Below are 93,968 nucleotides of genomic sequence, written 5' to 3'. Positions count from 1 at the left end.
CACGTCGTCGCGGTCGACGGTCAGGTCCTCGGCGAAGTGCCGGTCGCCGGTGGCGTCGGGCACGTACTTCACACAGACAACGATCCTCAAGCTCACGCCGGCTCTCCTACCTGCTTCGTCTCTTCAGAACTGCCTTGGTGCTGGCAGCATAGGCGCCTGTTGGGGCGGCTCCCGGTCGGATGCGGTTCCCCGCGCCGACCGTCATATTACTCGCCAGTACATCCAGTCTCGTGCCCCGAATCAAGGCCGTGCAACTGTGACCTTGCCAACGACCCCGACCCGGGTGACGACGAAGCGGAACGGGAACGCGTCAGTCGCGCAGAGCGTTGAAGCGGCCCTGGTGATAGAGCAGCGGCCGACCGGTCCCGGCGGGGTCGCCGAGAACGGGCTGGGCGAGGACGATCCGGTGGTCGCCGGCCGGCACCCGCGCCACGACCTTGCACACCAGCCAGGCCAGTACGCCGTCGAGGAGGGGCACGCCCTCCGGCCCCGTACGCCAGGCGGTGCCGGGACCGAAGCGGTCCGCGCCGCTGCGCGCGAAGGTGGCGGCCAGCTCCTGCTGGTGCTCGCCGAGTATGTGGACGCCGATGTGCTCGGCCTCCGCGACGGCCGGCCAGCTGGAGGCGCCGGTGCCGATGCCGAACGAGAGCAGCGGCGGCTCCGCGGCGACGGAGGTGAGCGAGGTGGCGGTGAAGCCGACAGGGCGGGAGCCGTGCGCGGTGATCACCGCGACGCCTGCCGCGTGCCGGCGGAAGACGGAGCGCAGCAGTTCGGGAGATGCGGTGCGAGGCGTGCCGAGGTCGGTCGAGGCCGTCATGGAATTGTCCTTCTGGTGTGGTGTACGAGCCCAGGCAGGGGCGTCGACAGCCGTGCGACTGCCGACATCACTGATGTCGTCGCTGCTCACACGCCCGGACAGCGCGCGCTGGCGGTCCGCAGAAGGTCGACGTGCGCGCGTCCGTACAGAAGGGTTCCTGGCCGCATCACGTCAGAGTGACGATGCGTGACCCACAGCGTCAAGTGGGGACCACCATCTGGGAGATCAATCACGGACCGCCGCTCCCAGTGCGGCGATGATGTCCGCCTTGCGCGGCTGGCCTGCGGCGCGGCGCACGATCGCGCCGTGGGCGTCGAGCACCAGCACCGTCGGCGTCCGCAGGATGTTCAGCGCCCGGACCAGCTCCAGCCTGTCCTCGGCGTCGATCTCGACGTGGCGGACGCCGTCCACCATCCCCGCGACCTCGGCGAGGGTCCGCCGGGTGGCGCGGCAGGGCTGGCAGAAGGCACTGGAGAACTGCAGCAGGGTCGCCCGCTCCCCCAGCTCCGCGCCGATCTCGGCGGCGCCCAGCCGCTCCCCGTCGTCCCGTGCTCGCACCGTCAGCCTCCCATTGCGGCGTTGGTGCAGCAGACCGTAGACGCTCGCTGCCGCCAGCACCGCGATGCACACCATGAGTCCAGTCATCCCCCGCTGCAGCGTTCACGAGACCGTAAAGATTCCCGGTCCCGCACATCGGGCGCGCTGGGGGAGGGTGGGGACATGACGAGAGACAGGATCGATGTCCGCGGTCCGCGGTTCGGAGCGGTGCTGACGAGTGCGGTGCTGGCGGCCGTCCTGATCAGCGGGAGCGGAGGGCTGCTGGCCTTCCAGGCGCTGGTGTTCGCCGTCGGCGCGGTGGCGGGTGTCCAGCACTCGCCCTACGCCTGGCTGTTCAAGGTGGTGGTCCGGCCGCGGCTGGCACCGCCGGACGCGTTCGAGGATGCCGGGCCGCCGCGCTTCGCGCAGTGCGTCGGGCTGTTCTTCGCGCTGGCGGGGCTGGTCGGGTATGTCGTGGGGCCGGACTGGCTGGGGCTCGCGGCGACCGGCTGCGCGCTGGCCGCCGCCTTCCTGAATGCCGCTTTCGCCTACTGCCTGGGATGCGAGGTGTACCTGCTGCTGCGGCGGGCAGGGGGGTGACTGTGCGGCCCCACGTGACGAGAATCTCCCGGTCCCGGCGGCCCATGCGGTAGCCGCCAAGGCTGTGATCGGGCACGATCTCCCGAAAGCCGCACACTTACGGCTGCGTAGGTTTCCGCCGGGAGAACCCTCCCCAGGCACAGAAAAGGGATCCCCCGACATGGCAGAACTGGTCTATCCGCCCGTGATCGGTGCCGCTCGCACCATCTTCAAGGGCCTCGACCTCAAGTTCGACATCGCCGGGGCGGAGAATATTCCGCGCCGTGGCGGAGCGGTGCTGGTGAGCAATCACATCGGCTATCTCGACTTCGTCTTCGCCGGTCTCGCGGCGCGGCCGGCCAAGCGGCTGGTGCGTTTCATGGCCAAGGAGTCGGTGTTCCGGCACAAGGTGTCGGGTCCGCTGATGCGCGCGATGAAGCACATCCCCGTGGACCGCAGGCAGGGCGTGCACGCCTACAAGCACGCGCTGACCGCGCTGCGTTCGGGCGAGGTCATCGGCGTCTTCCCCGAGGCGACGATCTCCGAGTCCTTCACCCTCAAGAACTTCAAGTCCGGTGCGGCGCGGCTGGCCCAGGAGGCCGGCGTGCCGCTGCTGCCGGTGGCCCTGTGGGGCACCCAGCGGCTGTGGACCAAGGGCCACAAGCGCGACCTGGGGCGTAACCACTTCCCGATCACGATCCGGGTGGGCGAGCCGATGGAGGCCGACCCCGCCGAACAGGCCGAGAAGATCACCGACCGGCTGCGGGCCCGGGTGCAGGACCTCCTGGAGGCCGCCCAGCGCGCCTATCCGGTACGCCCCAAGGGCCCCGAGGACACCTGGTGGATCCCGGCCCACCTCGGCGGCACCGCCCCGGCGGCGCCGGGCGCATAGCGCGGGGGCACGGCCGGGCGCACAGCTCAGGGGAGAAGGCCCGTGACCACGGCGGTGTGACTACGGCGCCCAGATGCTGCCGATCTCGATACGGGCGTCGGGGCAGGCCTTGTGCAGCGCCTCGGCGAGTTCGGTGGCCGCGGTGGTCAGTTCGCCGAGGGGCATCGGCGCCATCCGCTCCAGCAGGAAGAGGGCGTTGACCGAGTCCTCGGTCAGCCGGGTGCGCACGCCCTGGCGCCAGTTCCAGCGGCGGCAGGTGACGCCCTCGTCGTCGCACCAGACGACCTCGCCGGCGTCGGGGTGTTCGATGACCTCGGCGCCGCCCGCGGCGGTCGCGAAGGGTTCCTCGCCGGTGGCCCGCACGAGCCGCATGCCGCCCTGGATACGGTCCAGGTCCTCGCCGCCCACCGGGATGAGATGGGCGACGCTGATGGCGTTGTAGAGGTCGACGAGACGGTTGATGCGCGGCAGTCCGCCGTCCGCGAGGGCCCGCTTGGCCAGCGCCTCGGCGGAGTTACGGGTGCGCGAGGGCTTGCTGCCGAAGGCGGTGTACGCGGCGCGCCAGGCGGCGAGGTGCGGGTCGTCCTGCGGGCCGCGGCCGTCCAGGCGCTCGGCCAGTCGGCGCGCGGCCTCGTCCAGGAGCGCCGAACCGGCCGCGTCACTGGGGCCGTTGGTCAGGCCGTGCGCTTCGACGGCGAGGTATCCGAAGCCGGGCGCGAGGGCGCGCACCTCGTCGGAGACGTGCAGGGGACGGGTCATCGGGGTGCCGTTTCTCAGAGTGCGGTGGGGAGTGTTCGCCAGAGGTGCGGCCGGTCGACGGCCTGCTGGAGGCATTGGAGCACGGCCGGATGTGGTTCAGCAAACAATACTGGGTAGTCCAATTCATTGAACTCGGGGCGGGGGCGGAAGGCGAGCTGCTCGCGGTCGGTGCGGAACTGCGCGTCGACGCCGGGCTTGTTGCCCCGCGGATCCTGCCGCACCCAGCGCTCCGAGCCGGGCAGCCTGACCGCGACCAGGCCGTGCACGACGCCGAGGTTCTGGTAGCACAGCGCTGTGGGGACACCCTCCGCGCGCAGCAGAGCGGCCAGGGCGTGCGCCTTGGCGTAGCAGATGCCGACGCCCTCCCCGAGGACGTCGGAGGCGCGCCAGGTGACCCTCTCCCGGCCTCCGGTCGGGGGGAGGTCCGTCCCGCTCCGCCCGTCGCCGGAGTCGGCCGGGTGCAGGATGGTGTCGCGGACGAACTCGAAGGCGGCCTTGGCGTATGCATATACATCCGGGGCATCGGCGCGCAGGGCCGCCGCGGTGGCGCGGACGCGGGGATGCTCGTGGTCGATGACGTCGCCGGCCGCCAAATATGCGGACAACACCGGGGTGTTCTGCTTCAGGTCCATGACCGGGGAGCGTAGCGATGCGCCCGACCGGAGGCCAATGACTTTCCGGTCGAGCGCATAGCTATACAGTGACAGGGTCCTAGCGCTGCATCTCCTCGCGGAGCGCGTCGAGGAATCCGTCGACGTCCTCCTCGGCCGTGTCGAACGCGCACATCCAGCGCACGTCGCCGGCCGCCTCGTCCCAGAAGTAGAAGCGGTAGCGCTTCTGCAGCCGCTCGCTGACATCATGCGGCAGCCGGGCGAACACCGCGTTGGACTGCACCGGGTAGAGGATCCGCACGCCGTCGATCTCCCGCACACCGGCCGCGAGGCGCTGCGCCATGGTGTTGGCGTGCCGGGCGTTGCGCAGCCACAGATCACGGGCGAGCAGCGCTTCCAACTGCACGGAGACGAAACGCATCTTGGAGGCGAGCTGCATCGACAGCTTGCGCAGATGCTTCATCGCGCGGACCGCGTCGGGGTTGACGACGACCACGGCCTCGCCGAACAGCGCGCCGTTCTTCGTGCCGCCGTAGGACAGGATGTCGACGCCGACGGCGTTGGTGAAGGCCCGCATCGGGACGTCCAGGGTGGCCGCGGCGTTGCCTATCCGGGCACCGTCGAGATGCACCAACATGCCGCGCTCATGGGAGTGTTCGCAGATCGCACGGATCTCGTCGGGCGTGTAGACGGTGCCCAGCTCGGTGCTCTGGGCGATCGAGACGACCTGCGGCATGGCGCGGTGCTCGTCGTCCCAGCCGAACGCCTCACGGTCGATCAGCTCGGGCGTGAGCTTGCCGTCCTCGGTGGGGACGGTGAGCAGCTTCAGCCCGCCGACACGCTCGGGCGCCCCGCACTCGTCGACGTGGATGTGCGCCGAATCGGCGGCGATCACCGCACCCCAGCGGTCGGTCACCGCCTGCAGAGCGACGACGTTGGCGCCGGTGCCGTTGAAGACCGGGAAGGCCTCGGCGCTCTGCCCGAAGTGGCTGCGGATCACGCGCTGGAGGTGCGCGGTGTAGTCGTCCTCGCCGTAGGCGACCTGATGGCCGCCGTTGGCGAGGGCGAGGGCGGCGAGGATCTCCGGGTGGGCACCGGCGTAGTTGTCGCTGGCGAAGCCGCGCACCTGCGTGTCGTGGTGCTGCCGTGCGTCGGTCTTCGCGCCGGTCACGGCTCGGGGGTCAGCCACAGACGCTTTCCATTCACTTCCTGGGCGGGCCGGCTCCAGACCCCGGCGATGGCCTCGGCCAGCTCCGAGACGTCCGTGAAGCCCGCGAATTTGGCGTTCGGTCGCTCGGCGCGCATCTGTTCGTTTACGAGCGCCTTCACGACCAGGATCGCAGCCGCGGCGCGCGGTCCGCTCTCGCCCCCGGCCTTGCGGAACGCGTCCGCGAGGGCCAGCGTCCAGGCCTCGGCGGCGGCCTTGGAGGCGGCGTAGGCGGCGTTGCCCGCGGTGGGCTTGCTCGCGCCGGCCGCGCTGGTCAGCAGATAGCGGCCGTTGCCGCCGCGTTCGAGACCGTCGTGGAAGGCCAGCGAGGTGTGCTGGACGGTGCGTACCAGCAGCCTGTGCAGCAGGTCCCAGTCGGCCAGGTCGGTCTCGGCGAAGGTGGCCGAGCCGCGCCAGCCGCCGACGAGGTGGACGAGGCCGTCGATCCGGCCGAATTCCTTCTCCGTACGGGCGGCCCATTCACGGGTCTGGTCCAGGTCCAGGAGGTCCACTGTCTCACCGATGACGGTGGCGCCGCCGTGGGCGTAGCGCGCCGCGTCCACGGCCTCCGCGAGCCGCTCGGGATGCGAGTCGGAGCCGACGACCACGGCCCCCGCCTCGGCCAGCCGCAACAGCGTGGCGCGGCCCGCCGGGCCCGCCGCCCCCGCCACCGCGATGACCGCGCCTTCCAGCGGCCCCTGGCCGCCCGTCGAAGTAGTCATCTTCGTCGCCTCCTCATGCTCCTGGACGGCCATCCGCCGGGGGTTCCGATCGGTGTTCACGCCGCCGCCAATGCGTCACTGTGAGCAGTGATGCCCTTGGTGGAGGCGATCACAACCCGCAGCTTCTTGGCCAGCGCCTCGTAGAACATGCTCAGCGGGAACTCGTCCGGGAGAACGTCGTCCACGAGCTTGCGCGGCGGCAGGTCCAGGTCGAGGGCGTCGGGCCCCTTGGCCCAGACCGAGCCCGGGTGCGGAGCGAGGTAGGTCGAGACGAGGTCGTACGCGGCGAACCAGTGGACCAGCTTGGGCCGGTCGATGCCGTCGCGGTAGAGCTGTTCGATCTCGCCGCACAGCTGGTTGGTGACCTTGGGCGCCCGCTCCCAGTCAATGTGGAGTGTGTTGTCCGTCCAGCGTACGACCTCGTGCTTGTGGAGGTACGCGAAGAGCAGCTGACCGCCGAGGCCGTCATAATTGCGCACCCGGTCGCCGGTGACCGGGAAGCGGAACATCCGGTCGAAGATCACCGCGAACTGCACGTCACGGGCCTGGGAGACCCCCTCGGCCTCCAGCTTCACGGCCTCCTTGAAGGCGGTGAGGTCGCAGCGCAGCTCCTCCAGGCCGTACATCCAGAACGGCTGGCGCTGCTTGATCATGAACGGGTCGAACGGCAGGTCGCCGTGGCTGTGGGTGCGGTCGTGGACCATGTCCCACAGGACGAACGCCTCCTGGCAGCGGCCCTGGTCGGCGAGCATCTCGCGGATGTCGTCCGGGATTTGGACGCCGAGCGTCTCGATGGCGGCCTCGCTGACCCGGCGGAAGCGGGCGGCTTCGCGGTCGCAGAAGATGCCGCCCCAGGAGAAGCGCTCGGGGGCCTCGCGCACGGCGATGGTCTCCGGGAAGAGCACCGCGGAGTGGGTGTCGTAGCCGGCGGTGAAGTCCTCGAAGGTGATGCCGCAGAAGAGGGCGTTGTCGTAGCGGGTGCGCTCCAGCTCGGCGAGCCAGTCCGGCCAGACCATGCGCAGCACGACCGCTTCGAAGTTGCGGTCCGGGTTGCCGTTCTGCGTGTACATGGGGAAGAGGACGAGGTGCTGGAGGCCGTCGGCGCGCTGCTGGGCGGGCTGGAAGGCGAGCAGCGAGTCGAGGAAGTCGGGCACCTCGAAGCCGCCGTCGGCCCAGCGACCGAGGTCGGCAACGAGGGCCTGGTGGTAGGCGGCGTCGTGGGGCAGCAGCGGGGCGAGCTGCTCGATGGCGGCTATGACGCGGTCGACCTCGTGGCGGACGGCGCCGGCGCTCGGCGCGCCCTCGGCGGTGAGGTCGATCGAGCCGTCCTTGGCCTGCCAGGGGCGGATCGTCTCGACCGCGTTCTTGAGTGCGGACCACGCCGGGTGCCCGACCACAGGCGCGGCGCCGGCACCCCCCTGGACACCCACAGGCGAAAGAATTTCCGTCATGACTGCCCTCCGGCGGTAGATCGTGTTGTCAGGACACGGTAACCAGCCAAGGATCGTTAGCTCAAGTGGAGGCGCCGGAAATTATTCTGCGCACACCCGGTGGCTACGCTCATTTTTCCTGCGAGTTGCGGTTTTGGCGACACGTTCTCGCCGTGGAGCGGATGGTTCCGGATGCTTTGTCCGGCAGAAGGGGCGACGGACGCCACTCGGCAAACCCGGCTGTGGCATATGCCACAGGACGCTGCCGGCGCCTCGGCGGCCCCGGGCACCGGCCGCCGTCAGCGCGGGAAGGAATCGCCCACGCGCGGGTGAGCCGTCTGAAGCCGGATCTGGCGGGTACCCCTACTGGACACACCACGGTCCCGTCCGGCGGCCGGTTCGGCGCCATCCGGGCCCGTTAGGCTGTGCGCCATTTCGACACCGTTGTACCGATGTCGGCCGTTCCGCGGTCGGCACCGCCACCCAGCCGAAGCAGCACCGAGCCGACAGAAGCGAGGCAGCCTTGTCCTTTCTCACCATCGGACACCGCGGGGTCATGGGCGTGGAGCCGGAGAACACCCTGCGTTCCTTCGTGCGCGCCGAACACGAGGGCCTCGACGTCATCGAACTGGACCTGCATCTGAGCAAGGACGGCGCACTGGTCGTCATGCACGACGCGGACGTGGAGCGGACGACCGACGGCACCGGCCCGATCGCCGAGCGCACCCTCGCGGAGCTGCGCGAACTGGACGCCGGGCGGGGCGAGCGGATCCCCGTCTTCGAAGAGGTCGTGGACGCGGTCAAGGCGCCGCTGCAGGCGGAGATCAAGGACGTGGCGGCCGCGCAGGCGCTGGCCGAGGTGATGCGCTCGCGCGATCTGACCGGCCGGGTCGAGGTGATCTCCTTCCACGACGAGGCCGTGGCCGCGATCCGCACCCTGCTGCCCGGTGTGCGCACCGCCCTGGTCGGCAGCCGCTACGGCGCGGATATCGTCGACCGCGCCCAGGCCGTCGGCGCCGACATGCTGTCGCTGAACATCCGCCGGCTCACCCTCGAACTGGTCGAGCGCGCACACGCCGCGCATCTGAAGGTCCTGGGCTGGACGGTCAACACCCACGACCACCTCCGGCTCGCGCGCGGCCTGGGCCTGGACGGCGTGGTGACCGACCAGCCGGAGATCCGCCGGGCGGTGCGCTTCACGGCGTGAGCCGCGACCGGGCCGCTCGCCCATGAGGTCCGCCGGGCGGGCGGCCCGCCCCGGTCGCAGGGAGACATCCGCAGTTCACAGGCCCGCAACGTCTTCCCACCATGCGGACGTTTCCCCCGGTGATCTCGACAGATGCCCCGGCGCACTGCCACTCTCCCGCCATGCGCCTCGCCAACCGCCCCATATTTCTTGCCGCTTGCGCCGCCGCCGCGCTGTTCGCCGCGGTCGCCGGCTGTGCCCCGCAGGACGAGTCCGCCGATGGCGCGAATGCCGCCGGCAAGGGGCAGCAGAGCTGCGCGAGAGGCAAGTTGGCCACCGTGCGCACCGGCAGGCTCACCGTCGGGACGGACAAGCCCGCGTACGCCCCGTGGTTCGCCGACGACACGCCCGCGAACGGCAAGGGGTTCGAGTCGGCGGTCGCCTACGCGGTCGCCGGGGAACTGGGCTACGGCAAGGGCGCGGTGGACTGGCGGACGGTGCCGTTCAACAACGCCTTCGCGCCGGGTGAGAAGAAGTTCGACTTCGACATCAACCAGATCTCGGTCAGCTCCGCGCGCAAGAAGGCCGTCGCCTTCTCCTCCGGCTACTACGACGTACGCCAGGCGGTCGTCGCGCTCAAGGACTCCAAGGCGGCACACGCGAAGAGCGTCGCCGACCTCAAGCGCTTCCGGCTCGGCGCGCAGGTCGGCACCACCAGCCTCGATGTCGTCAACGACACCATCCGGCCGACGCAGCGTCCCGCCGTCTTCCAGAAGAACGACTTCGCCAAGTCCGCCCTGAAGAACGGCCAGGTCGACGCGATCCTGACCGATCTGCCGACGGCGTTCTACATCACCTCGGCAGAGATCGAGGACGCGAAGGTCGTCGGGCAGTTCCCGTCCACCGGCGGCACCAAGGAGCAGTTCGGCCTCGTTCTGGACAAGGAAAGCCGGATCACCGGATGTGTGAGCGCCGCGGTGGAGGCGCTGCGCAAGGACGGCACCCTCGCGGCACTGGAGAAGAAGTGGCTGACCGACGCCGTTGCCGTACCGGTGCTCAAGTGACGTTCCGCAGAGGGGTGTTGAAGGAACCCCGGACCCCGGAGCGGGAGCCTGGCGGCGCGGCCGCAGCGGACGGGCCGGCCGGCGACGGGTACGTCCCCTCGCAGCGGCGGATCGAGCGGGAGCGCTACAAGCGGGCCCGTACCCGCCGCGCCACCGCCGTCGCCGCGCTCAGCACGCTCGTCACCGCCGGGCTCCTCTATGCCGTCATCACCGGCTCGCCCGGCTGGCAGCGCACCCGCGAAACCTTCTTCAGCGCCGACTACGCCCGCCAGGCGCTGCCGAAGGTGCTGGAGGGGCTGCTGCTGAATCTGCGGCTGCTGGTGTTGTGCGGAGCGGCGGTGCTGGTGATCGGGATGCTGCTGGCGGTGGCCCGGACGCTGCGCGGCCCGGTGTTCTTCCCGCTGCGCGCGCTGGCCACCGCCTACACCGACTTCTTCCGCGGACTGCCGCTGATCATCTGCCTGTTGATGGTGGTCTTCGGCGTCCCCGCGCTGCGCCTCCAGGGCGTGACCACCGATCCGGTGGTGCTGGGCGGCTCCGCGCTGGTGCTGACGTACTCGGCGTATGTGGCCGAGGTCTTCCGGGCCGGCATCGAGTCCGTCCACCCCAGCCAGCGGGCCGCGGCCCGGTCCCTGGGGCTCTCCAGCGGGCAGGCGCTGCGGTTCGTGATCCTGCCGCAGGCGGTGCGGCGAGTGGTGCCGCCGCTGCTCAACGACCTGGTGTCGCTGCAGAAGGACACCGGGCTGGTCTCCATCGCGGGCGCGGTCGACGCGGTCTACGCGGCGCAGATCATCGCCGGCAAGGACTTCAACTACACGCCGTACGTCGTCGCCGGTCTCGTCTTCGTCGCGCTGACCATCCCGATGACCCGCTTCACCGACTGGGTCACCGCCCGGATGGACCGCCGGCGCGCCCAGGGAGGCACCGTATGAGGAGGACGAAGAGCGGCGACGGGGCCGCGGCCGGGACTATCGCCGACCGGACCCCGGCGCCCGACGGCGGTCCGGTGCTGCGGCTGGAGGCGGTCCGCAAGACCTACGGGCGCACCGTCGTCCTGCGGGACGTGGCCCTGGAGGTACCGCCGCACACCGTCACCGCGCTGATCGGCGCCTCCGGGTCCGGCAAGTCCACCTTGCTGCGCTGCGCGAATCTGCTGGAGGAGATCGACGACGGTGCGATCTTCCTGGACGGCGCGGAGATCACCGACCCCCGGGTGGACGCGGACGCGGTGCGCCGCCGGATCGGCGTGGTGTTCCAGGCGTACAACCTCTTCCCGCACATGACCGTGCTGGAGAACGTCACGCTGGCGCCGCGACGGGTGCACGGCCTGCCGCGCGCCGAGGCGGAGGCGCGGGCCCGGGAGCTGCTGGAGCGGCTGGGACTCGGCGGCCGGTCCGGCGCCTACCCGGACCGGCTCAGCGGCGGCCAGCAGCAGCGGGTCGCGATCGTCCGCGCGCTGGCGGTGCGGCCCCGGCTGCTGCTGCTCGACGAGATCACCGCGGCGCTCGATCCGGAGCTGGTCGGCGAGGTGCTGGGGGTCGTCCGGGACCTCAAGGAGGAGGGCATGACGATGGTCATCGCCACCCACGAGATGAGCTTCGCGCGCGAGGTCGCCGACCAGGTCTGCTTCCTGGACGGCGGGGTGGTCCTGGAGCGCGGCGCCCCCGAGCAGGTCTTCGGGGACCCGCAGCAGGAGCGCACGGGGCGGTTCCTGGAGCGGATCATCCGGGCGGGGCGGCTGTGAGGGCGCCGGGCCGCCGGGGAGCGGCCGGACCCGGGCCCGCGGCGGTCAGCCGCCGAGCGGCTTGACCAGCAGCTCGAACTCCAGGTCGTCGCGCTGCGGGATGCCGAACCGCTCGTCGCCGTACGGGAACGGGGTGAGCTGCCCGGTGCGGCGGTAGCCGCGGCGCTCGTACCAGGCGATCAGTTCCTCGCGCTGGCGTATGACCGTCATCCGCATCTCGGTCGCGCCCCAGGCGTCCCGCGCCGTCCGCTCCGCCTCCGCGATGATCACCTTGCCGAGCCCGCCGCCCTGCAGCGTGGGCCGTACCGCGAACATCCCGAAGTAGGCGTGGTCACCGCGGTGTTCGAGCTGGCAGCAGGCGATCAGCTCGCCGTCGCGTTCGGCGATCAGCAGCCGGCCGGACTCGTTGGCCACCACGGCCGCGACGCCGTCCGGGTCGGTGCGCTGCCCCTCCAGCAGGTCCGCCTCCGTCGTCCAGCCGCCCCGGCTGGTGTCCCCGCGGTACGCCGATTCGATGAGCGCGACGAGCCCGGGGACATCGGTGCCGGTGGCGGAGCGGAAGGTCAGCTGGCTGGTGGGCATGGTGCGCGGGGTCCTCTCGGGCGGGCGAACGGCAGCGGCCGGCGGAGCCGGATGACGGCGGGCGGCCTGCTGGTACGGAGGCTAACAAGACCCGGTCGGGTGATGTCAGGGCCGAGGAAGTCCCGGCTCACCGGCACCGGGCGGCGCCGTGACGCGATCCGGCCGGGCCCGGCCGGGGGCCCACACCGTCACGGCCGCGCGGCGTAGGGTCCGTCGCATGGTGCAGGTACTGAGCAGCAGGGTGTTGGTGCGGCCGGCCGATCCCGAGCGGTCACGCGCGTTCTACGGCGAGGCGCTGGGGCTGGAGATCTACCGGGAGTTCGGTACGGGGCCCGAACGCGGCACCGTCTACTTCCTCGGCGGCGGTTTCCTGGAGGTCTCCGGGCGGGCGGCCGAACCCGCCGGTGACACGCTCCGGCTGTGGCTCCAGGTCCCGGACGCCGCGGCGGCGCACGCGGAGCTGGTGGCCCGGGGCGTGCCGGTGCTGCGGCCGCCGGTGCGGGAGCCGTGGGGGCTGATCGAGATGTGGATCGCCGACCCCGACGGCCACCGGATCGTGCTGACGGAGGTCCCGGCGGACCACCCGCTGCGCTACCGCCCCTGACGGCCGCCTCCGGCCCCCTCCCCCCGCCGGACCGCTGGGGCCCGGCCCGCCGCGCGCCACGCGTGCTCCCTGAGTGCTCCGGTGCGCTCCCGTGTGCGCAGCCGGGCGTGGGCAGTCTCGCGTCGTACGGGATCGGCGCCCCGTGCGGCTGCGGAGTGCCCGCGGCACGCAGGACGGGCGCGTGGGGAGGTGCTCCGTGCACGGACCGCCGTGGGTCGGCTGGCTGCTGGTGCTGTTGTGCGTGGCGACGGGCGGGTACTGCCTGTCGCGGGTGCGTACGGGCACCGTCGCACAGCGGGTGGAGGCGCGTGGCGAGGCGCTGATGGGGCTGGGGATGGCGGTCATGGCGGTGCCCTCGTCGGCCGTGCCCATGCCGCCGTGGTCGGCCTGGGCGTTCGCCGGTGTCTTCGGGGCGGCGGGCCTGTGGGCGCTGGCGCACCGCCATCCGCACCATCTGGTGGGCTCCGCCGCGATGGTCCACATGGCGCTGGCCATGGCGGCGATGACGGCGGTGCCGGCCGCCGCATCCGCCGGCCCGGCCGGTCATGCCGCGCACTCCGGCCACACCGGGACGGGCGGACTGCCCCTGCTGACCGGGCTGCTGCTCGCGTACTACACCGTTTTCGTCCTCGTCGCCGGCATCCGGCTGGTGCCGGCGGGGCCGGTACGGGCCGCGGGGAGCGGGCCGGCGGGCGCTCTCGCGGCGGGCCGCGGGGTGCGCCGGGAGGTGCTCGGCGCCTGCCGGGTGGCGATGGGCATCGGCATGTTCGCGATGCTGCTGACGCTCTGAGCTGCCGGGGCGTGTCCGCAAGGGGCCGCGAGGCGCCGGCGGCCGCGTGCGGTGGGCGTGGTGGCGGGAGTGGAGGGCTGGAGTGGTATACCTCACTTCCCGCGCCGGACCGTACCAACCGGTAGCCGGGCACTCATAGGCTGACGCCATGATGGTCCCCCTCACGCTGATGATCCTCGGCGTGCTGGCCGCGTCGATGGCGCCGCGGCTGATGGCCCGTTCCGACTGGCCCGACCGCGAACCGGTGCTCGCCCTCTGGGTCTGGCAGTGCGTGGTCGCCGGTGTCCTGCTGTGCTGCGGGCTCGCGATGTCGCTGAGCGCGGCCGCGGCCTGGGAAGCCGTCCGCAGCCCGGTGTTCGGGTTCGCCCCCCGGGTGGTCGTCGAGGCGTACGCGCTCCAGGCCTACGGGCCGTGGGCCGGGGCGCTGGCCCTCCTCCTCGCCGGCGGCGGCGCCTGGACCGCCTTCGTACTGACCCGCGAGGTGCGCGCCGCGCGTGCCCGCCGCCGGCAGCGCCGGGCCGATCTGCTGCGCCGCGCGCCGCTGCTGCCCGGAGAGGAGCCCTCGGGAGAGCGGCTGGTCGTCCTGGAGGGCGATCGGCCGGAGGCCTGGTGGATGAACAGCAACAAGGCCCAACTGGTCGTCACCACCTCGGCGTTGCGGCGCCTGAAAGGCCGTCAGCTCGATGCGCTGGTGGCCCACGAGCAGGGCCATGCCCGCGCCCGGCACGACCTCCTGCTCTACTGCGCGGCGGCGCTCGCGGTCGGCTTCCCGCAGATTCCGGTGTTCGCGGCCTTCCGCGACCAGGTGCACCGACTGGTCGAACTCGCCGCCGACGACGCGGCGTCGCGCCGCTTCGGCCGGCTGACCATCGCGCTGGCACTGGTCGAACTCAACGAGGACCGCGGGGTGTTCGGGCCCTGCCCGAGCCAACTCGCCGAGGTGCCGCAGCGGGTGGACCGGCTGCTGGCGCCCGGCCGCCGCTTCACCCCCGGCCGTCGGCTGCGGATGACGGCCTGCGCCGCGCTGGTGCCGGCCGTGCCGCTGCTGGTGACCTTCGTTCCGGGGCTCAGCGCGCTGACGTAACGCCCCGGGTCGCGGCCTTCGGGCCCGTGACCCGCAGCAGCCCGTGTCCCATGGATTGAGTCGCGCCGGATCGGCGAGGATCACCTCATGGCACCGACGCCGCACCCCACCGCCCGTACGGCCGACGACGAGACCGCCACCGCCGCCGGCACCTCGGCGCGCCCCGCGCCCGTGGCCCCGTCCGCCGCCCCTGCCCTCGGCTCCGCCGCACTCGCCGCGCTCGCCACCGCACTCGCGGCCCTGCTCCTCGTCCTCGTCGTCACGCGCTGGGGCCCGCTGATGACCCTGGACACGGCGCTCACCGACCGGCTGCACCGGACGGCCGTCGCCGAACCCGGTTGGACCCAGGCCAACCGGGTGCTCAGCGACTGGGTGTGGGACCCCTGGGCGATGCGCGCCCTGCTGGCCGCGGTGGTGTGCCGGCTCGTGCTGCGCGGCCAACGACGGCTCGGGATCTGGGTGGCGGCCACCGCGCTCACCGGAACGCTGCTGCAGCAGGCCGTGAAGGTCGCGGTCGGCAGGGAACGCCCCGTGTGGCCGGATCCGGTGGACTCGGCGCACTACGCGGCCTTCCCCTCCGGGCACGCGATGTCGGTACTGGTCGCGGGCGCCCTGGTGTGCTGGCTGCTGTGGCTGCACGGAGCGCGCCCGCTGTGGCGGTGGGCGGCCGGGACGGCGGTGGTGGTCTCGACCGTCGGGGTCGGCGTCACCCGGGTGTATCTGGGCGTGCACTGGCCGTCGGACGTCCTCGGCGGCTGGCTGCTGGGCTGTGCGCTGGTGTCAGGGGCGGCAGCGGCGTACGCGGCATCCGCCCGGCGGCGGGTGACGCGCAGCGGCCCGGCGGGCTGACGGGAGGGCTCCGCACGGGCATTCGGGGCAGGATGTCGGCATGACCACGATCAAACCCACGATCAAGGGTGTGCTGTTCGACTTCTCCGGAACCCTGCTGCGGATCGAGTCCGCCGGATCCTGGCTGCGCGCGTCCCTCGCGGCGACCGGCACGGCCATGAGCGCGGCCGAGACCGACCGGACCGCCGCCGCGCTGGAGGGTGCGGGCGCACTGCCCGGCGGGTCCGTGCCCGACCGGATCCCCGCCCGACTTGCGGACCTGTGGGCGAACCGCGACCGCGACTCCGCCCGGCACCGCGCCCTCTACACCGGCCTCGCCCGTCAAGTGCCGCTCCCTGCGGCCGAGTTGTACGAGGCGCTCTATGAGCGTCACAGGACGCCGGAAGCCTGGCACCCCTATCCGGACGCGTCGGAGGTGCTGGCGGAACTGCACCGGCGCGGCATCCGCCTGGGCGTGGTGAGCAATATCGGCTGGGATCTGCGTCCGGTGCTGCACGCGCACGGTCTCGACCGCCACCTGGACGGGTGTGTGCTCTCCTGCGAGCACGGCATCCAGAAACCGGACCCGCGGCTCTTCGCCCTTGCCTGTGACGGTCTGGGGCTCGCGCCGAACGAGGTCCTCATGGTGGGTGACGACCGTACGGCGGACGGCGGGGCGACGGCGCTGGGCTGCGGCTATCTTCCGGTGGACCCCCTGCCCGTGGCCCTGCGTCCGGACGGGCTGCGGCCGGTGCTGGATCTCGTGGGGTGAATCGGGCCGCCCGGCGCGGCACTTCAGTCCGTCCGCCACCGGCTCCCCCCGCCGGCGCGTCCCGTCCGGCCCGCCGCCCAGTCGCGGAGTACGGCGAAGTCGTCCGGGAGCAGGCCCTTCGCCGGGTCGACGCGATGCGGGAGGGCCTCGCCCCTGTGGTGTCGGGCGATCCAGTGGCGGTCCACCGGGCGGATCTCGTCGTCCACCCAGGCGAAGGGGCGCCCGGCGGCGGACGCGACGAGATGGCGGGTCTTCCAGTGCACGCCGTCCGGGTGCTGGTGATGCATCTGCGGCCATTCGACGGCGGGCAGTTCGGGCAGGCCGAGTACCGGAGCGATCCACCTGTTGGCCTCCGCCTTCCAGGTCGTCGCCCAGACGATCCGGAAGCCCAGCCCCAACAGGAGTGGTCCGTGGCCGGGGTTGAGCCATACCCGCAGGGCCTCGCGCGGCGGCTCCCAGCCGGTGGGCCGCATCCGCAGCGTGGTGTAACCGTCGGGCTGCCGGTGGGGCTCGGCCCTCCACGGATTGAGCGGGCCGTCGACATCGAGGAAGAGGAGCGGTCGCTGATCGGTCACGGACCGATGATGCGCCGCCGGGGCGGTGGGGGCGACCCTCGGGACGGAGACGATTTCCGGCCGGGCGGGTGGCGGCCCCGGTGCGCCGGCAGAAGTGGTCTCACCCGTCGGGAGATCGTCACGAGATCTATCGTGGGCCGCATCCCCGTACCCAGGAGGCTTGGCACCGTGTCCGCGTATCTCGACCAGCTGTTCTCGCTCGCCGGCCGCAAGGCCCTGGTCACCGGGGGGAGTTCCGGTATCGGCCGGGCGATCGCCGAGGCGCTCGGGCGCGCGGGTGCCGAGGTGGTGCTGCTGGCCCGGGGTGCCGAGGCGCTGGATGCCGCCGCCGGTGAGCTGCGGTCCGCGGGCTGTACGGCGGACTGGATCGCCGCCGATCTGGGTGACCGCGAGGCCGTGCGCCGGGGAGCGCAGGAGATGGTCCGGCGCCATGGCGAGCCGGACATCCTGGTCAGTGCGGCGGGCGTCAACCCCCGTCCGCCGATGGACGACCTGACCGACGACGACTGGGATCGCACGCTGGCCGTCAATCTGTCGGCGCCGTTTCTCCTCGGGCAGCGTTTCGGGCCCGCCATGGCGGACCGCGGCTGGGGGCGGATGATCCATATCGCCTCGCAGCAGGCGGTGCGGGCGTTCGGCAACAGCGGGGCCTACGGGGTGTCCAAGGCCGGGCTCGCCGCGCTGACGCGTTCGCAGGCCGAGGCGTGGTCGCGGCACGGGGTCAGCGTCAACGCCCTCGCGCCCGGATTCGTCCGGACCCCGCTGAACGAGGCGGTGTTCGCCGATCCGGTGCGTACCGAGGCGATGGCCCGCCGGACGATGGCGGGGCGCAACGGCGAGTTGGTGGACTTCGCGGCCGCCGCGGTGTTCCTGGCCGGTCCGGGCGCGTCGTATGTGACGGGCCAGACGGTGTTCGTGGACGGCGGCTTCTCGGCCACCTGACGGGCCGAGGGGGCTGCCGCCGGCGCTGAACGATGAGGCAGCAGCCTGCCGTCACCACGCCCACCGGCGTGCGCTCGCCCACCCGTTGACACATCCGTTCCATCCTCCGGATACTGACTCGCGGTTCAGTTATTTGCTCGCCGCGCCGCCCCGTCACGACCTGGAGGCACCGTGTCCGCGCTCCCCTTCGAACTGGTTTTGCCCACCCCGGAGCAGTCCGACATCATCGACCTCACCCGCGCCTTCGCCCGCGACCGGATCCGGCCGCGGGCCCGAGCCGTCGACGAGGCGGACACCGTCACCCCCTGGGACCTGTGGCGGTCCGCCGCCGACATCGGCATCACCGGCTTCATGCTTCCCGAGGAGTACGGAGGCGGCGGTTTCACCGACGTCTTCACCCAGGTCCTGGTCCAGGAAGAGCTGTGCGTCGGCGATCTGGGCATCGGCAATCTGCTGTGTTCGCACGGTTTCTTCGCCGACCCCGTGCTCGCCCTCGGCACCGAGGAGCAGCGCCGCGCCTGGCTCACCCCGCTGACCGGGCCCGACACCCCCATGACGGCGCTCGCCACCACCGAGCCGGGCGCCGGGTCCGACGCCGCCGCCCTCACCACCACCGCGACGGCCACCGGGGGCGGATATCTGCTCAACGGCCAGAAGAGCTGGATCTCCAACGCCGGTGAGGCCGACCGCTATGTCGTGTTCGCCAAGACCGACCCCGCGTTGCGCTCCCGGGGCGTCACCGCCTTCCTGCTCCGCAAGGACACCGAGGGCATGACCTTCGGCGAACCGATGCGCAAGATGGGGCAGCGCGCCATCGTCTGCCGGGAGATCTTCCTCCAGGACGCGTTCGTGCCCGTGGAGAACCGCCTCGGCGCCGAAGGGCAGGGCTTCGGCGGCCTGATGCGTACCTTCGACATCTCGCGCACGGTGCTGGGCGCCGCCGCGACCGGAGTGGCCCGGGCCGCGTACGAGTACGCCCTCGCCTACGCCCGTACCCGCACCCAGTTCGGCAAGCCGGTCATCGAGCACCAGGCCGTCGCCTTCCGGCTCGCCGATATGCGGACCCGGCTGGAGCAGGCCCGGCTGATGACCTGGCGCGCCGCGAAGCGGCTGGACGCCGGGCTGGAGGCTACGGCCGAGGCGGCGATGGCGAAGCTGACGGCGTCGGAGACCGCCGCGTACTGCACCTGGGCCGCCGTCCAGACGCTCGGCGGCTGGGGGTATTCGCGCGAGTACCCGGTCGAGCAGTGGATGCGCGACGCCCGGCTGGAGGAGATCGAGGAAGGCACCTCCGACATCATGCGGCTCGTCATCTCCCGGGGACTGTGATGGCGCCCCCGGTGGCCGCCGGCGCCGTGCCCATGACCGGGGGCGAGGCCCTCGTACGGGCGTTGGCCGCGCAGGGCACCGACCTCGCCTTCGGCATCCCCGGCACCCACAACCTGGAGATCTACCGCCACCTGACGGCCTACCGCATCCGGCACCTCGCGCCGCGGCACGAACAGGGCGCGGGGTACGCCGCCGACGGCTACGCCCGGGTCACCGGCCGGCCCGGTGTCGCGCTCACCACCACCGGCCCGGGGCTGCTCAATATCGCGACGGCGGTGGGCCAGGCCTACTCCGACAGCGTCCCGCTGCTGGTGGTCTCCCCCGGCATGCCGCTGCGCCACCCGCGGATCGCCTCCGGCCTGCTGCACGAAATGCCCAGCCAGACCGGGGCGTTCGGCCATCTCACCGCGTTCAGCCACCGGGTCTCGTCGGTCGGGGAGATCGGGGCCGCCGTCGCCCGCGCGTTCTCGCTGTTCCGCTCGCGGCGCCCCCGACCCGTACACATCGAGGTGCCGCTCGATCTGCTGGATACGGCGGACGACCCGGGGCCGCCGCGTACGGCGCCCGACCAGCTGCCCGCGCGTCCGCGGCCGCAGGAACTCCGTTCGGCGGCCGCGGTGTTGGCACGCGCGCGGCGGCCCGCGCTCGTGCTGGGCGGCGGCGCCCACGGGGCCGGGGCCGAGGCGCTGGCGCTGGCCGAGCGCCTGGACGCGCCGGTGGCCACCACGGCGAACGGCAAGGGCGCCTTCCCGGAGTCCCACCCCCTCGCGCTGGGCGTCCGGCTGCACACCCCGGCCGTCCGGACGTGGCTGGCGGAGAGCGACGCCGTACTGGCCGTCGGCACCGAGCTCGCCGAGGCCGATCTGTGGTCCCCGGCGCCCCCGCTCACCGGCACACTGCTGCGCGCGGACATCGACCCGGCCCAGATGTACGCGACGCTGCCGGCCGGAATTCCGCTGGTCGGTGACGCACAGGAGACGCTGCGCGGGCTGCGGGACGCGCTCGCGACGGCGGGCACCGGGAGCGGTGCCGGCGCGGCGACCGGCGCACGGGCGGTCGCCGCACTGCGGGCCGCGGCGGATGCCGGGGCGGGCCACCGGGACCGGAGCCGGCTCCCGTTCCTCGCGGCGATCCGGTCCGTGCTGCCGCCCGACGCGATCCTCACCTCCGACAGCGCGCAATGCTGCTACTACGGCGCGCTGCCCCATCTGCCCGTCGACCCGCCGGGCCGCTACCTCCACCCCACCGGATTCGGCACCCTCGGCTACGCCCTGCCCGCCGCCATCGGCGCCAAGGCCGGCGAGCCGGGGCGTGCGGTGGTCGCGCTCAGCGGCGACGGCGGGCTGCAGTTCACCGTCCAGGAGCTGGCGACGGCCGTCGCGCTGGGCCTGCCGCTGCCCGTCGTCGTCTTCGACAACGGCGGCTACGGCGAGATCCGCGACGAGATGGCGGCCCGCGGCGACGCTCCGGTGGCCGTCGACCATCCGCCGGTCGACCTGGGTGCGCTCGCCCGCGCGTACGGCGGACACGGCGTCCACGCCGGCACCCCGGCAGCGCTGGCCGACGCCCTGCGCGAGGCGCTGGTGACGCCCGGACCCACCGTCATCACCGTTCCGGAGCCGGCCGCACCCGGCCCGGAGACCGAGCACCCCGAGGAGACCGCCCCATGAGCGCGACCACCGCCCCGCTGATCTCCCTGACCTGGACCGACCACCTCACCGGCCACCGCGGGTACCTCGTCATCGACCGGCTGGTGCGCGGTGTGGCCAGCGGCGGGCTGCGGATGCGCCGGGGCTGCACGCTCGATGAAGTCACCGGGCTCGCCCGCGGCATGACGATGAAGGAAGCGCTGCACCACGACCCCGCCGCCCGCTACATCCCGCTCGGCGGCGCCAAGGGCGGCATCGACTGCGATCCGCACGACCCGGAGGCCTACGGCGTCCTGACCCGCTACCTCCGGGCGATGCGCCCGTACATCGAGCAGTTCTGGACCACCGGGGAGGATCTGGGCCTGACCCAGGACCTGATCGAGGCGGCCGCCGCCGAGGCCGGTCTGGTCTCCTCGATCCAGGCGGTGTATCCGCTGCTGGACGATGAACGGGCCGCCCGGCAGCGCCTCTCCGACGCCTTCGCCGTCGAGGTGGACGGCATCGGACTGGACGAACTGGCCGGCGGCTGCGGGGTCGCCGAGGCGGTCCTGGCGACTCTCGACCGGGCGGGCGTGCCGTACGAAGGCACCCGGGTCGCCCTCCAGGGGCTGGGCACGATGGGCGGGGCCACCGCGCGCTTCCTCGCGCGCGCGGGGCTGCGGATCGTCGCCGTCGCCGATGTGCAGGGCACGGTGGCCCACCCGGACGGGCTGGACGTCGAGCACCTGCTGCGGGGCCGCGACGCGTTCGGCGCCATGGACCGTACGGCGCTGCGCCCCGGCGAGCGCGAGCTGCCGCCGGAGGCCTGGCTCACCGCGGACGCCGACGTACTGATCCCCGCGGCCGTGTCGTATTGCGTGCACACCGGCAACCAGGCCGGGATCACGGCGCGTTGGGTGGTGGAGGCAGCCAATATGCCCGTCGTGCCGGAGGCGGAGCTGCTGCTCGCGGCGCGCGGCATCACGGTCCTGCCGGACGTGGTCGTCAACTCCGCGACGAACGCGTGGTGGTGGTGGACGCTGTTCGGGGACATCGGTGCCGACGCGGACGAGGCGTTCGCGCACATCCGGCGCGCGATGCGGGCGCTGATCGACCGGATGCTGACCCGGGCCGCGGCCGACGCAAGCACCCCGCGCGCCGCCGCGCACGCCCTCGTCGCCGACCGGCTGCCGGAGATCGCCGAGCGCTACGGATGCCACCGGTGAGCGGGGAGCCGCCCGACCCGCCCGGGTGGGGGCCGCTGTTCGACCCGCGCAGTGTCGCCGTCGTCGGGGCGTCCGGCAATCCGGAGAAGTGGGGCTACTGGCTCGCCTCCGGGGCGCTCGCCGGCCGGCACCGCCGCGCCGTCCATCTCGTCGGCAGACGCGGCGGCAGCCTCCGGGGGGTGCCGTTCCTGCCGGGACTCGACGCGCTGCCCGGCCCGCCCGAGCACGTCGTGGTGGCGGTCCCGCCGCACGGGGTCCGGCAGGTGGTGGCCGACGGGGTCGCGGCGGGCGCACGCTGGTTCACCGTCATCACCTCGGGCACCGGGGGCGCGGCCGAGGACCGTGCGCTCGCCGCGACGGCCACCGCACACGGCGCACGGCTGCTCGGCCCCAACTGCATGGGCGTCGTCGACACCGGCAGCGAACTCCGGCTCAGCTGGGGCGACTTCCCCCGGGGGAATGTCGGGATGGTCTCGCAGAGCGGCAACCTGGCACTGGAGACGGCGCGGCTGCTGGCCCGCGCCGGCCAGGGCATCTCGCGCTTCGTCTCGCTGGGCAACCAGGCCGACATCAACGCCGCCGACGCCCTGGAAGCGCTGATCCCGCACCCCGCGACCCGCGTCATCGCGGCGTATGTCGAGGACTTCCGGGACGGCCGGCGGCTGGCCCGGACCCTGCGCGCGGCGCGGGCGGCGGACAAGCCGGTGCTGCTGCTGACCGCGGGGCGCAGCGCGGCCTCCGGGCGGGCGGCCGCGTCCCACACCGGTGCGCTGGTCAGCGCGCCCGCCGTGGTGGCGGCCGTCTGCCGGGACGCGGGTGCGCTGTTGCTGCACAGCGCGGGGGAGCTGGTCGACACGGCCGTCGCCTTGCTGGCGCCCGCGCTGCCACGGGGACGCCGGGTCGCCGTGGCCGGGGACAGCGGCGGGCAGGGCGCGCTGGCGGCGGACGCGCTGGCCGCGCACGGGCTGGAGCTGCCGGGGCTCTCCCCGGACACCGCCACAGCCGTCGCGGCCTGCCTGCCGCCCGGTTCCCCGGCCGGCAATCCCGTGGACCTGGCCGGCGCGGGCGAGGCCGACCTCGCCGGCTACGTCCGTATCAGCGAGGCGCTGCTGGCCGGCGGCGATGCCGACGCGGCCGTGCTGACCGGCTACTTCGGGGACTACGCGACGGCCAACTCCGCCCAGGAGCAGCGCGAGTGCGCGATGGCCGGGCGGCTCGCCGACCTGGTGACGGCGCACGGCCGGCCGCTGCTGGTGCACTCGATGGCCCGGGACACCGCCGCCCTGGCGCTGCTGCGGGAGCGCGGCGTGCCCGTGTACGAGCGCATCGAGCAGGCGGCGGCCGCCCTCGCCCACACACTGCGCTGGCGGGAGAGGCCGGAGCAGCCGCCACCGGACCCGCTGCCGACGGCCCGCGCCGCCCCGCCCGTCGCCGACGGCGGCTACCGCACGATGCGCTCCCTGCTGGCCTCGTACGGGCTGCGCTTTCCCGATGCCGCGTTCGCCGACACCCCGGCCGAGGCGGTGCGGGCGGCCCGCCGCCTCGGCTACCCCCTGGTCCTCAAGGCCATGGGCGCGGCCCACAAGACCGAGGCGGGCGGCGTCGCGCTGGGGATCCGGGACGAGGCCGCGCTGCGTGCCGCGTTCGCCCGGATGCGGGCGGCGACGGGCGCGACGTGCTACGCCGTCGAGGCCATGGCGGAGCCGCCGTACGCGGTCGAGCTGATCGCGGGGGTACAGCACGATCCGGCGTTCGGGCCGGTGGTGCTGGCGGGCATGGGCGGGGTGACCGCCGAGCTGCTGGCCGACACCGCGCTCGCCCTCGCGCCGCTCACCCCGGGCCACGCCCGGCGGCTGCTGCTCTCGCTGCGCGGCGCGCCGCTGCTGACCGGCTGGCGCGGGGCGCCCCCCGTCGACCTGGACGCCGCGGCCGCGGCATTGGTCACCCTGGGTCATATCGCCCTGGAGCACCCGGAGTTGACGGAGATCGAGGTCAATCCGCTGCTCGTCCACCCGGCCGGTGCGCTCGCCCTCGACGCCCATGCCGTACCGGCCCGCACACCGGCCTGACCGTTGGGCGCGACGTCGTTTCCCGGTCCCTTCCTGCCCGAGGTCGCCAGGGACTGTCCCGTGGCCCCCGGCGGGCGCGCTGATCCGCCAGGGATCGCCGGACACCCCTTAGGCTCGGCCGGTGGGTCGAACCGAGGAGCACACCGAGGGCGCGGGACCGTTCATCACCCGGCTGACCTGGCGCCTTGCCGAAGGCGGCACCGCCGTGTGGGAGTCGCGCGCCGCACGCAAACGCGGCACGCTCGCCGTACGGCCCGCCGGGGCCAGCACGAGCGGCGCGCTGCGCGCGGACCCGGTGACGCTCGACCGGCTGCGCGGCCTCAACAACGCCACGGCCGCCTCCTTCACGCTCGGCGGCCTGCTCTTCGCGCTGGGCGCCGCACTCGCGCAGTTCGGGATCGGCGGCCCGTTGGCGAGCGCCGCGGTCTATTTCGCCGGCGGGCTGCTCTTCAGCGTCGGCGGCTATGCCGCACTGCTCCAGGCGATCAACGCGCCGCGCCGGAAGGGCACGGCCGATGCGCTGGTCACGCCCCGCTGGAACCGCTGGAGTTACGAGCCCGGCCGGATCGACTGGCTGAGCACCTTCATCCTCTTCGTGGGGACGCTGGTATTCGGCGTCGATCTGCTGGATTCGTTCCTCCAGGGGCTCACCACCCAGCAGGAGAACCGGCTGGTGTGGGCGCCCGACATGATCGGATGCCTGATGTTCCTGATCTCCGGGCATCTCGCCGTCGTCGAGGTCTGCCACGGGCGGCCCCGCATCCTGGCGCGCGACCTCGGCTGGTGGATCGTCGCGGTCAACCAGCTCGGCTCGGCCCTCTTCATGGTCTCGGCACTGGCCGCCTTCGTCCGCCCCGAGACGGGCAGCCCGGTCAACGTCGACATCGCCAACTGGGGCACCCTCGCCGGTGCTGTGTGTTTCACCGTGGGCGGCGTGCTGCAGAGCTTCGAACGCCCCTGACGACGGACCCCGGGGACACCCGGGAAGGTGCGCTCCGGGCGATCCGACGGGCCGGGCGTCCACCACGGTCCGCCCGACCACGCGACTGCCCGCGACGGCTCCCGTGCCCGCAGGCCGTTTTGCTGTCGCCCCGTCAGGGCAACGGAGCGGCAGCCGCGCCCGCGCCCGCCGCGCGCACCATGAAGACATCGATCGGATCCTGGGCCTCCACCACGAATCCGTGCCGCTCGTAGAGCCGCTGGGCGGCACTGCCCTGCAGGACCTGCAAACGGACGGTCATGCCCCGTGCGTCGGCGCGCTCCAGCAGCGTGCCCAGCACCGCTGATCCGAGCCCCCGGCCCTGGTGGTGCGGGGCGAGGTAGAAGTGCTCCAGCAGCTGCCCGCCGTCGGCCGGCCGGACCGTGACGCATCCTGCGAGTTCGCCCTCGACCATGAGGGTGGCGGTGTGCCGGGCGGAGAAGGAATCGCGCAGCCGCTGCCGCACCCGGTGCTCGTCGTAGCGCCCGAGCCGCTCCAGATCCGCGCGCAGGACCACGGCCCGCAGCTCCGCGATCCTCTCGATGTCCGCCGTCCGCGCCGGACGCAGCGCCCACCCCGGGCCGTGCGCCGGCCCGCTCCGTGCGGGCCACGCCACATCCGACCGTGCCCCGCTCCCCGTCGCCCGCTCATCCATGGCCGCACTATCCCAGCGACCAGCTGTGAGCGGTCATCCAGGGCCCCCGGCCCCGCCCCGCTCGATTCCGGCCCATACCGCTGGATTCCGCCGTGGCTCGCGCGCCGCCTGCTCCCTCCCGACCTCCGTATCGGACGCGTGTCCCGGCAGGTGCAGCGGCCGGCTCCTGCCCACGTGCCCGCCCCGGCCCCTCTGACCGCCCGACTGCGGCAGGAGCGGGACCGGATCACCCACGACCCCGACGAGCTGGACCCCACCGCCCCTGCTCGACCGCGTCATCGCCGCCGTGCCGTATCCGAGGGCCGGGGAGGCGCCGGGTCACCCGCCTGTCCCACCGCCGCACCGGGTGCCACCGCATCGCCCGCCGCCCCGCCCGGCGTACGGCGCATCCGGCGCCGGGCGGGCGTTCCGAGCACGACGAAGAGCAGGCCCACGGCGAGGAAGCAGAGCAGCGGCAGGACCTGGCTGAGGGTGTACTGGAGCCGCGCACCCGCGAAGCTCTCGGGCAGCGACGCGGCGGACGATCCCCCGGTCCCGAACCAGCCGACGCCGAACCCCGGCCAGATCAGCACCACCACCGTGAACGCGACCAGCCCGGTGGTGAGGACGGTGACCGCCCGGACGCCGGCCCGGCCGCCGGGGACGCGGTAGGGGCGGGGCGTGTCCGGGTACTTGCGCCGCAGCACGAGCAGGCTCGGGAAGGTGATCACGTACGAGATGAAGGTGGTGCTGATCGTCAGCCCGAGTCCGGCGGCGAAATACTTCTCGCCGTCGCCATCGGTCAGGTTCAGCGCGACGACCAGCAGGACCGACGCGAGGGCCGCGGAGAGCAGATTGACGCGTACGGGGGTGCCGTGGCGCTCGGAGATCCTGCCCAGCCAGGCGGGGCCCGCGCCGTCCGCGCAGGCGACGGCCTGCGCCCGGTGCGCCCCCATCGCCCAGGTGACGCCGCTGGTCAGCACACCGACGATGAGTCCTGCCGCGGCGATGCTGCCGAGGACGGCCCCGAGGCCGGTGAGGGTGACGGCGCCGCCGGGCCCGATGTGCCCTCCGTAGACGGTGAAGACGGCCTTGCACGCGTCGATGAAGCCGCCGAGGCTGCCGATCCGGTCGCCGGGGAGGACGAAGAGGATGCCGAGGATCGGGCCCCCGTAGAGGACGAGGGAGGCCAGCCCCGAACGGAGGACGGACAGCGGGATATCGCGCTGGGGGTGGGTCATCTCCTCCGCGGCCGTGCTGGGAAGCTCGAATCCGACGTAGTTGAAGATGAGGACGGGCACCAGCGCGACGAACCCGGCGTAGGTGGGGGCGAATTCACCGGCGGGCAGGGGGTGGACGCCGTGCTCGGCCGCGTAGACGATCACCGAGACGAGGAAGAAGCCGAGCAGCACAATCCGGGCGACGGCACCGGCGATGGGCACCCACTTCCCGACCCGGACGGACCGGACGACGGCCAGCGCACCGGCCCAGATGAACGCGAGCCCGGCGGCGTACTTCCACGGGCCCGGCAGCGGCGTGAAGAACTGCTCCCAGGTGGTGAGCGCGATGATGCAGAGACTGCCGCCGAGCCAGACCGGGTTGGAGAGCCAGTACAGCACCTGGTTGACGCCCGCGGTCAGCCGCCCGAAGGCGAGCCGGGTCCACACATAGGGCCCGCCCTGGACGGGGAAGGTCGAGCCGAGTTCGGCGACGAGCAGGCCGTAGGGCAGGAAGAACACCAGCGCGAGGACCGCCATCCAGGTCAGCCCCTGCGGGCCGGCCGCGGCCACCGAGCCGATGGTGTCGAGGCCGACGAGGGTGCAGATCAGGAAGAAGAAGACATCGAGCCTGCGCAGGTCCTTGCGCAGGCGGGAGCGCTGACTGCGCCATCCGTCGGACAGATCGGGGCCGTCGGTTGCGGGGGACGGCGGTGTCGGTGTCACGGGCACGACCTCCTGCTGGCTGCTCACCACGGACTGCTCATCGCTTCCTTGCTGACGGTTCGTCGCTGCCGTTCCTTGCCGGCGGTTCATCCGGCTGTTGACTGAACGAACAGTCAGTAAGAGCAGACTGTGCGGGGCGCCGCACAAGGGGGTCAAGAGGTCGTCACCAGGTTTCGCCCGCGACTGCGACGGCGTGTTCGGCGACTGAGTAGGGTGACGGCGTGGCGAGGGTACGGTTGAGCGTGGAGGAACGGCGCGAGGAACTGCTGCGCGCCGCCGTCGGACAGATCGAGCGGCGCGGCGTCGCGGCCCTGCGGGTGGCCGATGTCGCGGCCGATCTCCAGGTCAGCAACGCCCTGGTGCTCTATCACTTCGCGACCAAGGAGAAACTCGTCGCCGCGGCCTTCCGGTTCGCCGCGGAAGGCGATCTGGCGCATCTCCAGTCACTGCTCGGCCGCAAGGGCAGCGCCCTGCGCAGGCTGCGTGCCGCGGTCCGCTGGTACTCCCCCACCGGGCAGGCCAAGGGCTGGAAACTCTGGATCGAGGGCTGGGCCGCCTCCTTGCGCGAGCCGGTGCTGCGCGAGGTCGCCCAGGACCTCGACCGGCAGTGGAAGGCGGCACTCGCCGAGGTCATCGCCGAGGGCGCCGCGGCGGGTGAGTTCGTGTGCGCCGACCCGGAGGGTGCGGCATGGCGCCTGACCGCCCTCATCGACGGCTTCGCCGTACAGACGATCACCTACGCCGGGGCGCTGCCACGCCGCACCCTGCAGGCCTGGGTCGAGGACGCGCTGACGCGTGAACTCGGCCTGGAGGCCGGTGAGTAGCCGCTCCACGAGCCCGCCGCCTCCCCTCACCCGCCTCCCGTCACCCGCCTTCCGGACGCCCGGCGATCTTCCGTTGGACACGCAGCAGGTATTCCTTGCGGTGCAGCGGGTTGTGGTCCTCACGCGTCCGTGCCGGCGCCGGTCCGCGCACCGGCCGGTAGTGGTCGAAGGCGGCCTCCAGCACGCCTCCCCCCGGGTCAGGGTGGGAAGCCGCTGCTCCAGCTGATGCACCCGGCCCGCCGGGATATCGCCCTCGACGACATACGAGGCGCCCTGGTCAGCCGCTCAGTCGGTCAGCCGGTCAGCCGCAGTGGCAGCGATTTCAGGCCGTGGATGAAGTTCGACACCAGCCGCTGGGGTGGGGCGGCGACCGCCAGGGTCGGCAGCAGGCGGCACGTCTCCTCGTAGAGCACCCGCAGTTGCAGCCGGGCGAAGTGCGCGCCCAGGCAGCTGTGCGGGCCGTCGCCGAAGGAGACATGGGGATTCGGGGCGCGGGTCAGGTCGAGCCGGTGCGGGGCGGCGAAGGCACGTTCGTCGTAGTTGGCCGAGCCGTGGAAGACGACGACCTTGTCCCCGGCGCGGATGCGGCGGCCTCCCAGCTCGGTGTCCTGCGCGGCGGTCCGGCGGAAACTGAGCACCGGCGGATGCCAGCGCAGCAGCTCTTCCACGCAGGTGGCGGCCGCCACCGCCCCGCCGCGCAGACCGCGGTACGCCTCAGGGTGTTCGGCCAGCGCCAGCAGGCCGCCCGGGGCGGCGCTGCGCACGGTGTCGTTGCCCGCGATGGTCAGCAGGAAGAAGAACATCTCCAGCTCGGGGGTGGGCAGTTCCTCGTCCGTGGCGAGCACCGTCATGAGGTCGTCGCCGGGATGGCGCCGCTTGTGGGCGGCCAGTTCCCGCGCGAAGGCGAACATGTCGCGCAGCATCGCCGGGGAGCGCGGATTGACGGGCGGGGTGGGGGCCGGTGCGCCCGTCGCGGATGCGGCCGGGTGTGTGCTGGATTCGTCCGGGTCCTGGTAGCCGATGACGCGGCGGGTCCACTCCAGGAGAAGGCCGCGGTCGGCGGCCGGGACGCCGAGCAGGTCGGCGAGGTTGAGCAGCGCGAACTCGTCGGTGACGGCGGTGACGAGGTCGCAGACTCCGTCCCCGGAACGCGCGGTGCCCGCTGCCGCCGTGAGCAGTTCCCGGGCGCGTTCGCGGACGACGGCCGTGAAGCGTTCGGTCCGGCGCGGGGTGAAGGCGCGACTGACCAGGCGCCGCAACGGGCCGTGGTCCGGCGGGTCCTGATTGAGCATCATGCGGCGGATGAACGGCAGGTCGTCGGGGTCGGGGTCGCGGATCTGGGTGGCTCCCAGATGGGAGGAGAAGGTGCGCGCGTCCTTGAGGACGCGGACCACGTCGTCGTGCCGGGTGACCGCCCAGAAGCCGGGCCCCGCGGGCCAGCCGAGCACCGCGTGCTCGTCCTGCCAGGCCACCGGGTGGCGGTCGCGCAGCAGCCGGTACGCCGCGTGCGGCAGTCCGTGGACGTAGCCGCGGGGGTCGAAGACGTTCGGCACCTCCGCAACCGGCGCGGTGCCCGCCGTCGGCGCCGTCATCCCACGACCCCCTGCCCTTCGCCTGCCGCGTCGTCGGCGCGCAGGAAGTCCTCCACCGTACGGATCACCTCCAGCGGGGTCTCGTCCATGGAGTAGTGCCCCGCCGAGGGCAGTTCGGCGAGTTCGGCGTTGACGTGCCAGGCCATCCACGTCTGGCGCGCCAGGTCGGCGCTCAGGGCGGGGTCCAGCGCCCCGGCCACCGCCAGTGCCGGGACCGCGGAGCCGTCGATCTCGGTGTGGAACCCCTCCCTCGCCCAGGAGTCCAGCCAGGCACGGAAGGCCTTCGCATCGCTGCAGTCCAGCGACCGCCGCACCATCCGGTCCAGCCAGGCGGCGGGGCGCCGGCCGCCGGAGGTGAGGTCGATGATCGCCCGGCGGCTGTCGGGGTGGTGTTCCGCGGAGGCGAAGAGTTCCCACTGCTCGGGCGGCATGGGCAGCCCCGAGGCGGGGACCGGTGAGATGCCGACGAGCCGGCGCACGCGATGCGGCGCCGCGGCGAGTACGCGCTGAATGACGCTGCCGCCCATCGAATGCCCGATCAACGAGAAGCGGTCCCAGCCCAGTTGGTCGGCGAGCGCCAGTACATCGGCCGCCCCCGCCTTCGTGGTGTACGGGCCGGCCGCGTCCTTCGCCTCGCCGTAGCCGCGGAGATCGACCAGCGCGTACTGGAACGCACCCCGGTCGAGATCCGGCAGCAGGGCATCGAAGGCGGACCGGTCGGCGAACCACCCGTGCACGGCGATGACCTTGTGCGGTCCTGATCCGTGCAGGCCATGGGGCAATACGAACGGAGTCACGTGCTCTCCCGACGTGTGACCGGACCCCGCACCGGGCGGGGCGCGCGCGAGCGGCTGCCGCGCTCGCCCACACTGGCGCGGTCTCCCCCGCCCTGCAAGAGGACGAGAGCGCGGCGGCGGCGACTTCACCCCGGTGCCGTCGTGCGTGGTACACGGCTGCCGCGCTGCCGGTGTGGCACCGGCCGAGGGGCGGCCGCCTCTCCGGGGGGCGGCGTACGGTCCGCGACCGACGCGGACACGGAAGCACATACGGACACGCAACCGGACACGACACAGATGCGGACAAGGAGACGAACACGGATGCCGTAGGAATACCGGCGCCGTAGGAGTATCGGCGCCGTAGGAATACCGGCGCCGTAGGAATACCGGCGCCGTAGGAGTATCGGCGCCGCAGGAATTCCGACCGACTTCCCGGCGCACCCGAATTCACCGGCCGACAGCAGGGGAACGAGTCCCGGTCCCGGAACGCAGGATCCGCGCCGTACGACCGGCGCCCGCGCATGCGGAAGGGCGTCCCCGTTGCCGGCCGCATTCCGGCAATACCGTTGCCGCGACGCCCCCGGGGAGCCTGCGGCCACGCACCCACACTTCAGAAAGGGGCGAGAGGCATCACGTTCACGAGCCGGTCGGCACCAAATGGTCGACCGGAAGCGGGCCGCCGCGAGCAGGACGACGAGGCACCACAGCCGCCCGGATCACGCCGACGCTCGCGGCCCGCCCTGCCCCCGCCGCCGCCGGCCTTCCCTCCACGCACAGACCCGTGGTCACCGTGCGTCGGCATCCGGCTTCCGAGTGTCACGGCACCAAAGCGACCGCCGCCCGTGCGACGGCGCGCGGCGGCATGGGGAAGGGCCCGGAGTCACGGGTTCGTCAGGCGAACCGACTCAGGGCCCTTCCTCCTCCCCGCACCCGGGGCGGAGGGGCGCCGGACTCAGGTATCCGTGTCCTGCGCCGGGTGGAGTCCCAACATCTCCAGGAGCATCTTCAGCTCCTCGGTGTCGCGGGCCTGACCGGCCAGGGTCAGCCGGGCCCGCTGGTGTATGTCTTCTTGCTCGTCCTCGGGGGCGCCGGAGTCATCCTGACGCTCGCCGCGCTGGTCTTCCTCAATCATCGCCACCATTCTCCCAGGCCCCCGGAGTGCGTGACTCCCCGGCACCGCCCCGAGCCCCGCCGACCCGATCGCACCGCCCCGGCCACGGCAGGTTCCGGACCCCTTCGGCGCTTCCCTGACACCCGGGCGGGGCCCTCGGTAATCTCACGGCAGTGAGCGCCGACCGGCGAAACGGCATCCCGTTCTCCCGCGCGAGGCGCCCGAGGGAAAGAAGAGGACGACAGAGATGAACGACGTCACCGGATTCAACGACATTCCCCCGACCACTCTCGCCGATCTGCTGGGGCGCGAGCAGGTCATGGATATCGGGATTCGCCCGCTGTGGCCCTCGATATCGCGAGTCGCCGGCCCGGCGTTCACCGTGCGCTGCCCTCCCGGCGACAATCTCATGCTGCACGCCGCCATCTACCGCGCGCAGCCCGGCTCGGTCATCGTCGTCGAAGCGGGGGACGTGGACCACGCGATGGCCGGCGGAAATGTGTGCGCCGTGGCCCGGCGCCGGGGAATCGCGGCATTCGTGGTCGACGGGGTGATCCGCGATCTCGCCGAGGCGCGCGACATGGGCTTTCCCGTCTTCGCCAGGGGGGTCATCCCCATCCCGGGGACCAAGGCGGCCGTCGCGCCGCTGAACGAGCAGGTACGGTGCGGCGGCGTGCGGGTCAATCCCGGCGATATCGTCGTGGCCGACGAAGAGGGAATCGTGGTGACGCCCGGCGACCGCCAGGAGCAGGTATTCCGCGACGCCCAGGCGAAGTTGGCCAAGGAAGCCGACGAATCCCTCGATGTGTGGGAAGCGGCTCATCACGCCCGAATCGAGAAAATTCTCGCCGACAACGGCTTCGGGAACTGACGCCACCGCTCCAGTTGACGCTTCGGACCCCCAACAGCAAGCCTCTTCCGCCGACTTCTCCCATGATGGAGGGGGGCGCGCTCCCCGCGCGCCTCCGTCATCCACGGTGCATCCGATGACGTCCGCACCACAGTTGACGCGATCTCGACGGGAGGAGCGGCTGCATGGCCGAAGAAGAGGCCGCCCGGCGGCCGACAGGCACGCTGAAGGTGTACGACCCGAGCGCACGGCGCTCCATGCCGCCCGCCAGGTCGGCGCATTCCCCTCCGCCGGCAGGCGCAGCCCTCCGGGAAGCGATACCGGCCCCCCACGGCGGGGGGCGTGACGCGTTCTTCGACAACGCCAAATATCTGGCCATCGTGCTGGTGGCAATGGGCCACGCCTGGGAGCCGCTGTACGCCACCAGCCGGAGCGCCGCCGCACTTTACAACTTCGTCTACGCCTTCCATATGCCCGCGTTCATCGTGATTTCCGGCTACTTCTCGCGGAATTTCGATTTGCGCAAGGACCGCCTGCAGCGGCTGGTCACCGGCATCGCCGTGCCGTACATCCTCTTCCAGACCGCTTACGCGGTGTTCCGACTCGCGGCGGGGCAGGACCCCGGACTCGCGATCAGACTTGTGGACCCGTGGTTTCTCACCTGGTTCCTGGCCGCCCTCTTCATTTGGCGGCTCACCGCACCGTTGTGGCGGATCGTGCGCTGGCCGGTGCCGCTGGCCCTGGCGATAGCCGCGCTGGCCTCGACGTCGTCGGCCATAGGGAACAACCTGAACCTGCAGCGCGTGCTGCAATTCCTTCCGTTCTTCGTCCTCGGAATGTTCCTCAAGGAAGAGCATTTCCGCCTGGTACGCCGCCGTGCCGTGCGCCTCGTCGCCGCGCCGGCCCTCGTCCTGGCGCTGACCTTCGCGTACTGGACGGTGCCACGCATGAATGACGCGTGGTTCTACCACACCGACAGCGCACAGACCCTGGGCGTTCCGTGGTGGAGCGGCGTGGTGATGCAACTGGCGCTGTTCGGCAGCTCGTTGATTCTCACGGCCTGCTTCCTCGCCCTGGTCCCGGGCAGGCACATGTGGTTCACCGCCCTGGGCGCCGGCACGCTGTACGGCTATCTGCTGCACGGCTTCCTGGCCAAGGGCTCGCGGTGGTGGGACTGGTACGACGCCGACTGGGTCCACACCCCGCTCGGCGCCGTCGCGGTGACGTTCATCGGCGGTGCGGTCGTGACGCTGCTGTGCACGCCACCCGTGCAACGGGTCTTCCGCTTCGCCATGGAGCCGAAGATGCGCTGGGCGTTCAGATCCGGCAGAGCCAGGGGCTATCGCAGCGAAACCCCTCGCCCGAGCTGACCGCCTCGACGAGGGCGGCTGCCGGCCGACGGGCCGCTTCACGGGGGCGGTACGGGAGACCTCGCGCTCCCGTACCGCCCCCGCCCCTTTCCGGCCACCCGGCCATCCGTCCGCCACCTCATGGGCGAACGCGGGTGGCGGGGCGCCCCATCTCCCGCTAGGTTAGGTAAGCCTAACCTCATCAAGTAGTGGAGATCTGGATGCGCATCCTCACCCGCGCGCCCGCGCAACCGACGAGCGCCGAGCGAATCCGAACCGTCCTGGCCGCGGCCGAGTCGATGACTCTGGTGACGGAGGAGCACAGCACCGAGGTGTCCCGGCTGAACGGCCCCGACCTCACCCAACACATCCATCTCCACCCCTTGGCCGAGGACCACGGCACCCACCCGAGGCACTCCGCACGGGGGCGCACCGCCGCCACCCTCGAATTCACCGACGTCTCCCCCGCCCCGGTCCGCGACCGCGTACGGGCCCGGGTGACGGTCATGGGATGGCTCACCCCGCCACCGGCACCGGGCCACGGCCAAGGCCCCCTGGACGGCGCCCGGCACCGGCCCGGGAGGCCGGCGTCGGCCACCGGTCCCTGCATGGAGTTCGCCCGCGCCGTGCTCCACACACCGACGCTGAAAGCCTCGGTGGACCTCCACGAGCTGATGACGGCAACCGCCGACCCCCTGGCCACCTACGAGGCCACCCTGCTCACCCACCTCATCGACGATCACGCCGACCTCGTGACCCTCCTGATGCGGCTGGTCGAGCCGCGTCTCGTCCAGGGCGTCCACCGTGCACTCCCCCTCGCCCTCGACCGCTACGGCGTCACCCTCCGCCTCGAATACGCCCGCGGCCACCACGACGTACGACTCCCCTTCCCCTCCCCCCTCACCGACGTCGACCAGTTCGGCATCCAGATCCAGGCCTTGCGCTCCGCCGCCCGCCGCTGCTCCCACCGGGGCCGGTTGCTCAGCGACTCGTGAGGGGCGCGGGGCGCTCGCGAAAGGGCCGGGGCGACGGGAAAAGACCACCTGCCGGGACGTGACGAGGTGCCATACTCCGGGCCGTGACGACACAAGACGGCCCCCCGGCCGACCCTGGCGACCCTGGCGACCCTGGCGACCGGCGATCGCGACCCCTCGCTCACGGAGCGGCTGACCGAGGAACTGGCCGCCGTCAACGCGGCTGCCACCGGCGCGTCGGACCGTGGCACGTTCACGGTCACCCTGCACCGACGACGCCGGTGAACTGGTCGGCGGGCTGACGGCGTGGACCTGGGGCGGACTGTGCGGCATCGAGCCTCTGTGGGTGCGTGAGGGCGGCCGCGCGGACAGGTGGGGCGGCAGGATCCTGTGGGCGGCTGAGGCGGAAGAGCGGCGCCGGGGGTGCGCTCGCGTGGCCGTCTCCTCCTTCACGCTCCAGGCTCCCGGGTTCCACCAACGGCACGGCTACGCCGAGACCGGCCGGACCCCGGGGTTCCCGGGAGGGCATGCGGACGTCCACCTGTTCATGTCCCTGACCGACGCACCGGTGTGGTGACACGCCCGCTCCACCGACCGGTCGGGCGCGGGTGCCGCTGCCCGTCGGCGGATACCCTCCGGGGAACCGGCGACGAGACAAGCCGAGGCCGACAAAGCCCCCTTTGGAGGTTCAGCCAAGGAGGAGGGGGACCGGCCGGGGCGGGTTTGGGTGGTCGGCCAGAATCCGCAGCTGAGCATTTACATGCCCACGGCCCACCGCCACCGTGTGAGGCCCCGTCAGCCCAGACGTCCCCTCCCCCGCCCCGCACGGAAGCAGGTTCCGCGATGGCCGAACTGCCCGTATCCCATGACGACTTCGACGTTCCCGTCATCGACGTGTCGCGCTGGTCGACGGGCAGCGCGACGGAACGCGCCGCACTCGCCTCGGCCGTCGACGCGGCGGCGCGCTCGGTCGGCTTCCTGCAGATCACCGGACACGGCATTCCCGCCACCGCCGGACCCGGCCTGGCCGACGCGATGGACGCCTTCTTCGCCCTCCCCCTGGAGGAGAAGAAGACGCTGTGCGCCCCGCCCGAGATCAACCGCGGCTACACCCCGCCCAAAGCGGAGAAACTCAGCCTCAGCCTGGGCGTGACCTCGCCGGAGGACCTGTTCGAGGCGTTCAACGTCGGCGTCGACGGCACCGCGCACGGTGAAGGAGCGGCGGCGAGGGCGCACTTCCCCGCGAACCGCTGGCCCGACCCGCACCGCGTCCCCGGCTTCCGGGAGGCCGTCGAGACGTGGTTCGGGCACGCGGGTGCGCTGGCGCGCCTGCTGACCGGCATCTTCGCGCACGCGCTCGGGCTCGACGAGGGCTTCTTCCGCCCGTACACCGACCACTCCGTCGACGTGCTGCGGATGAACAACTACGCGCTGCCCGCCGGGGAGACGCATGTCGAGCGGGGCCGGATGGGCATGGGCGCGCACACCGACTACGGCATCGTCACCGTGCTCTGGGCGGACCGGGTGCCCGGACTCCAGATCCTCGGCGACGACGGACTGTGGCACGACGTACTGCCCGCCGAGGACGCCCTGCTGGTCAACCTCGGTGATGCCCTGGCCCGTTGGACCAACGACCACTGGCGCTCCACGCTGCACCGCGTGCTGCCGCCGACCGACGCCGAGGGCCGGCTGGTGCGCCGTAGGTCCGCAGCCTATTTCCATGACGGCAATCACGACGCGGTCATCAGCCCGCTGCCCGGCTGTGTGCCCGCGGGCACCGACCCGCTCTACCCGCCGGTCACCATCGGCGAGCACATCACGGCCAAGCTGGCGGGCTCCCGCGCGCTGCGGCCGCACGACGACGCCGCGCGGGAGAGCGCGCGGCTCCTCGCCGCCACCGACACCACCGCCACCGCCACCGCCACCGACGCCGCCGACGCCGCCGCCGACGACGACGAGCGCTGAGCCGGTCGCGGCCCCACAGGCGCCGGCCCCACCTCCCGCGCGCCGTCCGCACGTTTCCCCCCACCTGCCCCCGTTCGGCCGTGCGCCCCACCCCGCGAGCGGGCCGGGCGGCGGCCGCCCGCCGGCCTGCGCACGGAGAGGTCCCGTCCCGTGGAAAACGCCCGCCCGCCCGTGCGCCACCCCGTCGATCAGCGCCCGGCCTGGGGCCCGCTCCTCCTGCTGGGCACCCAGCACGTCCTGGTGATGTACACCGGTTCCCTCGCGGTCCCGCTGCTGTTCGGCGCCGCGACAGGTCTGCCGCACGCCACGGTCACCCTGCTCATCGACGCCGACCTGTTGGTGGCGGGGGTGGTGACGCTGCTGCAGAGCGTGGGGGTGGGCCGGGTCCTCGGCGTGCGGCTGCCGATCGTGGCGGGTGCGGGCTTCAGCGCCGCCTCACCGATGATTCTGATCGCCCAGCAGTACGGCATGGCCGCGGTCTACGGAGCGATGCTGGCCGGCGGGGTCTTCGGCCTGCTGGTCGCGGCGCCGTTCGCCCGCCTCGCGCGCTACTTCCCACCGCTGGTCGGCGGTACCGTGATCACCGTCATCGGCCTGTCGCTGCTGGGCGTGGGCACCCAGATGGTGGCCGGCGACGACCCGTCGGACCCCGGCTACGCGGCGCCCGAACGGCTGTTGCCGGCGGGCGGGGTGCTCGCCGTGATCGTCGTGCTGATGCGGCTCTCGCGCGGCTTCCTCGGCCAGGTCGCCGTGCTGGTGGGCATGGTGGCGGGCACCCTGGCCGCCATCCCCCTCGGCCAGGCCGACTTCTCGCAGGCCTCCGGGGCCTCCTGGCTGGGGCTGCCGGAGCCGTTCCACTTCGGGGCACCGCAGTTCCCGGTGGCCGCGGTGGTCTCGATGTGCGTGGTGATGCTGGTGATCTTCACCGAGTCGACGGCCTCCATGCTCGCGGTGGCGGAGATGACCGACCGCCCCCTGACCACCGGCGACCTCGGCCGCGGGCTGGCCGCCGACGGGCTGTCCGGAGTGCTCGCCGGGGCCATGAACTCCTTTCCGGACACCGTCTTCGCGGAGAACCTCGGGCTGGTGGAGATGACCCGGGTCCGCAGCCGCTGGGTCACCGCGGTCGCCGGTGCCCTGCTGATCGTGCCGGGCAGCGTCCCGCGGCTGGGCTCCCTCGTCGCCTCGCTGCCGGACCCGGTGGTGGGCGCGGCGGCCCTGGTGATGTTCGCCATGGTGGCCGGTGTCGGCATCCGCATCCTGCGCCATGTCGCGTTCGACGGCACGTCCAACCTTCTGATCGTCGCCGTGTCCCTGGTCGCCGGGATGGTGCCGGTGACCGCCCCGCACATCTACGACCGGCTGCCCGCGGGGGCCCGCATCGTCGTCGGCAGCGCCATCACCTGCACCGCGGTGTGTGCCTTCACCCTGAACCTGCTGTTCCACCACACCCCGCCGCGCCGCCGCCGTACCCGCGAGAACCCCGGGGACGGCCCGGGGACGACACCGGCCACGCCGCTCCCCGGCGACCGGGCCGCCCGCTGATTCCCCCGCCCGCGAAGGAACCGAAACGAGGAACGACCGTGCCGGCCAACCGCCTTGTCATCGAGAACTGCGCCGTCGCCACCATGGACACGGACGGCACCGAGTACGCCTCGGGCCACGTCGTGGTCGCCGGTCACCGCATCGAGTCGGCCGGCCCGGGGCCGGCTCCCGAGGACCTGACGGATGTCGTCCGGCGGATCGACGGCAGCGGCCATCTGCTGACCCCGGGGCTGGTCAACACCCACCACCACTTCTACCAGTGGATCACCCGCGGTCTCGCCCAGGACTGCGGCCTCTTCGACTGGCTGACCACCCTCTACCCGCTCTGGACCCGGATCGACGAACCGATGGTGCACGCCGCGGCTCAGGGCTCGTTGGCGGCCCTGGCACTGTCCGGCGTCACCACCACCACGGACCACCACTACGTCTTCCCCCGCGGCGCCGGCGACCTGCTGGGTGCCGGGATCCGCGCCGCCGCGGAGATGGGCCTGCGGTTCTCCCCCACCCGCGGCTCCATGGACCGCGGCGCGTCGGACGGCGGGCTGCCGCCGGACTTCGCCGTGGAGAGCACCGAAGGGGCACTGCTCGCCACCGAGGCGGCCATCGACCGCTGGCACGACCCGTCCCCCGAGTCCATGCTCCGCGTCGGCGTCGCCCCCTGCTCCCCCTTCTCCGTCTCCTCCGAGCTGCTGCGCTCGGCGGCAACACTGGCCCGCGCCAAGGGCGTTCGGCTGCACACCCACGGCAGCGAAACCGTCGAGGAGGAGGAGCACTGCCGGGAGCGGTACGGCATGACGCCCACCGAGTTGCTGGAGTCCACCGGGTGGCTCGGCCCGGACGTCTGGATGGCGCACTGCGTCCACATGACCGACTCCGACATCGCGGCCTTCGCCCGCACCGGCACCGGCGTCGCGCACTGCCCCTCCTCCAACGCCCGGGTGGCCGCCGGACTCGCCCGCGTCCCGGACATGCTCGCCGCGGGCGTACCGGTGGGTCTGGGCGTGGACGGCGCCGCCTCCAACGAATACGGTCAGCTCGGCGCCGAGCTGCGCAACGCCCTGCTGATCAACCGGCTCGGCAGCCACCGGGAGAAGTCGCTCACCGCCCGGCAGACACTGCGGATGGGCACCATGGGCGGCGCACAGGTGCTGGGCCGCCAGGAGGAGACCGGCTCCCTCGAAAGCGGCAAGCTGGCCGACCTCGCGCTGTGGAAGGTCGACGGTCTGCTCCACTCCTCCATCGCCGACCCGGTCGCCGCCCTGGTGTTCGGCGCCCCGGCCCCGTTGACCCTGCTGCTGGTCAACGGCTCCCCGGTCGTGGAGGACGGCCACCTCGTCACCGTCGACGAGGACACCATCGCCCGCACCACCCGCGCCCAGGCGCGCCGCCTGGCCTCGCTCGCGGGACTCACCCCTCCGACACCGCCCACGGCACGGCCGGTGTGAGGGGGAAGCTCGGCCGAAGGGACCGTGCGGACACGCCCTACCCCTCGGGAAGGTGCCCCGTCGCGGCGCGGGCGTAGGAGTGCAGGGCCGCGACCACTTCGAGACGTGAACGGCGGCCGGCGAGCACGTCCATCTGGTAACCGTCCTCCATCGCCACGAAGTTGGAGGCGATCATGCGCGCGGAGTCCGTCAGGGTGAAGTGCCCCTGGGCCTCCCCGAGGACCAGGACCCCCTGATAGACAGCGATCTGACGTTCCGTCAAGACGCTGTCGAGGGAGGCGGCCTTCGGGTCGCGCAGGGTGCGGGGCCAGTACTCGAAGAGCAGTCGGGGCAGCCTGTCCTGCGGGCCGTCCGCCACGCCGGAGGCGATGCAGCTGCGCAGCCGCTCCCGGGCGTCGGTGTGCCGTTCCGCCGCCGCCTCGCGGTCGCGGCAGAACCTCTCGATGGCCTGCTGGAAGGTCTCGCACATGAGCGCGTCGAGGTCTTCGTAGTAGTAGAGGACGGCCGCGGGGGTGACCCCCGCCTCGTCGGCGACGTCCCGCAGCCGCAGCCCTTCGAGGCCGCGGCTGAGCAGCGCCCGCCCGGCGGCCTCGCTCAGCTGGGACCGACGGGCCTCCTGGTCCTTGCGCCGTGCCACTGCGCCCCCCTTGCCCTGTCATTGACTGAAGCGAAACAAAAAGATACTTACCCAGGCCTTGACCGCGCCAGCGCCGTTTCATTAAATCGCTGTTTAGCGAATCGGGGTGCAGCACGCACCTCCTCTCGGGAGGCCGTCATGACCACCAATGCCAGCGGGACCGAGCACGGTCCCCCACCAGCGAAATCGGCACCACCACCCACCACCAAGGGCCTGCACGGCGACTCCGTGGGCCTGCTCGGCACGGTCGCGCTCGGGCTCGCCTCCGTCGCGCCCGCCTACAGCATCGCCGTCACCCTGGGGCTGGTGACCCTGGAGGTCGGCGACCTCGCCCCGGCCGCCCTGCTGCTCGGCTTCGTGCCGATCCTGCTCACGGCCTTCGCCTTCCGGGAGCTGAACCGGGAGATGCCCGACTGCGGCACCACCTTCGTCTGGAACACCCGCGTCTTCGGGCCGGCCGCCGGCTGGCTCGCGGGCGGCTGGACGGTCCTGGTCGCCACCGTCATCGCCATGACCGCGCTCGCCCAGGTCGGCGCCTCGGCACTCCTGGGCGTGCTGGGGCTCGACACGGCACAGGGCAGCGGCCCGGCCGTCACCGCCCTCGCCGTGCTGCTGCTCGCGCTGACCGTCACCGTCGCCTACCGCGGCGTTCAGCCGGCCGCGCAGGCGCAGTACGCGATGCTCGGTCTCCAGCTCGTGGCGCTTGCCGCCTTCGGCATCGCGGCCTTCGCCCGGCACGGCGCGGCCACCCCGTCCCTGAGCTGGATCGACCCGTTCGGCTTCGACAGCTTCGGCTCCTTCGCCGAGGCGGTGCTGCTGTGCCTGTTCATCTACTGGGGCTGGGACGCGCTGATCACCTTCAACGAGGAGACGGTCGACAGCGGACGCACGCCCGGCAGGGCCGCCGTGACCTCCACGCTGATCCTTGTCGTCACTTATCTGTTCACCGCTTTCGCCGCGATCTCCTTTGCGGGCAGCGGCAGTTCGGGCCTCGGGCTTGCCGGCGAGGAGACCGCGGCCGACGTCCTCACCGGCCTCGCGCCGGCGGTCCTCGGCGCCGCCCCCGCCAAGCTCGTACAGCTCGCCATCGGCGTCTCGGCCGTCGGCGCGCTGCTGACCTGCACCGCCTCGACGCCGCGCACCACCCTCTCGATGAGCGCGCACGGCGCCCTGCCGGCCGCGTTCGGACGCATGCACCCCCGGTTCGGGACACCCGCCTTCGGCACGGTGTTCTTCGGCGTCGCGGCTGCCGTCACGTTGTCCCTGCTGACCCTGGTATCCGCCGAATTCCTCGGCGACGCGGTCCTCTCGGTCGGCCTGCTGATCGCCTTCTACTACGGCATCACCGGCTTCGCCTGCGCCTGGTACTTCCGCGGCCACCTGCGCCGCTCGCCGCGCGACCTGCTGGTCAAGGGCGTCATGCCGGTCGCGGGCGGGCTGATGATGCTGGCGGCCTTCGGGCGCAGCACCTACGACATGCTCGATCCGGGTTACGGCCACACCTCCGTCGGGGGGATCGGCGGGGTCTTCCTGCTCGGCGTCGGCTCGATCGTGCTCGGCGCCGCCGTGATGCTTGTGGTCCGCTCCCGCCTGCCCCGCTTCTTCCACGACGGCCGTACGTCCGTCGCCGCCCTGTCCGTCACGGAGAAATGACTCATGCGCACCCTCGCCCTCGCCGCCCTCCAGACCGCGCCCGTCCCGCACGACCTGCCCGCCACGTGGGAGCGCTTCGCCGACCAGGTGCGGGCGGTACGCGCCACCTTCCCGCACGTCCAACTCGTCGTCGTCCCCGAGCTGATGCTCGCCGCCGAGGCGCCACTGCTCCGGGCGCGCCCCGACTGGATGCGGGAGGCGGCGGTCTCCGTCCCGGGGCCCCTCACCGACCGGATCTGCGCCCTTGCCAGGGAGACCGGTCTGTGGCTGATCCCGGGCAGCCTCTACGAGCGGGCCGACGACGGGCACACGTACAACACCGCCCTCGCGGTCTCTCCGACCGGTGAGATCGTGGCCCGCTACCGCAAGATCTTTCCCTGGCAGCCCTATGAACAGACCACCCCGGGAAGCGAGTTCGTCGTTTTCGACCTCCCCGGCATCGGCCGCGCGGGCCTGGCGATCTGCTATGACGGCTCGTTCCCGGAGACGGCACGGCAGCTGGCCTGGCTCGGTGCCGAGGTCATCATCCAGCCCACTCTCACCACCACACGCGACCGGGAGATGGAACTGGTCTGCGCGCGGGCCAACGCCTGGACCAATCAGCTCCATGTCGTCAACGTGAACGCGGCCGATCCGGCCGGCGTCGGCGCCAGCGTGATCGTCGACCCCGAGGGGATCATCCGGCAGCAGGCGGCCACCGGAGAGGAAGTCCTGGTCGACGTCCTCGACCTCGACACGGTCACCCGCGTGCGCACCTACGGATCCGCCGGCATCAACCGCCCCTGGGCCCAGCTCGCCCGCTACGGCGACCGCATCGAACTGCCCATGTACGGCGGGACGTTCCAGCCGGTACCGACGAGCTGACCCTGGAGCTGACCCTCGCGGGCGGCCGGGCAGGCCGGGCCGACGGGCACCCCCTTCGCCCGCTGACGACGGCGTATCGCGAAGCCGCACAGGCGAATGCCCGTGCTGTCCGGGCGGCCGAAGGGGCGAGGAAATGAGCGGCAACAGGGGGTTCCGTCGCCCGGGTGCGCTGACGTAGCGTTCTCGACTATCCGCACTGCGGAACTTGCTTTCCATTCGAAGGGCCCGACCCCTCCGTCCCCCCCACGGCTCGGGCCGCTTCGGAACATGACGAGTACGGAAGAAGCACCACATGAGCGCTCCCCGCACGTCATCGGCGGCGTCCGGTCCGGCCGGCACCGCTCCCGCCGTCCATCCGGTGGACGAAGTCCTGCCACCGGGCCGGATGCTCGGCGCGAGCCTTCAGCACGTCGCGTCCATGTACGCCGGAGCGATCTCCGTACCGCTCGTCGTCACCGTCGCCACCAAGATGTCCGTGTCCGACACGGCCGTCCTGATGGGCGGCAGCCTCCTCATGGCCGGTGTGGCGACCGTACTGCAGACCCTGGGTATCGGCTCCTTCATCGGCTCCCGGCTGCCGTTCGTCAACGGGGTGTCGTTCTCCGGGGTCGGCGTGATGCTGACCGTCATCGCCACGGACGGCGGCGTGCAGGCCGGCCTGCCCGTGGTCTTCGGCGCCATCATCGTCTCCGGCATCTTCGGGTTCCTGGTCAGCTCGTACTTCGCGCGGCTCGTACGGTTCTTCCCACCGGTGGTCACCGGATCGGTCATCACCCTGATCGGCGTCTCACTGATCCCCGTGGCGTACGAGTGGGTGGTGGACGGATCGCCGTCCGGGCACCCGCAGCCGAGCTCCATCGGCCTGTGTGCAGGCACCGTTGTGATCATGATGCTGCTCCAGCGCTTCACCCGCGGCTTCCTCAAGCAGATCAGCATGCTGTTCGCGCTGATCCTGGGCACCGCGCTGGCGATCCCCTTCGGCTCGGTCGACTTCTCGAAGCTCCACGACGCGCCTCTGGTGGGCATCCCGGACCCGCTGCACTTCGGAGCCCCGCAGTTCTCCCTGCCCGCCATCGTCTCGATGTGCGTGGTGATGCTGGTGATCCTCACCGAGTCGACCGCCGACATGATCGCGCTGGGCCGCATCGTGGACAAGGAAGTCGACGAGAAGACGATCGCGCGGGGACTGCGCGCCGACAGCCTCGGATCGGCCCTGAGTCCGCTCTTCAACGCCTTCCACGCCAGCGCCTTCGCGCAGAACATCGGCCTGGTGGTGATGTCCGGGGTGCGCAGCCGGTTCGTGGTGGCGCTCAGCGGCGGCATCCTGATCCTGCTCGGCCTCAGCCCGGCCGCGGCCGCGCTGATCGCCGTCGTCCCCATGCCGGTCCTGGCGGCCGTGAGTCTCTTCTTGTTCGGGTCCATCGCGGTCAGCGGCGTACAGACGCTGCTGGAGGCCGATCTCCACCGGGACAACAACGCCCTGATCGTCGTGGTCACCCTCGGCGCCGGCCTGGCGCCCGCCCTCTCCAAGGGCTTCTACGACGGGTTCCCCTCCTGGGCCCAGATCGTGCTGGGCTCCGGGATCACCACCGGCTGTGTGGTTGCCGTCGCGCTGAACCTGTTCTTCAACCACTTCGGCGCCGCGGCGGTCCGGGACCCCGATCCCGTCCAGGCCGTCGAGCACTGACGGGACACCGGAGACCGGCGTCAGCTGCGGCATCGCCGTCCCGCTTGGCCGAGGCGCCGAAGGGACCACACGGGGCGGGCTCCCGGCCGAGCGGCGGTGGGCGGTCGCGCGTCACAGCACGGCGATGCCCAGCGGCCGCTCGCCCGCCGCGAGACGCCGGACCTTCCCGGAGTCCAGGTCGACGACGGAGATGCCGTTCCAGTAGCCGTCGCGGGTGAAACCCCCCGTGACGTAGGCAGTCCGGGCATCGCGCGAGACGGTGACGCCCTCGTGGGGACCGTCCAGGGGGATCACCCTCTCCCGCCCCTGCGCGGTGCGTACGGTCAGCGACGGACCCTCGTCACGCGCCGGGTCGACCGGTCCGGTGCCGACGGCGAGCAGCGTGCCGTCGGCGGTGACCGCGGCGCCGTGCTGGTGGGTGCGGGCGGTCATCCGCTCGACGCGGGACCGGCCGGTCTCCGGGTCGAGGACGACCAGACGCTCCCCCTCGAAGGGCAGCAGAAGCTTCCCGTCCGACGGGCGTACGGCGGTGTAGTGGGGCTTGAGCCAGGAGCCCAGGCCGCCTTCCGTGCCGTAGGGGGCCACCTCGACGCGCCGGGTCCGCAGGGAGCCCGCGCTCACGACCGTGACGTCGAAGGAGTCGTGCCCCGTCACGTAGACCGCGCGCCCGTCCCGCGAGACGTCGACGTCGAAGGGGCGGCGGCCGACGTCCGCCGCGCCGGTGACCTTCAGGGCGCGGGTGTCGATGACCTCGACGGTGCCCTGGCGGCCGGGCCTGTTCACTCCGACGTACACGTGGCGGCCGTCGGGCGCGAGAGCGATGCCCATGCCGCCGCCGCGATACTCGCCGTGCGTGGGCTCCCCGATGCCGTCCGTCCCGTACGGGATACGGGTGATCCGCTTCCGGCTGCCGGTGTCGACGACGGCGACGCCCTCGGCGGTGGCGACCCAGGCCCGGCCGTCGCCGACGACGAGCCCGTACGGGGCGGTGCCGACCCGTACGGAGTCGAAGGCGCCCCGGTCGGGGTCGACGAAGGTGACGGTGTCGGCACCGAAGTCCGCGACGAGGAGGGTGCCGTCCGGGGTCCGACCGGACGGCGCGGGGACCTTCCTCGCCTGGGACGTCGCTGAACTCTCCTTCGAGGACGGTGAGTTGGTCGTGTCCGGAGCCGCGCAACCGGCGGCCAGGGCCAGCGCCACGGCCACGGCCGGCACGACCGGCACGCCCCGCCTCACCGCAGGGCCCTCAGCAGACCGGCGATCTCGGTGGCGCCGCGCCGCTCGGCATGCGCCAGGGCCGTGACACCGTCGTTGTCGGGCAGGTCCGGGGTGGCCCCCGCGGTGATCAGCAGCTCGACGATCTCCTGGTGGTCGCGGCCACCGTCCCCGAGGATGACCGCCTCCAACAGGGCGGTCCAGCCGAGCCGGTTCACATGATCGACGTCGATGCCGGTCTCGCGGAGCACGGCCCGGACGTAGGCCACGTGCCCCCGCTCGCTCGCCGGGATGAGGGAGGTGCCGCCGAAGCGGTTCGTCACCGTCGGATCGGGGCCCGCCGGGAGCAGGACGCGCATCATGGCGACGCTGCCGGTGACGCCGGTGACCAGCCAGGGGCTGTCGTGGCGGTCGTCCTGGGCATTGGGGTCGGCACCGGCGGCGACCAGCGCCTCGGCCGCTGCCACATGGTCGCCGAGTGCGGCCAGGAGCAGGGGCGTACGGCGGTGATCGTCGCGGATGTCCACCGTGGCACCGGCGGCGAGGGCGGCGCGCACGGCGTCCGCGTCACCCTGCGCCGCCGCGGCCACCAGGGCACGGGCGAGATCGTTCATCGTGGTGCTCCTCGCACTCCAGGGGGTGTGGGCGCGCAGCACGGACAGCGTCGTCGCCGACGCCGTACGGACCGCGATGCCGGTCCCCACCCGCAGCGCCGCGCGGATGCGGGCGGCGGAAAGGGGGGACCGGCGGCGCACTGTACGGGGGGTTCGGTGCGCCGCCGGGGTCCGAGCCGCCGTACGGCCCGGAGGGCTCGTCACGCCGAGGGTTACTTGGTGAGCTCGGCGACGCCGGCCCGCGCGAACTTCTCGTCCAGGTCGCCGGACGGGGCGCCGGCGACACCGATGCCGGCGATCGGCGCGCTCTTGGCGGTGACCGGGGCGCCACCGGCGAGGAACAGCGTGCCGGGGATGTCCTTCAGCGTCGGGGTGCTCTCCAGCCGCTTGACCAGTTCGGAGGTCGGGGCGTTCCAGGAGACGGCGGTGTAGGCCTTCTTCACGGCCGACTCGTAGGACTGCGGACCGGCGCCGTCGCCGCGCAGCTCGACGATGGTGTTGCCGTTACGGTCCACGACGGCGACGGAGACGCGCTGGTTCTCCTTCTGCGCGGCATCCAGGACGGCCTCGGCGGCATCGGTGGCGGCCGCGGCGGTCAGGTGGGTGGACCGGGTGAGGTGGTCGCTCTGCGCAGCGGCCTTGGCGGCGGCCGGCGCGGCGGGCGCCGGGGAGGACGCACTCGCGGACCAGGCGCCGAAGCCACCGATGGCGAGGGCGGCGACCACGCCGCCGGTGACGACGCGGGCGCGCTTCGAGACCTTCTTGACATGCTTCATGGGAGACAACTCCAGGATTCTCACGAGGTGTGCGGGATTCCGCTGGTCGGGAAGGGCCGGATCGTCGGCGTCCGCTCTCGGCGAGGCCGGGAGCTGCCGTCCCGCTCCGGGATCCATCCTGGGGCCGCGCCCCTCCGGTCCCCGTCGTCATACCGGCTCCACACCGCGCGCGGGACGGTGGATACCGGGGTCGTCCGATCGGATGACCCGGCACTGCCCCGCGGGGTGCACGGCGCTCCGTGACGGCGGCCGGACGTCCTCCCGCATGCCCCCGCGCCGCTCACCTCCCACGCCTCCTCCGACCTCTCCATTGGCATACCAAAATGCGTGGAGAAGGGTGGACTCTCTACTGCGGTGTGCGCCTGACCACCGGAATTAGCGCCTCCAGAGCCCTTGCTCGCCCTATGGATTTGGGATACCAATTGGCGTCGGTTGTCCGCAGAAGACCGAGGAGCCCCGCCATGTGTGTCGAGTCCGTCCCTCCCCCGCCCAGCCGGGTCACCCGTCGCGGTGTGCTCGCCGGGGCCGCCGCCCTGGCCGGAACCGCCGCCGCCCTCTCGGCGGCTCCGCGCGCCGCCGCCGCCCCGGCGCCGACCGCGCACCGCACCGGCGACCTGGTCGTCGAGGGCGGCACCCTGCTCGACCCGGCGACCGGTCATGTCACCGAGGACGCCGTCGTCGTGATCCGCGGCGGGGTGGTGCGCGCCGCGGGAGCGAGGTCCCGGACCGACGTTCCGGAGGGCCTCGCGCGCCTCGACGCGCACGGCAGCTGGGTGCTGCCGGGCCTGGTCGACGCGCACATCCACCTCAACACCGCCACCGAGGCGCGCGACGCGGTCCGTCAGGGCGCCACCAGCGCGCGCAGCGGCTCCACGAACTTCTACCAGGACATCGCCGTACGGGAGTTGGCCCGGCAAGCTCCCGAGCAGGCGCCACGGCTGCGGGCCGCGGGGGTCTTCGTCACACCCGACCTGGGCGACACGGTCCTCGCCGACCCGGACCTCACACCGCTCGCGCGCCTGAAGGACGGGGTCCGCTCGGCCGAGGCGCTGCGCCGGGTCGTCCAGGTGAACCTCGTCCGCGGTGCCGACGTGATCAAGACGCGGGTGAACGAGCGGGCCGGGCTGCCGGAGCAGGACCCGCTGACCCAGGTCTACTCGTACGAGCAGCTGTCCGAGGTCGTGGCGGCGGCGCGGCGCGGCGGCAAGGGCGTGCTGTGCCACAGCTACAGCGAGCGCGGCTGTGACGACGCGGTGCGGGCGGGCATCCGGTCCCTGGAGCACGGCGTGTTCGTCGGCGAGCGCACCCTGCACGACATGCGGCGCAGGGGTACGTACTTCACGCCGACGCTGACCGCGATCGCGAGCCTCATCGACGAGTCCGACCCGGTGCTCGCCGAGCGCGGCCGCGCCTATCTGCCGGTCCTGAAGGAGGCGGTCCGCACGGCGCACGAGCTGGGGGTGCCGCTGGCGGCGGGCACCGACTCCTCCGGTGGCGAGATCGCCCCCATCGGGCGGGAAGTGGAGCTGATGCGCGCTGCGGGCCTGTCCGCTCTCGACGCGATCCGCACGGCCACCACCCAGGCCGCCCGACTCCTCGGTCTGGAGCGGACGGTGGGGCGTCCCGCGCGCGGTTTCGCGGGAGACCTGATCGTGGTGGACGGCGACCCGCTCTCCGATGTGTCCGTGCTGAAGAAGCCCCATTGTGTGGTGCGCGCCGGCCTGCCCCTCTGAACGGTTCCGCTCCGCCCTGTGCGCGGTCCGCCGCGCACGTCGGCGGCGGTCCCGGCTGCCGCCGACGTCCCCGCCTGCCGACGTCCCCGCCTGTCATCCCTTCACCGACCGAAGGAGTCCCATGACGCCCTCCTCCTCCGCGCCGTCCCGGCGCGGTGTCCTCGCAGGTGCCGCCGCACTCGCGGCCACCGGTGCCGCGCTGTCCGCGGCCGCCGCGCCGGCAGGCGCCGCGTCCCGGGCGAGGCCGGCCCGCCCGGTGGTCTTCCGCAATGTGCGGCCCTTCGGCGCGAAGCACCCCGTGGACCTCACCGTCCTCGACGGCCGCATCACGGACGAACGGGCCCCGAAGGGCGCCGATGTGGTCGACGGCGGCGGCCGGATCGCCCTGCCCGCCCTGGTGGACGCGCACATCCACCCGGACAAGACGACGTGGGGTGGCGCGTGGGTGTCGCGCAAACCGGCGAGTGGCATCGCCGATTTCGCCGCCCAGGACGTGGAGCTGTTCCACGGTCAGCGCCGGCCCGTGGCCAAGCGGGCGTACGGCCTGATGGCGCACGCCGTGACGCGCGGGACCCGGGCGATGCGCGCGCACGCCGACATCGCCCCCGCCTACGGCCTGGCCTGTGTGGAAGGGGTCGCGCAGGCGCGCGAGCGGCTCCGGCAGGCGCTCGACGTCCAGATCGTGGCCTTTCCGCAGCACGGCGTCGTCCGCGCGCCGGGCACGGCGGCGCTCCTCAAGGAGGCGGCGCGCAGCGGAGCCGTGGACTTCATCGGCGGGATCGACCCGATCGGCTTCGACCATGCGATGGACGAGCAACTCGACCTGGTTTTCGGCCTCGCGGACCGGTACGGCGTCGGCGTGGACATCCACCTGCACGACAGGGACGAAAAGGGGCTGACGGCGCTCCGCGCCATCATCAACCGCACCCGGGCCCTGTCCCTGCGGGGCAAGGTCACGGTCAGCCATGTGTTCTGCCTGCCGGGCCTGTCCGACGCCGAGCTGGCCGGGGTCGCCGCGGACCTCGCCGACCTCGACATCGCGCTGACGACGGTGGCGCCGAACGCGTCACTGGTCCTGCCGATCGCCCGGCTGAAGGAGCACGGCGTGCGGGTCGGGCTGGGCTCGGACGGGGTGCGCGATGCGTGGAGCCCCTTCGGCAACGCCGACATGCTGCACCGCGCGCATCTGCTCGGCTGGGTCGAGGACGTCCGTCTCGACGCGGAATTGACGGCCTGTTATGAGGCGGGCGCGCACGGCGGCGCCGACGTCATGCGCCTGCCTCGTGCCGACCTGACCCCCGGCTCCCCCGCCGACTTCCTCCTTGTCCGCGGCGAGTGCCTGCCGCAGATCGTGGTGGACATGCCCGCGCGGGACATGGTGGTGCACGGCGGCCGGGTGGTGGCCCGTGACGGCGAACTGACGTAACGAGCACGCGCGGCCCCCGTCCACCGCCGCGTGGCCCCGTCCACCGCCGCCACCTACTGCCCGGCGGGCGGAGAAGCGGCGGGGCGGAGATACGGCACGCCGTATCTCCGCCCCGCACGCGATCGGACGGGTCAGCCGGTGGGGACGTCGGCGACGTGCCGGTTTCCCCCGTTGCGTTCCTGCCACAGCCGGTAGACGTCGACGGCGGCGTCCTGCGGCGCGTAGCTCATGGGCAGCCGCCGCTGGGTGTAGTCCTTGGTGAACTCGTCGTAGAAGGTGGCGAGTTCGAAGTACTTGCGGTCGTCGACGTAGTGCGGCTCATAGGCGTCGCGGCTGGTGAGGAAGATGACCTCGTCGGGCGAGCAGTAGTACAGCGCGCCCAGGCACATGGGGCACGGGTGGGCGAGGACATAGATGGTGGCGCCGACCAGGTGCTCGGTGCCGAGCGTGCGGCATGCCTCGCGGATGGCGAGGATTTCCGCGTGCGCGGTGGGGTCCGAGGTCTGGGCGACCCTGTTGGGGCTCTCCGCAAGGATCGTGCCGTCCTTGACGATGACGGTGGCGAAGGGGCGGCCGCCCTCTTCGACATTCCGGCGGGCGAGGTCGATGGTGCGCTGTGCGAAGTCCATGGGTGTTCTCCTCCGGGGAAGTGGCGGCTCTTCAGAAGGCCTTGGCCGGCAGGTATTTGCCGTCGAGGGTGACGACCGCGCGTTCGCCGCCTTCGGGGTCGGCGACCTTCTTGACGTCGAGGGTGAAGTTGATCGCGCTGATGATGCCGTCGCCGAACTGCTCGTGGATCAAGGCCTTGAGAGTGGTGCCGTAGACCTGGAGCATCTCGTGGAAGCGGTAGATCGTCGGGTCCGTCGGGGTGCCGCCGGAGATCGCGCCGCGGGTCGGGATGGTCTGGAGCAGCGTCGCGGCGTCCGCGTCCAGCTCCAGCAGCTCGGCGACGGCAAGGGCTGACCGCTCCGGCAGGGGGTGCTGCCCCAGGACGGCGGCGGTGACGAACGCGACGGACAGCCCGGCGGCGTCGGCGATCTGCTGCCAGGTCAGATCCTTGCGGGTCTTGGATTCGACGGCGACGACGGCCAGGGCCTGGCGGGCACCGGGGTCGAGCTGGGCGTGCGGCATGGTGAGGTCCTTTCGGTGCGTCGGCCGGGAGGCACGACGGGTTGGTTCCGGGGGGGTGCGCAGGAGGGGCAGAGAAAGGCGAGAGGGAGGCCAGAAGGGGACCAGAGGGGTCAGGCCCCGGCGGGGTCGCTCGCTTCGAGCCGTTCGACCGTTCCGGTGGCGATATCGAAGACCCAGCCGTGCAGGGTGAGCTGCCCCGCGGACAGGGCACGCGCCACCGAGGGGTGGCCGGCCAGATTCCGCAGTTGCGCGCTCACGTTGGCCCGCACCAGGGCGGCCACCGCGGCCGGGCCCGATCCGGCGGGGGCGGTGCGGGACGGCGCGGCGTCCGCGCCCCGCAACCAGGCGGCGACCTGGGGAGCCGCGGAGAGGTCGTGGCCCTCGGCCAGCGCCGTCATGGCGCCGCAGCCGGAGTGGCCGCAGACCACGATGCCGGTCACGCCCAGCACGGCGACCGCGTACTCGATGCTCGCCGCGACCCCGTCCGGGGCCGGGCCGTGGGCGGGAACCAGGTTTCCGGCGGTCCGGATGACGAACAGCTCCCCCGGCTCGCTCTGCGTGATCAGCTCGGGGACCACCCGGGCGTCGGAGCAGCCGATGAACAGCGTCGCCGGCCGGTGATGCGTGGCCAGCCGGGCGAAGAGCCCCGCCTTCCCGGGAAAGACATCGCGCCGGAAATCCGCCACACCGTCCATGAGGTCGGGCATGGTCACTCCCTTCAGTGGCTGCCGACCCCTGTGGGCCGACGAGATCCACCATGCCCGAGCTGCATCTATAGCGTCCAAGACGCATTAGCCATACAATCCATTGCTGTCATCTATAGTCGCCTCGATGTCGGCACCCGACCTGCTCACGACCCGTCGGCAAGGCACAGGTGACCAGGCGCCATAGAGCGCGGCAGGGCAGCGCGGACACCGTGATTGCCGGTGCCTATAGTCCTGCCTATGGGTCCGGAACTACGTCACCTCCGCTACCTGATCGCGGTGGCCGAACACGGCAACTTCACCCGCGCCGCGGAGGCGCTGAGCATCTCTCAGCCGACGCTCTCGCAACAGATCAAACAACTGGAGCGCGCCGTCGGCGTCCAGCTCCTCGACCGCAGCGGCCGCACCGTCCGGCTCACCGACGCGGGCACCGCGTATGTGCACTACGCCCGGCGTGCCCTGCGGGAGTTGGCCGCCGCCGACCGCGCGGTGCTGGACGTCGCCGACCTCTCCCGAGGGCATCTGCGCCTGGCGATGACGCCCACCTTCACCGCCTACCTCCTCGGCCCGCTCGTGCAGGAGCTGCGCAAGGCGTACCCCGGCATCACCCTGGAGGTGCGGGAAATGGCGCAGGACCGCATCGAAGCGGGCCTCCTGGCCGACGCACTCGACCTCGGCATCGCCTTCGAAGGGCCCCATCCGCCCGGTATCGCCGCGACCGCGCTGTTCGCCGAGACGCTCAGCCTCGTCGCCACCGCGCACCGGTCCGACGCCCGCACTCACCGGCCGATGCCGGTGCGTCATCTCGCCGAGCAGCAACTCGCGCTGCTCAGCGAGGACTTCGCCACCCGAGGCCATATCGACACCTACTTCGCCCGGCATCGCATCAGCCCGCCGATCGCGGTGGAAGCCAACACCATTCAGGCCCTCACGGAGATCGTGCGGCGCACCCCCTCGCTGGCCACCGTGCTTCCCGATGCGATCACCGACGATCACCCCCACCTCACCCCCGTCCCCATCGACCCTCCGCTGCCCACCCGCCTCGCCGCGCTGCTGCGCCGGGACAGCGCGTACCAGAGCGCCGCTGCCCGCGCCTTCACCGGGCTCGCCCGTCACGTGGTCCGGGAACGCGGCTACGCACCGGCCTGAGGGCGGGCCGGCGCCCGGACGGCAGCGCGCGAGCGAGGGCGTCGACGGGCGGCGCGGTGGCTGCCGGGACCCGCGGACGGCAGGCCGAACGCGGCGCGAGCCGATGAGAGAATGAGGACATGACAGGGTCTGGAGGGTTTGAACCCGAGTCGGAGCGGGTCACGCGGCAGTTGCGCGACGAGATCATCGACGGTGCACGCAAACCGGGCAGCAGGCTGGTCGAACGTGAACTCGCCGCGGAGCTCGGAGTGAGCCGGCTGCCGATCCGGGATGCCCTGAAGGCCCTGGTGTCCGAGGGGTTGGTGACGCCCCGTCCGCGGACGTGGGCGGTCGTGCGGGAGTTCGCCCCGACGGACATCGCCGACTTCGACGAGGTGCGGTCCGCCCTCGAAATGCTGGCCTTCCGGCTCGCCGCCCAACGGCGCACCCGCGCGGGGCTCGCACGGCTGCGCGCAGACCTCGACGCCGAGCTGTCCGCGGCCGGCAGCGGGGACGCCGTGCGGGCCCGCCGGGCAGCGGCCGACTTCCACGAGACGGTGACCTCCCTGGCCGACAACGAGCTGCTGAACGAGCTGGAGGGCACCCTTCGCAGCCGGATGCGGTGGTTCCTGGGGCAGCACGACGACCTCATGGCAATGGCGAAGGAACACGAAGACCTCTACACAGCGATCGCCGACCGGGACGTGGCACGGGTCGAAGAGCTCGTCACGAAGCACCTGGCGACGGGCCGCAGCGCGGCCGCAGCGCGCCGGAAGCAGTCCCAGGACTGACCGCCGGCGTGCCGCGCCCCGCGGTCCCTCGCGTGTGTCCGGCATGAGCCGCCGGGGCAGCCGTACGGCGAAGTCCCCTGCCACTGCTGCTGGTTGACCGGACGCGGCTCCCGCACGGCGGCCGCCGTGCCTACCGGGGCAGCAGGCGTTGTTCCTTGGCGACCGCGACGGCACCCGCACGGGTGTCGACGCCGAGCTTGGCGTAGATCCGGCCGAGGTGGGTCTTCACGGTGGCCTCGCTGATGAACAACGCGCGGGCGATGTCGCGGTTGCCGAGGCCGTGCGCGAGCTGCCCGAGGATGTCACGCTCCCGGTCGGTGAGGGTCGGGCCCGCCGCGCCCCGCATCCGGTCCATCACCCTGCTGGCGACCGGCGGCGACAGCGTCGTACGGCCCTGGGCCGCCGAGTGGATCGCCGCGAAGAGCTCCTCGGGCCGCTCGGCCTTGAGGAGGTACCCGGTGGCGCCCGCCTCGATGGCGCGGGTGACGTCGGCGTCCGTGTCGTACGTGGTGAGGACCAGGACATGCCCGGAGGCCGGGGTGGCCACGAGACGACGCGTCGCCTCGACCCCGTCGATGCCCGTGCCGAGCTGGAGGTCCATCAGGACGACATCGGGGTGCAGTTTGGCGGCCAGCGCGACGGCCTCCTCGCCGCTTCCCGCCTCGCCCACGACCTCGATATCGGGCTCGCTGCCCAGGAGAGCCAGCAGACCGGCACGTACCACGGCGTGGTCGTCGCAGATCAGGACGCGTACGGGGGCGGTCACGGAAGGGGCTCCAGGGGGATCGCGGCGGACAGGACGGTGCCCTCGCCGGGCGCCGATTCGATGGTGAGGCCCCCGCCGAGCTGCTGCACCCGGGCGCGCATGGCGGGCAGGCCGTGGCCGCGCACACCGCCACCGGGCTTGTCGCCGGGGGTGAAGCCCCGGCCGTCGTCGGCGATGTCCAGTACGACCTGGTCATCGAGGTGCGTGAGGGTGAGGGCCGCGGTGGTGGCCTCCGCGTGCTCGCGTACGTTCGCCAGCGCACCCTGCGCGATCCGCAGCAGCGCGGACTGGACCCGGTCGGGCAGAGCGGTGTGCGGGGATCCGTCCTGGTGGAAGCGGATCCGGAGACCGGCGGATGTCTCGCGTTCGGCGAGGGCACGCAGCGCCTCGTCGAGACCGGCACCGCCGACCAGGTCGGCAGGCGCGAGGTCGTGGACGAAGTGGCGGGCCTCGGCGAGATTGTGCTCGGTGACGGATGCGGCACTGCGGATATGACGCCGGGCAGCGGCCGGATCGGTGTCCCAGAGCCGGTCCGCCGCCTGGAGCAGCATCTGCTGGCTGGACAGGCCCTGGGCGAGCGTGTCGTGGATCTCCATGGACAGCCGCTGCCGCTCGGACAGGGTGCCCGCACGGCGTTCGGTGGCGGCCAGCTCCCGGCGGGTGCGCACCAGGTCGGCGATGACGGTCCGCAGCCGGGCCGCCTGGCGCTGGGCGTGCAGGAACACGGCCGTGGCGACGGCGGCGACAGCGGGGGGCGCGAACAGCAGGTTCGGGTCGAAGCCGGAGCCCAGCCGCAGCTTGACCTGCGCGGCCACGACGAAGGTGGTGAGCAGGGTGACGAGGACGATCGCGGACCGGGTGCCGAGCGACCGCAGCCCGGTGTAGAAGAGCGGTACGGCGCACCAGCCGAAGCTCGGCGCCAGCACCACCAGCGCCAGCCAGGCCCCGATGACGGCCACCAGCCAGACTCCGGGGGCCCTGGCGAAGCCGCCCGCCGCGGGGCCCTCCTTCGGGCCCAGGACGGGACCGAGTACGTACAGCAGGGCCAGCGCGATGGCGAGGCCGATGACCCAGAACGTGGCGGGGTCTCCGGGGTGGCGGATCAGAAAGCGGGTCATCGACGAGCTCAGAAGCACGAAGAACGCCACATGCATCACGCCGGCGAGCCAGCGCGCATCAGGATCGGCAGCTTCGATCTCGACACCTTCGGTGTCGGCTGCTTCGGTGCCGGCTGCTTCGATGCCGATGGGCGACCGCCTGTTCATCCCTGCCGCACGCTCCTCGCCCGCCTCGCTCTCCCCACCAAGGCTATCCAGCCCAGCAGCGCCCGCATCAGCCGATCGGCTGACCCCGCCGAGCGTCGAACGCACCCAGGAGGGCTGCCGCGCCAGGCAGGATCACCAGGGCGAGCCAGAAGGGACAGTGCGGACAGGCGCTAGGACGGTTCCCGGTCGGCCGCGTCGTCGCTGTGCTGCGGGGTCGATCGATCCGCCAGGTCGGCCTGGGCTCTGGCACCGGCCTCCCGGGCCGTGGTGGCGATTTTCTGAAGTGCCGCGATGTGCCGGTCCAGGGCCTGCCGCCCCGTAGGGGTGAGCGACAGCCAGGTGCGCGGGCGCTTACCGACATAGCCCTTGCGGATGGCAAGGTAGCCGACCTCCTCCAAGGCGGCGGCGACCTTGCTCAGCACCGAATCGGACACCTGGCAGGCGCTGCGCACGGCGGCGAACTCGGCCTCGTCACACGCCGAGAGAAAGGCGGCGACCGTCAGCCGGGTGGGGTGGTGGATCGCCGCGTCGATCACCGGTTCTCCCGAGTCAGGCGCGGCGTTCATCCGACCCCCGGGAGCCCGCCTGGAGCCGCTGCTTGATCGACCTGTTCCGGACGGCGAGCACCACCCAGGCACCCGACCCCAGCACCGCGCACAGTGCGATCTTGGTGGCCCCGCGATCGGCTCCGCACTGCCGGCACACGACGTACGTCACGATCCCCGCGGCGAGCAGCAGCAGAAGAGGGACCGCAGCCCGGCGCAGGCGTTGCGGCCAGGGCACCGTCACCGTGACGTGGGCCCTTCGCCGGGCGGCGCCGGCGAGCCCGATCATCGCCGCCAGGCCGGCCAGCGAGATCAGCAGCGAGAGCGGCACTCCCCAGCCGCCCCGCCCCTCGCTCCAGGCTTCCCCGAGGGCCGGAACGATCAGCACCGCGGCCGCGGCAGGTCCGTACCAGGCGGGAGTCAGCCGGGAGCTGAGCAGGGCCAGCGCCCTGGCGTCGTCGACATCCCGCAACGCACCCTCCGCGCGTTCTCCCGCCACGGAAACCGCGCCGTGACCTGCTGGGGTGTTCTCGTGGGAGGGCATCGCGTCTCTCGGACCTTTCATCGCCGCCTGAGTGATCTCACCTTCCATCCTTGCATGTACTTTCCGAAACGGAAAGTGCCTGCTCGGCGCCCCCTGAGCAGGACGTCGGCATCCGCACACCCTTCGGATGCGGACGGGCGGCAGCCCCGGTCAGCCGTAGAGACGCGCGGCCGAACCGGTGACCGGGCCCTGATGGCCCGGGACGGTGTAGGCGAAGTTGAGGACCGTGCGGCGCACACCCGGCCGGTTCAGCGGTGTCACCCGGTGCGCGGTGCGGTCGCTGCGCAGCAGGTAGGCATGGCCCGGGTGGTGGTGCAGGCGGCGGGTGCCGGGGGCGTCCAGGGCGTGGAGGTCTGCCCGGCCGGGCGTGAATTCCAGCAGCCCGCCATCGGCGGCGTCCGGCGGAGCATCGATGAACAGGACCAGGGCGAGGGGGTAGTCGTCGGTGTGGACCCCATGGGTGTCGCCGGGTCGGTGCAGGATGTTCAGGACATGCCGTTCCACCGGGTCGTCGACCGCGACGACGGGCTGCCCGACGACGCCCGCGAGCAGGTCGAGCAGCGCGCGGTCCTGATACAGCCCCGCGATGACCTGCGACTGCTGCGCGATCCGGCGCCCGCCGACAGTGGTCATGTGCCCGGGGCTGCCGTCCATGCAGTCCATGGTGAAGTCGCGCCGGGCCGCCTCCCGCTCCAGCCGCCCGGCCTCCTCACGCAGCGCCCGAAGCCCTGCGGCGGTCAGCAACCCCGGCAGCGGCAGATACCCCCCGGCGGCGAACCGCTTCGGCAAGGAACCGGTCCCCGACGGCAGCGACAGCATGGAACAGCGCTACCACCCCCCGACCTGCACGAAACACCGCCTGCGGGGGCAGGCGGCCGACCGGCACGGAGCCGACCCACCTGCCGCGCCCAGGCCGGCGCACGCCGGCGTCCCACCACCCTCCAGGAGGTGACGGGAGATGCGTTCAGGAGGGCTCGGTGGTGGCCTGTTGCGCCGCGAAAGCCCACGTGGCGAGCAGTTGCTCGTACTCGGCCTGCTCCTCCGGCATCAGGCCGCGACCGGCGCGCTCAGTCATGAATGCCCGTATGGCCGCGTTCGCCTCGGACGCTGAGCCCGCCGATGACTCACCAGTGATTGTGGACATGGAGTGAATCTTAGGGGGAAGCAGTGACTGCGCCGTCACACGGCAGTCCTCTTTCGGGCAACCAGGCTCAGGCCACGAGGCTCAGGCGACGAGGCTCAGGCCTGCGGCGGGACGGTGGGTTCGGCGAGTGGCCGGAACGCAAGGCCGGCACCCCGCTCACCGCGGCCTCAGCCGCAGGCGACCGGGGTGCCGGTACGGGGTGCCGATACGGCGTGCGGGATGCAGGCTTGGCCTGCGGACGCCCCCTCCCCCTCGCGCCCCAAGGACCTCTGCCGCACGGGTCGGTCAGCGTCCGCCGAGAGACCCGGCCCCGTGCTTCAGGCTCATGAACCAGTGGCCGATCTGGTGCCGCAGGCTGCCGCCGTGGGTCACCCAGTCGTGCAAGGGCGGGATCTTCCAGACGGCCAGGCCGCCGAGGAAGACCAGCACTGCGAGTGTCAGCAGAGTCTTGAGGAGGATGCGGCGGGGGCGGCCGGCCTTCCCGGAAGGCGCCGCCGGCGTGCGGAGGTCGGCTGCTCCGGGGGCCAGCTGGGCAGCGCCGCAATGCGGGCAGTGCGCCGGCGGGCCGGTGGCGGGAAATGCCTCTTCGCCGTACGCCTGCGGCCGCCCGTCGCCCCGCACCGCCGTGCCCTCGGCACGCACCGCCGCCACGCCGTCACCGTCACTCGCCGCTGCGCTGCCCGCGACCGCGGATTCCCGTGTCCCGCCGATCTGCGTCGGTGTGCGTTCCCCGCTCTGCGGTGCCGGAGCGGCGACGGGGTCGGTGTGGAGAAGCTGTGCCGGCTGTGTCGGCGCGGCAGCGACGCGGAGGAGCGTGGGCTGCGGGTCCGGGGGCAGGAACGCGGCGGGGTCGGCCGTCGACTCGCGCAGCAGGGCGGGTTCGTCGGCCTCGTCGGTGATGGCACGCAGGGCCTGGGCGAGGCTTTCGGCGCTGGGGCGTTCGAGGGGCTCCTTGCGCAGGCAGTGCTCAACGACCGTCCATACGGGGGCGGGGAATCCCGCGGGACGCCGGGGCTCCTCGATCTGGTGACGGTGAAGTACCTCCAGCGCGCTGCCGCCCGCGAAAGGCGCCTTTCCGGCGATGAGCTCGTAGAGCAGGATTCCGGCGCTGTAGACGTCGACGGCGGAGCTCGGCTGATGGCCCAGTGCGGTCTCGGGTGCGAGGTAGGCGGGTGTTCCGACGAACTCGTGGGTGCGGGTGAGCCCCGGGGCGTCGGCCAGCCTGGCGATCCCGAAGTCCGTGAGCATCGGCCGGATCTCGGCGTCGTCGTCCGCGTCGGTGCCGGCGAGCATGATGTTCGCGGGCTTGAGATCCCGGTGCAGTACGCCATCGGCGTGGCTGGCGGCCAGCGCGTCCGCGATCTGCGCGGTGAGCCGGACCGCGCCGAGCGGATCCAGGGGGCCCACTTCCCGCAGGTACCGGTGCAGGTCGGGGCCGTCGATGAAGTCCATGACGAGCGCGAGCAGATCGCCTTCGACGACCAGGTCGCGGGTGCGCACGATGTTGGCGTGGGTGAGGCGGCGGAGCGCGGAGTGCTCCTGCAGGAAGCGCAGCACCACATCGGGGTCGCCGGCCAGTTCCTCTCTGAGCACCTTGATGGCGACGATTCTGCTCGGCGCGCCCTCGGCAGTGACGTCGTCCTGCGCGGGGCGGGCTCGCCACACGGTGCCGGAAGCGCCGCGTCCGAGCGGCTCCTCCAGCAGGTATTTACTGCCTACCGGTCGCATGTCGTCCGCTTCCTGGTCGTGGGGGGCAGGTCGTGGGGGGCGTCGCGGAGCGCCCGTGGCGCGGGCCCCACAGGCACTCGGGGGGCGGCCCGGCAGTCCGGGATCTGTGCACAGCACACCTGCTTCGGCGGCTGTTTCCCGGAGGGGCGAGGCCGCTCGTAGCGCAGTCCGCGAACGCGGTGTCATCGGGCGCCGGGCATCGGCACACCCACCACATCGGGGCCTCGCCACAGCATGCCATGCCTTCTACCTGCGACAAAAGAAACCCGTTGCACCCCCGCACTCCGCGCTCCGCTCGCGGCGCCCACCGCCCGCCGCCCATGGGGGCCCGTTGTCGGCGCCTCCGCCCCACCGACAGCAAGTCTCCAACTTGTTCAGACATGTTGCGTGGAGATATCGACTGTCACAGCCCTGCTACAGCACCCCTCGCCGGGCCCCGAAGCCGGTTTAGGCCTCCGGCCTCCGGCAAGAGGCGCCGGACGGGAGTCTCATGGGCGACGGCGCGGCCATCACCCGGCTCTCCCCCCACACCTGCCGGCCCGTCCGGCATACGAGAGGAATGAGCACCACGTGAGCAAGAGCGCGAAGCACGCGGACGACCCGAACCACACGAGGACCAAGCGGCGCCTCGCCTTCGGCCTGACCGGCGGGGTGGCGGCACTGGCCGTGGCGGCGAGCGCGATGGCCGCCACCGGCGGGACCGGCACCGCCGGGGGCGCGTCCGCGCAGTCCCTGAAGGTGATGAGCCTGAACACCTGGCACGGTGGCGCCAAGGTCACGGACGGGGTCAACAAGATCGCAAAACAAGTCACGGCTTCCGGCGCCGATGTCGTCGCACTGCAGGAGTCCTCCAGCTCCGTCGCCAAGGAAATCGCGGACAAGCTGGGGTGGAAGTACCACACGGCCAGCGGCACGGACGTCGACCTCGTCAGCAAGAAGCCGATCGAGAAGACCGACTCGTTCTCGAAGGAGTCCTCCGGCGCGAAGGCGATCGCCGCGAAGATCGACGGCGTCTGGGTGTACTCGATCCACCTCGACTACACGAAGTACGGCCCGTACAACGCCTGCTTCGACAAGGACAGCTACCAGAAGATCTACGCGGACGAGGCGAGCCGCAAGGCCCAGGCCCAGGACATAGCGGAGTGGACCGGTTCGGCACCGGCGATCGTCGCGGGAGACTTCAACACGCCCTCCCACCTGGACTGGACCGAGGCGACCAAGGCGAAGCACTGCAACTCGGAGGTCGAGTGGCCCGCGACGAAGGCCTTCGCGGACAAGGGGTTCAAGGACTCCTACCGTGAACTGCACCCGAGTCCGGCGAACGCCCCCGGCAACACCTGGTCCCCCGTCACCAAGACGAACAGCGACTACGACAACAAGCCGGAGCCGCAGGACCGCATCGACTTCATCCTCCATCAGGGCGGCTCGCTGAAGCCCACCTCGTCCCGCACGTTCGGTGGCGGCTCGGACTGGCCCTCCGACCACCTGGCCGTCGTCACCACCTTCCGGCATTGAGCGACCCACGCCCCTGCCCGGCCACCGCGAACGGCCTCGGCCCGCTCCTCTCCCGCAGAGCGCCGGCACGCAGGTGAACGGGCGTGGAACAGGCCCGCCGGGCCGGGGCCGTGGCGGAAACGCGCACGGCCCCGGCCCAGGCCCCGCCCAAGAGACCGAGCGGGGCTGGAGAAGCCGGGGGAGGCGGGCTTGCTCCCTGGACTGGCGGCAATGCCCGGGGAGCTCCCACGGGAGGACGCCATGTCCGTCCGGGCCGTAGCTAGTGCGCAGCCCCGCGCGCCGAGGCCACGACCTCTCCGGCCGTGACCTGGGGTGGGTTGGGGAGCAGCGTCGCGAGAGAGTCCCGGACGAAGTCTGCCGCCCTGGAGACGGATTCCTCGGCCCCGGCCCGGTCGTCGAAGATGCTGGTCGAGAGCATGACCCCGTTCCCCGCGTCGACCCAGTAGTAGGCCACGAAGCCGGGAACCTCACGCATGAGCGGTACGAACCCCTCCTTCACGAGGCGGCCTGCTTCCGAGGGGTCGGTCACTCCGTCGTACCGTCGGACTGCTGCGTACATGGCCGATCTCCTCGCGGGGGTTCCAGGACGTGTGGTGGGAACGTCGTACCCCCGGGGCGGCGGACCGGCTCGCGAGGAGCCCGGCAATCACCTGAAGGGCGCTGTGATCCGAACGGCGCACGGAAGCGGTGGTCGGTCGCTGTGCCTGCGCGGTCGGTGACCCTGCCGTGCCAAAGGGCCCCGACCGTCTGCCGATCGGGGCCCTGCTCCTGACCTCAGCGAACTCCGACCGAGGCCAGCGCCCGCCTCTGCACCGCGGTCGGCCTCGCCGGGAAGTACAGGTAGCACACCCCGCCGCTGCCGCCGACGACCTTGCCGTCGGCGTTCTTCCTCTTCGTCCTGAGCCAGATGTTCTCGAACTGGCGGCGCTTGTAGACGTGGCGTACCGCCGGGTCGTCGGGGGACGCCGGGTCGTTGGCGATGATGTCGCCGTTGTCGGTGAAGCCGACGAGGGTCATGAGGTGGCCGGCGGTGCCGTAGCCCGCGCCGTCGAGTTCGGTCTTGAGGAAGGACTGGGAGGTGATGACCGGGATGCCCGCGTGGACCAGGCGTTCGGCGTCCGTGAGGGAGGCGAGGCGGGTGACGACGGCCTGCATGTCCTTGTAGGTGGCGGCGTAGGCGGCGTTGAAGGGCCAGTTGCCGCAGCCTTCGTACTGGTTGTCGAAGGTGTTCCGGGCGGCGTGGCAGACCTGGGGGTCGGCGTAGTCGGGGTTGACCCAGGCGAGGTCCTCGCGGGTGGGCTTGCGGCCCCAGTACTCGACGATCATCTGGGAGGAGGTGGGGCTGCACCATGCCTCTCCCCCGTTGTCGTACTCCGGGTACTGACCCTTGTGGATCTCCTGCGAGTAGCGCGGTACGTCCAGTTCGCGGCCGGCCCGGCCCGGCTTCGAGGCGGGTACCTCGAAGCGGTCGGGGAGGTCGGAGCTCATGGCGCCCACCCGCCAGACGGTCGGTGTCTGGACGGCGTTCGGCTTGCGGTAGAGGGTCAGGCGCAGCTGGTACGAGGCCAGGCGCAGGCCGCCGGCGGGGTCGTCGACGGCGAAGGTGTCGGTGGAGATGCTGCTCTTGCCGTCCTTCTGGTCGTCGACGGAGGTGCGGCGGATGTCGGCCTCGCCGTCGCCGGCCGTCCAGCGGCCCATGACGTACCAGGGGGTGCGGGTGCCGTCGCTGTAGGTGCCGCGCAGTTCGATGGCGATCCAGGTGCCGGCGGGGGTGTGCGCGTTCCAGGAGGCGACGGCCTCCGTCGCCGGGACCTGAAGGGTGTGCACCGGGGAGGTCCAGGTGGCGTACTCCCAGGTGGCGGTCTTCCCGGAGTGCGGGTCGCGGTAGTCCAGCGAGCCGACGGGGTGGTCGATGCGGATGCCGGGGCGGGCGCCGTGGGCGAGGGCGGTGCCGTTGTTCCGGCCGTGGTGCCAGTCGGCTGCGGTGGTCCAGGCGTGATAGTCCACGAGGCTCTTCGATCGGGGGGCGGCGGCATCCGGGGTACGCGCGGTGGGGGCGGCCGGGGAGGTGGCGCCCCTGCGGGGCTCGGCGCCGGCGTGCGCCAAGGGGGTGGCGACGCCCGCTGCGGCGGCGAGTGCGACGGCCAGGACGGTGCGCCGGGGTGCGGAGCTGGTCATGGTGTGGGTCCCCCAGTCGGATGCGTGCGATCGGGTGCGAGGGTTCCGCCGGTACTGCGTCAAGTGCGGGTGCGTGTCGGCGTGGGGCAACTATCTCCGGTCCGGAGGGGCTTCGGCCAGCGGTTGGGCGCGCGTCGTGGCAGGAATATTGGTGTGGACCACTGACGTACGCTGGCGGCCATGGACCGCGATCTGACCTCGCTCGCCGCCCGGCTGCGGGCCCTGCCGCCCTCCTGCGGGCCGTCGCGGCTGGTCGCGGTGGACGGGCACGCGGGGTCGGGGAAGAGCACCTTCGCCGGTCGACTGGCCGGGGCGCTCGGCGGTGCGCCGGTGGTGCACACCGACGACCTCGCCACCCATGACGAGCTGTTCGCCTGGAGCGGCCGGCTCCGCGAGCAGGTCCTGGAGCCGCTGTCCCGGGGGGAGCGTGCGCGCTACGGCGTCTACGACTGGGTACGCCGGGGGTTCGGCGAGGGACGTGGGCTGGATCCGGCGCCCGTCGTGCTGGTGGAGGGCGTCGGCACGGGCCGCCGCGTGCTGCGCCCCTACCTGGCCTGCCTGTTGTGGATGGAACTGCCGGACGCGCACTCCTGGGCGCGTGGCCAACGTCGCGACGGACCGGGGATGTCGGCCTTCTGGGATGGCTGGATTCCGGCGGAGCGCGCGCACTTCGCCGCGGACCCCTCGCGGCCGTACGCGGACCTCTTGGTGCGGCAGGGACGGACGGGATACGAGGTGCTCGTGGGGCCTTCCACGCACACCTGACCCGCCCCCGGATTCACCCTCCGTAGTGGACCGCCGCGGGGGCGCGGAGCAGCGCCCGTGGCGTGCCGCCGAGTGCCCCAACTCGGCTTGACCTGGGGGGCGTACAGGACTTACGTTCTCAATGTGCGGTTCAACGGACCGCCCACATACACGAAGCCCCCGGTTGTTCCCCCGTGATCGGGGGCTTCGTTCTGGGCGAAAGCCCTTCATGCCGCGCTTCGCGCCGCCAATCCCTCACCCTGGGTCACCGCATTCTTCGCGCCGTTCGACGCCGCCCGGCCGCCCGCACCGACCCGTGCGGCCCTCTACGGCCCGCACCGAAACCGCAGGTACGATGCGAGTCCGTGCCACCGGAGGACCCGGACCGAAGTGCGCGCGTCGACGGTCAACTCCCGCCTGCCGTACGACGGTTCGAGCATCTGCGGCCCGGCACTCGCCCGGCGGCACACCACGGGGGGACGTTTTGTGGGGGGACGGGATGGAATCCGGCACCAATGGCTCGCCCGCCCCGGCCGAACTCGCCTGGCTGCGCGCGGTCGACGCCTACACCGTGGGCGCGTATCCGCAGGCCGAGGAGGAGTTCCGGGCCGCGGTACGGCTCGACCCGTCGATGGCCGACGCCTGGCTCGGCCTGCACGCCCTGCGCGCCGACACCTCCGTCGCCCTGCTGCAGATGCACCGCCACCGCGACCGCTTCGGTGAGCAGCGCGCCCGCCACCGACGCACCCTCAACTCCTGGTACTGGCTGGGCTGGTGGGTGCAGCCGGTGCTGGAGACCGGACGCGATCTGCTGCTCGCGCACGCCTCCCACTGGCTGGACGGCCGCCATGTCGCCGAGTTGGACCAGGCGCTGGCCGGCTGCCCGCCGGTCGACACCGACCCCCAGGTGCGCTTCCTGCACGCCTGCCGCGCCTACCTCGTCAAGGACTGGGACCAGCTCGTACGGCACACCGAAACACTGCTGACCGACCCGGTACTGGGCATCGAGGCAGGGCTGTTCGGCGGGATGGCGCGGGTGCGGCTGGAGATGTACGGGCAGGCCGAGCCGCTGCTGTCCGCGGCGCTGATGCGCTGCCGCAGCGAACAGCCGCAGCGCAAGGAGCTGCGCTACTGGCTCGCCCGCGCCCACGAGGGCACCGGCCGCAGCGCCGCGGCGCTCCCCCTCTACCGCGCCGTGCACCGCGTCGACCCGGCCTTCATGGACACCGCGGCCCGGCTCGCCGCCATCACCGAGGCGGACGGGCTGGACGAGGGCGCCGATCTCGCGACGGTCTCCGCGTCCGGTTTCGGCCAGGAGGCCGGCAGCGATCTGGACCCGCTCTCCCCGCTCGACCCCGTCGACGGCCGCGAGCTGCTGGCCACCGGCGAGGCGGAACCGCCCGAGCCAGGGGCGGGCGCCGTCCCGCCCGGCGCGGGCACCGCGGCTCGCGCCAAGGCTGCGGCGGCCGGCCCGCGCGGCGCCGAGCGGCTGCCCACCGGGCCCGCCGACCCGGTGCTGCTGGAGAAGGCGCTGGCGGAGCTGGAACGGATGGTCGGCATGGAGCCGGTCAAGCGGCAGGTACGGGCGCTGTCGGCGCAGTTGAGGATGGCGCGGCTGCGCGCGGGGCAGGGGCTTCCGGTGCAGCCCCCGAAGCGGCACTTCGTCTTCTCCGGGCCCTCGGGCACCGGCAAGACGACCGTGGCCAGGATACTCGGGCGGGTCTTCTACGCGCTGGGGCTGCTCGGCGGCGACCATCTCGTGGAGGCCCAACGTGCCGATCTGGTGGGCGAGTTCCTCGGCCAGACCGCGGTCAAGGCGAATGAGCTGATCGACTCGGCGCTGGGCGGGGTGCTCTTCGTCGACGAGGCGTACAGCCTGTCCAACTCCGGTTACAGCAAGGGCGACGCGTACGGCGACGAGGCCCTCCAGGTGCTGCTCAAGCGCGCCGAGGACAACCGCGACCGGCTCGTCGTCATCCTGGCCGGGTATCCGGAGGGCATGGACCGGCTGCTGGCCGCCAATCCGGGCCTGTCCTCCCGCTTCACCTCCCGCGTCGACTTCCCCAGCTACCGCCCGCTGGAGCTGACCGCCATCGGCGAGGTGCTGGCCGCGGAGAACGGCGACCGCTGGGACGAGGAGTCGCGTGACGAGCTGTGCAGCATCAGCGGGCATGTCGTCGACCAGGGCTGGATCGACGAACTCGGCAACGGCCGCTTTCTGCGCACCCTCTACGAGAAGAGCTGCGCCTACCGCGATCTGCGGCTGTCCACCTGGCGCGGCACCCCGAGCCGCGACGACCTCGCCACGCTCCGGCTGCCGGACCTGATGCAGGCCTACGGCGAGGTGCTCTCCGGCCGCGGACCGGACCCGCAGGGGCCGCCGAAGGGGCTGGATCTCTAGCCTCTTCGGCGGCCGCGGCCGGGTCAGCCGGCCAGCGCCCTGTCGCCCGAGGGCAGCGACGTGCCCTCGCGAGGTTCGGTGATGCGGCCGCCCGTTTCCGCCCGGCCTCGGGGCGGGCCGGCCGGCCGGTGGTGCGCGGGGTCGCGGACCTCGCCGACCAGCATCTCCAGTACGTCCTCCAGCGCGACCAGGCCGAGCACCCGGCCGCTCGCGTCGGCGACGGCCGCCAGGTGGGAGGCGGCCCGGCGCATCGCCGTCAGGGCGTCGTCCAGCGGGAGTTCGGCGCGCAGCGTCGCCATCGGGTGCCAGATGCGCTGGGGCACCGCGCGGTCCCGCTCCTCCAGATCCAGCACGTCCTTGACGTGCAGATAGCCCATGTAGGCACCGCCCGGCGCGCAGACCGGGAAGCGGGAGTAGCCGGTCTTCACGGTCAGCTCCTCCACCATGCGGGGGCTGACCGTCGGCTCGACGGTGACCAGCCCCGCGGGGTCGAGGAGGACGTCCGTGACGGGGCGGCTGCCCAGCTCCAGGGCGTCGGAGAGCCGTTCCTGCTCGGCCGGGCCGAGCAGGCCCGCCTGGCCGGAGTCCTCCACGAGATGGGTGAGCTGTTCGCTGGTGAAGACCGCTTCGACCTCGTCCTTCGGCTCGACGCCGAAGAGCCGGAGCACACCGTGGGCGCAGGCGCCGAGCAGTGCGGTGACCGGGCGGCACAGCCGCGCGAAGGCGACCAGCCCCGGGCTGAACCACAGCGCCGTCTTCTCGGGCGCCGCCATCGCGAGGTTCTTGGGGACCATCTCCCCGATGACGAGGTGCAGGAAGACCACCGCCGCCAGCGCGATGACATAGCCGAGCGGGTGGATCAGCGGCTCGGGGAGGTGGGCGGCGTGGAAGACCGGCTCCAGGAGGTGGGCGACGGTCGGCTCGGCGACCGCGCCGAGGGTCAGGGAGCAGACGGTGATGCCGAACTGTGCGGCGGCCATCATCTGCGGGAGGTTCTCCAGGCCGTGCAGGACCTGGCGGGCCCGCTTGGAGCCTTCCGTGGCGAGCGGTTCGATCTGGCTGCGGCGGACCGAGACCAGGGCGAACTCGGCTCCGACGAAGAAGCCGTTGGCGAGCACGAGCAGCACCGCGAAGAGGAGCTGGGCCAGGGTCATCGGACCGCCTCCGCACCGGCCGCGACGGGCACCCGCGCGGCCTCGGGCGGGGCGGGCGACGCCACGGCTGCGGGTGCCGTCCGCACGATCCTTATCCGCTCGGCACGGTGGTGCGAGACGAGTCGTACCCGAAGCCGCCAGCCGTCGAGTTCGGCGGTGTCGCCGGGGGCCGGGATCCGGCCGAGTATGTGTGCCACCAGTCCTGCCACCGTTTCGTACGGGCCGTCGGGGGCCTCCAGGCCGATCCGCCGCAGGGTGTCCACCCGGCAGCCGCCGTCGGCGTCCCAGGCGGGGCGGCCGTCCTCGGCCGGGGCCTGGCCCAGCTCGGGCAGGTCCACCCGGTCGTGCTCGTCGCGGACCTCGCCGACGAGTTCCTCGATGATGTCCTCCAGGGTGACCACACCGGCCGTGCCGCCGTATTCGTCGACGACCACGGCGATCGGCGCTTCGCTGCGCAGCCGCTCCAGCAGCTGCTGCACCGGCACCGTCTCGGGCACCAGCAGCGGCGGTACCGCGATCCGGCCGGCCGGGGTGCGCAGCCGTTCGTGTGCCGGGACGGCCAGCGCGTCCTTGAGGTGCACCATGCCGACGACCTCGTCGATGCGGGTGCGGTAGACGGGGAAGCGGGACAGGCCGGTGGCGCGGGTGAGGTTCACGACGTCCTCGGCGGTCGCCGACGCCTGCAGGGCGCTGACCCGTACGCGGGGCGTCATGACGTTCTCGGCGGTCAGGTCGCCCAGCGAGAGGGTGCGGACGAACAGGTCCGCAGTGTCCTGTTCGATGGCGCCGGCCTGTGCGGAGTGCCGGGCGAGCGAGACGAGTTCGCCGGGGGTGCGGGCGGAGGCGAGTTCGTCGGTCGGCTCCACCCCCAGGGCGCGCACGAGGCGGTTGGCGACGGTGTTCAGCAGGGAGATCACCGGGCGGAAGAACCGCGAGAAGGCGTTCTGCGGGCCGGCGACGAAGCGTGCCACCTGCAGCGGCTTGGAAACCGCCCAGTTCTTGGGCACCAGCTCGCCGATGACCATCTGGACCGCGGACGCCAGCAGCATGCCGAGGACGACGGCGATGGTGGGCACCGCGCCCTTTGGCAGGCCGGTGCCGCGCAGCGGGCCGGAGAGCAGCTGGGCCAGCGCCGGCTCGGCGAGCATGCCGACCACCAAGGAGGTGATCGTGATGCCCAGTTGGGTGCCGGACAGCTGGAAGGAGAGTTCACGCAGCGCGGAGACGACGGTGCGGGCGCGGCGGTCGCCGTCGGCCGCGGCGCGTTCGGCGTCCGCCTTCTCGACGGTGACGAGTCCGAACTCCGCGGCCACGAAGAAGCCGTTGGCCAGGATCAGGACGAGTGCCGCCGCGAGCAGCAGCAGGGGGCCGGTCATGCCGCCGCCTCCGGGGTCTTCGGGGGTTCGGGAGGGGCGGCGCAGGTACTACAGGACGATCCGTCCATTGCTGGAGGGAGTCACTCCTCGGGTCGTGGTCTGGCCCACTGGGGGCAGGGCGCTCGGTGCGTCCCGGAGAACAGAGTAATCAGCGGGGCCCGGAATGGGGCGTGCTCACCCGGCCGTGTGGCCGACGGCACCATGGGTTTCGGCGAGGGCGCGCAGTGCGCGGGCGTCGCGGATGGCCTGGTCCCGGGCGATGCCGGGCTGGATGCCCATCGCCGGGAGGCTGGTGCCGTCGGCGAGGTCGAGGTGGACCCAGGGGTCGCCGTTGCGGAGGTTGACGCGCAGGACCTGGGCCCAGGCCAGTTCACGCCTGGTGGTGAGGTTGACCACCGTGATGCCCTCCTGTCGCGCGACCACCTTGGGGCGGGCGAGCAGCAGGAGGACGGCCAGCACCAGCAGTCCGGTGAGGACGAAGCTGAGCCGCTCGCCGCCGCCCAGCTTCGGCAGCAGCGCCGCGATCACCGTCAGGGCGGCGAGCTGGGCGATGCCGACGGTGTACAGGACGACCCGGGTACGGGTCGGCCGGAAGGTCACCGGAAGGCTGGGCAGGGGCGTGGGCGCGGACACGTCGTGGTCTTCCGTCGTGGGCGGGGCGTACGGGCGGTCAGCGGGTGCCGGTCACAGCCGGCAGGCGTGGATGCCCGTGGTCAGGATCGCGCGGGCGCCGAGGTCGTAGAGCTCGTCCATGATGCGCTGGGCGTCCTTGGACGGGACCATCGAGCGGACCGCGACCCAGCCCTCGTGGTGCAGCGGGGAGACCGTCGGCGACTCCAGGCCGGGGGTGAGGGCGACGGCCTTCTCGACGTGCTCGACGCGGATGTCGTAGTCCATCATCACGTAGCGGCGGGCCACCAGGACGCCCTGCATACGACGCAGGAACTGGCGCACCTTCGGGTCGTCCTCCGGGGCGCCGGTGCGGCGGATGACGACCGCTTCGGACTGCATGATCGGCTCGCCGATGATCTCCAGGCCGGCGTTGCGCAGGGTGGTGCCGGTCTCCACGACGTCCGCGATGATCTCGGCGACGCCGAGCTGGATGGCGGTTTCGACGGCGCCGTCGAGGTGGACGACGGAGGCGTCCACGCCGTTGTCGGCGAGGTGCTGGGTGACCAGGCCGGAGAACGAGGTGGCGACGGTCATGCCGCCGAACTCGGTGACGTCCTTGGCGGTACCCGGGCGGGTGGCGTAGCGGAACGTCGAGCCGGCGAAGCCGAGCTGCATGATCTCCTCGGCCTGCGAGCCGGAGTCCAGGAGGAGGTCGCGGCCGGTGATGCCGATGTCGAGCTTGCCGGAGCCGACGTAGACCGCGATGTCGCGCGGGCGCAGGAAGAAGAACTCGACCTCGTTGCCGGCGTCGACGAGGACGAGTTCCCTGCGGTCCTTGCGCTGGCGGTAGCCGGCCTCATGGAGCATCGCCGACGCAGGCTCGGACAGTGAACCCTTGTTGGGGACAGCGATGCGCAGCATGAGGGCATTTTCCTTTGGTGAGTGGGGTGTTGAGGGGTGAGGGCGGGGCCGCTCAGAGATGGGCGTACACGTCGTCGAGGGAGATTCCCTTGGCGACCATCATCACCTGGAGGTGGTAGAGGAGCTGGGAGATCTCCTCGGCGGCGGCGTCGTCGGATTCGTACTCCGCGGCCATCCACACCTCGGCGGCCTCTTCGACGACCTTTTTGCCGATCGTATGGACACCGGCCTGCACCAGCTCGGCGGTACGGGAGGTGGTGGGGTCGCCGGTGGCGGCCTTCTGCTGGAGCTCGGTGAAGAGCGCCTCGAAAGTCTTCTTGGACATGGTGAGCCCTACCCTACGCGGTCGTGCGGTTCCGCTCGCGCCCTCCCCCGCGGTAGGGAGCGGAGCCCGCTCCCTGTCGCGGGGGAGATCGTCAGCGCCAGGGTTCGGCGACGGTACGCAGGGTGGCGGCGGTCGCGACGGCCGCGGTGACCGCTTCGTGGCCCTTGTCCTCGGACGAGCCCTCGATGCCGGCGCGGTCCAGCGCCTGCTGCTCGGTGTCCACGGTCAGCACGCCGAAGCCGACGGGGACGCCGGTGTCCACGGAGACCTGGGTCAGGCCCTGGGTGACGCCCTGGCAGACGTAGTCGAAGTGCGGGGTGCCGCCGCGGATGACGACGCCGAGGGCGACCACCGCGTCATAGCCGCGGCCGGCCAGGACCTTGGCGACGACGGGCAGCTCGAAGGCGCCGGGGACCCGCAGCAGCGTCGGCTCGTCGATGCCCAGCTCGGTCAGGGCGCGCAGCGCGCCGTCCACGAGACCGTCCATCACCTTTTCGTGCCATTGCGCCGCGATGACGGCCACCCGCAGGTCGCCACAGTTCTTCACGGTCAGTTCGGGTGCGCCCTTGCCGCTCACGGTTCTCCTCGTGCTGGTGACGTTGCTGGTCGTTGTCGTGCTGTGCCGCCGCGATCGCGCCTGCGGGCTACTGATTGCCGCAGGTGGTCCCGGCGGCGGGAGGCGCGGCGTCGGCCGCTGCCGGGGTGGAGCCGGGGTCCAGCCAGGGCAGGTCGTGGCCCATCCGGTCCCGCTTGGTGCGCAGGTAGCGCAGGTTGTGTTCGCCGGCCTGGACGGCCATCGGCTCGCGGCCCGTGACGCGCAGGCCGTGCCGCACCAGGGCGGCGGTCTTGTCGGGGTTGTTGGTCATCAGGCGCAGGGAGCGGACGCCCAGGTCCTGGAGCATCTGCGCGCCCGCCGCGTAGTCGCGGGAGTCGGCGGGCAGGCCCAGCTCCAGGTTGGCGTCGAGGGTGTCGCGGCCGCGCTCCTGGAGTTCGTAGGCGCGCAGCTTGGACAGCAGGCCGATGCCGCGCCCTTCGTGGCCGCGCAGGTAGATCACCACGCCCCGGCCGGCTTCGTTGACGCGCTGCAGCGACGCCTGAAGCTGGGGGCCGCAGTCGCAGCGCAGCGAATGGAAGATGTCGCCGGTCAGGCACTCGGAGTGGACCCGCACCAGGACGTCCTCGCCGTCGCCGATCTCGCCGGTGACCAGCGCGATGTGCTCGACGCCGTCGACGGTGGAGCGGTAGCCGTAGGCGGTGAACTCGCCGTGCGCGGTGGGCAGCCGGGTCTCCGCCTCGCGGCGGACGGTGGGCGCGGGCGTCCTGCGGTAGGCGATCAGGTCCTCGATGGAGATGATCGCCAGGCCGTGCTTACGGGCGAACGGCACCAGTTCGGGCAGCCGCAGCATGGTGCCGTCCTCGCCGGCGATCTCGACGATGGCGGCGGCCGGGCGCAGTCCGGCGAGCCGGGCGAGGTCGACGCCGGCCTCGGTGTGGCCGTTGCGGACCAGGACGCCGCCGGTCCGGGCGCGCAGCGGGAAGATGTGGCCGGGCCGGACGAAGTCGCCGGCCACCGACGTGCCGCCGGCCAGCAGCCGCAGGGTGGTGGCGCGGTCGGCGGCGGAGATGCCGGTGCTGACGCCGTGCGCGGCGGTGGCGTCGACGGAGACGGTGAAGGCCGTCCGCATCGATTCGGTGTTGTTCTCGACCATCTGCGGGAGTTCCAGCCGGTCCAGCTCCGCGCCCTCCATCGGGGCGCAGATCAGACCGCGGCACTCGCTCATCATGAAGGCGACGATCTCGGGGGTGGCCATCTCGGCGGCGACGACGAGGTCGCCCTCGTTCTCCCGGTCCTCGTCGTCGACGACGACCACGGGGCGGCCGGCGGCGATATCGGCGATGGCCCGCTCGACCGGGTCGAGTGCCAGATCCTCGGTGCCCTCGGCTTCGTCGGTGGCGTACCAGGTCTGCAGTGCGGTCACGAGAGTGCTCCTTCCAGAACGGGGCGGGCGGCCGCACGCGAGCGCAGCCACCAGTCGCGCATGCCCCACGCGACAAGGACGAGGTAGACGACGTAGACGAAGCCGGAGAACGCCAGTCCGCTGCTGAAGGCGAGCGGGACGCCGACGAGGTCGACCAGCAGCCAGGCGAACCAGAACTCGACCAGCCCGCGGGCCTGGGCGACCATCGCGGCGAGGGTGCCGACGAAGATGTAGGCGTCCGGCCAGGGGTTCCAGGACAGCTGCGGGACGAGGGCGAACAGTCCGCCCACGGCCGCGGTGCCGAGCGCCGTGCCGCCGAGCAGCACACCGCGTTCGCGCCAGGTGGCGAAGCGGACGGCGATGGAGCCGTCCTGCGCCTGCTGCCGGCCGCGCTGCCACTGCCGCCAGCCCCAGACGGCCACGCCGATCACCAGGAGCTGCTTGCCGACGCCGCCGCTGAGGTGGGCGGAGGCGTAGGCGGCGACGAGGATGACGCCGGAGAGGAACTGGGCGGGCCAGGTCCATATGGAGCGCCGCCAGCCGAGGGCCAGGGCGGCCAGGCCGATGGTGTTGCCGACCATGTCGGACCAGATGACGTGCTGTCCGAAGGCCGTGAAGGCCTCTCCGTTCAGCCAGGTCAGGGCGCTCACCGGGTACTCTCCTTCGCTTCCGTGGCGCCGCCGCCGAGCAGCCGCTCCACGTACTTGGCGAGGACGTCGACCTCGAGGTTGACCGGGTCGCCGACCTGCTTGATGCCCAGGGTGGTCAGGGCGAGGGTGGTGGGGATGAGGCTGATGGTGAAGTGGTCGTCCGCGGCGTCGACGACGGTGAGGCTGACGCCGTCGACCGTGATGGAGCCCTTCTCGACGACGTAGCGGGCGAGCGCGCCGGGCAGCGAGACCTTGACGATCTCCCAGTGTTCGCCGGGGATGCGCGCGGCGATGGTGCCGGTGCCGTCGACATGGCCCTGGACGAGGTGTCCGCCGAGCCGGCCGCCCAGCGCCATCGGGCGCTCCAGATTGACCCGCGAGCCGGTGGCCAGCGCGCCGAGGCTGGAGCGGTGCAGGGTCTCGGCCATCACATCCGCGGTGAATTCACCGTCGGCGGTGTCCACGACCGTCAGACAGACGCCGTTGACGGCGATCGAGTCGCCGTGCTTGGCGTCGTCGGTGACGACGGGGCCGCGCAGTCGGAAGCGGGAGCTGTCACCGAGGTTCTCGACGGCGACGACCTCACCCAGTTCTTCGACGATTCCGGTGAACACTTCAGTTCTCCTCGGGGAGGGCGGGGCGGATGGGGGTGGCGGTGATCCGCAGATCGGGGCCGAGGCGCTCGGTGTCGGTCACATCGAGCCGCAACGCCTGGGCGATGGTGGTGATTCCGGCGTCCCCGACGGCGGCAGGGCCCGCACCGAGCAGGACCGGTGCGAGATAGCCGACGACCTTGTCGACGGCGTGCGCGGCGAGGAAGGCCCCGGCGAGCGTGGGGCCGCCTTCGAGGAGTACGGAGCGCACATCGCGCTCGTACAGGGCCTTGAGCAGGCCGGGGATGTGCAGGCCGGGGCCCTCGGCGGCGCGCGGCAGCCGGACGATCGGGGCGAGGCCTTCGAGGTGGGAGGCGTCCGCGTCCTCGGCGACCGCGATGAGGGTGGGCGCGGTGCCGTCCAGGACACGGGCGCCGGGTCTGACGGCGCCGGCCCCGGAGTCGACGACGACCCGCAGCGGCGGGGTGATGTCGTCGTCCGAGAGGCCGCTGATACGGACGCCGAGCTGCGGGTCGTCGGCGCGGGCGGTGCCGGAGCCGACGATGACGGCGTCCGCGGCGGCCCGCAGCCGGTGCACATCGGCACGCGACTGCGGCGAGGAGATCCAGCGGCTGGTGCCGTCGGCGGCGGCGATCCGGCCGTCGAGGGTGGCGGCGTACTTCCACAGGACGAAGGGGCGGCCGCGGAGTACGGAGGTCAGCCAGGCCTCGTTGCCGGCCACCGCCTCGTCGGCGAGCAGTCCGCCCTCGACGTCGACTCCGGCGTCGGCGAGGGTGACGGCGCCGCCGGTCGCGGTCGGGTTGGGGTCGGAGACGGCGTAGACGACACGGGCGATGCCGGCGTCGATGAGCGCCTGGGCGCAGGGGCCGGTGCGGCCGGTGTGGTTGCAGGGCTCCAGGGTGACGAGTGCGGTGCCGCCCCTGGCCCGTTCGCCCGCGGCGCGCAGCGCTTCGATCTCGGCGTGCGGTCCGCCGGCGCGGTGGTGCCAGCCCTCGCCCGCCGTACGGCCTTCGGAGTCCAGGACGACGCAGCCGACCACGGGGTTGGGGCTGGTGTGCCCGATGCCGCGCGCGGCGAGCTCGATGGCTCGGCGCATGGCTGCGGTCTCGGCGGGGGCTGCGGGGGCCACCGGGTCCTCCTGCCTCTCAGGGCACGGACTCCGGGGCTGTCTGGAGACAGAAGCGGAAACAAGGCCACGGGAACACCGGGCCGGAAAGCCGGCTCGCCCGGAAAAAGACCGGACGCGCCGCCGACGGCGGTGTACCGAAGCTCGCCCGCCGCGCACTGCCTCCCATCCGGACTTTCACCGTCGGTGCAGGAATTTCACCTGCTCAACCGGCCGCTGGCTGCGGACGGGTCGCGGACTGTTACCGCCGGTTCGGAATTACACCGACCCCGGAGTGCGCTGCTGCTTTCATGTCAGTACAGCTTCAGTCTGCCATGTCCGGCCGTCGCCCATGCGGGCGAAGCCCTGTGGGCTGCCTCACAGACCTGCGGCGCGTCGGCTGTCACAGCCGCCGCGCGTGATTCGTCATTACCGGGGAAGTACTCGTCCCCTCTCCCACCTCAAGGACTGATCCCTGATGGCGACAATTCTGGTGACCGGCGGCACGGGCACGCTCGGGCGGGCCCTGGTCGACCGGCTGCTCGGCGACGGCCACGACGTGCGGTCGCTGAGCCGACGGCCGCACACCGGCACCGAGCGTCCCGGACTGCGGGTGCACGCCGTGGACCTGCGGGACGGCACCGGCCTCGACGAGGCGGTGTCGGGCGTGGACGCGGTCGTGCACTGCGCCTCGTCGCCCACCGGCGGCGACACGGAGGCCGCGGGGCGGCTCATCGAGGCGATGAGGGCGGCGCGGGTCCCGCATCTGGTCTACATCTCGATCGTCGGCGTGGACCGGGTCCCGTTCGGCTATTACCGCACCAAGCTCGCGGTGGAGCGCACCATCGAGGACTCCGGCCTCGGCTGGACGGTGCTGCGCGCGACGCAGTTCCACAATCTGGTGCTCCAGGTGGTGAAGGCCGGTGCCCGCTCCCCGGTGTTCCCGGTACCGGCAGGGGTGCGGGTGCAGCCGGTCGAGGTCGGTGAAGTGGCGGACCGGCTGGCGGAGTTGGCGGCCGGCGCACCGGCCGGCCGGGTCACCGACCTCGGCGGGCCCGAGATCCACTCGGCCCGCGCGCTGGTGGAGACCACCCTGCGGGCCGGCGGCCGGCGCCGCCTCCTGATGCCGCTGCGGCTGCCGGGCCCGTCGTTCGCGGCGTTCCGGCGGGGCGGCAACCTCACGCCGGAGCACGCCGAGGGGCGGCGTACGTACGCGGAGTTCCTGACAGAGCGGGCGGACGGGGGCGGCCCGGGGGACGGCGAGCGCTGACGCGCGGGGCGGCGGGTCGCGCCGGCCGCCCCCGCCCCGGCGCGCTCAGCCGCCGGCCGGGAAGAGGTCGGCCTGCGCGGCGTCCCTCGCCACCTGGATCGCTCCGTGCAGCACCCCCCGGCCGCCGACGGCGCCCGCGCGCACCTCGGTGGCCAGCGGGGAGATCCGGGCGAGCCGCTCGGTGACACGCCGCGCGAGCGCCGCGCCGCCGGCCCGGCCGATCTCCCCGCCGAGGACCACACAGCCGGGGTCGAGGACGGCGCTGACGGCCGCCACCCCGACGGCGACATGGCCGGCCAGCGCGTCGAGGAAGGCCTCCCCGTCCGGGCGGCCCACGGCGGCCCGGACCAGCGCCTCGGCGGGCGGCGCGTCCCCGTCGTCCGCGGCGGCCGTGACCTCGGCGGACGCCGCGAAGGCGTGATCCGCCGCCAGCCGTACGATCGCCGCCGAACCGGCCAGCGAATGGAAGCCGCCGTCGCAGCCTTTGGCGGAGGGCAGCGCGGCGGTGCCGGGGACCGGCAGGAAGCCGATCTCGCCGGCCCCGCCCGAGGCGCCGCGGCGCAGCCGGCCGTCCAGGACGACGGCGGCGCCGGTGCCGTGTCCCAGCCACAGCAGGACGAAGGTGTCGCGGTCGCGGGCGGCGCCGTCGCGCTGTTCGGCGAGGGCGGCGAGGTTGGCCTCGTTCTCGATCAGCACCGGTACCGCGATCCGCTCCCGCAGCGCGGCGATCGCGTGGGTGTGCCAGGTGGGGATCCAGTCGGTGCCGCCGAGCCGGCCGGTGGCCGGGTCGATCAGGCCGGGGGCGCCGACGGCGATGGTGTGCGGCCGGTCCACGCCCGCCGTCGCGAGGGTGTCGTCCAGGGCGCCGAGGGCGGCGTCGACGGCCTGCTCGCGGGTGTCGTCCGGGCGGACGGGGACGGTGCGTTCGGCGCGTACCCGGCCGAGGAGGTCGGCGACGGCGACGGTGGCGCTGTGGGTCCGCAGATCGAGGCCGACGAGATGGGCCCGGTCGGCGACGATGCCGTAGAGCCGGGCGTTGGGCCCGCGCCGCTGTGCGCCGCTTTCGCCGACGACGGTGATCAGGCCCGCGCTCTGCAGGCGTTCGACGAGATCCGCGACGGTCGGCCGGGACAGGCCGGTCAGGGCCTTGAGCTGAGTTGCCGTCAAGTGCCCTTCGGACTGCAGGAGTTGCAGAGCCAGCCGGTCGTTGATCTGTCGTGCGGTGCTCGGGGAGGCGGTGCGCCCTGCGGCCGCCGCGCGCTGTGCATGCATGGCGGGATCCTTCCAGACCGAAATCCTCTTATTAACAGGCAGGGTTCCTGATAGTTTACCGCCATGGCTGGCAACGGCGTCCCCGACGCCACTCCGTTCCCCCGGTCCGCCCCTCTCCCCCCGCCCTCCCGCTCCTCCCGCGAACTGCGCCGCGCGCGCTGGTCGGTGGCCGCGGTGTTCCTCGTCCACGGCGCGGTGACCGGCAACTTCGCCACCCGCGTCCCCTGGATCCAGGAACACACCGCCATCACCCCCGGCCAGCTCGGCCTCGCCCTCGCCTTCCCGGCCATCGGCGCCTCCCTGGCCATGCCGCTGGCCGGCCGGATCAGCCATCGCTTCGGCGCCCGCACCGCGTTGCGCGGCCTGCTCGCGCTCTGGACCCTCGCGCTGATCCTGCCCGCGCTCTCCCCGAGCCTGTACGTGCTGTGCCCGGCGCTGTTGCTCTACGGCGCGAGCGCCGGCATGTCCGACGTCGCGATGAACGCGCTGGGAGTGGAGACCGAGAACCGGCTCGACAAGCCGATCATGTCGGGGCTGCACGGTATGTGGAGCGTGGGCGCCCTGCTCGGCTCGGCGGCCGGCACCGTCGCCGCGCACGCCGGGACGGATGCCCGGCTCCATCTCGGCGGCGCCGCCGTCATCCTCACCCTCCTGGGCGTGCTCGCCTGCCAGGGGGTACTCGATCTGCGCAGCACCCCCGAGGAACACCCGCCGCCGCGCTTCACGCTGCCGCCGAAGTCGGCGCTGATCATCGGCGCGGTCGGGTTCTGCGCGGTCTTCGCCGAGGGCGCGAGCCTGGACTGGTCCGCCGTCTATCTCCGCGACGTACTGGACACCGACGCGGGCCTGGCAGCCGCCTCGACCACCGCGTTCGCCTGCACCATGGCCGCCGCCCGGCTGGCCGGCGACAAGGTGGTGGCCCGCTTCGGTGCGGTGCGTACGGTCCGGGCCGGCGGGGTGCTGGCCACGGTCGGCGGCGTACTGATCGTGACCGCGCGGCACCCCGCGATGGCGATGGGCGGCTTCGCCCTGGTGGGCCTGGGGATCGCGGTCGTCGTGCCACTGGCCTTCGCGGCGGCCGGGCGCAGCGGACCGGCGCCCAGCCAGGCGATCGCCGGCGTCGCCACCATCACCTACGCCTCCGGACTGATCGCGCCCTCCGCGATCGGCGGGATCGCGGAGGCGACCTCGCTGACGGTGTCCTTCGTGATGGTCACAGCGCTGGCCTTCGGCCTGATCGTGGGCGCGCGGGTGCTGCGGGTGCCGGGGAGTACGGCAGCGGCCTCCCCCGCGGCGCGGCCCACCGGCCTCGAACGCTCCTGACGCCCGGCGGCCCGGCCGCCGTCAGGCCGCGGCTTGCGCCGTGTCCGCCCCCTCCGGGCGCAGCAGTTCCGCGGCGACGGCGCGGGCGCGGTCCGACCACGGGGTGGGGCGCAACGCCTGGGGATCGACGCGGACCAGGACGCGGTGGCCTTGGGCGTAGGTCACCTCGCCGTCGGCGGAGCACAGCCGGAAGCCGTAGGTGAGGCCGGTGCGGCCGAGGCGTTCGACCCACAGGTGCGCGGCGTGGCGGCCGGGCGCGGTGACGGGGCGTTCGTAGGAGACCCGCATCTCCTTGATGACGTTGCACATGTCGCCGGCGGCGGCCCAGTCGCCGTCGAAGGTGAAGCCCTTGCCGTGCCAGTACTCGGCCCAGGCGCGCTCGACGAGCAGCGGGTAGCGGGAGTTGTGGAGCATGCCGAGCGCGTCGAGGTCGTCGAAGTGGACGGTGACGGGGACCAGTTGTCCGTACGGGACGGCGTGGTCGGTCTGGAGGGGTTCGACGCTCACGGGTGATGCTCCTGGAGTTTCTTGGTGCGGTTGCTGCTGCCGTGGGGGCGGAGGGAGGGTTCCGATGGGGCGCCCGGTGCCCCTGGTGCGGGTCGGAGCCATCGTAAGCGGATGCTTAGAATGCTTCCGCCGCCGGGAGGGGTGACCGGGACCATGCATTCCGGTACACGGCATACCGGGATCAAGTGGACTTGCCCCGCACTACCATTGCCCGGTCATCGGCCTCGGCCGTACGCCATCGGTTTTCGCAGTGCGAAGAAGAAGTGGAGCAGTCATGGGCCTCGGTGTGCGCTGGACCGTGCACGGCGACGGGCGCAACCCGGCCCCTGGAGCGGTCGTCCGGCCGGACGAGCGGCTGTCGTGGCCACGGACCGCGGGGCTCGGCGCGCAGCACGTCGTCGCGATGTTCGGCGCGAGCTTCGTCGCCCCGGTGCTGATGGGGCTCGACCCCAACCTCGCGATCATGATGTCCGGCGTCGCGACGGTGATCTTCCTGCTGGCCACCCGCGGCCGGGTGCCCTCCTATCTGGGCTGTTCGCTCTCCTTCGTCGGTGTCGCCGCCGTCATCCGGGCACAGGGGGGCACCAGCGCCACCGTCACCGGCGCGGTGCTGGTCGTCGGCGCCGCGCTCTTCCTCGTCGGGCTGGCCGTCCAGCGGTTCGGTGCGCGGATCATTCACGCCGCGATGCCGCCGGTGGTCACCGGCGCCGTGGTGATGCTGATCGGCTTCAACCTGGCGCCCGTGACCGCGCGTACGTACTGGCCGCAGGACCAGTGGGTCGCGCTGCTGACGATGCTGGTCACCGCGCTCGGCGTGGTCTGCCTGCGCGGATTCTGGTCCCGGATCGCGATCTTCCTGGGGCTGGTCTTCGGCTACGCGGTCTCGTTCGTCTTCGACCGGGTCTTCGGGCAGATCCACTCGGTGAACGGCGCGGGCAAGCTGACCGACCACTGGCGGCTGGACTTCTCGGCGGTCGGCCCGGCGGACTGGATCGGGCTGCCGTCCTTCCACGGGCCCACCTTCGAATGGTCGGCGGTCCTCGTCGCGCTGCCCGTCGTCATCGCGCTGGTCGCGGAGAACGCGGGACACGTCAAGGCCGTGGGGGAGATGACCGGCGACCCGCTGGACGACAAGCTCGGCACCGCGATCTCCGCCGACGGCGCCGCCTCGGTCCTGTCGACCGCGCTCGGCGGCCCGCCCAACACCACCTACTCCGAGAACATCGGCGTGATGGCGGCGACCCGGGTCTACTCCACCGCGGCCTACTGGGCGGCGGCCGGCTTCGCCCTTCTGTTCGGCCTGTGCCCGAAGTTCGGGGCGATCGTGGCCGCGATCCCCGGCGGGGTACTGGGCGGGATCACCGTCATCCTGTACGGCATGATCGGCCTGCTCGGTGCGCAGATCTGGGTGCACAACAAGGTGGACCTGCGCAATCCGCTCAACCTCGTGCCGGCGGCCGCCGGCATCATCATCGGCATCGGCGGCGTCAGCCTGAAGATCAGCGACAACTTCGAGCTGAGCGGCATCGCCCTGGGCACGATCGTCGTCCTTGCCGGCTACCACCTCCTGCGCGCGCTGGCCCCTGCCCACCTCAAGTCCGGTGCGCCGCTGCTGGACGAGGGCACCTCGTCGTACGACGACAAGGGATGAGCGCGGGGCGCGGCACCGTGCCCCGCACCCCGCGCCCAGGAGAATCCGGGCCCCCGGCTCAGCCGAGTTTCTTGACCGCCTGGTAATACGTCCAGGCCAGGCCGGTGCAGGCGGCCTTCTGCGCACCTGCGTAGCGGCCGCAGACCCGTTTCAGATCTTCGTACAGCGCGCTGTCCAACCGCGGCTTGTTGGCATCAAATGTTCCCGCGTCCTTGTAGTTGCGGTAACCGAAGTCATGCCGCGCACAGGAGATCTGGAACGGGAATCCGAAGGGATTGTCGGGCGACTTGGAGCAATAGTCGGTCGACCAGTCGAATCCGTAGGCCGACCAATTCGACTGATTGCCGCGCGCTGCGACCCAGTTGGTGTAGCTGCTCGTGCTCGTCTGGGTCCAGCTCGACAGGACCCTGGGCTTGTCCGCGGGTGCGGCCTGGGCGGGGGCGGCCGCGACAAATAGCGCGGACATGCCAAGGAGAGGGGCGGAAAGGGCTGCGGCAAGTCTTCGGGACATGCGCCAACCTCCGGAATTCGGCACCGCGTTGGATGCGGTGACTCCTGGAACGCCGAGATGATGTGGTGCTGAATGATCGTCGCCAGCTCTTCGAGGCCGACCGGAAAGCCACAAGAGGGCGCGCCGGTTATTACCCCGTTCCGGTCATCGCCACACGACAAACCCCGATATCCGCCCGCTGGATGTCACGCTGAGCCGATGACGACGATTGCGCAGCGCGGCCGCCACGGCCCGCAGGACACATCCGGGGATTCCTGCGGGCCGCCCGCCGAAGGCCCGCGGCCCCCGGCGGGCGGGGTGGCGGAGGTGCTGGCCCGGATGCGGGCGCTGGAGTCCGCGCTGCCCGCCGACGACGGGGTGGCCGTCTTCAACCGCGTCTATCTGACCGTCACCGAATCGGTGGCCCGGCACCTCGGCGACGGCGGGTTCGAGGACCCGGGCACCGCCGGAGAGCTGGACATCCGTTTCGCGCGGCGCTACTTCGGCGCGGTGGACGCCGCGGCCGCCGGCCTGCGCACACCGGCCTGCTGGCGGCCGCTGTTCCAGCTCAGGCGCCATCCCGGCGTCCATCCGCTGCAGTTCGCGCTGGCCGGGATCAACGCGCACATCGGGCACGACCTCGCCCTTGCGGTGCTCGACACCTGCCGGGTTCTGGACTGCGAACCGCACGCCCTGGAAGGGGACTTCGAGCGGGTCGGGGAGGTGCTCGGCGGGCTGGAGGAGCGGATCAGGGAGAGCCTGATGCCGGGCCCCGACGTACTGGACATCGCCGATCCGCTCACCCATCTCGTCGGCTCCTGGAGCCTGGACATGGCCAGGGAAGGGGCCTGGGCCGCGGCCCGGATGCTGTGGGGAGCGCGCCGGCTGCCGGAGGTGGCCGAGGAGTTCACCGAGCGGCTGGACGCGAGCGTCGGTCTGGTGGGCCGCTGCCTGCTGACCCCCCTGAACTGAAGGGCCGGGCCCGCCGCCCCTCGCCGCCACCACTCCCCCGGCAGCCTCGTTCCGCTTCGCCGCGGACGACCGTAGGGTGCCCTCCATGACGCTACGGCTCGGACTGGGGCTGCCCCAGATGGCGCAGTACGACCCACGGCACGATGTGCCGGACGTGGCGCGAGCCGCGGAGCAGACCGGCTTCGACAGCGTCTGGGTCTTCGAGCGGACGGTGTTCCCACAGCGGCCGCTGGACGGCCTGTTCGGGGTCCGGGACGCGCCCTGGCCCGACCATTACCACGCCTGCGCCGACCCGTTGGTCACGCTCTCCTTCGCCGCCGCGGTCACCGAACGGGTGCGGTTGGGCAGCAGCGTGCTGGTCTCCGGACTGCATGCGCCGTTCCCCCTGGCCAGGACGCTGGCGACACTCGACGCCGCGAGCGGCGGCCGGTTGCTGGCGGGCCTGGGCACCGGCTGGTCGCGGGACGAGTACCGCGCGGCCGGGGTCACCGCGTTCGCCCGCCGCGGGGACCAGCTGGACGAGCTGCTGGATGTCTGCGCGGCGGTCTGGGGCGCCGACCCGGTGGCGTACCGGGGCGCCTACACCGAGATCGCGCCCGCCTCGGTCGGCCCCAAACCGGCCCGCCCCGTCCCGGTCTATCTGGCCGCGACCGGCGGCCGGGCGCTGGAGCGGGTCGCGCGACGGGCCGACGGCTGGCTGCCCGCCCACCTGACGGGAGAGCAACTCACGCCGCTGCTCGGCACGTTGAGGTCGGCGGTGGAGCGGCACGGCCGGGACCCGAAGGCCGTCGACGTCTCGCTGCGGGTCGGCGTCGAGCTGACCGGAGCTCCGCTGCCGCGGGCCGGGCGCCGCCCGTACTCCGGCAGTCATGACCAGGTCGTCGAGGACCTGGCCGGGGCCGCGGAAGCCGGGGCCCGGGAGGTGCTGCTGGATCTCCAGGTGCACTGCCGGGACGGCAAGGAGCTGGCCGACCGGGCCGCCGAACTGCACGCCGGGGTACGCGCGGCCGGGCTGTGACCGCGGGGCGGCGCGCCCATGGCCCGCCGCCCCGCTCCCCCGGGCTCGCTCCCCCGCCCCGTCGCGTCGTCCCGCCCGGTCAGTCCTCCGGCAGCTCGACCGGCGCGATCTCGTCGTATACGTCACCGGGGCCCGGGTTGGCCCGGTCGGTGCCGCCGCCGAAGTGGTGCATCACGCCCCACACCGCGTTGAGCGCGGTCTGCACGGCGCCCTCGGCCCAGCCCGCCGTCCAGGAGATGTCATCGCCCGCGAGGAAGATGCCGCGCTTGTCCTCGGGGAGACGGTCCTGCATGAAGTGGGTGAACAGCCGCCGCTGATAGCGATAGTGACCGGGCAGGTTCGCCTTGAACGCGCCCATGAAGTAGGGCTCGTTCTCCCAGGAGACGGTGACGGGGTTGCCGATGATGTGGCCCCGGATGTCGACCTTCGGATAGATCTCGGACAGCGACTTCAGCATGACCTCCATCCGCTCGTTGGCGTCCAGCGGCAGCCACTTCAGACTGTCGTCGCACCACGTGTAGGAGAGGCAGATGACGGCCGGCTGGTCCGGCCCGTTGTCCAGGAGGTAGGTACCGCGGGTCATCCGGTCGGTGAGCGTCATGCTCATCACGTCCCGGCCGGTCTCCTCGTCGGTGTCCAGCCAGAAGGGCCGGTCGACGGGCACGAACAGCTTGGACGACTCCATGTAGTGGGTGCGCTCCATCGCCGTCCAGTGGTCGATGGGGAACAGCGCGTCGTCGCAGGCGATCTTCGACAGCAGCATCCAGGACTGCGCGGTGAACACCGCCGCCTCGTAGGTGCGGATGTCGCCGTCGGCGTCGGTCACCGTGATGCGGTTGCCCGCGGTGCGGTTCAGCCGGGTCACGGCCGGACGCGGCGCGCCGTCGTGCAGCGTGGACAGCGAGGTGCCCATCGCCCAGTGGACGATCTTCGCCGGCTCGCGCTCCCACAGGCGCAGCGGCAGCTGCTGGCTGCCGCCGACGATGCCGCGGTGGTGGTCGTCGGCCTCGGTGTAGACGACCCGCAGGATCTCCAGGATGGAGTTGGGGAAGTCGGTGTCCCAGCCGCCGGTGCCGAAGCCGACCTGGCCGAAGATCTCCCGGTGCCGGAAGGAGGTGAAAGCGGACGAGTCGCAGAGGAAGCCGTAGAAGGTCTGGTTGTCGAGCTTCTCAACGAGCCGGCCCCAGATCTCCCGGATGCGCGGCACGTCCCGCTCGCGCAGCGCCTGGTTCATGTCGGAGAAGTCGGCGCCCTCCTCCAGGCAGGAGTTCCATGCGTGCATGACGTCGCGGTAGACCTGCGGCAGGTCGTCGACGGAGGTGGCGTAGTGGGACTCGCCCTTGAGGTCGACGACCGTCGAGGGCGTCTCGGGCGCCAGCGGGTTGGGGAACGGCGTGGTGTGCAGCCCCACGAGGTCGATGTAGTGCGCCAGGGCGGTGGACGACGGCGGGAAGCGCATCGCGCCCATCTCGGCCGTCAGGGAGGGGTCGCAGCCGTCGAAGCCGACGGTGCGCAGCCGGCCGCCTATCCGGTCCGCCTCGTAGACGACGGGCTTGAGGCCCATCTTCATCAGCTCGTAGGCGGTGATGATCCCCGAGAGGCCGCCGCCGATGACCGCGACCTCCTTGCCGTGCTCGGTCGCCGGGACCTGGCCCAGGCCCGCCGGGTGGGCGAGGAAGTCGTCGTAGGCGTACGGGAAGTCCGGGCCGAACATGGTGATCGGCGGCTGGGCATCCGCGTGGTGGGCTGCGGTGGGCACCGTGGACGTCATCGGGGACGGACTCCTTGCGGGCAGGTCTGAGGGGGGCGGCGGTGTGCGGGTACGAAAGAGGGCGGGGCGGGGTGCGGCGGTCGCCGCGGGAGCCTCAGCCGAGGGAGCCGTACAGCTCCGGGCGCCGGTCGGCGAGATAGGGGTTGCCGGCCCGCGACTCCTTGAGGAAGCCGGGGTCGACCGCGGCCTGGACCAGCTGCTCACCGCGGCCGGCGCGGGCACGGACCACGCCGTCCGGGCCGGCCAGGCAGCTGAGCCCGACGAACTCGAACTCGCCCTCCACGCCGACCCGGTTGACGTACGCGACATACATCTGGTTCTCGAAGGCGCGCACCGGGATGACGGTCTCGGCGACGAACTGGAAGGGGTGCATCTGCGCGGTGGGCACCACCAGAAGGTCGGTGCCGGCCAGCGCGTGCGCCCGGACGTTCTCCGGGAATTCCACGTCGTAGCAGATCAGCAGGCCGATCCGGACGCCGTCCAGCTCCGCCTGGACGACCGGCTGGTCCCCCGGCGTGAAGAAGTCGCGCTCGAAGCAGCCGAACAGATGCGTCTTGCGGTAGTTCGCCAGCCGGGCGCCGTCCGGCCCGATGAGCTGCGCGGAGTTGTACACCGGGGCGGCGGTGTCCCGACCGCGGGCGTCGCCCTCGTCGTCCGCGGCGGCCCGCTCGGGGTAGCCGTAGAGGACGGCGATGCCGTTCGCGGCGGCGATCCGGCCGATGGCCCGCGCGCTGTCGCCGTCGGCGGTCTCGGCGAGCCGGTGGACGTCGGCGCCGATGGCGTAGCCGGTCAGGAACAGCTCGGGGCAGAGGAGCAGACCGGCGCCGGTCGAGGCCGCCTCGCGCGCCGCCTCGTCCAGCACCCGCAGATTGTGCGCGACGTCGCCGGGCCGTCCCGAACTCTGGAGCAGGGCGGTGTGCAGCGGCGACATGGGACCCCTCGGCGGGACGGTTACGGCGGGACGCATTGACGGTACGGTCCGCCGCGGATCCGGGACAAGGCGCCACCGTTGCGTCCCGGTGGACGATTCATTGCGCGTTCACGCGTCACCACGGCGATTCGTTGCGCGGGGGCATCGGGCCAGGTGAGCAGGGGGCGGGGTGGGCGCCGCGCGGGGGCGCGGGCGTCCTGCGGGGAGGGAGCGGAGCGGGCGGCGGACGCTCACCCGGTGCTGTCGGTCCGCTACCACCCGGCGTCAGAAGGCCGGGCCGGCCGGCAGGCGCGGCGCACGGCCTGACGGGGCCCGCCGGCCGCCCGGATGCGGGAGGGGAGTCCGGAATCCGGGCGGCGGGCGGGGAGCGCGGGACCGGGAAGGGGGAGGGTGCGTGGTCCCGCGCCGGCGCGCTAGCTCACACGCTCGATGCGGGCGTTGCGGATGAGGAACTTGCCTTCCTCCCGCACCTGCTCGAACGCCGCGTTGTTGAGCAGCGCGCAGCTACCGGATGTCGAGGTCACCGACACCGTCGTCGACTTGTCGTTGTCCAGGTTGGTCACCTTCAGTTGGGTACCGACGGGGAACTCGTCGCTGGATGCGGCCGGTGCGCCGCCCTCCCCGGAGAGCGTCACGGTCGATCCCGGGCAGACGACGTCACCGGCCGGCTGGGCCGGGTCGGAGGACGCGGGCGGTGGTGCGGACGCGGAGGACGCCGGCGGCTCGGCGGACCCGGGTGCGCTCGCGCCGGCCGAGGCGTCCCCGCCCCCGGCACCGGCAGCGGCCCCGCCGTCGGAACCGGCACCGGCGCCAGAACAGCCCGCTTCCTTCTGCTGGACTCCGATCTGCTTGATCACCGCCTCGCGGTTGGCGATCCGCGCCGCCGACTGGGCATCGGGGGCGGCCCGTTGCGCGGCGATGAACTTCTGGTTGTTGCTCAGGGCGGTGGCCAGTCCGTCACAGGCCGCCGACGCATGGCCGGTGCCCGCCATGGTGAAGGCGACGCCGCCGGCCACCATGGCACCACTGACGCAGAGGGCGATCTTCCCGCCCTTGCCGACTTTTCTCTTCCGGGACATGCGCGACTCCTGTCGTCGAGCGCGAACCCGGCGCGGGTTCGACCTGCTGACCGGTACGTCGGCCGAACTGAGCCCCGTTCAGGGCGGTTTCGAATTTGTCCGCTGATGCCAAAACCGCTGCGCGACGAGGCCGTCCGGCATCATGACGGCATGCGTGTGCTGATCCCCCTCCCCGACCGCGACTTCGACATCACCGAGGTCGCGGTCCCCTGGCGGCTGCTCACCGACGCCGGCCACCGGGTCACCTTCACCACCGAGCGTGCCGGCACCCGGCCCGCGGGCGATCCGAAGCTGCTGACCGGCGCCCTGTTCGGCCGGCTAGGCGCCGCCACTGAGCCGAAGCGCTGCTACGACGCGCTGAGGCGCAGCACGGAGTTCGCCGCGACGGTGAGCTGGGCCGAGCTGGTCCCGGACGCCTTCGACGGACGGATCCTGCCGGGCGGGCACGCGCCGGGAATGCGCCGGTACCTGGGCTCGCAGGTCCTGCGGCGGCAGGTGGGCAGATTCTGAGCCCTGGAGCGGCCGGTCGGCGCGATCTGCCACGGCGTCCTGGTGGCGGCGCGGACCCGTACGGCTTCCGCTGGCCCCGGTGCCGCAGCGCCGGGAGCCGACGAGGGCACCGCGGGCAACCGCAGTGTGCCGGCGGACGACCTGCCTGCCGACGTACATGGAACGCTCCGCCTACCTGGCCACCGCCTGGCGCCCCGGCCGCTACTACCGCACCTGTCCGGCGTACGTCGAGGACGAGGTCAAGGCCGCTCTTGACGATCCGGCCGCACAGTTCGTCCGGGGACCCAGGACGCTCACCGCCCGCGGCACGGCGGCCGACGACACCCCGGCGTTCGTCGTGCGGGACGGCACCTACCTCTCGGCCGGTGGCCGGGGGACGCCTATCTCTTCGGCCGCCGGTTCGGGGAGATGCTGGAGGCCTCCGCCGGCCCGCGGCGCTGATCCACCGGGCCGGGTACGGCCGGATCCCGGCAGCCGGGGCCGGGCCGCGGACTGCCCCGCCCCTCGACGAATTCGTCAGCCGCGCACGTGAACTGGCCCGCCTGCGCACGCTGTTGAGGTCCACCCGCTGCTGCCCCTGGTCGGCCCCGGCGGGTCGGCAAGACGCGGCTCGCGCTGGAGCCGGCGAGCCGGGTGCGCACCGGCCGCCAGGGACGCGCCCAGTGGGTCGAGCCGGCCTCGCTCCGTGACGGTGAGCTGCTGCCGCAGGCCGTCGCGGCGGCTCTGGGGGCCGGTGAGCGCAGGGGCCGGGAGGGGGTCGAGGCACTCGTCCACGCGCTGGGCGTCCGAAGAGCTCCCGGCTGTGGGTCGTGGGCATCGCCACCCACGGCGACCTCGTCCCGGCCCTCACCCGCTTCTCGGACACGCGCTAGGTGTATTGACCTGGAGCGTCGTCACACTCCCGTCGTTTGCCCGAAGGGCAGGCCTTGCGGCGTCCGGTGCGTGTGAGCGCAAGGCGGAGGCCGTCCCGGTACTGGGCATACCGGGGCGACCCCGAGAACGCGGCGAGCACGCGTGCCAGGCATGCCAGGCGTCGCAAGGCTGAGGGCACCTCCCGGCGTCAGCCAGGGGAGGGAGTGTGACGACACGCCCTAGCGCGGCGCCCCCGAGCCGAACCGCCGCAGCAGGGGGGAGAGCACGAGTACCGACTTCGTCCGCTCGACGAAGGGCTCGCCCGCTATCCGTTCCAGCACCCGCTCGAAGTGCCGCATGTCGGCGGCGAAGACCTGGACGATGGCGTCCGCCTCACCGGTGACGGTGGAGGCGGACGCCACTTCCGGGTAGCGCGACAGGCCGCGGTGGATCGCCTCGGGTGAGGTGTTGCGGCTGCAGTAGAGCTCGATGAACCCCTCGGTCTCCCAACCGAGGGCCGCCGGATCGACCCGTACGGTGAATCCGGTGATGGCACCGTCCGCGCGCAGCCGGTCCACCCGGCGCTTGACCGCCGGGGCCGACAGGCCGACCTCCTGGCCGATGTCGGCAAAGCTGCGGCGCGCGTCCTCGGCAAGGGCGTGGACGATGCGTTCGTCGAGATCGTTCAGTCGCACTGCGGGTGGATCACTTCTCTGCCGTGGCCATTCGGGACCGGCGCATGCCGTATCCGAAGTAGACCACAAGGCCGACGACCATCCAGACACCGAAGACCACCCAGGTCACGGCGTCGAGACTGCCCATCATGTAGAGGCACAGCACAAAGCCGATCGCCGGGAAGAGCGGGGACAGCGGGGTGCGGAACGTGCGCGGCATATCGGGCCTGGTGCGGCGCAGCACGATCACCGCGATATTGACCAGCGCGAACGCGAAGAGGGTGCCGATGCTGGTGGCGTCGGCCAGCTGGCCGAGCGGTACGGCGGCGGCGAGCACACCACAGAACAGCGAGACGATCACCGTGTTGGCGCGCGGCGCGCCACTCTTGGGGTGGACCTTGGAGAACACCTTCGGCACCAGGCCGTCGCGGGACATCGCGAAGAGGATGCGGGTCTGGCCGTAGAGCACGGTCAGCACGACGCTGGCGATGGCGACGACCGCGCCGAGGGCGAGCAGGACGGCCCAGAAGCTCTGGCCGCTGACGCTCTTCATGATCCCGGCGAGCGCGGCCTCCGAGCCCTCGAACTTCTGCCAGGGCAGTGCGCCCACGGCGATGGCCGCGACCAGGCAGTACAGCGCGGTGACGATCACCAGCGAGAGCATGATCGCGCGCGGCAGGTCGCGCTGCGGGTTCTTGGCCTCCTCGCCTGCCGTGGAGGCGGCGTCGAAGCCGATGTAGGAGAAGAACAGGGTGGCACCGGCGGCGCTGACGCCCGCCATGCCCATCGGCATGAAGGGGGTGTAGTTCCCGGCGCGTACGCCCTGCAGCGCCACCCCGCAGAACAGCAGCAGCGCGACGATCTTGACCGTCACCATGATGGTGTTGGCGCGGGCGCTCTCCTTGGCGCCGCCCAGCAGGAACACCATGGCGAGGATCACCACCAGCAGCGCCGGCAGGTTGAAGATGCCGCCGTCACCGGGCGGCTGGGAGAGCGCGTCGGGGATGGCGAAGCCGAAGGTGCCGCTGAGGAATTCGTTCAGATACTGGCCCCAGCCGACGGCGACGGCCGCGACGGAGACGCCGTACTCCAGGATCAGACACCAGCCGCAGACCCAGGCGATCAGTTCGCCCAGAGTGGCGTAGGCGTAGGAGTAGGACGAGCCGGATACCGGGATGGTGCCCGCCAGCTCCGCGTACGACAGCGCGGAGAACAGGGCGGTGATACCGGCGATCACGAACGAGATCACGACGGCGGGGCCGGCGTCCGGGACCGCCTCGCCGAGGACCACGAAGATGCCGGTGCCGAGGGTGGCACCGATGCTGATCATGGTCAGCTGCCACATGCCCATCGAGCGGCGGAGCGAGCCGCCCTGCCCCTGGCCGCCCTCGGCGACGAGCCGCTCGACCGGCTTGCGCCGCATGAGCCGGGCGCCGAGGCCGCCGGGAGAGGGCCGCCGGGGGTCGCTGTCCCCTGCGGGAGGGGCTGCGCCGTGGTCCAACACTGAGGTGGCTCCTTTATCGCTGCCGGGAAGGCGGATCGGATGACGGCGACCGGCAGCGGTCGGCATGCGGGCATGACGAGACAACCCGCAGCAGGAGACCGCCGAGCAGGCGGTCCCCGCCACTCCACGTACAGCGCTTGACCTTACGGCCCGGCGCTGACCTGCCGTAATGCAGGTTCCTTGCGCAACCACGGACGATCGTTGCGCACCGGGGCGGCGGGCGGTCGTTCGTTGCGCGCTTGACTGTCGATCGTACGGGGACCGTGGGGGCGCCCGCCTGCCGGGGGCGGCGGGCGCGGGGCGCCGCCGCCGTCGTGGAAACGCGGCCGGCCCCGCGCCGCTCGCGTACGGGACGCGAGCGGCGCGGGGCCGGTGAGCCGGTGTGCGGCGTGCTGCGGGTCAGCTCCAGCTGTCGTGCAGCGGCTTGCCCTCGGCGTAGCCTGCGGCGCTCTGCACGCCGACGACGGACTTCTCGGCGAACTCCTCCAGGGAGGCGGCGCCCGCGTAGGTGCAGGAGCTGCGGACGCCCGCGATGATCGAGTCGATCAGGTCCTCGACGCCGGGGCGGGCGGTGTCGACGAACATCCGGGAGGTGGAGATGCCCTCCTCGAAGAGTCCCTTGCGGGCCCGGTCGTAGGCCGACTCCTCGCTGGTGCGGTTGCGCACCGCACGCGCGGAGGCCATCCCGAAGCTCTCCTTGTACGGACGGCCGTCGGCGGTGTGCTGGAGGTCGCCCGGGGACTCCAGGGTGCCGGCGAACCACGAGCCGATCATGACGTTGGACGCGCCGGCGGCCAGCGCCATCGCGACGTCGCGGGGGTGGCGGACGCCGCCGTCGGCCCAGACGTGCTTGCCGAACTTCTTCGCCTCCCGCGCGCACTCCAGGACCGCGGAGAACTGCGGGCGGCCGACACCGGTCATCATCCGGGTCGTGCACATCGCGCCCGGTCCGACACCGACCTTGATGATGTCCGCGCCCGCCTCGATGAGGTCACGCACGCCCTCGGCGGCCACGATGTTGCCCGCGACGATCGGCACCTGCGGGTCCAGCGCCCGGACGGCCTTGACCGCGCTGATCATCGACTCCTGGTGGCCGTGCGCGGTGTCCACGACGAGGGTGTCCACGCCGGCGTCCAGCAGCGCCTTGGCCTTGCCGGCCACATCGCCGTTGATCCCGACGGCAGCGGCGATCCGCAGCTTCCCGTCGGCGTCGGTGGCGGGGGTGTAGAGGGTGGCGCGGAGCGCGCCCTTGCGGGTCAGGATGCCGACCAGCTTGCCGTCCGCGTCGACGGCGGGCGCCAGCTTGCGGTTGGCGGCGTCGAGGCGGTTGAAGGCCTCCCGCGGGTCGATGTCCGCGTCCAGGACCAGCAGGTCCTTGGACATGACCTCGGACACCTGGGTGAAGCGGTCCACCCCGGCCAGGTCGTGCTCGGTGACGACGCCGATCGGGCGGCCGCCCTCGACGACGATGCCGGCGTTGTGCGCGCGCTTGGGCAGCAGCGACAGCGCGTCGGCGACGGTCGCGATCGGCGACAGCACGATCGGGGTGTCCAGCACGAGATGACGGCGCTTGACCCAGGTCACGACCTCGGTGACGACGTCGATCGGGATGTCCTGCGGGATGACGACCAGGCCGCCGCGGCGGGCGACGGTCTCGGCCATCCGGCGGCCGGCGATCGCGGTCATGTTGGCGACCACCAGCGGAATGGTGGTGCCGCTGCCGTCGGGCGCGGACAGGTCCACGCCCTGGCGGGAGCCCACCGCGGAGCGTCCGGGCACCATGAAGACATCGTCGTACGTCAGGTCGTAGGGCACCGAAGAACTCTCTTCGAGGGCGCCGTTCTTCGGATTCAGGAATCGCATACAGCCAGGATACGGGCCCTGACCAGGGGTCATACGATGATCCGAGCGATGCTTGGGCCGTATGTGGGATCTGCCAAGCGGGCCTCGGGGAAGGTGCTCCCTACATCCGCTCCCGCGCCCGCCCCCGCGCCATGATCACCACGAGTCCGGTCTCCGTCCCGCGCCAGAAGCCGACCGCGTCCGCCAGTACCCCCTCGACGATGCTCCAGTCGTCCGGCTCACCGGACGCGTAGCCCTGCCAGCCCGTGACGACCAGCAGCCGGCCGCGGTCCGCGGGGCACCAGGACAGGTCGGTGAGGCAGTCGGCGAGCGCGTCCCAGTTGCGGCCGAACCAGTCCGGGAGTCCCAGCGCGCGGGAGCACCGCTCCATGAACGCGTCCTTGTCCGCGGCC

General features: G+C 72.4%; 90 protein-coding genes, 2 pseudogenes and 1 riboswitch (1 of these 93 running past the window's edge). Of the genes and pseudogenes, 41 read left to right on the top strand and 51 right to left on the bottom strand.

The window, feature by feature from the left end; all coding sequences use genetic code 11:
* The 3 genes and pseudogenes from ACIRQ7_RS24790 to ACIRQ7_RS24780 all read right to left on the bottom strand — a co-directional run.
* A pseudogene (locus ACIRQ7_RS24790) lies at window positions 1–96 on the bottom strand (electron transfer flavoprotein subunit beta); the annotation flags it as partial.
* 214 nt (window positions 97–310) lie between these two features.
* Window positions 311–817: a flavin reductase family protein gene (locus ACIRQ7_RS24785; protein ID WP_404264942.1), complete on the bottom strand. Its 507-nt coding sequence runs from the start codon at window positions 815–817 to the stop codon at window positions 311–313.
* 225 nt (window positions 818–1,042) lie between these two features.
* Entirely contained in the window at window positions 1,043–1,462 is a 420-nt protein-coding gene (locus ACIRQ7_RS24780; RefSeq protein WP_404264941.1) for a TlpA family protein disulfide reductase, read from the bottom strand.
* A 75-nt stretch (window positions 1,463–1,537) separates the two neighbouring features.
* Between ACIRQ7_RS24780 and ACIRQ7_RS24775 the strand changes: the two genes are divergently transcribed.
* Both ACIRQ7_RS24775 and ACIRQ7_RS24770 read left to right on the top strand, forming a co-directional pair.
* Window positions 1,538–1,954, top strand: coding sequence for a DUF4395 domain-containing protein (locus tag ACIRQ7_RS24775; protein WP_404264940.1), 417 nt, complete (start codon window positions 1,538–1,540; stop codon window positions 1,952–1,954).
* Window positions 1,955–2,114: 160 nt separating this feature from the next.
* A complete protein-coding gene (locus ACIRQ7_RS24770; protein ID WP_401475340.1) occupies window positions 2,115–2,825 on the top strand; it encodes a lysophospholipid acyltransferase family protein in 711 nt (236 codons plus the stop codon).
* Between the two features lie 60 nt (window positions 2,826–2,885).
* On the opposite strand, the gene ACIRQ7_RS24765 is transcribed toward ACIRQ7_RS24770, so the two are convergent.
* The 5 genes from ACIRQ7_RS24765 to ACIRQ7_RS24745 all read right to left on the bottom strand — a co-directional run bounded on the left by ACIRQ7_RS24765 (window position 2,886) and on the right by ACIRQ7_RS24745 (window position 7,575).
* Window positions 2,886–3,584: a B3/4 domain-containing protein gene (locus ACIRQ7_RS24765; RefSeq protein WP_404264939.1), complete on the bottom strand. Its 699-nt coding sequence runs from the start codon at window positions 3,582–3,584 to the stop codon at window positions 2,886–2,888.
* A 14-nt stretch (window positions 3,585–3,598) separates the two neighbouring features.
* Entirely contained in the window at window positions 3,599–4,216 is a 618-nt protein-coding gene (locus tag ACIRQ7_RS24760; protein ID WP_404264938.1) for a transglutaminase domain-containing protein, read from the bottom strand.
* A 79-nt stretch (window positions 4,217–4,295) separates the two neighbouring features.
* Window positions 4,296–5,384 carry a threonine aldolase family protein gene (locus tag ACIRQ7_RS24755; protein WP_404264937.1) on the bottom strand — a complete coding sequence of 363 codons (1,089 nt, stop codon included), beginning with the start codon at window positions 5,382–5,384 and terminating at the stop codon, window positions 4,296–4,298.
* Complete coding sequence (locus ACIRQ7_RS24750) at window positions 5,363–6,124, bottom strand: SDR family NAD(P)-dependent oxidoreductase (RefSeq protein WP_404264936.1); 762 nt, start codon at window positions 6,122–6,124, stop codon at window positions 5,363–5,365. The genes ACIRQ7_RS24755 and ACIRQ7_RS24750 overlap by 22 nt, the downstream gene beginning before the upstream one ends.
* Before the next feature lie 56 nt (window positions 6,125–6,180).
* Window positions 6,181–7,575 (bottom strand): DUF6421 family protein, encoded by a 1,395-nt coding sequence (locus ACIRQ7_RS24745; protein ID WP_404264935.1) that lies wholly within the window; start codon window positions 7,573–7,575, stop codon window positions 6,181–6,183.
* A 502-nt stretch (window positions 7,576–8,077) separates the two neighbouring features.
* Between ACIRQ7_RS24745 and ACIRQ7_RS24740 the strand changes: the two genes are divergently transcribed.
* The 4 genes from ACIRQ7_RS24740 (at window position 8,078) to ACIRQ7_RS24725 (ending at window position 11,548) form a co-directional block, all read left to right on the top strand.
* A complete protein-coding gene (locus ACIRQ7_RS24740) occupies window positions 8,078–8,761 on the top strand; it encodes a glycerophosphodiester phosphodiesterase (RefSeq protein WP_401475322.1) in 684 nt (227 codons plus the stop codon).
* Between the two features lie 161 nt (window positions 8,762–8,922).
* Entirely contained in the window at window positions 8,923–9,804 is an 882-nt protein-coding gene (locus tag ACIRQ7_RS24735; protein WP_404264934.1) for an ABC transporter substrate-binding protein, read from the top strand.
* A gap of 110 nt (window positions 9,805–9,914) precedes the next feature.
* Window positions 9,915–10,736, top strand: coding sequence for an amino acid ABC transporter permease (locus ACIRQ7_RS24730; protein ID WP_404264963.1), 822 nt, complete (start codon window positions 9,915–9,917; stop codon window positions 10,734–10,736).
* Window positions 10,733–11,548 carry an amino acid ABC transporter ATP-binding protein gene (locus tag ACIRQ7_RS24725; protein WP_404264933.1) on the top strand — a complete coding sequence of 272 codons (816 nt, stop codon included), beginning with the start codon at window positions 10,733–10,735 and terminating at the stop codon, window positions 11,546–11,548. Before ACIRQ7_RS24730 ends, ACIRQ7_RS24725 begins: the two co-directional genes overlap by 4 nt.
* A 45-nt stretch (window positions 11,549–11,593) precedes the next feature.
* Here the strand turns inward: ACIRQ7_RS24725 and ACIRQ7_RS24720 are convergent, their stop codons facing one another.
* Entirely contained in the window at window positions 11,594–12,130 is a 537-nt protein-coding gene (locus ACIRQ7_RS24720; protein ID WP_403674634.1) for a GNAT family N-acetyltransferase, read from the bottom strand.
* 217 nt (window positions 12,131–12,347) lie between these two features.
* On the opposite strand from ACIRQ7_RS24720, the gene ACIRQ7_RS24715 reads away from it, so the two are divergent.
* From ACIRQ7_RS24715 to ACIRQ7_RS24695, 5 genes are all read left to right on the top strand, one after another.
* Window positions 12,348–12,734: a VOC family protein gene (locus ACIRQ7_RS24715; RefSeq protein WP_404264932.1), complete on the top strand. Its 387-nt coding sequence runs from the start codon at window positions 12,348–12,350 to the stop codon at window positions 12,732–12,734.
* Between the two features lie 196 nt (window positions 12,735–12,930).
* Window positions 12,931–13,524: a DUF5134 domain-containing protein gene (locus ACIRQ7_RS24710; RefSeq protein WP_404264931.1), complete on the top strand. Its 594-nt coding sequence runs from the start codon at window positions 12,931–12,933 to the stop codon at window positions 13,522–13,524.
* A gap of 148 nt (window positions 13,525–13,672) precedes the next feature.
* On the top strand, window positions 13,673–14,608 hold the full coding sequence (locus ACIRQ7_RS24705) for a M56 family metallopeptidase (protein ID WP_404264930.1): 936 nt from the start codon (window positions 13,673–13,675) through the stop codon (window positions 14,606–14,608).
* Between the two features lie 87 nt (window positions 14,609–14,695).
* Entirely contained in the window at window positions 14,696–15,457 is a 762-nt protein-coding gene (locus ACIRQ7_RS24700) for a phosphatase PAP2 family protein (protein ID WP_404264929.1), read from the top strand.
* Window positions 15,458–15,497: 40 nt separating this feature from the next.
* Window positions 15,498–16,208, top strand: a complete 711-nt coding sequence (locus ACIRQ7_RS24695; RefSeq protein ID WP_404264928.1) for an HAD family hydrolase — start codon at window positions 15,498–15,500, stop codon at window positions 16,206–16,208.
* A gap of 23 nt (window positions 16,209–16,231) precedes the next feature.
* On the opposite strand, the gene ACIRQ7_RS24690 is transcribed toward ACIRQ7_RS24695, so the two are convergent.
* Entirely contained in the window at window positions 16,232–16,783 is a 552-nt protein-coding gene (locus ACIRQ7_RS24690) for an HAD domain-containing protein (RefSeq protein WP_404264927.1), read from the bottom strand.
* 168 nt (window positions 16,784–16,951) lie between these two features.
* Between ACIRQ7_RS24690 and ACIRQ7_RS24685 the strand changes: the two genes are divergently transcribed.
* The 6 genes from ACIRQ7_RS24685 (at window position 16,952) to ACIRQ7_RS24660 (ending at window position 24,938) form a co-directional block, all read left to right on the top strand.
* Complete coding sequence (locus tag ACIRQ7_RS24685) at window positions 16,952–17,725, top strand: SDR family NAD(P)-dependent oxidoreductase (RefSeq protein WP_404264926.1); 774 nt, start codon at window positions 16,952–16,954, stop codon at window positions 17,723–17,725.
* Window positions 17,726–17,896: 171 nt separating this feature from the next.
* Window positions 17,897–19,054, top strand: a complete 1,158-nt coding sequence (locus ACIRQ7_RS24680) for an acyl-CoA dehydrogenase family protein (protein ID WP_404264925.1) — start codon at window positions 17,897–17,899, stop codon at window positions 19,052–19,054.
* Between the two features lie 32 nt (window positions 19,055–19,086).
* Window positions 19,087–20,724, top strand: a complete 1,638-nt coding sequence (locus ACIRQ7_RS24675; RefSeq protein WP_404264924.1) for a 5-guanidino-2-oxopentanoate decarboxylase — start codon at window positions 19,087–19,089, stop codon at window positions 20,722–20,724.
* Window positions 20,721–21,908 carry a Glu/Leu/Phe/Val dehydrogenase dimerization domain-containing protein gene (locus tag ACIRQ7_RS24670; RefSeq protein ID WP_404264923.1) on the top strand — a complete coding sequence of 396 codons (1,188 nt, stop codon included), beginning with the start codon at window positions 20,721–20,723 and terminating at the stop codon, window positions 21,906–21,908. The genes ACIRQ7_RS24675 and ACIRQ7_RS24670 overlap by 4 nt, the downstream gene beginning before the upstream one ends.
* A complete protein-coding gene (locus ACIRQ7_RS24665; protein WP_404264922.1) occupies window positions 21,905–23,977 on the top strand; it encodes an acetate--CoA ligase family protein in 2,073 nt (690 codons plus the stop codon). Before ACIRQ7_RS24670 ends, ACIRQ7_RS24665 begins: the two co-directional genes overlap by 4 nt.
* 121 nt (window positions 23,978–24,098) lie before the next feature.
* A complete protein-coding gene (locus tag ACIRQ7_RS24660) occupies window positions 24,099–24,938 on the top strand; it encodes a hypothetical protein (protein ID WP_404264921.1) in 840 nt (279 codons plus the stop codon).
* A 133-nt stretch (window positions 24,939–25,071) separates the two neighbouring features.
* Here the strand turns inward: ACIRQ7_RS24660 and ACIRQ7_RS24655 are convergent, their stop codons facing one another.
* A complete protein-coding gene (locus ACIRQ7_RS24655) occupies window positions 25,072–25,611 on the bottom strand; it encodes a GNAT family N-acetyltransferase (RefSeq protein ID WP_404264920.1) in 540 nt (179 codons plus the stop codon).
* Between the two features lie 275 nt (window positions 25,612–25,886).
* Window positions 25,887–27,560, bottom strand: coding sequence for an APC family permease (locus ACIRQ7_RS24650; protein WP_404264919.1), 1,674 nt, complete (start codon window positions 27,558–27,560; stop codon window positions 25,887–25,889).
* Window positions 27,561–27,754: 194 nt separating this feature from the next.
* Between ACIRQ7_RS24650 and ACIRQ7_RS24645 the strand changes: the two genes are divergently transcribed.
* Window positions 27,755–28,357, top strand: a complete 603-nt coding sequence (locus tag ACIRQ7_RS24645) for a TetR/AcrR family transcriptional regulator (protein WP_404264918.1) — start codon at window positions 27,755–27,757, stop codon at window positions 28,355–28,357.
* Window positions 28,358–28,397: 40 nt separating this feature from the next.
* On the opposite strand, the pseudogene ACIRQ7_RS24640 reads toward ACIRQ7_RS24645, so the two are convergent.
* The 4 genes and pseudogenes from ACIRQ7_RS24640 to ACIRQ7_RS24625 all read right to left on the bottom strand — a co-directional run.
* Window positions 28,398–28,630: pseudogene (locus ACIRQ7_RS24640) on the bottom strand (GTP-binding protein); the annotation flags it as partial.
* Window positions 28,631–28,650: 20 nt separating this feature from the next.
* Window positions 28,651–29,949 (bottom strand): cytochrome P450, encoded by a 1,299-nt coding sequence (locus tag ACIRQ7_RS24635; protein ID WP_404264917.1) that lies wholly within the window; start codon window positions 29,947–29,949, stop codon window positions 28,651–28,653.
* On the bottom strand, window positions 29,946–30,746 hold the full coding sequence (locus ACIRQ7_RS24630) for an alpha/beta fold hydrolase (protein ID WP_404264916.1): 801 nt from the start codon (window positions 30,744–30,746) through the stop codon (window positions 29,946–29,948). The genes ACIRQ7_RS24635 and ACIRQ7_RS24630 overlap by 4 nt, the downstream gene beginning before the upstream one ends.
* Window positions 30,747–31,677: 931 nt before the next feature.
* Window positions 31,678–31,857 carry a hypothetical protein gene (locus ACIRQ7_RS24625; RefSeq protein WP_401475262.1) on the bottom strand — a complete coding sequence of 60 codons (180 nt, stop codon included), beginning with the start codon at window positions 31,855–31,857 and terminating at the stop codon, window positions 31,678–31,680.
* 226 nt (window positions 31,858–32,083) lie between these two features.
* Here ACIRQ7_RS24625 and ACIRQ7_RS24620 point away from each other — a divergent pair, with 226 nt between their 5' ends.
* From ACIRQ7_RS24620 to ACIRQ7_RS24590, 7 genes are all read left to right on the top strand, one after another.
* Window positions 32,084–32,707, top strand: a complete 624-nt coding sequence (locus tag ACIRQ7_RS24620; RefSeq protein ID WP_404264915.1) for an RraA family protein — start codon at window positions 32,084–32,086, stop codon at window positions 32,705–32,707.
* 164 nt (window positions 32,708–32,871) lie between these two features.
* Window positions 32,872–34,056 (top strand): acyltransferase family protein, encoded by a 1,185-nt coding sequence (locus ACIRQ7_RS24615; RefSeq protein WP_404264914.1) that lies wholly within the window; start codon window positions 32,872–32,874, stop codon window positions 34,054–34,056.
* 200 nt (window positions 34,057–34,256) lie between these two features.
* On the top strand, window positions 34,257–35,030 hold the full coding sequence (locus ACIRQ7_RS24610) for a DUF2470 domain-containing protein (protein ID WP_404264913.1): 774 nt from the start codon (window positions 34,257–34,259) through the stop codon (window positions 35,028–35,030).
* Between the two features lie 223 nt (window positions 35,031–35,253).
* Window positions 35,254–35,586: a GNAT family N-acetyltransferase gene (locus ACIRQ7_RS24605; protein WP_404264912.1), complete on the top strand. Its 333-nt coding sequence runs from the start codon at window positions 35,254–35,256 to the stop codon at window positions 35,584–35,586.
* Window positions 35,587–35,852: 266 nt separating this feature from the next.
* Window positions 35,853–36,974 (top strand): isopenicillin N synthase family dioxygenase, encoded by a 1,122-nt coding sequence (locus ACIRQ7_RS24600; RefSeq protein ID WP_404264911.1) that lies wholly within the window; start codon window positions 35,853–35,855, stop codon window positions 36,972–36,974.
* A 150-nt stretch (window positions 36,975–37,124) separates the two neighbouring features.
* Window positions 37,125–38,519, top strand: coding sequence for a nucleobase:cation symporter-2 family protein (locus tag ACIRQ7_RS24595; RefSeq protein WP_404264910.1), 1,395 nt, complete (start codon window positions 37,125–37,127; stop codon window positions 38,517–38,519).
* A 38-nt stretch (window positions 38,520–38,557) separates the two neighbouring features.
* Window positions 38,558–39,964 carry an 8-oxoguanine deaminase gene (locus tag ACIRQ7_RS24590; RefSeq protein WP_404264909.1) on the top strand — a complete coding sequence of 469 codons (1,407 nt, stop codon included), beginning with the start codon at window positions 38,558–38,560 and terminating at the stop codon, window positions 39,962–39,964.
* A 37-nt stretch (window positions 39,965–40,001) separates the two neighbouring features.
* On the opposite strand, the gene ACIRQ7_RS24585 is transcribed toward ACIRQ7_RS24590, so the two are convergent.
* A complete protein-coding gene (locus ACIRQ7_RS24585; RefSeq protein ID WP_404264908.1) occupies window positions 40,002–40,601 on the bottom strand; it encodes a TetR/AcrR family transcriptional regulator in 600 nt (199 codons plus the stop codon).
* A 138-nt stretch (window positions 40,602–40,739) separates the two neighbouring features.
* Between ACIRQ7_RS24585 and ACIRQ7_RS24580 the strand changes: the two genes are divergently transcribed.
* From ACIRQ7_RS24580 to ACIRQ7_RS24570, 3 genes are all read left to right on the top strand, one after another.
* A complete protein-coding gene (locus tag ACIRQ7_RS24580; RefSeq protein WP_404264907.1) occupies window positions 40,740–42,254 on the top strand; it encodes an APC family permease in 1,515 nt (504 codons plus the stop codon).
* Between the two features lie 3 nt (window positions 42,255–42,257).
* Window positions 42,258–43,118, top strand: coding sequence for a carbon-nitrogen hydrolase family protein (locus tag ACIRQ7_RS24575; protein WP_404264906.1), 861 nt, complete (start codon window positions 42,258–42,260; stop codon window positions 43,116–43,118).
* Between the two features lie 292 nt (window positions 43,119–43,410).
* Entirely contained in the window at window positions 43,411–44,805 is a 1,395-nt protein-coding gene (locus tag ACIRQ7_RS24570; RefSeq protein ID WP_404264905.1) for a nucleobase:cation symporter-2 family protein, read from the top strand.
* 111 nt (window positions 44,806–44,916) lie between these two features.
* On the opposite strand, the gene ACIRQ7_RS24565 is transcribed toward ACIRQ7_RS24570, so the two are convergent.
* The 3 genes from ACIRQ7_RS24565 to ACIRQ7_RS24555 all read right to left on the bottom strand — a co-directional run bounded on the left by ACIRQ7_RS24565 (window position 44,917) and on the right by ACIRQ7_RS24555 (window position 47,410).
* The gene (locus ACIRQ7_RS24565) at window positions 44,917–46,029 is read right to left on the bottom strand and encodes a hypothetical protein (protein ID WP_404264904.1); all 1,113 of its coding nucleotides are present in this window, start codon (window positions 46,027–46,029) and stop codon (window positions 44,917–44,919) included.
* Between the two features lie 8 nt (window positions 46,030–46,037).
* The gene (locus ACIRQ7_RS24560; RefSeq protein WP_404264962.1) at window positions 46,038–46,634 is read right to left on the bottom strand and encodes an ankyrin repeat domain-containing protein; all 597 of its coding nucleotides are present in this window, start codon (window positions 46,632–46,634) and stop codon (window positions 46,038–46,040) included.
* Between the two features lie 212 nt (window positions 46,635–46,846).
* The gene (locus ACIRQ7_RS24555; protein ID WP_404264903.1) at window positions 46,847–47,410 is read right to left on the bottom strand and encodes a heme-binding protein; all 564 of its coding nucleotides are present in this window, start codon (window positions 47,408–47,410) and stop codon (window positions 46,847–46,849) included.
* Window positions 47,411–47,871: 461 nt separating this feature from the next.
* Here ACIRQ7_RS24555 and ACIRQ7_RS24550 point away from each other — a divergent pair, with 461 nt between their 5' ends.
* A complete protein-coding gene (locus ACIRQ7_RS24550) occupies window positions 47,872–49,143 on the top strand; it encodes an amidohydrolase family protein (protein ID WP_404264902.1) in 1,272 nt (423 codons plus the stop codon).
* Window positions 49,144–49,264: 121 nt separating this feature from the next.
* A complete protein-coding gene (locus tag ACIRQ7_RS24545) occupies window positions 49,265–50,569 on the top strand; it encodes an amidohydrolase (RefSeq protein ID WP_404264901.1) in 1,305 nt (434 codons plus the stop codon).
* A 131-nt stretch (window positions 50,570–50,700) separates the two neighbouring features.
* On the opposite strand, the gene ACIRQ7_RS24540 is transcribed toward ACIRQ7_RS24545, so the two are convergent.
* The 3 genes from ACIRQ7_RS24540 to ACIRQ7_RS24530 all read right to left on the bottom strand — a co-directional run bounded on the left by ACIRQ7_RS24540 (window position 50,701) and on the right by ACIRQ7_RS24530 (window position 52,407).
* Entirely contained in the window at window positions 50,701–51,198 is a 498-nt protein-coding gene (locus tag ACIRQ7_RS24540) for a nucleoside deaminase (protein WP_404264900.1), read from the bottom strand.
* Between the two features lie 31 nt (window positions 51,199–51,229).
* Window positions 51,230–51,700, bottom strand: coding sequence for a cyanase (gene cynS / locus ACIRQ7_RS24535; protein ID WP_403674687.1), 471 nt, complete (start codon window positions 51,698–51,700; stop codon window positions 51,230–51,232).
* A 110-nt stretch (window positions 51,701–51,810) separates the two neighbouring features.
* On the bottom strand, window positions 51,811–52,407 hold the full coding sequence (locus tag ACIRQ7_RS24530; protein ID WP_404264899.1) for a carbonic anhydrase: 597 nt from the start codon (window positions 52,405–52,407) through the stop codon (window positions 51,811–51,813).
* A gap of 237 nt (window positions 52,408–52,644) precedes the next feature.
* On the opposite strand from ACIRQ7_RS24530, the gene cynR reads away from it, so the two are divergent.
* Both cynR and ACIRQ7_RS24520 read left to right on the top strand, forming a co-directional pair.
* Entirely contained in the window at window positions 52,645–53,553 is a 909-nt protein-coding gene (gene cynR, locus ACIRQ7_RS24525) for a transcriptional regulator CynR (RefSeq protein WP_404264898.1), read from the top strand.
* A 119-nt stretch (window positions 53,554–53,672) separates the two neighbouring features.
* Window positions 53,673–54,323: a GntR family transcriptional regulator gene (locus tag ACIRQ7_RS24520; protein WP_404264897.1), complete on the top strand. Its 651-nt coding sequence runs from the start codon at window positions 53,673–53,675 to the stop codon at window positions 54,321–54,323.
* A 130-nt stretch (window positions 54,324–54,453) separates the two neighbouring features.
* Here the strand turns inward: ACIRQ7_RS24520 and ACIRQ7_RS24515 are convergent, their stop codons facing one another.
* The 6 genes from ACIRQ7_RS24515 to ACIRQ7_RS24490 form a co-directional block, all read right to left on the bottom strand.
* Window positions 54,454–55,089, bottom strand: coding sequence for a response regulator (locus ACIRQ7_RS24515; RefSeq protein WP_404264896.1), 636 nt, complete (start codon window positions 55,087–55,089; stop codon window positions 54,454–54,456).
* Window positions 55,086–56,354, bottom strand: coding sequence for a sensor histidine kinase (locus tag ACIRQ7_RS24510; protein ID WP_404264895.1), 1,269 nt, complete (start codon window positions 56,352–56,354; stop codon window positions 55,086–55,088). The genes ACIRQ7_RS24515 and ACIRQ7_RS24510 overlap by 4 nt, the downstream gene beginning before the upstream one ends.
* Before the next feature lie 170 nt (window positions 56,355–56,524).
* Window positions 56,525–56,890: a winged helix-turn-helix domain-containing protein gene (locus tag ACIRQ7_RS24505; RefSeq protein WP_404264894.1), complete on the bottom strand. Its 366-nt coding sequence runs from the start codon at window positions 56,888–56,890 to the stop codon at window positions 56,525–56,527.
* A 13-nt stretch (window positions 56,891–56,903) separates the two neighbouring features.
* On the bottom strand, window positions 56,904–57,443 hold the full coding sequence (locus tag ACIRQ7_RS24500) for a hypothetical protein (protein ID WP_404264893.1): 540 nt from the start codon (window positions 57,441–57,443) through the stop codon (window positions 56,904–56,906).
* Window positions 57,444–57,593: 150 nt separating this feature from the next.
* A complete protein-coding gene (locus tag ACIRQ7_RS24495; protein ID WP_404264892.1) occupies window positions 57,594–58,262 on the bottom strand; it encodes a hypothetical protein in 669 nt (222 codons plus the stop codon).
* A 610-nt stretch (window positions 58,263–58,872) separates the two neighbouring features.
* Window positions 58,873–60,315, bottom strand: a complete 1,443-nt coding sequence (locus tag ACIRQ7_RS24490; RefSeq protein WP_404264891.1) for a protein kinase — start codon at window positions 60,313–60,315, stop codon at window positions 58,873–58,875.
* Between the two features lie 570 nt (window positions 60,316–60,885).
* On the opposite strand from ACIRQ7_RS24490, the gene ACIRQ7_RS24485 reads away from it, so the two are divergent.
* On the top strand, window positions 60,886–61,830 hold the full coding sequence (locus ACIRQ7_RS24485; RefSeq protein ID WP_404264890.1) for an endonuclease/exonuclease/phosphatase family protein: 945 nt from the start codon (window positions 60,886–60,888) through the stop codon (window positions 61,828–61,830).
* Between the two features lie 259 nt (window positions 61,831–62,089).
* Here ACIRQ7_RS24485 and ACIRQ7_RS24480 read toward each other — a convergent pair whose 3' ends face one another.
* On the bottom strand, window positions 62,090–62,389 hold the full coding sequence (locus ACIRQ7_RS24480) for a hypothetical protein (protein ID WP_404264889.1): 300 nt from the start codon (window positions 62,387–62,389) through the stop codon (window positions 62,090–62,092).
* Between the two features lie 215 nt (window positions 62,390–62,604).
* Entirely contained in the window at window positions 62,605–64,008 is a 1,404-nt protein-coding gene (locus tag ACIRQ7_RS24475; RefSeq protein ID WP_404264888.1) for a peptidase C39 family protein, read from the bottom strand.
* Between the two features lie 180 nt (window positions 64,009–64,188).
* Here ACIRQ7_RS24475 and ACIRQ7_RS24470 point away from each other — a divergent pair, with 180 nt between their 5' ends.
* Together ACIRQ7_RS24470 and ACIRQ7_RS24465 are read left to right on the top strand one after the other, a co-directional pair.
* The gene (locus tag ACIRQ7_RS24470; RefSeq protein WP_404264887.1) at window positions 64,189–64,773 is read left to right on the top strand and encodes a uridine kinase; all 585 of its coding nucleotides are present in this window, start codon (window positions 64,189–64,191) and stop codon (window positions 64,771–64,773) included.
* 478 nt (window positions 64,774–65,251) lie between these two features.
* The gene (locus tag ACIRQ7_RS24465; RefSeq protein ID WP_404264886.1) at window positions 65,252–67,153 is read left to right on the top strand and encodes an AAA family ATPase; all 1,902 of its coding nucleotides are present in this window, start codon (window positions 65,252–65,254) and stop codon (window positions 67,151–67,153) included.
* Window positions 67,154–67,176: 23 nt separating this feature from the next.
* Here ACIRQ7_RS24465 and ACIRQ7_RS24460 read toward each other — a convergent pair whose 3' ends face one another.
* The 10 genes from ACIRQ7_RS24460 to ribD all read right to left on the bottom strand — a co-directional run bounded on the left by ACIRQ7_RS24460 (window position 67,177) and on the right by ribD (window position 75,880).
* A complete protein-coding gene (locus ACIRQ7_RS24460) occupies window positions 67,177–68,307 on the bottom strand; it encodes a hemolysin family protein (RefSeq protein WP_404264885.1) in 1,131 nt (376 codons plus the stop codon).
* Entirely contained in the window at window positions 68,304–69,683 is a 1,380-nt protein-coding gene (locus ACIRQ7_RS24455) for a hemolysin family protein (protein WP_404264884.1), read from the bottom strand. Before ACIRQ7_RS24455 ends, ACIRQ7_RS24460 begins: the two co-directional genes overlap by 4 nt.
* A 174-nt stretch (window positions 69,684–69,857) precedes the next feature.
* Complete coding sequence (locus ACIRQ7_RS24450) at window positions 69,858–70,316, bottom strand: PH domain-containing protein (RefSeq protein WP_401475194.1); 459 nt, start codon at window positions 70,314–70,316, stop codon at window positions 69,858–69,860.
* 51 nt (window positions 70,317–70,367) lie between these two features.
* Window positions 70,368–71,216: an ATP phosphoribosyltransferase gene (hisG, locus tag ACIRQ7_RS24445; protein ID WP_401475191.1), complete on the bottom strand. Its 849-nt coding sequence runs from the start codon at window positions 71,214–71,216 to the stop codon at window positions 70,368–70,370.
* Between the two features lie 52 nt (window positions 71,217–71,268).
* Complete coding sequence (locus tag ACIRQ7_RS24440; protein WP_401475188.1) at window positions 71,269–71,541, bottom strand: phosphoribosyl-ATP diphosphatase; 273 nt, start codon at window positions 71,539–71,541, stop codon at window positions 71,269–71,271.
* A 91-nt stretch (window positions 71,542–71,632) separates the two neighbouring features.
* The gene (ribH, locus tag ACIRQ7_RS24435; protein WP_401475185.1) at window positions 71,633–72,118 is read right to left on the bottom strand and encodes a 6,7-dimethyl-8-ribityllumazine synthase; all 486 of its coding nucleotides are present in this window, start codon (window positions 72,116–72,118) and stop codon (window positions 71,633–71,635) included.
* Between the two features lie 67 nt (window positions 72,119–72,185).
* Window positions 72,186–73,520 carry a bifunctional 3,4-dihydroxy-2-butanone-4-phosphate synthase/GTP cyclohydrolase II gene (locus tag ACIRQ7_RS24430; protein ID WP_404264883.1) on the bottom strand — a complete coding sequence of 445 codons (1,335 nt, stop codon included), beginning with the start codon at window positions 73,518–73,520 and terminating at the stop codon, window positions 72,186–72,188.
* A complete protein-coding gene (locus ACIRQ7_RS24425) occupies window positions 73,517–74,170 on the bottom strand; it encodes a nicotinamide riboside transporter PnuC (RefSeq protein ID WP_401475179.1) in 654 nt (217 codons plus the stop codon). Before ACIRQ7_RS24425 ends, ACIRQ7_RS24430 begins: the two co-directional genes overlap by 4 nt.
* Window positions 74,167–74,784: a riboflavin synthase gene (locus tag ACIRQ7_RS24420; protein WP_404264882.1), complete on the bottom strand. Its 618-nt coding sequence runs from the start codon at window positions 74,782–74,784 to the stop codon at window positions 74,167–74,169. Before ACIRQ7_RS24420 ends, ACIRQ7_RS24425 begins: the two co-directional genes overlap by 4 nt.
* A 1-nt stretch (window position 74,785) precedes the next feature.
* Window positions 74,786–75,880: a bifunctional diaminohydroxyphosphoribosylaminopyrimidine deaminase/5-amino-6-(5-phosphoribosylamino)uracil reductase RibD gene (gene ribD / locus ACIRQ7_RS24415; protein WP_404264961.1), complete on the bottom strand. Its 1,095-nt coding sequence runs from the start codon at window positions 75,878–75,880 to the stop codon at window positions 74,786–74,788.
* A gap of 181 nt (window positions 75,881–76,061) precedes the next feature.
* Window positions 76,062–76,192: riboswitch (FMN riboswitch) on the bottom strand.
* Between the two features lie 175 nt (window positions 76,193–76,367).
* Here ribD and ACIRQ7_RS24410 point away from each other — a divergent pair.
* Window positions 76,368–77,159: an SDR family oxidoreductase gene (locus ACIRQ7_RS24410; RefSeq protein ID WP_404264881.1), complete on the top strand. Its 792-nt coding sequence runs from the start codon at window positions 76,368–76,370 to the stop codon at window positions 77,157–77,159.
* A 45-nt stretch (window positions 77,160–77,204) separates the two neighbouring features.
* Here ACIRQ7_RS24410 and ACIRQ7_RS24405 read toward each other — a convergent pair whose 3' ends face one another.
* Window positions 77,205–78,431, bottom strand: coding sequence for an ROK family transcriptional regulator (locus ACIRQ7_RS24405; RefSeq protein WP_404264880.1), 1,227 nt, complete (start codon window positions 78,429–78,431; stop codon window positions 77,205–77,207).
* A 63-nt stretch (window positions 78,432–78,494) separates the two neighbouring features.
* Here ACIRQ7_RS24405 and ACIRQ7_RS24400 point away from each other — a divergent pair, with 63 nt between their 5' ends.
* Window positions 78,495–79,754, top strand: coding sequence for an MFS transporter (locus tag ACIRQ7_RS24400; protein WP_404264879.1), 1,260 nt, complete (start codon window positions 78,495–78,497; stop codon window positions 79,752–79,754).
* Window positions 79,755–79,775: 21 nt separating this feature from the next.
* Here ACIRQ7_RS24400 and ACIRQ7_RS24395 read toward each other — a convergent pair whose 3' ends face one another.
* Entirely contained in the window at window positions 79,776–80,261 is a 486-nt protein-coding gene (locus ACIRQ7_RS24395) for an acyl-CoA thioesterase (protein WP_404264878.1), read from the bottom strand.
* Between the two features lie 274 nt (window positions 80,262–80,535).
* Here ACIRQ7_RS24395 and ACIRQ7_RS24390 point away from each other — a divergent pair, with 274 nt between their 5' ends.
* Complete coding sequence (locus ACIRQ7_RS24390) at window positions 80,536–81,912, top strand: uracil-xanthine permease family protein (RefSeq protein ID WP_404264877.1); 1,377 nt, start codon at window positions 80,536–80,538, stop codon at window positions 81,910–81,912.
* 58 nt (window positions 81,913–81,970) lie between these two features.
* Here ACIRQ7_RS24390 and ACIRQ7_RS24385 read toward each other — a convergent pair whose 3' ends face one another.
* Window positions 81,971–82,423, bottom strand: coding sequence for a phospholipase (locus ACIRQ7_RS24385; RefSeq protein ID WP_401475158.1), 453 nt, complete (start codon window positions 82,421–82,423; stop codon window positions 81,971–81,973).
* A 297-nt stretch (window positions 82,424–82,720) separates the two neighbouring features.
* On the opposite strand from ACIRQ7_RS24385, the gene ACIRQ7_RS24380 reads away from it, so the two are divergent.
* Both ACIRQ7_RS24380 and ACIRQ7_RS24375 read left to right on the top strand, forming a co-directional pair.
* Entirely contained in the window at window positions 82,721–83,374 is a 654-nt protein-coding gene (locus tag ACIRQ7_RS24380; RefSeq protein ID WP_404264960.1) for a DUF5995 family protein, read from the top strand.
* Window positions 83,375–83,459: 85 nt separating this feature from the next.
* Window positions 83,460–84,392 (top strand): TIGR03619 family F420-dependent LLM class oxidoreductase, encoded by a 933-nt coding sequence (locus ACIRQ7_RS24375; protein ID WP_404264876.1) that lies wholly within the window; start codon window positions 83,460–83,462, stop codon window positions 84,390–84,392.
* Window positions 84,393–84,471: 79 nt separating this feature from the next.
* On the opposite strand, the gene ACIRQ7_RS24370 is transcribed toward ACIRQ7_RS24375, so the two are convergent.
* The 3 genes from ACIRQ7_RS24370 to ACIRQ7_RS24360 all read right to left on the bottom strand — a co-directional run bounded on the left by ACIRQ7_RS24370 (window position 84,472) and on the right by ACIRQ7_RS24360 (window position 88,173).
* Window positions 84,472–86,163, bottom strand: coding sequence for a flavin monoamine oxidase family protein (locus ACIRQ7_RS24370; protein WP_404264875.1), 1,692 nt, complete (start codon window positions 86,161–86,163; stop codon window positions 84,472–84,474).
* 94 nt (window positions 86,164–86,257) lie between these two features.
* Entirely contained in the window at window positions 86,258–87,094 is an 837-nt protein-coding gene (locus tag ACIRQ7_RS24365) for a carbon-nitrogen hydrolase family protein (RefSeq protein ID WP_404264874.1), read from the bottom strand.
* 413 nt (window positions 87,095–87,507) lie between these two features.
* Window positions 87,508–88,173 (bottom strand): hypothetical protein, encoded by a 666-nt coding sequence (locus ACIRQ7_RS24360; protein ID WP_404264873.1) that lies wholly within the window; start codon window positions 88,171–88,173, stop codon window positions 87,508–87,510.
* 150 nt (window positions 88,174–88,323) lie between these two features.
* Here ACIRQ7_RS24360 and ACIRQ7_RS24355 point away from each other — a divergent pair, with 150 nt between their 5' ends.
* Entirely contained in the window at window positions 88,324–88,683 is a 360-nt protein-coding gene (locus ACIRQ7_RS24355; protein ID WP_404264872.1) for a type 1 glutamine amidotransferase domain-containing protein, read from the top strand.
* A 1,091-nt stretch (window positions 88,684–89,774) separates the two neighbouring features.
* Here ACIRQ7_RS24355 and ACIRQ7_RS24350 read toward each other — a convergent pair.
* From ACIRQ7_RS24350 to ACIRQ7_RS24335, 4 genes are all read right to left on the bottom strand, one after another.
* Complete coding sequence (locus ACIRQ7_RS24350; RefSeq protein WP_401475146.1) at window positions 89,775–90,230, bottom strand: Lrp/AsnC family transcriptional regulator; 456 nt, start codon at window positions 90,228–90,230, stop codon at window positions 89,775–89,777.
* Between the two features lie 10 nt (window positions 90,231–90,240).
* Complete coding sequence (locus ACIRQ7_RS24345) at window positions 90,241–91,713, bottom strand: amino acid permease (protein ID WP_404264871.1); 1,473 nt, start codon at window positions 91,711–91,713, stop codon at window positions 90,241–90,243.
* A gap of 399 nt (window positions 91,714–92,112) precedes the next feature.
* The gene (locus tag ACIRQ7_RS24340; protein WP_401475140.1) at window positions 92,113–93,576 is read right to left on the bottom strand and encodes a GuaB1 family IMP dehydrogenase-related protein; all 1,464 of its coding nucleotides are present in this window, start codon (window positions 93,574–93,576) and stop codon (window positions 92,113–92,115) included.
* A gap of 100 nt (window positions 93,577–93,676) precedes the next feature.
* Window positions 93,677–93,968, bottom strand: the 3' portion of a protein-coding gene (locus ACIRQ7_RS24335) for a barstar family protein (protein WP_404264870.1). 152 nt of this gene lie beyond the right edge of the window; the window shows 292 of its 444 coding nt (coding positions 153–444); its start codon lies off the right edge, out of view — the gene reads right to left on this strand; it ends in the stop codon at window positions 93,677–93,679.

The sequence above is a fragment of the Streptomyces sp. NPDC101393 genome (genome assembly GCF_044767385.1).
Taxonomy (GTDB): domain Bacteria; phylum Actinomycetota; class Actinomycetes; order Streptomycetales; family Streptomycetaceae; genus Streptomyces.
The sequence above is the reverse complement of the archived record's forward strand: the minus strand, read 5'-3'. Positions and strand labels throughout refer to the sequence as shown.

Coding starts and splice junctions, on each gene's coding strand:
- ACIRQ7_RS24615 (WP_404264914.1), top strand. CDS start 32,872: ATGGCCGAAGAAGAGGCCGCCCGGCGGCCGACAGGCACGCTGAAGGTG.
- ACIRQ7_RS24400 (WP_404264879.1), top strand. CDS start 78,495: ATGGCTGGCAACGGCGTCCCCGACGCCACTCCGTTCCCCCGGTCCGCC.
- ACIRQ7_RS24490 (WP_404264891.1), bottom strand. CDS start 60,315: ATGCGACCGGTAGGCAGTAAATACCTGCTGGAGGAGCCGCTCGGACGC.
- ACIRQ7_RS24655 (WP_404264920.1), bottom strand. CDS start 25,611: ATGGATGAGCGGGCGACGGGGAGCGGGGCACGGTCGGATGTGGCGTGG.
- ACIRQ7_RS24625 (WP_401475262.1), bottom strand. CDS start 31,857: ATGATTGAGGAAGACCAGCGCGGCGAGCGTCAGGATGACTCCGGCGCC.
- ACIRQ7_RS24715 (WP_404264932.1), top strand. CDS start 12,348: ATGGTGCAGGTACTGAGCAGCAGGGTGTTGGTGCGGCCGGCCGATCCC.
- ACIRQ7_RS24745 (WP_404264935.1), bottom strand. CDS start 7,575: ATGACGGAAATTCTTTCGCCTGTGGGTGTCCAGGGGGGTGCCGGCGCC.
- ACIRQ7_RS24540 (WP_404264900.1), bottom strand. CDS start 51,198: ATGGACTTCGCACAGCGCACCATCGACCTCGCCCGCCGGAATGTCGAA.
- ACIRQ7_RS24760 (WP_404264938.1), bottom strand. CDS start 4,216: ATGGACCTGAAGCAGAACACCCCGGTGTTGTCCGCATATTTGGCGGCC.
- ACIRQ7_RS24635 (WP_404264917.1), bottom strand. CDS start 29,949: ATGACGGCGCCGACGGCGGGCACCGCGCCGGTTGCGGAGGTGCCGAAC.
- ACIRQ7_RS24390 (WP_404264877.1), top strand. CDS start 80,536: ATGGGCCTCGGTGTGCGCTGGACCGTGCACGGCGACGGGCGCAACCCG.
- cynS (WP_403674687.1), bottom strand. CDS start 51,700: ATGCCGCACGCCCAGCTCGACCCCGGTGCCCGCCAGGCCCTGGCCGTC.
- ACIRQ7_RS24750 (WP_404264936.1), bottom strand. CDS start 6,124: ATGACTACTTCGACGGGCGGCCAGGGGCCGCTGGAAGGCGCGGTCATC.
- ACIRQ7_RS24720 (WP_403674634.1), bottom strand. CDS start 12,130: ATGCCCACCAGCCAGCTGACCTTCCGCTCCGCCACCGGCACCGATGTC.
- hisG (WP_401475191.1), bottom strand. CDS start 71,216: ATGCTGCGCATCGCTGTCCCCAACAAGGGTTCACTGTCCGAGCCTGCG.
- ACIRQ7_RS24570 (WP_404264905.1), top strand. CDS start 43,411: ATGAGCGCTCCCCGCACGTCATCGGCGGCGTCCGGTCCGGCCGGCACC.
- ACIRQ7_RS24695 (WP_404264928.1), top strand. CDS start 15,498: ATGACCACGATCAAACCCACGATCAAGGGTGTGCTGTTCGACTTCTCC.
- ACIRQ7_RS24355 (WP_404264872.1), top strand. CDS start 88,324: ATGCGTGTGCTGATCCCCCTCCCCGACCGCGACTTCGACATCACCGAG.
- ACIRQ7_RS24770 (WP_401475340.1), top strand. CDS start 2,115: ATGGCAGAACTGGTCTATCCGCCCGTGATCGGTGCCGCTCGCACCATC.
- ACIRQ7_RS24675 (WP_404264924.1), top strand. CDS start 19,087: ATGACCGGGGGCGAGGCCCTCGTACGGGCGTTGGCCGCGCAGGGCACC.
- ACIRQ7_RS24775 (WP_404264940.1), top strand. CDS start 1,538: ATGACGAGAGACAGGATCGATGTCCGCGGTCCGCGGTTCGGAGCGGTG.
- ACIRQ7_RS24360 (WP_404264873.1), bottom strand. CDS start 88,173: ATGTCCCGGAAGAGAAAAGTCGGCAAGGGCGGGAAGATCGCCCTCTGC.
- ACIRQ7_RS24785 (WP_404264942.1), bottom strand. CDS start 817: ATGACGGCCTCGACCGACCTCGGCACGCCTCGCACCGCATCTCCCGAA.
- ACIRQ7_RS24470 (WP_404264887.1), top strand. CDS start 64,189: ATGGACCGCGATCTGACCTCGCTCGCCGCCCGGCTGCGGGCCCTGCCG.
- ACIRQ7_RS24550 (WP_404264902.1), top strand. CDS start 47,872: ATGTGTGTCGAGTCCGTCCCTCCCCCGCCCAGCCGGGTCACCCGTCGC.
- ACIRQ7_RS24725 (WP_404264933.1), top strand. CDS start 10,733: ATGAGGAGGACGAAGAGCGGCGACGGGGCCGCGGCCGGGACTATCGCC.
- ACIRQ7_RS24555 (WP_404264903.1), bottom strand. CDS start 47,410: ATGAAGCATGTCAAGAAGGTCTCGAAGCGCGCCCGCGTCGTCACCGGC.
- ACIRQ7_RS24575 (WP_404264906.1), top strand. CDS start 42,258: ATGCGCACCCTCGCCCTCGCCGCCCTCCAGACCGCGCCCGTCCCGCAC.
- ACIRQ7_RS24780 (WP_404264941.1), bottom strand. CDS start 1,462: ATGACTGGACTCATGGTGTGCATCGCGGTGCTGGCGGCAGCGAGCGTC.
- ACIRQ7_RS24520 (WP_404264897.1), top strand. CDS start 53,673: ATGACAGGGTCTGGAGGGTTTGAACCCGAGTCGGAGCGGGTCACGCGG.
- ACIRQ7_RS24580 (WP_404264907.1), top strand. CDS start 40,740: ATGACCACCAATGCCAGCGGGACCGAGCACGGTCCCCCACCAGCGAAA.
- ACIRQ7_RS24340 (WP_401475140.1), bottom strand. CDS start 93,576: ATGCGATTCCTGAATCCGAAGAACGGCGCCCTCGAAGAGAGTTCTTCG.
- ACIRQ7_RS24510 (WP_404264895.1), bottom strand. CDS start 56,354: ATGAACAGGCGGTCGCCCATCGGCATCGAAGCAGCCGGCACCGAAGCA.
- ACIRQ7_RS24765 (WP_404264939.1), bottom strand. CDS start 3,584: ATGACCCGTCCCCTGCACGTCTCCGACGAGGTGCGCGCCCTCGCGCCC.
- ACIRQ7_RS24735 (WP_404264934.1), top strand. CDS start 8,923: ATGCGCCTCGCCAACCGCCCCATATTTCTTGCCGCTTGCGCCGCCGCC.
- ACIRQ7_RS24545 (WP_404264901.1), top strand. CDS start 49,265: ATGACGCCCTCCTCCTCCGCGCCGTCCCGGCGCGGTGTCCTCGCAGGT.
- ACIRQ7_RS24385 (WP_401475158.1), bottom strand. CDS start 82,423: ATGTCCCGAAGACTTGCCGCAGCCCTTTCCGCCCCTCTCCTTGGCATG.
- ACIRQ7_RS24495 (WP_404264892.1), bottom strand. CDS start 58,262: ATGCTGTCGCTGCCGTCGGGGACCGGTTCCTTGCCGAAGCGGTTCGCC.
- ACIRQ7_RS24475 (WP_404264888.1), bottom strand. CDS start 64,008: ATGACCAGCTCCGCACCCCGGCGCACCGTCCTGGCCGTCGCACTCGCC.
- ACIRQ7_RS24370 (WP_404264875.1), bottom strand. CDS start 86,163: ATGACGTCCACGGTGCCCACCGCAGCCCACCACGCGGATGCCCAGCCG.
- ACIRQ7_RS24610 (WP_404264913.1), top strand. CDS start 34,257: ATGCGCATCCTCACCCGCGCGCCCGCGCAACCGACGAGCGCCGAGCGA.
- ACIRQ7_RS24465 (WP_404264886.1), top strand. CDS start 65,252: ATGGAATCCGGCACCAATGGCTCGCCCGCCCCGGCCGAACTCGCCTGG.
- ACIRQ7_RS24480 (WP_404264889.1), bottom strand. CDS start 62,389: ATGTACGCAGCAGTCCGACGGTACGACGGAGTGACCGACCCCTCGGAA.
- ACIRQ7_RS24705 (WP_404264930.1), top strand. CDS start 13,673: ATGATGGTCCCCCTCACGCTGATGATCCTCGGCGTGCTGGCCGCGTCG.
- ACIRQ7_RS24600 (WP_404264911.1), top strand. CDS start 35,853: ATGGCCGAACTGCCCGTATCCCATGACGACTTCGACGTTCCCGTCATC.
- ACIRQ7_RS24440 (WP_401475188.1), bottom strand. CDS start 71,541: ATGTCCAAGAAGACTTTCGAGGCGCTCTTCACCGAGCTCCAGCAGAAG.
- ACIRQ7_RS24455 (WP_404264884.1), bottom strand. CDS start 69,683: ATGACCGGCCCCCTGCTGCTGCTCGCGGCGGCACTCGTCCTGATCCTG.
- ACIRQ7_RS24375 (WP_404264876.1), top strand. CDS start 83,460: ATGACGCTACGGCTCGGACTGGGGCTGCCCCAGATGGCGCAGTACGAC.
- ACIRQ7_RS24410 (WP_404264881.1), top strand. CDS start 76,368: ATGGCGACAATTCTGGTGACCGGCGGCACGGGCACGCTCGGGCGGGCC.
- ACIRQ7_RS24405 (WP_404264880.1), bottom strand. CDS start 78,431: ATGCATGCACAGCGCGCGGCGGCCGCAGGGCGCACCGCCTCCCCGAGC.
- ACIRQ7_RS24620 (WP_404264915.1), top strand. CDS start 32,084: ATGAACGACGTCACCGGATTCAACGACATTCCCCCGACCACTCTCGCC.
- ACIRQ7_RS24460 (WP_404264885.1), bottom strand. CDS start 68,307: ATGACCCTGGCCCAGCTCCTCTTCGCGGTGCTGCTCGTGCTCGCCAAC.
- ACIRQ7_RS24670 (WP_404264923.1), top strand. CDS start 20,721: ATGAGCGCGACCACCGCCCCGCTGATCTCCCTGACCTGGACCGACCAC.
- ACIRQ7_RS24700 (WP_404264929.1), top strand. CDS start 14,696: ATGGCACCGACGCCGCACCCCACCGCCCGTACGGCCGACGACGAGACC.
- ACIRQ7_RS24560 (WP_404264962.1), bottom strand. CDS start 46,634: ATGAACGATCTCGCCCGTGCCCTGGTGGCCGCGGCGGCGCAGGGTGAC.
- ribD (WP_404264961.1), bottom strand. CDS start 75,880: ATGCGCCGAGCCATCGAGCTCGCCGCGCGCGGCATCGGGCACACCAGC.
- ACIRQ7_RS24530 (WP_404264899.1), bottom strand. CDS start 52,407: ATGCCCGACCTCATGGACGGTGTGGCGGATTTCCGGCGCGATGTCTTT.
- ACIRQ7_RS24500 (WP_404264893.1), bottom strand. CDS start 57,443: ATGCCCTCCCACGAGAACACCCCAGCAGGTCACGGCGCGGTTTCCGTG.
- ACIRQ7_RS24365 (WP_404264874.1), bottom strand. CDS start 87,094: ATGTCGCCGCTGCACACCGCCCTGCTCCAGAGTTCGGGACGGCCCGGC.
- cynR (WP_404264898.1), top strand. CDS start 52,645: ATGGGTCCGGAACTACGTCACCTCCGCTACCTGATCGCGGTGGCCGAA.